This window comes from Pseudomonas putida (assembly GCF_050990305.1).
Lineage (GTDB): Bacteria > Pseudomonadota > Gammaproteobacteria > Pseudomonadales > Pseudomonadaceae > Aquipseudomonas > Aquipseudomonas putida_AH.
Genome location: NZ_CP158817.1, coordinates 6,289,278 through 6,401,030, shown reverse-complemented (window position 1 = coordinate 6,401,030; position 111,753 = coordinate 6,289,278). Strand labels below are relative to the sequence as shown.

112 protein-coding genes and 1 other RNA gene (2 of these 113 running past the window's edge) are annotated in these 111,753 nt (G+C 59.7%); 68 read left to right on the top strand and 45 right to left on the bottom strand.

The annotated features are described in order from the left end of the window. The 4 genes from ABTV22_RS29185 to ABTV22_RS29170 all read right to left on the bottom strand — a co-directional run. Nucleotides 1–209, bottom strand: the start of a protein-coding gene (locus ABTV22_RS29185; protein ID WP_433737805.1) for an SrfA family protein. Its footprint begins 1,195 nt before the window's first position; 209 of the gene's 1,404 nt are visible here — the first part of the coding sequence; the start codon lies at nt 207–209; its stop codon lies beyond the left edge, outside the window. Between the two features lie 258 nt (nt 210–467). Beyond that, nucleotides 468–1,961 (bottom strand): YifB family Mg chelatase-like AAA ATPase, encoded by a 1,494-nt coding sequence (locus ABTV22_RS29180; RefSeq protein ID WP_433737804.1) that lies wholly within the window; start codon nt 1,959–1,961, stop codon nt 468–470. A gap of 171 nt (nt 1,962–2,132) precedes the next feature. Continuing rightward, nucleotides 2,133–2,303 carry a hypothetical protein gene (locus tag ABTV22_RS29175; RefSeq protein ID WP_433737803.1) on the bottom strand — a complete coding sequence of 57 codons (171 nt, stop codon included), beginning with the start codon at nt 2,301–2,303 and terminating at the stop codon, nt 2,133–2,135. A 36-nt stretch (nt 2,304–2,339) separates the two neighbouring features. Next, nucleotides 2,340–2,873, bottom strand: a complete 534-nt coding sequence (locus ABTV22_RS29170) for an N-acetyltransferase (RefSeq protein WP_433737802.1) — start codon at nt 2,871–2,873, stop codon at nt 2,340–2,342. 193 nt (nt 2,874–3,066) lie between these two features. Here ABTV22_RS29170 and ABTV22_RS29165 point away from each other — a divergent pair, with 193 nt between their 5' ends. Then, the gene (locus ABTV22_RS29165; protein WP_433737801.1) at nt 3,067–3,330 is read left to right on the top strand and encodes a HigA family addiction module antitoxin; all 264 of its coding nucleotides are present in this window, start codon (nt 3,067–3,069) and stop codon (nt 3,328–3,330) included. Between the two features lie 11 nt (nt 3,331–3,341). Here ABTV22_RS29165 and ABTV22_RS29160 read toward each other — a convergent pair whose 3' ends face one another. Together ABTV22_RS29160 and ABTV22_RS29155 are read right to left on the bottom strand one after the other, a co-directional pair. Beyond that, entirely contained in the window at nt 3,342–3,860 is a 519-nt protein-coding gene (locus tag ABTV22_RS29160; protein ID WP_433737800.1) for a BRO-N domain-containing protein, read from the bottom strand. A 441-nt stretch (nt 3,861–4,301) separates the two neighbouring features. Next, complete coding sequence (locus ABTV22_RS29155) at nt 4,302–4,562, bottom strand: accessory factor UbiK family protein (protein ID WP_433737799.1); 261 nt, start codon at nt 4,560–4,562, stop codon at nt 4,302–4,304. A gap of 420 nt (nt 4,563–4,982) precedes the next feature. Between ABTV22_RS29155 and glnK the strand changes: the two genes are divergently transcribed. The 4 genes from glnK (at nt 4,983) to sutA (ending at nt 7,760) form a co-directional block, all read left to right on the top strand. Continuing rightward, nucleotides 4,983–5,321: a P-II family nitrogen regulator gene (gene glnK / locus ABTV22_RS29150; RefSeq protein WP_002555808.1), complete on the top strand. Its 339-nt coding sequence runs from the start codon at nt 4,983–4,985 to the stop codon at nt 5,319–5,321. Nucleotides 5,322–5,356: 35 nt separating this feature from the next. Beyond that, nucleotides 5,357–6,694, top strand: a complete 1,338-nt coding sequence (locus ABTV22_RS29145; protein WP_433737798.1) for an ammonium transporter — start codon at nt 5,357–5,359, stop codon at nt 6,692–6,694. A gap of 216 nt (nt 6,695–6,910) precedes the next feature. Then, complete coding sequence (locus ABTV22_RS29140) at nt 6,911–7,336, top strand: secondary thiamine-phosphate synthase enzyme YjbQ (protein WP_007989493.1); 426 nt, start codon at nt 6,911–6,913, stop codon at nt 7,334–7,336. A 100-nt stretch (nt 7,337–7,436) separates the two neighbouring features. Continuing rightward, the gene (gene sutA / locus ABTV22_RS29135) at nt 7,437–7,760 is read left to right on the top strand and encodes a transcriptional regulator SutA (RefSeq protein WP_175387312.1); all 324 of its coding nucleotides are present in this window, start codon (nt 7,437–7,439) and stop codon (nt 7,758–7,760) included. 172 nt (nt 7,761–7,932) lie between these two features. Here the strand turns inward: sutA and ABTV22_RS29130 are convergent, their stop codons facing one another. The 6 genes from ABTV22_RS29130 to lptM are packed head-to-tail and all read right to left on the bottom strand — an operon-like array spanning nt 7,933 to nt 12,552. Beyond that, nucleotides 7,933–8,649, bottom strand: a complete 717-nt coding sequence (locus ABTV22_RS29130) for an HAD family hydrolase (RefSeq protein WP_433737797.1) — start codon at nt 8,647–8,649, stop codon at nt 7,933–7,935. Continuing rightward, complete coding sequence (gene xerC / locus ABTV22_RS29125; protein WP_433737796.1) at nt 8,646–9,545, bottom strand: tyrosine recombinase XerC; 900 nt, start codon at nt 9,543–9,545, stop codon at nt 8,646–8,648. Before xerC ends, ABTV22_RS29130 begins: the two co-directional genes overlap by 4 nt. Before the next feature lie 2 nt (nt 9,546–9,547). After that, on the bottom strand, nt 9,548–10,273 hold the full coding sequence (locus ABTV22_RS29120; RefSeq protein WP_433737795.1) for a DUF484 family protein: 726 nt from the start codon (nt 10,271–10,273) through the stop codon (nt 9,548–9,550). A gap of 13 nt (nt 10,274–10,286) precedes the next feature. Further along, nucleotides 10,287–11,117: a diaminopimelate epimerase gene (gene dapF / locus ABTV22_RS29115; protein WP_433737794.1), complete on the bottom strand. Its 831-nt coding sequence runs from the start codon at nt 11,115–11,117 to the stop codon at nt 10,287–10,289. Nucleotides 11,118–11,121: 4 nt separating this feature from the next. After that, nucleotides 11,122–12,369, bottom strand: a complete 1,248-nt coding sequence (gene lysA / locus ABTV22_RS29110; protein WP_433737792.1) for a diaminopimelate decarboxylase — start codon at nt 12,367–12,369, stop codon at nt 11,122–11,124. Between the two features lie 9 nt (nt 12,370–12,378). Continuing rightward, nucleotides 12,379–12,552 carry an LPS translocon maturation chaperone LptM gene (lptM, locus tag ABTV22_RS29105; protein ID WP_433737791.1) on the bottom strand — a complete coding sequence of 58 codons (174 nt, stop codon included), beginning with the start codon at nt 12,550–12,552 and terminating at the stop codon, nt 12,379–12,381. A gap of 353 nt (nt 12,553–12,905) precedes the next feature. Between lptM and cyaY the strand changes: the two genes are divergently transcribed. From cyaY to rnk, 3 genes are all read left to right on the top strand, one after another. Continuing rightward, entirely contained in the window at nt 12,906–13,238 is a 333-nt protein-coding gene (cyaY, locus tag ABTV22_RS29100; protein WP_433737789.1) for an iron donor protein CyaY, read from the top strand. A 4-nt stretch (nt 13,239–13,242) separates the two neighbouring features. Next, nucleotides 13,243–13,461, top strand: coding sequence for a DUF1289 domain-containing protein (locus tag ABTV22_RS29095; protein WP_433737788.1), 219 nt, complete (start codon nt 13,243–13,245; stop codon nt 13,459–13,461). Nucleotides 13,462–13,715: 254 nt separating this feature from the next. Beyond that, nucleotides 13,716–14,126 (top strand): nucleoside diphosphate kinase regulator, encoded by a 411-nt coding sequence (rnk, locus tag ABTV22_RS29090; RefSeq protein ID WP_433737787.1) that lies wholly within the window; start codon nt 13,716–13,718, stop codon nt 14,124–14,126. A 7-nt stretch (nt 14,127–14,133) separates the two neighbouring features. Here the strand turns inward: rnk and ABTV22_RS29085 are convergent, their stop codons facing one another. The 3 genes from ABTV22_RS29085 to ABTV22_RS29075 form a co-directional block, all read right to left on the bottom strand. Then, nucleotides 14,134–16,977: a class I adenylate cyclase gene (locus ABTV22_RS29085; RefSeq protein ID WP_433737785.1), complete on the bottom strand. Its 2,844-nt coding sequence runs from the start codon at nt 16,975–16,977 to the stop codon at nt 14,134–14,136. A gap of 192 nt (nt 16,978–17,169) precedes the next feature. Further along, complete coding sequence (locus tag ABTV22_RS29080; protein WP_433737784.1) at nt 17,170–17,415, bottom strand: TIGR02647 family protein; 246 nt, start codon at nt 17,413–17,415, stop codon at nt 17,170–17,172. 221 nt (nt 17,416–17,636) lie between these two features. Further along, a complete protein-coding gene (locus tag ABTV22_RS29075; RefSeq protein WP_433737783.1) occupies nt 17,637–17,933 on the bottom strand; it encodes a hypothetical protein in 297 nt (98 codons plus the stop codon). A 124-nt stretch (nt 17,934–18,057) separates the two neighbouring features. Here ABTV22_RS29075 and ABTV22_RS29070 point away from each other — a divergent pair, with 124 nt between their 5' ends. After that, entirely contained in the window at nt 18,058–18,717 is a 660-nt protein-coding gene (locus tag ABTV22_RS29070; protein WP_433737781.1) for a glutathione S-transferase, read from the top strand. A gap of 92 nt (nt 18,718–18,809) precedes the next feature. Here ABTV22_RS29070 and argH read toward each other — a convergent pair whose 3' ends face one another. Then, nucleotides 18,810–20,204 carry an argininosuccinate lyase gene (gene argH / locus ABTV22_RS29065; RefSeq protein ID WP_433737780.1) on the bottom strand — a complete coding sequence of 465 codons (1,395 nt, stop codon included), beginning with the start codon at nt 20,202–20,204 and terminating at the stop codon, nt 18,810–18,812. A 548-nt stretch (nt 20,205–20,752) separates the two neighbouring features. Between argH and ABTV22_RS29060 the strand changes: the two genes are divergently transcribed. The 7 genes from ABTV22_RS29060 (at nt 20,753) to rsd (ending at nt 27,163) form a co-directional block, all read left to right on the top strand. Continuing rightward, nucleotides 20,753–21,499, top strand: a complete 747-nt coding sequence (locus ABTV22_RS29060; protein ID WP_433737779.1) for a LytR/AlgR family response regulator transcription factor — start codon at nt 20,753–20,755, stop codon at nt 21,497–21,499. A 138-nt stretch (nt 21,500–21,637) separates the two neighbouring features. Beyond that, entirely contained in the window at nt 21,638–22,579 is a 942-nt protein-coding gene (gene hemC / locus ABTV22_RS29055; RefSeq protein WP_433737778.1) for a hydroxymethylbilane synthase, read from the top strand. Beyond that, complete coding sequence (locus ABTV22_RS29050; protein ID WP_433737777.1) at nt 22,576–23,343, top strand: uroporphyrinogen-III synthase; 768 nt, start codon at nt 22,576–22,578, stop codon at nt 23,341–23,343. Before hemC ends, ABTV22_RS29050 begins: the two co-directional genes overlap by 4 nt. Nucleotides 23,344–23,359: 16 nt before the next feature. Continuing rightward, nucleotides 23,360–24,520: a uroporphyrinogen-III C-methyltransferase gene (locus tag ABTV22_RS29045; RefSeq protein WP_433737776.1), complete on the top strand. Its 1,161-nt coding sequence runs from the start codon at nt 23,360–23,362 to the stop codon at nt 24,518–24,520. Beyond that, on the top strand, nt 24,517–25,755 hold the full coding sequence (locus ABTV22_RS29040) for a heme biosynthesis protein HemY (RefSeq protein WP_433737775.1): 1,239 nt from the start codon (nt 24,517–24,519) through the stop codon (nt 25,753–25,755). Before ABTV22_RS29045 ends, ABTV22_RS29040 begins: the two co-directional genes overlap by 4 nt. Before the next feature lie 228 nt (nt 25,756–25,983). Beyond that, nucleotides 25,984–26,535 carry a disulfide bond formation protein B gene (locus ABTV22_RS29035; RefSeq protein WP_433737774.1) on the top strand — a complete coding sequence of 184 codons (552 nt, stop codon included), beginning with the start codon at nt 25,984–25,986 and terminating at the stop codon, nt 26,533–26,535. Nucleotides 26,536–26,704: 169 nt separating this feature from the next. Further along, nucleotides 26,705–27,163, top strand: a complete 459-nt coding sequence (gene rsd, locus ABTV22_RS29030; protein ID WP_433737773.1) for a sigma D regulator — start codon at nt 26,705–26,707, stop codon at nt 27,161–27,163. Nucleotides 27,164–27,226: 63 nt separating this feature from the next. Here the strand turns inward: rsd and ABTV22_RS29025 are convergent, their stop codons facing one another. Beyond that, the gene (locus ABTV22_RS29025) at nt 27,227–27,892 is read right to left on the bottom strand and encodes an FKBP-type peptidyl-prolyl cis-trans isomerase (RefSeq protein WP_433737772.1); all 666 of its coding nucleotides are present in this window, start codon (nt 27,890–27,892) and stop codon (nt 27,227–27,229) included. Nucleotides 27,893–28,084: 192 nt separating this feature from the next. Between ABTV22_RS29025 and ABTV22_RS29020 the strand changes: the two genes are divergently transcribed. Beyond that, nucleotides 28,085–29,233: an AlgP family protein gene (locus ABTV22_RS29020; RefSeq protein WP_433737771.1), complete on the top strand. Its 1,149-nt coding sequence runs from the start codon at nt 28,085–28,087 to the stop codon at nt 29,231–29,233. Here the strand turns inward: ABTV22_RS29020 and ABTV22_RS29015 are convergent. Then, a complete protein-coding gene (locus ABTV22_RS29015) occupies nt 29,230–29,694 on the bottom strand; it encodes a TIGR02444 family protein (RefSeq protein WP_433737770.1) in 465 nt (154 codons plus the stop codon). The genes ABTV22_RS29020 and ABTV22_RS29015 overlap by 4 nt on opposite strands. 50 nt (nt 29,695–29,744) lie before the next feature. Between ABTV22_RS29015 and ABTV22_RS29010 the strand changes: the two genes are divergently transcribed. From ABTV22_RS29010 to ABTV22_RS28990, 5 genes are all read left to right on the top strand, one after another. Continuing rightward, nucleotides 29,745–31,655, top strand: a complete 1,911-nt coding sequence (locus ABTV22_RS29010; protein WP_433737769.1) for an ATP-binding cassette domain-containing protein — start codon at nt 29,745–29,747, stop codon at nt 31,653–31,655. After that, entirely contained in the window at nt 31,655–32,236 is a 582-nt protein-coding gene (locus ABTV22_RS29005) for a mechanosensitive ion channel domain-containing protein (RefSeq protein WP_433737768.1), read from the top strand. The genes ABTV22_RS29010 and ABTV22_RS29005 overlap by 1 nt, the downstream gene beginning before the upstream one ends. 185 nt (nt 32,237–32,421) lie before the next feature. Continuing rightward, nucleotides 32,422–33,054, top strand: a complete 633-nt coding sequence (locus ABTV22_RS29000; RefSeq protein WP_433737767.1) for a LysE family transporter — start codon at nt 32,422–32,424, stop codon at nt 33,052–33,054. Nucleotides 33,055–33,204: 150 nt separating this feature from the next. Then, nucleotides 33,205–35,100, top strand: a complete 1,896-nt coding sequence (locus ABTV22_RS28995) for an FTR1 family protein (RefSeq protein ID WP_433737766.1) — start codon at nt 33,205–33,207, stop codon at nt 35,098–35,100. A gap of 133 nt (nt 35,101–35,233) precedes the next feature. Continuing rightward, nucleotides 35,234–35,689 (top strand): YaiI/YqxD family protein, encoded by a 456-nt coding sequence (locus ABTV22_RS28990; RefSeq protein WP_433737765.1) that lies wholly within the window; start codon nt 35,234–35,236, stop codon nt 35,687–35,689. A 70-nt stretch (nt 35,690–35,759) separates the two neighbouring features. Here ABTV22_RS28990 and elbB read toward each other — a convergent pair whose 3' ends face one another. Then, on the bottom strand, nt 35,760–36,428 hold the full coding sequence (elbB, locus tag ABTV22_RS28985; protein WP_433737764.1) for an isoprenoid biosynthesis glyoxalase ElbB: 669 nt from the start codon (nt 36,426–36,428) through the stop codon (nt 35,760–35,762). Nucleotides 36,429–36,543: 115 nt separating this feature from the next. Here elbB and ABTV22_RS28980 point away from each other — a divergent pair, with 115 nt between their 5' ends. After that, nucleotides 36,544–37,779 carry a sterol desaturase family protein gene (locus tag ABTV22_RS28980; RefSeq protein ID WP_433737762.1) on the top strand — a complete coding sequence of 412 codons (1,236 nt, stop codon included), beginning with the start codon at nt 36,544–36,546 and terminating at the stop codon, nt 37,777–37,779. On the opposite strand, the gene ABTV22_RS28975 is transcribed toward ABTV22_RS28980, so the two are convergent. Beyond that, a complete protein-coding gene (locus ABTV22_RS28975) occupies nt 37,760–38,380 on the bottom strand; it encodes a DedA family protein (RefSeq protein ID WP_433737761.1) in 621 nt (206 codons plus the stop codon). The genes ABTV22_RS28980 and ABTV22_RS28975 overlap by 20 nt on opposite strands. 207 nt (nt 38,381–38,587) lie before the next feature. On the opposite strand from ABTV22_RS28975, the gene hemB reads away from it, so the two are divergent. Both hemB and ppk1 read left to right on the top strand, forming a co-directional pair. Next, nucleotides 38,588–39,601 carry a porphobilinogen synthase gene (gene hemB / locus ABTV22_RS28970; RefSeq protein ID WP_433737759.1) on the top strand — a complete coding sequence of 338 codons (1,014 nt, stop codon included), beginning with the start codon at nt 38,588–38,590 and terminating at the stop codon, nt 39,599–39,601. Nucleotides 39,602–39,619: 18 nt separating this feature from the next. Continuing rightward, nucleotides 39,620–41,845 (top strand): polyphosphate kinase 1, encoded by a 2,226-nt coding sequence (gene ppk1, locus ABTV22_RS28965; protein ID WP_433737758.1) that lies wholly within the window; start codon nt 39,620–39,622, stop codon nt 41,843–41,845. Between the two features lie 291 nt (nt 41,846–42,136). On the opposite strand, the gene ppx is transcribed toward ppk1, so the two are convergent. The 5 genes from ppx to ABTV22_RS28940 form a co-directional block, all read right to left on the bottom strand. Then, the gene (ppx, locus tag ABTV22_RS28960; RefSeq protein ID WP_433737757.1) at nt 42,137–43,645 is read right to left on the bottom strand and encodes an exopolyphosphatase; all 1,509 of its coding nucleotides are present in this window, start codon (nt 43,643–43,645) and stop codon (nt 42,137–42,139) included. Nucleotides 43,646–43,844: 199 nt separating this feature from the next. Continuing rightward, on the bottom strand, nt 43,845–44,582 hold the full coding sequence (locus ABTV22_RS28955) for an amino acid ABC transporter ATP-binding protein (protein WP_433737756.1): 738 nt from the start codon (nt 44,580–44,582) through the stop codon (nt 43,845–43,847). After that, complete coding sequence (locus ABTV22_RS28950; protein WP_433737755.1) at nt 44,569–45,219, bottom strand: amino acid ABC transporter permease; 651 nt, start codon at nt 45,217–45,219, stop codon at nt 44,569–44,571. Before ABTV22_RS28950 ends, ABTV22_RS28955 begins: the two co-directional genes overlap by 14 nt. Further along, nucleotides 45,216–45,884 (bottom strand): amino acid ABC transporter permease, encoded by a 669-nt coding sequence (locus ABTV22_RS28945; RefSeq protein ID WP_433737754.1) that lies wholly within the window; start codon nt 45,882–45,884, stop codon nt 45,216–45,218. Before ABTV22_RS28945 ends, ABTV22_RS28950 begins: the two co-directional genes overlap by 4 nt. Nucleotides 45,885–45,906: 22 nt before the next feature. Then, complete coding sequence (locus tag ABTV22_RS28940) at nt 45,907–46,692, bottom strand: transporter substrate-binding domain-containing protein (RefSeq protein WP_433737753.1); 786 nt, start codon at nt 46,690–46,692, stop codon at nt 45,907–45,909. 372 nt (nt 46,693–47,064) lie between these two features. Here ABTV22_RS28940 and trxA point away from each other — a divergent pair, with 372 nt between their 5' ends. From trxA to ABTV22_RS28915, 5 genes are all read left to right on the top strand, one after another. Then, nucleotides 47,065–47,394, top strand: coding sequence for a thioredoxin TrxA (trxA, locus tag ABTV22_RS28935; RefSeq protein ID WP_003206727.1), 330 nt, complete (start codon nt 47,065–47,067; stop codon nt 47,392–47,394). A 247-nt stretch (nt 47,395–47,641) separates the two neighbouring features. After that, the gene (gene rho / locus ABTV22_RS28930; protein WP_433737752.1) at nt 47,642–48,901 is read left to right on the top strand and encodes a transcription termination factor Rho; all 1,260 of its coding nucleotides are present in this window, start codon (nt 47,642–47,644) and stop codon (nt 48,899–48,901) included. 142 nt (nt 48,902–49,043) lie between these two features. Beyond that, a complete protein-coding gene (ubiD, locus tag ABTV22_RS28925) occupies nt 49,044–50,510 on the top strand; it encodes a 4-hydroxy-3-polyprenylbenzoate decarboxylase (RefSeq protein WP_095196262.1) in 1,467 nt (488 codons plus the stop codon). After that, nucleotides 50,510–51,478: a CDP-6-deoxy-delta-3,4-glucoseen reductase gene (locus ABTV22_RS28920; protein ID WP_433737750.1), complete on the top strand. Its 969-nt coding sequence runs from the start codon at nt 50,510–50,512 to the stop codon at nt 51,476–51,478. The genes ubiD and ABTV22_RS28920 overlap by 1 nt, the downstream gene beginning before the upstream one ends. 316 nt (nt 51,479–51,794) lie before the next feature. Continuing rightward, nucleotides 51,795–52,463 carry a gamma-glutamylcyclotransferase gene (locus tag ABTV22_RS28915; RefSeq protein WP_433737749.1) on the top strand — a complete coding sequence of 223 codons (669 nt, stop codon included), beginning with the start codon at nt 51,795–51,797 and terminating at the stop codon, nt 52,461–52,463. Here ABTV22_RS28915 and glpT read toward each other — a convergent pair. Continuing rightward, nucleotides 52,439–53,788: a glycerol-3-phosphate transporter gene (glpT, locus tag ABTV22_RS28910; protein ID WP_433737747.1), complete on the bottom strand. Its 1,350-nt coding sequence runs from the start codon at nt 53,786–53,788 to the stop codon at nt 52,439–52,441. The genes ABTV22_RS28915 and glpT overlap by 25 nt on opposite strands. A 328-nt stretch (nt 53,789–54,116) precedes the next feature. Here glpT and ABTV22_RS28905 point away from each other — a divergent pair, with 328 nt between their 5' ends. Next, on the top strand, nt 54,117–54,734 hold the full coding sequence (locus ABTV22_RS28905) for an energy transducer TonB (RefSeq protein ID WP_433741536.1): 618 nt from the start codon (nt 54,117–54,119) through the stop codon (nt 54,732–54,734). A 51-nt stretch (nt 54,735–54,785) separates the two neighbouring features. Here ABTV22_RS28905 and ABTV22_RS28900 read toward each other — a convergent pair whose 3' ends face one another. Beyond that, a complete protein-coding gene (locus tag ABTV22_RS28900; protein ID WP_433737746.1) occupies nt 54,786–55,763 on the bottom strand; it encodes an NADPH:quinone oxidoreductase family protein in 978 nt (325 codons plus the stop codon). Nucleotides 55,764–55,913: 150 nt separating this feature from the next. Between ABTV22_RS28900 and ABTV22_RS28895 the strand changes: the two genes are divergently transcribed. Then, nucleotides 55,914–56,321 (top strand): flagellar basal body-associated protein FliL, encoded by a 408-nt coding sequence (locus ABTV22_RS28895; protein WP_433737745.1) that lies wholly within the window; start codon nt 55,914–55,916, stop codon nt 56,319–56,321. 90 nt (nt 56,322–56,411) lie between these two features. On the opposite strand, the gene ABTV22_RS28890 is transcribed toward ABTV22_RS28895, so the two are convergent. Then, on the bottom strand, nt 56,412–56,861 hold the full coding sequence (locus ABTV22_RS28890; RefSeq protein ID WP_433737744.1) for an EVE domain-containing protein: 450 nt from the start codon (nt 56,859–56,861) through the stop codon (nt 56,412–56,414). 196 nt (nt 56,862–57,057) lie between these two features. Here ABTV22_RS28890 and ABTV22_RS28885 point away from each other — a divergent pair, with 196 nt between their 5' ends. Continuing rightward, nucleotides 57,058–57,213 (top strand): hypothetical protein, encoded by a 156-nt coding sequence (locus ABTV22_RS28885; protein ID WP_191623060.1) that lies wholly within the window; start codon nt 57,058–57,060, stop codon nt 57,211–57,213. 36 nt (nt 57,214–57,249) lie between these two features. Here ABTV22_RS28885 and ABTV22_RS28880 read toward each other — a convergent pair whose 3' ends face one another. From ABTV22_RS28880 to ABTV22_RS28865, 4 genes are all read right to left on the bottom strand, one after another. Then, on the bottom strand, nt 57,250–57,855 hold the full coding sequence (locus ABTV22_RS28880) for a 5-formyltetrahydrofolate cyclo-ligase (RefSeq protein ID WP_433737743.1): 606 nt from the start codon (nt 57,853–57,855) through the stop codon (nt 57,250–57,252). A gap of 103 nt (nt 57,856–57,958) precedes the next feature. Beyond that, a non-coding RNA gene (ssrS, locus tag ABTV22_RS28875) (6S RNA) lies at nt 57,959–58,137 on the bottom strand. Nucleotides 58,138–58,167: 30 nt separating this feature from the next. Next, the gene (locus ABTV22_RS28870) at nt 58,168–58,485 is read right to left on the bottom strand and encodes a cell division protein ZapA (RefSeq protein WP_433737742.1); all 318 of its coding nucleotides are present in this window, start codon (nt 58,483–58,485) and stop codon (nt 58,168–58,170) included. Continuing rightward, on the bottom strand, nt 58,482–58,691 hold the full coding sequence (locus tag ABTV22_RS28865; RefSeq protein ID WP_007940359.1) for a TIGR02449 family protein: 210 nt from the start codon (nt 58,689–58,691) through the stop codon (nt 58,482–58,484). Before ABTV22_RS28865 ends, ABTV22_RS28870 begins: the two co-directional genes overlap by 4 nt. Before the next feature lie 210 nt (nt 58,692–58,901). On the opposite strand from ABTV22_RS28865, the gene ABTV22_RS28860 reads away from it, so the two are divergent. The 9 genes from ABTV22_RS28860 (at nt 58,902) to gcvH (ending at nt 68,382) form a co-directional block, all read left to right on the top strand. Then, nucleotides 58,902–59,462: a YecA family protein gene (locus ABTV22_RS28860; RefSeq protein ID WP_433737741.1), complete on the top strand. Its 561-nt coding sequence runs from the start codon at nt 58,902–58,904 to the stop codon at nt 59,460–59,462. A gap of 26 nt (nt 59,463–59,488) precedes the next feature. Beyond that, entirely contained in the window at nt 59,489–60,823 is a 1,335-nt protein-coding gene (pepP, locus tag ABTV22_RS28855; RefSeq protein WP_433737740.1) for a Xaa-Pro aminopeptidase, read from the top strand. Continuing rightward, nucleotides 60,820–62,007: a 2-octaprenyl-6-methoxyphenyl hydroxylase gene (gene ubiH / locus ABTV22_RS28850; RefSeq protein ID WP_433737739.1), complete on the top strand. Its 1,188-nt coding sequence runs from the start codon at nt 60,820–60,822 to the stop codon at nt 62,005–62,007. Before pepP ends, ubiH begins: the two co-directional genes overlap by 4 nt. Further along, a complete protein-coding gene (locus ABTV22_RS28845) occupies nt 62,000–62,485 on the top strand; it encodes a DUF4442 domain-containing protein (RefSeq protein WP_433737737.1) in 486 nt (161 codons plus the stop codon). Before ubiH ends, ABTV22_RS28845 begins: the two co-directional genes overlap by 8 nt. A gap of 9 nt (nt 62,486–62,494) precedes the next feature. After that, complete coding sequence (locus tag ABTV22_RS28840; protein ID WP_433741534.1) at nt 62,495–63,712, top strand: 2-octaprenyl-3-methyl-6-methoxy-1,4-benzoquinol hydroxylase; 1,218 nt, start codon at nt 62,495–62,497, stop codon at nt 63,710–63,712. A gap of 240 nt (nt 63,713–63,952) precedes the next feature. Next, the gene (locus ABTV22_RS28835; protein ID WP_433737736.1) at nt 63,953–64,957 is read left to right on the top strand and encodes an extracellular solute-binding protein; all 1,005 of its coding nucleotides are present in this window, start codon (nt 63,953–63,955) and stop codon (nt 64,955–64,957) included. A 137-nt stretch (nt 64,958–65,094) separates the two neighbouring features. Continuing rightward, nucleotides 65,095–66,711: an ABC transporter permease gene (locus ABTV22_RS28830; RefSeq protein WP_433737735.1), complete on the top strand. Its 1,617-nt coding sequence runs from the start codon at nt 65,095–65,097 to the stop codon at nt 66,709–66,711. A gap of 156 nt (nt 66,712–66,867) precedes the next feature. After that, nucleotides 66,868–67,950: a glycine cleavage system aminomethyltransferase GcvT gene (gene gcvT, locus ABTV22_RS28825; protein ID WP_433737734.1), complete on the top strand. Its 1,083-nt coding sequence runs from the start codon at nt 66,868–66,870 to the stop codon at nt 67,948–67,950. Nucleotides 67,951–67,998: 48 nt separating this feature from the next. Further along, nucleotides 67,999–68,382, top strand: a complete 384-nt coding sequence (gene gcvH, locus ABTV22_RS28820) for a glycine cleavage system protein GcvH (protein WP_433737733.1) — start codon at nt 67,999–68,001, stop codon at nt 68,380–68,382. Nucleotides 68,383–68,496: 114 nt separating this feature from the next. On the opposite strand, the gene ABTV22_RS28815 is transcribed toward gcvH, so the two are convergent. Beyond that, entirely contained in the window at nt 68,497–69,636 is a 1,140-nt protein-coding gene (locus ABTV22_RS28815; RefSeq protein WP_433737732.1) for a DegT/DnrJ/EryC1/StrS family aminotransferase, read from the bottom strand. Nucleotides 69,637–69,791: 155 nt separating this feature from the next. Between ABTV22_RS28815 and gcvP the strand changes: the two genes are divergently transcribed. Beyond that, complete coding sequence (gcvP, locus tag ABTV22_RS28810) at nt 69,792–72,665, top strand: aminomethyl-transferring glycine dehydrogenase (protein ID WP_433737731.1); 2,874 nt, start codon at nt 69,792–69,794, stop codon at nt 72,663–72,665. Between the two features lie 142 nt (nt 72,666–72,807). Here gcvP and ABTV22_RS28805 read toward each other — a convergent pair whose 3' ends face one another. The 3 genes from ABTV22_RS28805 to ABTV22_RS28795 form a co-directional block, all read right to left on the bottom strand. Next, nucleotides 72,808–73,128, bottom strand: coding sequence for a DUF2388 domain-containing protein (locus ABTV22_RS28805; RefSeq protein WP_433741532.1), 321 nt, complete (start codon nt 73,126–73,128; stop codon nt 72,808–72,810). Between the two features lie 68 nt (nt 73,129–73,196). Further along, a complete protein-coding gene (locus tag ABTV22_RS28800) occupies nt 73,197–74,981 on the bottom strand; it encodes a GspE/PulE family protein (RefSeq protein WP_433737730.1) in 1,785 nt (594 codons plus the stop codon). Nucleotides 74,982–75,071: 90 nt separating this feature from the next. Further along, nucleotides 75,072–75,401 (bottom strand): hypothetical protein, encoded by a 330-nt coding sequence (locus ABTV22_RS28795; protein WP_433737729.1) that lies wholly within the window; start codon nt 75,399–75,401, stop codon nt 75,072–75,074. A gap of 126 nt (nt 75,402–75,527) precedes the next feature. On the opposite strand from ABTV22_RS28795, the gene ABTV22_RS28790 reads away from it, so the two are divergent. Next, nucleotides 75,528–75,992, top strand: coding sequence for an Lrp/AsnC family transcriptional regulator (locus ABTV22_RS28790; RefSeq protein ID WP_095196284.1), 465 nt, complete (start codon nt 75,528–75,530; stop codon nt 75,990–75,992). 123 nt (nt 75,993–76,115) lie between these two features. On the opposite strand, the gene ABTV22_RS28785 is transcribed toward ABTV22_RS28790, so the two are convergent. Further along, nucleotides 76,116–77,486: an inorganic triphosphatase gene (locus ABTV22_RS28785; protein WP_433737728.1), complete on the bottom strand. Its 1,371-nt coding sequence runs from the start codon at nt 77,484–77,486 to the stop codon at nt 76,116–76,118. 144 nt (nt 77,487–77,630) lie between these two features. Between ABTV22_RS28785 and argE the strand changes: the two genes are divergently transcribed. Further along, complete coding sequence (gene argE / locus ABTV22_RS28780) at nt 77,631–78,788, top strand: acetylornithine deacetylase (protein ID WP_433737726.1); 1,158 nt, start codon at nt 77,631–77,633, stop codon at nt 78,786–78,788. Nucleotides 78,789–79,033: 245 nt separating this feature from the next. Further along, a complete protein-coding gene (gene argA, locus ABTV22_RS28775) occupies nt 79,034–80,332 on the top strand; it encodes an amino-acid N-acetyltransferase (protein ID WP_433737725.1) in 1,299 nt (432 codons plus the stop codon). A 112-nt stretch (nt 80,333–80,444) separates the two neighbouring features. On the opposite strand, the gene tauA is transcribed toward argA, so the two are convergent. Beyond that, complete coding sequence (tauA, locus tag ABTV22_RS28770) at nt 80,445–81,434, bottom strand: taurine ABC transporter substrate-binding protein (RefSeq protein WP_433737724.1); 990 nt, start codon at nt 81,432–81,434, stop codon at nt 80,445–80,447. Between the two features lie 362 nt (nt 81,435–81,796). On the opposite strand from tauA, the gene ABTV22_RS28765 reads away from it, so the two are divergent. From ABTV22_RS28765 to ABTV22_RS28725, 9 genes are all read left to right on the top strand, one after another. Then, nucleotides 81,797–83,137, top strand: a complete 1,341-nt coding sequence (locus tag ABTV22_RS28765) for an OprD family outer membrane porin (RefSeq protein WP_433737723.1) — start codon at nt 81,797–81,799, stop codon at nt 83,135–83,137. 444 nt (nt 83,138–83,581) lie between these two features. Next, entirely contained in the window at nt 83,582–84,919 is a 1,338-nt protein-coding gene (locus ABTV22_RS28760; RefSeq protein ID WP_433737722.1) for an OprD family porin, read from the top strand. A 399-nt stretch (nt 84,920–85,318) separates the two neighbouring features. After that, nucleotides 85,319–85,957 (top strand): peroxiredoxin, encoded by a 639-nt coding sequence (locus ABTV22_RS28755; protein WP_433737721.1) that lies wholly within the window; start codon nt 85,319–85,321, stop codon nt 85,955–85,957. A gap of 298 nt (nt 85,958–86,255) precedes the next feature. Next, on the top strand, nt 86,256–86,849 hold the full coding sequence (gene ssuE / locus ABTV22_RS28750; protein WP_433737720.1) for an NADPH-dependent FMN reductase: 594 nt from the start codon (nt 86,256–86,258) through the stop codon (nt 86,847–86,849). A 106-nt stretch (nt 86,850–86,955) separates the two neighbouring features. Then, entirely contained in the window at nt 86,956–87,921 is a 966-nt protein-coding gene (locus ABTV22_RS28745) for a sulfonate ABC transporter substrate-binding protein (protein WP_433737719.1), read from the top strand. A gap of 54 nt (nt 87,922–87,975) precedes the next feature. Beyond that, nucleotides 87,976–89,124 (top strand): FMNH2-dependent alkanesulfonate monooxygenase, encoded by a 1,149-nt coding sequence (ssuD, locus tag ABTV22_RS28740; RefSeq protein WP_433737718.1) that lies wholly within the window; start codon nt 87,976–87,978, stop codon nt 89,122–89,124. Between the two features lie 9 nt (nt 89,125–89,133). After that, a complete protein-coding gene (gene ssuC / locus ABTV22_RS28735) occupies nt 89,134–89,916 on the top strand; it encodes an aliphatic sulfonate ABC transporter permease SsuC (protein WP_433737716.1) in 783 nt (260 codons plus the stop codon). After that, nucleotides 89,913–90,719, top strand: coding sequence for an aliphatic sulfonates ABC transporter ATP-binding protein (gene ssuB, locus ABTV22_RS28730; protein ID WP_433737715.1), 807 nt, complete (start codon nt 89,913–89,915; stop codon nt 90,717–90,719). Before ssuC ends, ssuB begins: the two co-directional genes overlap by 4 nt. Before the next feature lie 33 nt (nt 90,720–90,752). Next, a complete protein-coding gene (locus ABTV22_RS28725; RefSeq protein WP_007967989.1) occupies nt 90,753–90,968 on the top strand; it encodes a TOBE domain-containing protein in 216 nt (71 codons plus the stop codon). A gap of 135 nt (nt 90,969–91,103) precedes the next feature. Here the strand turns inward: ABTV22_RS28725 and ABTV22_RS28720 are convergent, their stop codons facing one another. Together ABTV22_RS28720 and ABTV22_RS28715 are read right to left on the bottom strand one after the other, a co-directional pair. Next, the gene (locus tag ABTV22_RS28720; RefSeq protein ID WP_433737714.1) at nt 91,104–91,739 is read right to left on the bottom strand and encodes a TetR/AcrR family transcriptional regulator; all 636 of its coding nucleotides are present in this window, start codon (nt 91,737–91,739) and stop codon (nt 91,104–91,106) included. Between the two features lie 223 nt (nt 91,740–91,962). Further along, nucleotides 91,963–93,339 (bottom strand): glutamine synthetase family protein, encoded by a 1,377-nt coding sequence (locus ABTV22_RS28715; protein ID WP_433737712.1) that lies wholly within the window; start codon nt 93,337–93,339, stop codon nt 91,963–91,965. A 278-nt stretch (nt 93,340–93,617) separates the two neighbouring features. Between ABTV22_RS28715 and ABTV22_RS28710 the strand changes: the two genes are divergently transcribed. From ABTV22_RS28710 to ABTV22_RS28675, 8 genes are all read left to right on the top strand, one after another. Continuing rightward, nucleotides 93,618–93,935: a hypothetical protein gene (locus ABTV22_RS28710; protein ID WP_433737711.1), complete on the top strand. Its 318-nt coding sequence runs from the start codon at nt 93,618–93,620 to the stop codon at nt 93,933–93,935. An 81-nt stretch (nt 93,936–94,016) separates the two neighbouring features. Then, nucleotides 94,017–95,375 (top strand): glutamine synthetase family protein, encoded by a 1,359-nt coding sequence (locus ABTV22_RS28705; protein ID WP_433737710.1) that lies wholly within the window; start codon nt 94,017–94,019, stop codon nt 95,373–95,375. Nucleotides 95,376–95,434: 59 nt separating this feature from the next. Next, entirely contained in the window at nt 95,435–96,799 is a 1,365-nt protein-coding gene (locus ABTV22_RS28700; RefSeq protein WP_433737709.1) for an aspartate aminotransferase family protein, read from the top strand. Between the two features lie 169 nt (nt 96,800–96,968). Then, entirely contained in the window at nt 96,969–98,081 is a 1,113-nt protein-coding gene (locus tag ABTV22_RS28695; protein ID WP_433737708.1) for a polyamine ABC transporter substrate-binding protein, read from the top strand. Nucleotides 98,082–98,322: 241 nt separating this feature from the next. After that, nucleotides 98,323–99,420 (top strand): polyamine ABC transporter substrate-binding protein, encoded by a 1,098-nt coding sequence (locus ABTV22_RS28690; RefSeq protein ID WP_433737706.1) that lies wholly within the window; start codon nt 98,323–98,325, stop codon nt 99,418–99,420. A 72-nt stretch (nt 99,421–99,492) separates the two neighbouring features. After that, nucleotides 99,493–100,635 carry an ABC transporter ATP-binding protein gene (locus ABTV22_RS28685; protein WP_433737704.1) on the top strand — a complete coding sequence of 381 codons (1,143 nt, stop codon included), beginning with the start codon at nt 99,493–99,495 and terminating at the stop codon, nt 100,633–100,635. Between the two features lie 35 nt (nt 100,636–100,670). Beyond that, nucleotides 100,671–101,552, top strand: coding sequence for an ABC transporter permease subunit (locus tag ABTV22_RS28680; RefSeq protein ID WP_433741531.1), 882 nt, complete (start codon nt 100,671–100,673; stop codon nt 101,550–101,552). After that, nucleotides 101,549–102,439 (top strand): ABC transporter permease subunit, encoded by an 891-nt coding sequence (locus ABTV22_RS28675; protein ID WP_433737703.1) that lies wholly within the window; start codon nt 101,549–101,551, stop codon nt 102,437–102,439. Before ABTV22_RS28680 ends, ABTV22_RS28675 begins: the two co-directional genes overlap by 4 nt. A 133-nt stretch (nt 102,440–102,572) precedes the next feature. On the opposite strand, the gene ABTV22_RS28670 is transcribed toward ABTV22_RS28675, so the two are convergent. Beyond that, nucleotides 102,573–103,214 (bottom strand): HD domain-containing protein, encoded by a 642-nt coding sequence (locus ABTV22_RS28670; protein WP_433737702.1) that lies wholly within the window; start codon nt 103,212–103,214, stop codon nt 102,573–102,575. A gap of 301 nt (nt 103,215–103,515) precedes the next feature. On the opposite strand from ABTV22_RS28670, the gene ABTV22_RS28665 reads away from it, so the two are divergent. Further along, complete coding sequence (locus ABTV22_RS28665; RefSeq protein WP_433737700.1) at nt 103,516–104,481, top strand: GlxA family transcriptional regulator; 966 nt, start codon at nt 103,516–103,518, stop codon at nt 104,479–104,481. Between the two features lie 119 nt (nt 104,482–104,600). On the opposite strand, the gene ABTV22_RS28660 is transcribed toward ABTV22_RS28665, so the two are convergent. Together ABTV22_RS28660 and ABTV22_RS28655 are read right to left on the bottom strand one after the other, a co-directional pair. After that, complete coding sequence (locus ABTV22_RS28660; RefSeq protein ID WP_433737698.1) at nt 104,601–107,012, bottom strand: penicillin acylase family protein; 2,412 nt, start codon at nt 107,010–107,012, stop codon at nt 104,601–104,603. A 110-nt stretch (nt 107,013–107,122) separates the two neighbouring features. Continuing rightward, nucleotides 107,123–107,704: a DUF6436 domain-containing protein gene (locus tag ABTV22_RS28655; protein ID WP_433737697.1), complete on the bottom strand. Its 582-nt coding sequence runs from the start codon at nt 107,702–107,704 to the stop codon at nt 107,123–107,125. Between the two features lie 96 nt (nt 107,705–107,800). On the opposite strand from ABTV22_RS28655, the gene ABTV22_RS28650 reads away from it, so the two are divergent. Continuing rightward, nucleotides 107,801–108,748: an alpha/beta hydrolase gene (locus ABTV22_RS28650; protein WP_433737696.1), complete on the top strand. Its 948-nt coding sequence runs from the start codon at nt 107,801–107,803 to the stop codon at nt 108,746–108,748. A 105-nt stretch (nt 108,749–108,853) separates the two neighbouring features. On the opposite strand, the gene ABTV22_RS28645 is transcribed toward ABTV22_RS28650, so the two are convergent. Beyond that, nucleotides 108,854–109,606 (bottom strand): DUF2059 domain-containing protein, encoded by a 753-nt coding sequence (locus ABTV22_RS28645; RefSeq protein WP_433737695.1) that lies wholly within the window; start codon nt 109,604–109,606, stop codon nt 108,854–108,856. A gap of 108 nt (nt 109,607–109,714) precedes the next feature. Here ABTV22_RS28645 and ABTV22_RS28640 point away from each other — a divergent pair, with 108 nt between their 5' ends. Next, nucleotides 109,715–110,347, top strand: coding sequence for a 2OG-Fe(II) oxygenase (locus ABTV22_RS28640; RefSeq protein WP_433737694.1), 633 nt, complete (start codon nt 109,715–109,717; stop codon nt 110,345–110,347). 2 nt (nt 110,348–110,349) lie between these two features. Further along, nucleotides 110,350–110,835 carry a DUF523 domain-containing protein gene (locus tag ABTV22_RS28635; protein ID WP_433737693.1) on the top strand — a complete coding sequence of 162 codons (486 nt, stop codon included), beginning with the start codon at nt 110,350–110,352 and terminating at the stop codon, nt 110,833–110,835. 122 nt (nt 110,836–110,957) lie between these two features. Here ABTV22_RS28635 and ABTV22_RS28630 read toward each other — a convergent pair whose 3' ends face one another. Next, entirely contained in the window at nt 110,958–111,545 is a 588-nt protein-coding gene (locus ABTV22_RS28630; RefSeq protein WP_433741530.1) for a transporter substrate-binding domain-containing protein, read from the bottom strand. Nucleotides 111,546–111,679: 134 nt separating this feature from the next. On the opposite strand from ABTV22_RS28630, the gene ABTV22_RS28625 reads away from it, so the two are divergent. After that, a protein-coding gene (locus tag ABTV22_RS28625) for a DUF4399 domain-containing protein (protein ID WP_433737692.1) crosses the window boundary here: on the top strand, nt 111,680–111,753 show its 5' end (the start). It continues 355 nt past the right edge of the window; only the first 74 of its 429 coding nucleotides appear in the window; its start codon is at nt 111,680–111,682; the stop codon falls past the right edge of the window.

Here is a 111,753-nt window from a genome sequence, read left to right as displayed (position 1 = left end):
GGAATCACATCACCGTCGAGAGGGCTGTACCAATCGATCTGGTTACCGAGTTCATCGCTTTGAGGGATGGCCAGATGATCGACCAAATCGGGATTCTTGCGGCGAATGGCTTCGCGCAATTGCAGGGCTGCCCGGTAGACCGGTTGACCTGTTTCGCCCAGGGCAGTGAATGACCCACTCTTGCCGCTGCGTAATAGTGCCCCGCGCATTCAAACTCCCTACGATCCGTTGCGCAAAAATGACAGACACGTATGTCTGTACTTGCTCCTGCAATTAGCGGGTGACCATAGTGTCACTATGATGTCGCCGTCAATCCGCAGAAGGTTTAAACCTTATGAGACTAACGCAAGCATGCGGAGGTTGCATGAGGTCAAATTTAATTAGTTTGGGAAGGTTGGGGCGTCAGCTTTTTTATGCTTAATGAATCGTTTCATTAGCGCTATAAAAATGCACGAGGAGTAACGTGGTCAGTTTGTGCTCGGCCGATACTGCAGTGCCTCAGCCAGATGATCGCGGGTAATGCCATCAACTTGCTCAAGGTCCGCCAGGGTGCGTGACACTTTAAGCAGTCGATGGGCCGCTCGTAGTGACAAGGTCAATCGCTCACACGCCGTTTCCAGCCAGTTTTCGTCGGTTGTGGATAACTTGCAGTGTTCGCGCAAGCCCGGCAGATCAAGGAAAGCGTTCGCGCAGCCCTGGCGTTTTTGTTGTCGTTCTCGGGCGTTGGCAACCAGCGCTGCGGCGGTAGCGGTGTCATCACCGGGTTTGAGTGCAGGGTTCAATGCCGTGGCTTCTCGAGCGACGGTCAGATGCAGGTCTATTCGGTCCAGCAACGGCCCGGACAGTTTGTTGCGGTAACGCTGGACCATGTCCGGCGTGCAACTGCATTTGCCGCTGGGTTCGCCAAGATATCCACAGGGGCACGGATTCATCGCGGCCACCAATTGGAAGCGGGCCGGGAAGCGGACACGGTCCTTGGCGCGGGAGATGACGATGTGACCGGATTCAAGCGGCTCCCTTAACACCTCCAATACCTTGCGATCGAATTCCGGGAGTTCATCGAGAAATAGAACGCCATGGTGGGCGAGGGTTATTTCACCGGGTTGCGGTTTCGAGCCGCCGCCGACCAGTGCCGGCCCTGAGGCTGAATGATGGGGTTGGCGGAAGGGTCTTTGTGGCCATTGGCTCAAAGGCACGCAGCTGGTAACGGATTGAATGGCGGCGACTTCAAGCGCTTCATTTTCGGCCAGCGGTGGGAGCAAACCGGGTAAACGACTCGCCAACAGCGTCTTCCCCGTCCCTGGCGGACCGCTGAACAAGAGGTTGTGAGCCCCCGCTGCCGCAATCAGCAACGCGCGTTTGGCCGAGAGTTGGCCCTGTACTTCGTTCAAGTCAGGATAGGGTTTTCTGGCATAGAGCAAGCCGTTGGAGGCATAGGGCTCAATCGGTGTATGCCCATTGAAATGCGCAACGGCCTCAAGCAGATGATCCACGGCTATCACTTTTAGTCCCGAGGCCAGGCATGCTTCTTCAGCGTTAGCTCGCGGCACCATCAACCAGCGCCCGGCCTTGCGCGCGGCCAGCGCTGCCGGCAAGACCCCACGAACAGCCCGCACGGCACCCGATAACGCCAACTCCCCAAGGCATTCAACATCATCGAGCGTCAGCGTAGGCACCTGCACGCTGGCAGACAGAATCCCCAGGGCAATTGCCAGATCGAACCGTCCCCCATCCTTGGGTAAATCCGCCGGCGCTAGATTCAATGTGATGCGCCGCGCCGGAAACTGCAGCCCCGAATTGATGATCGCGCTGCGCACCCGATCCTTGCTCTCCTTCACTGCCGCTTCGGGCAGGCCGACCATGGTCAGCGACGGCAAGCCATTGGCCAGGTGGACTTCAACGGTGACAGCAGGCGCATCCACGCCAATCTGGGCGCGGCTGTTGACGATGGAGAGGGACATGGTCGTTCCTTGAATTGTACGGGGCCGCTTCCTGCGGGTTTTTGAAGGGTAGTCAGTAGATGGAGATATCGCGTGGTGGAAGGGAAAGTGATTTTTCGCAGGATGTTGCTAGTCATCATGGGGCAGATTGGCAGAAAGAAACCGCCATTCAGGCGGTTTCTTTGGGGCGACTCAGGCTCTTTTACCGGCTAGCAGGCCTGGAGGTTCAAGTTCTTTGCCGTTTGTCGCCGCAACGTCAAGGAATCGTTGTTGATTGGCCGAAATAGTGCCGCCTAGCCGAAATGCTTCAGCATGATATTGAACGATGAGTAACAGCTTGGCTTTTCGCTTTTTGTGAATCATGGACACCTCCTGTGCCTGGGAGTGAAATCGATACTATTAATCGTCCAGGTAAATGCCAAGTCGATTGGTCCTGTCGAAGCTGAATCCCAGACTCTGGTAGTAGGGGACGACATTTGGATCAGGATCCTGAATCTCTATTTCATTGCACCCCAGCATTCGCGCGTAGGTATCTGTAGCCAGCAGCGCCATTGGAGCGATCAAGCCACGAAGAGGATGAGACCGGTCTGGGTGACCCTGCAAAAGAACGATCTTCATGCAGATAGCACTTTTACGTGGAGTGGCATAACACAGACCGCAAAGCTTCTGTTCGTACCAGATCGCCAAATCCAGCCCCTTGGCATCTTTGCACTTCCAATTCGGCACGTTTTCCCAAGGGTAGAGTGCAGTTTCCAACCATGGGAGGCAGGCGCTAATCGCATCCGGAGTTATTGGATCGAACCTGACCGCCTCGGCATGGACTTTCCGGGCTCGAGATTCACAGTCCTTGACGAAGAGCTTATAGGCGATCTTTCTGGCATCTGATTTGTACGTCTGATCTCGAAGTTCGGTGCCTTTCCCTTTTCTTCTCATTGCTAGCGTCTGTTGAATATCAAGGCGAAAAGCGTAAAGAATCGGGTGTGAACTGATAAATCAGGCTAAAGAGCTACTTTTTGTAGGACCGTGCCGAGATAGTTGACGGACGTAGGTGAAAGCTTGCAGATGGTGTTGCCTGATTAAGGTTGCTGCTTATGATCGCGGCTCTATGCAGCCTTGGGAGGTGAAAATGAACCGGAATGGAATGCGCCCGATTCATCCTGGTGAAATCCTCAGTGAAGAGTTTTTGCAGCCATTGGGAATAACAGAAGTGGCGCTGGCTCGCTCGCTGAACGAGCCGCAGGCGCAAATAAGTGATGTTGTAAGGCAGCAACGTGCTGTCAGTGCAGCTTTGGCGAAAAAGCTATCTATCCACCTCAACACCACGCCCGAGTTCTGGCTGAATCTTCAATCGACCTTCGATTTGCGAACAACCAAGATCGAGCGGGGTTGAGCAGCACGAGTTCAATGCGATTGCAGCATCCGCGAAGCTCGCTTCCACCAAGGCGCACTGATCGCACGTCTTGGTTCCTCCCGATCAGGCAACATCTGAGGGACGTCTTGCAGCCGAATCCACGGCTGGTTGTTCCAGTGCAACAAACTCAACGACATGTGCGGCCAATTGAGCAGGCTCAGTTGTGGGCGTTCGGTGGTGGGATGCTGGGCGTCTCGCAGGGTGGGGACGACTACGTGGGTGAGCCATTCGCGCAGGGCTCGGTATTCGGGGCAGTAGTGGTAGACGAGGAGGGCGTAGACGCCGGATTCGCTGATCAGCAGGGTGTTTTCGATTTGGCCGTAGATAAGGGTTTTGGCGGTTTGGTGTTGGTCGGGGTCGAGTTTTCTGAGTTGGCGGTCGTTGAGGTAGAGGCGCAGTAGACGGCCCAGGTCGCGAGCGCTGAACCAGGGTTGGTTTTGCAGGAGTAGGGCGTGAAGAGGGAGTCTGTGGCGGGTGAATACGTGAGGTGTTAGATAGTTTTCGTCCATGATGCAGTTCTCGGGATCAAATGATGAAAACTGCCTCTGATCGTCGCCAAACGAAAAGGGTGGCAGCTATGCGCGGGTTGGCGAACCGGTGCATCCCGAAACCGGCAGACCCGAAGGTCTCCCACGCACAACCGCCATAACTCGAGTTGGGAATAACTCCCTCGTTCGAATGTGGTCGCAGTGTGTCGGGATATTCCAGGTCGCCAAACCCAGGGCTGAGTATTCAGCTGGGGAAGGAGCTTAGAGACCGTATACCTCACGACGCAATCGGACGGCGGATGAGAACTTTGTAGGACGTTGCCGGGATTGTTGCGGGGCTTGGGATCAAAAGATCGCAGCCTGCGGCAGGTCCTACAGGTAAGTCTGAAGGTCGTTCCGACCTTCAATCGCGAGCAGGCTCGCTCCCACAGTGGATTGGGTTTCTACAGTGGGCTCTGCACATTACTCGGTAGGTGGGTTCAGTTTGGCTTCCATTTCGGCGACTTTCGCTTCGAGGCTTTCGAGGCGGGCGCGGGTGCGCGCCAGGACGACCATTTGGCTGTCGAATTCTTCACGGCTCACCAGGTCCAGTTTGCTGAAGGCACTTTGCAGCAGCATCTTGAACTGGCTTTCGATTTCAGCTTTCGGCAGTGGGGTATCACCACTGAAGAGACGGGAGGCTGTGCCGGTCAGGGCGTCGAGGAAGTCTTTGGGCGCGAGCATGGGGGAATGTCCTGGTAACAATGGCGGGCAGTGTATCACGCGGTATCCATAGCCAAATCCGCGGGCAAGGGATGCACGCTTTTCGCGCACACGGACGGACGGCGTCGCACCGTTGTTGTGCGTAACGCGCAGGGTGTTGCTGCGAAGTCGCAGTCATCTGCGGGCAAAGGCTTGAAAACAGTGAAATTTTCAGAGATGGCAAGCTTTCTGCTTAGACCCTCATGACCCATGCACTGATGCAGTCGCCGTGACGAATGCAGTGCGCCAAGCGAAACGCGGGGAGCGTTTGGCAAGGAGCGGTTAGCTGGCGTCGAACGGGCAGGTAAGGCCGACGATGCGTTACAAAGCCAGGCACTGCGCTTAGACTTGAGACGGGTTTGTTTTCCTGGGGCAAGTCCACCAATTCGGGAGAGAGTTTTCATGAAGCTAGTCACTGCCATCATCAAGCCGTTCAAGTTGGACGATGTGCGCGAGTCGTTGTCCGAGATCGGCGTGCAGGGCATTACCGTTACTGAAGTCAAAGGCTTCGGTCGGCAGAAGGGTCACACCGAGCTGTATCGCGGCGCGGAGTACGTGGTCGATTTCCTGCCAAAGGTGAAGATTGATGTCGCCATTGACGACAAAGATCTCGACCGGGTTATCGAGGCGATAACCAAGGCCGCCAACACCGGCAAGATCGGTGACGGCAAGATCTTCGTGGTCAATCTGGAACAGGCGATTCGCATCCGTACCGGCGAAACCGATACCGACGCCATCTAAGCCGCCACAAACCCAACGCCCCAGGAGAAAACAATATGACTCTGCGTAAATTCGCAGGGCTAGGAGCCCTGTTGTCCCTCGTAATGCCCGGCCTGGCCTTGGCGGCAGACGAAGTGGCGGCCCCAGTCCTCAACTCCGGCGACACCGCCTGGATGTTGACCTCCACAGCCCTGGTGCTGTTCATGACCATTCCCGGCCTCGCGCTGTTCTACGGCGGCATGGTTCGGTCGAAAAACATTCTTTCCGTGATGATGCAGTGCTTCGCCATTACCGGTCTGATCAGCGTCCTGTGGGTCATTTATGGCTACAGCATCGCGTTCGACACCACCGGCATGGAGCAGGGCGTCGTCAACTTCAACTCCTTCTTCGGCGGCATGGGCAAGGCATTCCTGGCCGGTGTCACGCCAGCCAGCCTGACCGGCCCGGCGGCGCTGTTTCCTGAAGCGGTGTTCATTACCTTCCAGATGACGTTCGCCATCATCACCCCGGCGCTGATCGTCGGTGCCTTCGCCGAACGTATGAAGTTCTCCGCGATGCTGGTGTTCATGGGCATCTGGTTCACCCTGGTTTACGCGCCGATTGCGCACATGGTTTGGTCCGGCAACGGCGGCCTGATGTGGGACTGGGGCGTGCTGGACTTCGCCGGTGGTACTGTGGTGCACATCAACGCCGGTGTAGCCGGTCTGATCGCCTGCCTGGTATTGGGCAAGCGTAAAGGCTTCCCGACCACCCCGATGGCACCGCACAACCTTGGCTACACCCTGATGGGCGCCGCGATGCTGTGGGTCGGCTGGTTCGGCTTCAACGCCGGCTCCGCAGCTGCCGCCAACGGCACGGCCGGCATGGCGATGCTGGTAACTCAGATCGCCACCGCCGCTGCTGCACTGGGCTGGATGTTCGCCGAGTGGATCACCCACGGTAAACCCAGCGCCCTGGGCATTGCTTCGGGCGTGGTTGCCGGCCTGGTTGCCATCACCCCAGCCGCAGGCACTGTCGGCCCGATGGGTGCCCTGGTGATCGGTCTGTCGGCAGGCGTTGTGTGCTTCTTCTGTGCCACGACCCTGAAACGCAAACTGGGCTATGACGACTCCCTGGACGCCTTCGGTGTACACGGTATCGGCGGTATCCTCGGCGCGATCCTGACCGGTGTCTTCGCCGCACCGTCCCTGGGTGGTTTCGGCACGGTGACCGACATCGCTGCACAAGTCTGGATTCAGTGCAAAGGCGTTGGCTTCACGGTGATTTACACCGCGATCGTCACCTTCATCATCCTCAAGGTGCTGGATGCGGTCATGGGGCTGCGGATCACCGAGGAAGAAGAATCGGTCGGTATCGATCTGGCACTTCACAACGAACGCGGCTACAACTTGTAAGCACGCGCATGAAAAAACTTGCCCGGCTTGCCGGGCATTTTTTTGTCCGCGATTTATTATTGAAAGTGCAGCTGAAAGGTTTTTTTCTTACAGCTTTGTGAACGTTTATGCCGCGTGTTTTTGTGCCGCCGAAGGCTTACAGGATGGAAGGATTATTAGGGCCTTTGCTTTTTCCCAGAGCGCGCTAGAATGCGCCCCGAACGTGCGGAGAACTGTATGTGGCAGCAGACTCTGATAACCCTGCGGGCGAGGCCCCGGGGCTTTCATCTGGTAACGGACGAGTTACTCGCCGGCTTGCCTGAACTCAAGGCGTGCCGGGTCGGTCTGCTGCATTTGTGGCTACAGCATACCTCGGCGTCGTTGACCATCAACGAGAACGCCGATCCGGCGGTACGTCGCGACTTCGAACGATTTTTCAATCGTCTGATCCCACAAGGAACAGACGGCTATGAGCATAACGACGAAGGCCTGGACGACCTCCCGGCGCACTTCAAGGCCAGTGTACTTGGCTGTCAGCTCAGTTTGCCGATCTCGGCAGGCCGACTGGCGTTAGGGACCTGGCAAGGGGTTTACCTGGGCGAGCACCGCGATCATGGCGGTGCCCGCAAAGTCCTCGCCACCGTGCACGGTGAAGGGGCATAACCGCTGGTCACCAGCGGCTGTTGATTTTTTCCGGCAGCCTTCGACAGAGGGCAAAGCTGGGCTATAACTAATCTGCTTTTCGCAAGTCATGAGGTAGAACATGAGCGACGATGATCTGGAAAACGACGACCTCGAAGTAGGCGACGAAGACGATACCGAAGAAGGTCTGGAAGCAGCGGCGGAAGACGTCGCTGAAGACGACGGCGGTGATGCCCCCGTTCCGACCGCCAAAGGCAAGGCCAAGGCTGCGGTATCGGTCGATGAGCTGCCGAGTGTCGAAGCCAAGAATAAAGAACGTGACGCCCTGGCCAAGGCCATGGAAGAGTTCCTGGCTCGTGGTGGCAAGGTGCAGGAAGTGGAGGCCAATGTGGTCGCCGATCCGCCCAAGAAGCCTGACAACAAGTACGGCAGCCGGCCTATCTGAGGTCAGCTACACGCTTGCTGAAAAAGCCCGCCGTCGCTGCGGGCTTTTTCATGTCTGAAACAAACCTTCAGGCTTGACGCACCCTCTTGTAGGAGCCGGCTTGCTGGCGATGGCGACAGGTCAGCCAACATCAATGTTGAATGATAAAACGCTATCGCCAGCAAGCCGGCTCCTACAGGTTCGGTTCTGCGCTGGCGTTCCACAGCGCCAACAACGCCGGCAATTCGGTCAGGCTGCGGATCTCGGCATCCGGCGCGCGCTCGGCCTCCCAGGCTTTGCCCGACGGGTTGAACCAGATTGCACGTAGCCCGGCCTGTTGGGCTCCTGCAATGTCGTCCCCCGGATGATCGCCGATATGCACCGCCGTCTCGGCGGTTGCACCACCGCGCTGCAGGGCTTCGTGGAACAGTCGCGCATCGGGCTTGGCGATGCCGATGTCTTCGGCGCACAAGGCAAACTTGAAATAGTCCGCCAACCCCAACCGCCGTACGTCGGCGTTGCCATTGGTGACCACGCCAAGGGCATAGTGGTTGGCCAGCACTGCCAGGGTCGGTTGCACCTCGGGGAAGATTTCCAGCTGATGGCGGGCATGCAGGAACACTTCGAAACTCTGGTCAGCCAATTCCGAGGCTTGCGCGTGGGTATAACCGGCTTCTTCCAGTGCGTGGAACAACACACGCCGGCGCAGAGCGCTGATGCGGTACTTGAGGCCCGGCTCGATGCCCAGGATGCGTTCACGAATGCTCCACAAATGCTCCACCGGTACGGCACCCAGGTTGGGCGCATGCTCGGTCAGCCATTGGCGCAATACGGCTTCGGCGCTAACGATCACCGGGGCGGTGTCCCACAGCGTGTCGTCGAGGTCGAAGGTGATCAGTTGGATCGTCATGAATCATCGCCCTTAATGCGTTTGGCCCGTGGGTGGGCGCTGTCGTAGACCGTGGCCAGGTGCTGGAAGTCCAGGTGGGTGTAGATCTGCGTGGTCTTGATGTCCGAGTGGCCGAGCAGCTCCTGCACGGCCCGCAGGTCCTGGGAGGACTCCAGCAAATGGCTGGCGAAGGAGTGCCGCAGCATGTGCGGGTGCAGGTTTTGCCCCAGTTCCCGTTCGCCCGCCGCCTTCACGCGTAGCTGTATCGCCCGTGGACCCAGGCGCCGGCCTTGTTGGCTGACAAACACCGCATCATCCGCCGGATTGGCCAGGGCTCGCAGCGCAAGCCAAAGGTCCAGGGCCTCACGAGCCTTTTTGCCCACCGGCAACAGGCGGGTCTTGCTGCCTTTGCCGAGCACCTGGACCATGCCATCAGCCAAATCAATCTGATCCAGATTCAGCCCGGTCAACTCCGACAGGCGCAATCCCGACGAGTAGAACAGTTCCAGAATCGCCTGATCGCGGCGCGCAAGGAAGTCGTCTTCGACGCCGCCTTCCAGCAGTTGCAGTGCGCGGTCGGTGTCGAGGGTTTTCGGCAGGCGGCGTTCGCCCTTGGGCGGCGACAGGCCGTTGGCGGGATCGTGGTCGCAGAGGCCTTCGCGATTCAGGTAATGATAGAGGCCGCGCACCGCTGACAGCAGCCGCGCCAGGCTGCGGGAGGATTGGCCTTGTGCATGGAGGCGGGCGATCAGGCTGCGCAGGCGCTGGATATCCAGTGCCGCCCAGCTGCCGATGTTCTGTTTCACGCACCAGTCCAGCACTTTGTCGAGGTCGCGACGGTAGGCCGACAACGTGTGCGGTGACACCTGCCGCTCACTGCGCAGGTGTTCGCAGTAAGCGTCCAGTTGCCTTTCCATGTTCAGCGTACCGAGCGCAGTGAGCTGTTGATTCGTGGCAACACGCGGCCCATGACTTCGGCGATATAGCTCAGGAACAGCGTGCCCACCGAGCTTTTGTAGTGCTGCGGGTCACGGCTGGCGATGGCCAGGATGCCGTGGATGCCCTGGTGACTGATGGCGACGACGGCGGTAGAGCCGATCTGCTTGCGCTGTTCTTCACCGAACAGGAAGTCCAGCTCATGCTCGCGCAGGGTGCCGCTGACGCTTTTTTCTTCCTGCAGCAAACCGCCAATTGCCACTTGGGCCTCGGCGTGGGTCACCCATCGGCCGACCGGCATCGGATTGTCGCCGAGCAGGATGAGGCTGACGAAGGGCACCTGGAAGTCTTGGCGCAGGCTGTCCTCGACGCACATCACCACATCTTCCAGGGTGTTGGCGTCCATCAGCGCAAGGATCAGGCGACGGGTCTTATCGAAGAGACGGTCGTTGTCGCGGGCCACGTCCATCAAGTGTGAGAGGCGGTGCCGCAACTCGATGTTGCGGTCGCGCAGGATGGTCATCTGCCGCTCGACCAGCGACACGGTATCGCCGCGTCGATGGGGAATGCGCATGGCCGGCAGTAGTTCTTCGTGCTCGACAAAGAAATCCGGATGAGCCTCCAGGTACGCGGCAATCGCCGCCGCCTCCAGGCTTTCGGACGCTGATTCGTCGGGCTTGCGGGCGGGTACCTGTGGCTTATCGGTCATGGCTTTGGCTCACTCAAAGACGCACTTGTCCTTCGTATACGCGTACTGCCGGGCCGGTCATCATGACCGGTTGGCCAGGGCCTGCCCATTCAATGGACAGGCGCCCGCCAGGCAGGTCGATCAATAGCGGCGAATCCATCCACCCCTGGCTGATCGCGGCCACTGCGGCGGCACAGGCGCCGGTTCCGCAGGCCTGGGTTTCCCCGGCGCCGCGCTCCCAGACGCGCAGTTGTGCGCGACCCCGGTCGATAACCTGGAGAAAACCGACATTGACCCGCGCGGGGAAGCGCGGGTGATGTTCGATTTTCGGCCCCAGTTCATGCACCGGTGCATTGTTGATGTCGCTGACCCGCAGCACGGCGTGAGGGTTACCCATGGACACCGCGGCCAGATCGACCGCTGTGCCGTCGACGTCGACTTGATAGCTCAGGGCTTGCTCTGGCGCCTGGAACGGAATGTCGGCCGGCACCAGGCGCGGTGCGCCCATGTTTACGCCGATCTGCCCGTCGTTGCGCACATCCAGCTCGATGATGCCGCTCTTGGTTTCGACGCGGATCTGCCGTTTCGTGGTCAGGCGCTTGTCGAGCACGAAGCGGGCGAAACAGCGCGCACCGTTGCCGCACTGTTCCACTTCCGAGCCATCTGAGTTGAAGATCCGATAGCGGAAATCCACGTCCGGGTTACTCGGCGCCTCGACGATCAGCAACTGGTCGAAACCGATGCCGGTGTGCCGGTCGCCCCACAGCTTGGCGTGCTTGGGCAGAATGTGCGCGTGCTGGCTGACCAGGTCGAGAACCATGAAGTCATTGCCCAAGCCGTGCATCTTGGTAAAACGCAGCAGCATGGTTTTACTCCGGCAGCAGGCTTTCGCCAGCATACAACTCGGCTACCGTTTCACGGCGACGCACTTCAAAAGCCTGATCACCGTCCACCAACACTTCGGCGGCACGGCCGCGGGTGTTGTAGTTGGAGCTCATGACAAACCCGTAGGCACCGGCCGAATGCACGGCCAGCAGATCGCCCTCTTCCAGGGCCAGCTCACGCTCCTTGGCCAGGAAGTCGCCGGTCTCGCAGATCGGGCCGACGATGTCGTAGGTCCGGGCAGGGGTGCTGCGCGGGCGCACGGCCGTGACGTCCATCCAGGCCTGGTACAGCGCCGGGCGGATCAGGTCGTTCATGGCGGCGTCGACGATGGCGAAGTCTTTGTGCTCGGTGTGCTTGAGGTACTCGACCTGGGTCAACAGCACGCCGGCGTTGGCCACGATGAAGCGGCCCGGTTCGAACACCAGTGCCAGGTCGCGACCGTCGAGACGCTCGCGCACGGCTTTGATGTAGTCGCCGGCCAATGGCGGCTCTTCATCGCGATAGCGCACACCCAAACCGCCACCGAGGTCGATGTGGCGCAGGTAGATACCGCAGTCGCCGAGGCGGTCGACCAAGCCCAGCAGGCGATCGAGCGCATCAATGAAGGGTGGCAGGGTGGTCAGTTGCGAACCGATATGGCAATCGACGCCGACCACTTCCAGGTTCGGCAGCTGCGCGGCACGCACGTACACATCTTCGGCGTCGGCGATGGCGATGCCGAACTTGTTCTCTTTGAGACCGGTGGAAATGTACGGATGGGTGCCGGCGTCGACGTCCGGGTTAACACGCAGCGAGATCGGCGCGCGAACGCCCAGCTCGGCGGCTACGACTTGTAGGCGTTCCAGCTCGTCAGTGGATTCGACGTTGAAGCAGTGCACGCCGACTTCGAGGGCGCGACGCATGTCGTCACGGGTCTTGCCGACGCCGGAGAACACGATCTTGTCGGCGCTGCCGCCAGCGGCCAGTACGCGTTCGAGTTCGCCACGGGAAACGATGTCGAAACCGGCGCCCAGACGCGCCAGGACATTCAGTACACCCAGGTTGGAGTTGGCCTTGACCGCGAAGCAAACCAGGTGCGGCATGCCGGCCAGCGCATCGGCGTAAGCCAGGTATTGGGCTTCGATGTGGGCACGGGAATAAACGTAGGTGGGTGTACCAAAGCGATCGGCGATGGCAGACAGGGCAACACCTTCCGCGAACAGTTCACCGTCACGGTAGTTAAAAGCGTCCATGAGGTTCCCTTATTGGTAGACGTCGTGCTTGTGTGCTTTGGACGGTTGCTTTTGCGAGGACTGGGCCTGCTGTGCAGGGTCCTGGTCTTCGTCGGGCAGGTACAGCGGGCCTTTTTGACCGCAGGCCGACACCAGGCAGGCAACCGCGAGGAGCGCAGCAAGGGAAGAGATCAGGCGCTTCATGGCGAAATCCTTGAAAATGCATTAATTGCGCCGGAGTATACCGGCCACCCGACAGCTTGCCTATGCGAGGGGGCTCCCGTCCGGCGGGGCTTGGCCGATGCCGCTAGTCATATGCAATCTATTGTGGGAGCGGGCTTGTGTGGCGAGGGAGCTTGCTCCCGTTCGGCTGCGAAGCAGACGCAAAGCTTTTGGGGCCACTTCGCGACCCAGCGGGAGCAAGCTCCCTCGCCACACAAGCCCGCTCCCACAGGTACAGTGTTGTAAGTTCCTGGGCGTTATCCTTTGCAATCGACGAGGCTCGGCCGTATCTTGCGGCGCTTGAGCCTGATCAGACACTTTTTGAGGTTGCCGTAATGAGTTTGTCCGAAGCGCGTTTCCACGACCTGGTCGATGCCACCCAGCAAACCCTGGAGGACATCTTTGAAGACAGCGACCTGGACATCGATCTGGAGAGCTCGGCCGGTGTGCTGACCGTCAAGTTCGAAAACGGCAGCCAATTGATTTTCAGTCGTCAGGAGCCGCTGCGGCAGTTGTGGCTGGCGGCGGTATCCGGTGGCTTCCACTTCGATTACGACGAAGAGAGCGAGCGCTGGATGTGCGACAAGAGCGAAGAACAACTGGGTGAAATGCTCGAGCGTATCGTTCAGCAACAGGCCGGTGTCGAATTCGACTTCGAAGGCCTGTGAGCTCGTGACCCAGCCAGCGCCTGTCCGCGCGCCCAAGCCGCTCTACAGCAATGTCAGCCCGGCGGTGCCCTCGCCGTGCAGCGGTGTGTGCCGGCTGGACGAACAGAAAGTCTGCCTCGGGTGTTTCCGCCATGTCGAAGACATCCGCGAATGGCGCTCGGCCGATGACGAGCGGCGGCGGGTGATTTGCGAGCAGGCACTGCACCGTAAATCCTGCACCTGACTAAAACCCCTGTAGGAGCTGAGCTTGCTCGCGATGGCGGTGTGTCTGGCAAAAAATCTGCCGACTGATACACCGCCATCGCGAGCAAGCTCAGCTCCTACAGAGGGGCGATGACCGCCGGGTGGCAGCTTGTATATTTTTTGAGCTGTGATAGTGTCCGGATACGCCTCAACCCATCGAGGCTTGTGAAAACCCCGCCTTTTTCTGGCGGGGTTTTGCTTTTTTCGTGCAGAAGAAAGGAGTCTGCCCTGATCATGACCGCACCTTCCATCACCCTTACCCGTCTGGACGTTCAACGTCTGGAGCGTCTGATCGACAGCCTGGATGAAACGCTGCCGGGCGTCATCGCGTTGCAAACCGAACTGGACCGCGCCGATACGCTGGTCAGCCACGATGAAGTGCCCGCCGATGTCGTGACCATGAATTCGCGCGTGCATTGCCGCGAAGAGATCAGCGGCAAGGACTATCACCTGACCCTGGTTTACCCCAAGGATGCCAATGCCGACGAAGGCAAGATTTCCATCCTGGCCCCGGTGGGCAGCGCATTGCTTGGCTTGAAAGTGGGTCAGCATATCGACTGGCCGGCACCGGGTGGCAAGACGCTGAAACTGACTCTGCTTGAAGTCGAATCCCAGCCAGCCAATGGCGGCGACTTCCCGGAGTGACGACCGCTCAGACCTGCTCGAGCGCCTCGTTCAATGCGTGCTCCAGCTCGGCCTTGTAACGCAGATACAAATTGCTTGAGCCCTGACCATCACCGAGCAGGCCCGACAGGTCCAAGTCGGTGATGTAGCAGCGATAGCGTTGGGGCTCACGACGCTGCTCGACGATTTCCCGGGCGACCACTGTGAACAGCTGGTCGCCATGCTCCAGTTCTGAAAACTCCCGCTGATTGCAATACAACGAGACTTGCACCTTGCCCTGTGCGGCTTTGCCGACGATCGCCTGTACGTCATAGAAGGGCTTATTGACTGGCGTCTGCGGTGCCGGGCGAGCCTCGACCCGACGTGCCCGGCCGGTGCCTGAGGGCAGGAGCTGGTAATACAGGGTCTCCAGCCCCCTGGGCTGGGCTGTGTCCATCGGCAGCAAGGCATCGCGTCGATATTGAATCGATTGCAGGAACCGTTGCAGAGGAACCAGCAGGCTCTGTTCGTCATGCCACGGCAAGCGCTGCTGCCACAGGGCGTTGAACTCATCGAGCACATACAGATCAGCCTGGTCTTCGTTGATCCGGTAGTACACCTGGATGCAATCTGGCTGCCCCATGGGCAGCAGCAGCGCGAGGTCGTGGTCTTCCAGTGCCATCGGGTCCAGATGCAACGGGCTGTAGCTGGCCAGTTCTTCGCTCAGGTAATCGACCAGCGCCGGCAATGTTCCCAGGGCGACATGATTGACTTGGCCGGGCACCAGCTCCAGCACGTGGTAATGCTGCTGGACCTGAATCAGGTAGCGATGATTGAGTTTGCTCAGCAGCAGGTTCTGCGCGGTGTCGATGATCCCTTCGACGCGCTGGGCAATGAACTGCGCGCGGTTGTGGCAGAAGCAGCGTACGCGCAGCCGGGGCTGCTGCGGGCTGTCCGGCAGGTTGTTGAGATAATCGCGCAGGCAGTCGAGCAGGGCATGGGGACCGTCGAAGCGATTGACCAGCACTTCGTTCCAGCTGTTGAGCGTGACCTGATCCAGGGTTAGTACCAGGTTCTCCCTGACCCCTGCGTAGCTCAAGGAATCGGTGCGCTCGGTGGTCATCAGGATGTTCAGGTCGCGGTGGTGCTTGAGCGGGTCAATGCCGATGTTCACCAGAATCAGCACTTCGCTGGGCATGCTGGCCCGCAGCAAGGGGTCTTCGGCGACAGTCGGCAGAGGCAGGGGAATGCTCTGTTGCAGGCTGCCGAGCAGGTTGAACAGTTCGAACTCACTCAGGTCGCTGCTGCCCGGGTGCAAGGCCAGGCGGGTGCTGCTGTCGATTACGCCATTACGGTGGCACCAGGTGAGCAATTCGAGCAAATGGCGGCTGCGCTTGATCGGGGCGAAGTGCTCCCACTCCAGGGCGGTCAGGTTGCCGTTGTACAGGCCCCACTGAGATTGTCCCGGTTCCTTTTTGTTGGCTGCATGCACCAGTGTCAAGGTGTCTTCGGCCAAGTCCTGGGCAATGCCTGGGTTGATGAACTCGACCTTGTCTGCCTTGCGCTCGAAGGCTGCGTACAGGCGTCGGCCCAGTATGCTGAGATCACGCTTGTTGATCAGGCTGACAGTCTGTTCGTTACGGGCGAATTGGGTCAGGAATCGGTAACTGTAATTGAGCTCGTTGACCAGCGCCCGGCGCTCGGAGCTGACCTGACGGACCTTCCACTGGCTGCGGCTGTCGAGCAGGGCCAACTGGCGTTGGTCCCAATGCCACTCTTGGGTCAGGCGCTCCAATAGCGTGCGCTGCCAGCTTTGGGTGCGACTGTTGCCGGTGAGTTTGCGATTGACCTTCAGGTACAACGCGCGCCGTACCAGTTCCAGCCGTTCCGGCTCGTTGCGGGCAATGAGGTATTCCTCGATGCGCCGGTAAACCACGACGTACGGATCCAGCTCATCCAGATCGAGCCGGTTGGCGAACACTGCCTGTTTGAAGCGCAGGCTCAGGCACTGGACCCGTGGGTGTTCGCTGGCGTACACCTCGGTCAGCAACAGCTTCAGGACCGATTTGTAAGGGGATTCGATGCCCTTGAACAATTGCCACAATCCGGCACCGATAAATTCGCCAGGCGGAATATAGGCGAGGTTTCCCAAATCGAGGGTTTCGTCGGCGCGAATGAAACGCTTGGATATCAGTGTATGGGTGTATCGGTCGTAGCTCGCTTCTTCATAGACCGGCACCAGCCACCAGATCGGCGTGCGCCCGGCCAGCCAGATGGCAGTGCGGTAAAACTCATCCAGCAGCAAATAGTGCTGGGTGGTGCCGCAATTTTCGGAGCTGAGTTGATTATCGCGCTCGCCCCGCACGAAACGCGCCGGGTCGATCAGGAAAAAGTGCGCCTCGGCGCCCTGGCTGGCAGCCCAGGCTTCGAGCAGTTGGCATTTTTTGCGCAGTTCAGCCAGTTCGTGCTCTCTCAAATCCGAACCATGGCAAACCCACACATCCATATCGCTTTGATCGGCTTGGGCCAGGGTGCCGAGGCTGCCCATCAGGAACAGGCCGTGAATCGGGCGTGGCGGATTGCTGCCGTGGCGGGGCTTATAGGAAAACGAGCGGGTCAGGCGTTGGGCTTCGGCGAGGACGTTGGCGTCTGGTTCGAAATTCGACAATCCAGCCGGCGTGCTGCCTGAAACGTAACCCGGCAACAACGGATGATTGACGTGAAAAAACAGTGGCAGGAGGTTAAGCACGCCTTGCTGACGAGGCGACAACCCTTCCATGGCGCGCGCCATCCGGCCTTCATTGAGCTTTAGAAAACGTGTGCGCAGTTGGCTGAGAACCTTGCGGTCGATTCCCTCGTCCAGATCGGGGCGGATTTCATGGGTGCGGATCATGTCAGCTCAAACCGGCTCGCAGGCTCGGACACAGGGGCTCTCGGGTGAGGGGAGTTTAGCGCCTCGCCCCCGGGACATTTAAGCTGATTTTATTTTTTTGGCGCCAGATTTCTATCGTGTGGCGACAACAAACCACAATCTGCGCCCGCGGAAATCCTCAGGCAGGATTTCCGTGAGCGATGCAGGGGGAACTTAGGCTGTTTCTTCGGCTTTCAGAATGGTGAGTACGGTTTGCACATTCTGTGCGGCATCACGACCCAGACTGGTGAGATAGCCGCCATCTGGCTGGTCGATCAGGTCCTTTTCAAATAAGCGTTTGGCTGCGGCGATGGCTTGCGGGGCAGCGGTCTGATGAATTTTCAAACCTTCCTGGGAACTGTCCAGGTTGAAGAGTGCGAGGATTTCCAGTTCGGCAACCAGCTCAGGGGTAAGCGACATAAGGACTCCAGACTTTCTAGGAATTAGAAAACAGCGCCCCTAAGGTGAACCCGCTGGTGCGGCATGTCCAGTGCTCGCAGTAGCCTTTTTTCACAACGGATGCACTCCATGGGATCCGGTAACTGTAGGAGCGAGGCTTGCCCGCGAAGAACGATAATGCGGTTTTCATATGGACCGGGTGACAGCTTCGCGGGCAAGCCTCGCTCCTACGGGACGTAAGGTTATTTCTTTTCCGGCGGCAGTTCGGGCAATGCACGCAACGCCGCTTCATACCACTCGGTATCGAACGCGCGGTCTTCTTCGAGGATCGCGTCGATTTCCACCGCGAGTACGTGGGCCATCAGGTTGAGAATCTCCTCGCGCTCGTAACCCACCAGTGTCAGCTTGTTAAAGGTTGCCTTGGCCGCTGGCGGGTTTTCGCTTTCGATCTGGTTTTCGATGGCTTCGATCAGCGTGTTCTCGGCGAACTCTTCTTCGTCGATGTCGTCTTGGCTGGTGCCGGGGGTTGGCTCGCTCATGGCAGGCTCCTCAAGGAAAGGTGGCCAGTTTACCCGCATTCAGGGCTGTGATGCTGCTGGCAAGAAAGCCTTGGGCGTTCTATAAACAGGCACTGCCCACCCCGCACGGCCTGGAGGCTTTGTGATGATTCAGCTTTATGGTTTCTCCGTCAGCAATTACTACAACATGGTCAAGTTGGCGCTGTTGGAAAAAGGATTGCCCTTCGAAGAAGTGCCGTTCTACGGCGGCCAGACCCCTGAGGCGTTGGCCATCAGTCCTCGCGGGAAGGTCCCGGTGTTGAAAACAGCGAAGGGATTCATCAATGAAACCATGGTGATCCTCGACTACATCGAACAGACCCAGAAAGGCACGCCGCTGCTACCCAATGATGCGTTCGAGCGTTCACAGGTGCTGGCGCTGGCCAAGGAAATCGAGCTGTACATCGAGCTGCCGGCACGCGCCTGCTACCCCGAAGCATTTTTCGGCGCGACAGTGCCGGATGCCATTAAGGAAAAGACCAAGGCCGAGTTGCTGCTGGGCATCGCGTCCCTGAGTCGTCACGGCAAGTTCAGCCCCTATGTGGCGGGCGACAGTTTGAGCGTGGCGGACCTGTATTTCCTGTACAGCGTGCCGCTGGCTTATGGCGTGGCGAAGAAATTGTTTGGAATCGATCTGTTGGCTGAGCTGCCGGGAGCCAGGTCGCTGCTGGAGCGCCTGGAGCAGAACCCGAACGTCCAGCGGATCGCGGCGGACAAGGAAGCGGCGATGCCGGCGTTCATGGCGATGATCGCGAGCAAGAAATAGATTCGTAGTGTTCTGAAATCAGTATTCGCGGGCAAGCCTCGCTCCTACAGGATTCGAGTGATCTGTAGGAGCGAGGCTTGCCCGCGAAGCTTTTAGCGGTTGGCGAGCAAGGCCTGGCCACGCACGACAGCAGCTTTCACCTGCGCCGGCGCCGTACCGCCGATGTGGTTACGGGCGTTGACCGAGCCTTCCAGGGTCAGCACGGCGAAGACGTCCTGGTCGATCTGATCGCTGAACTTACGCAGTTCTTCGAGGCTCATTTCCGCCAGATCCTTGCCGCTTTCCACGCCGTATTTCACGGCATGGCCAACGATTTCGTGGCAGTCACGGAACGGCAGGCCGCGACGTACCAGGTAGTCGGCCAGGTCGGTGGCGGTGGAGAAGCCGCGCAGGGCCGCTTCGCGCATCATGGCGTGCTTGGGTTTGATCGCCGGGATCATGTCGGCAAAGGCCCGCAGTGAGTCGCGCAAGGTGTCGGCAGCGTCGAACAGCGGTTCCTTGTCTTCCTGGTTGTCCTTGTTGTAGGCCAGAGGCTGGCCCTTCATCAGGGTCAGCAGGCCCATCAGGGCGCCGAATACACGGCCGGACTTGCCACGCACCAGCTCCGGCACGTCCGGGTTTTTCTTTTGCGGCATGATCGAACTGCCGGTGCAGAAACGGTCCGGCAGATCGATGAACTGGAACTGCGCGCTGGTCCACAGCACCAGCTCTTCGGAGAAGCGCGACAGGTGCATCATCGCGATGCTGGCGGCCGAGCAGAATTCGATGGCGAAGTCACGATCGGACACGTTGTCCAGGGAATTGCCGCCAACGGCGTCAAAACCCAGCAGTTGAGCCGTGTACTCACGGTCGATCGGGTAGGTGGTGCCCGCCAGTGCAGCGCTGCCCAATGGCATGCGGTTGGTGCGCTTGCGGCAGTCGACCAAGCGCTCGTAATCGCGGCTGAGCATTTCGAACCACGCCAGCATGTGGTGCCCGAAGGTCACTGGTTGCGCGGTTTGCAGGTGGGTGAAGCCCGGCATGATGCTGCCCGCTTCGCGCTCGGCCTGCTCCAGCAGACCTTTTTGCAGGCGGGTGATTTCACCCAGGATCAGGTCGATCTCGTCGCGCAGCCACAGGCGAATGTCGGTGGCGACCTGGTCGTTGCGGCTGCGGCCGGTGTGCAGCTTTTTACCGGTCACGCCGATACGGTCGGTCAGGCGTGCCTCGATGTTCATGTGTACGTCTTCCAGGTCGACGCGCCAGTCGAACTGGCCGGCCTCGATTTCACCCTGGATGGTCTTCAGGCCATCGATGATGCTGTCGCGCTCGGCATCCGTCAGCACGCCGACCTTGGCCAGCATGGTGGCGTGGGCGATCGAGCCCATGATGTCGTGGCGATACAGGCGCTGGTCGAAGGTGACGGAGGCGGTGAAGCGGGCGACGAAGGCGTCGACGGGTTCACTGAAGCGGCCGCCCCAGGACTGATTGGTCTTGTCAGTGCTCATGAATTCGCTCGTATCGGCTGGTAAAAAATGGCGTTGAATGCTGCGGCGGATAATAACAGGGTTGCCAAGGCTGTCGTTGACACTGGTCGACTGGTTTTTACTGCGCCCTCTCTGGACCTGTAGGAGCGAGCCTGCTCGCGATGAACCTGCAGGCGACGGGTGTATCCAGCAAGCCCACGTTATCGTTAACGCCCATCGCGAGCGGGTTCGCTCCTACCGTTTCCCGGGTTTGGTGCAACGATATTTTTCATTTGGGCGCTATCGCCCCGGCAACCGTCTACAGTTGGACAGTAGGATCAGCGCACTTCTCGGTGCAGAAGCTGACTATAAGGAGAAGGGGTGTTCATATTGCGTATCAGCAAACCCTGTGGCGATGTGTCGCCAACGCGAGCCCGGGCCGCCAATTGCCCGACGGATAAAAATTTTACCGTCGGACGAGCGGCACTTTTTAGCGCTCGGGCTAGTCTTAGCGTGGATCGCGGTGACGGACGTCACTTCACCTGTCTACGCTATCCTTGTGCGAGACTCACGCAGGAATCCAGCGCAATATGAATGTCCTGATCGTTGATGACGACCCCCTAGCCCGCGAGCGCCTGAGCCGAATGGTTGGCGAACTCGAGGGATACAGTGTCCTGGAGCCCAGCGCCACGAATGGCGATGAAGCGCTGGCACTGATCGACAGCCACAAGCCGGATATCGTGTTGCTCGATATCCGTATGCCAGGCCTCGATGGTCTGCAAGTGGCCGCGCGATTGTGCGAGCGTGAAACCCCGCCCGCCGTGGTGTTTTGCACAGGACCCGATGAATTTGCCGTGGAAGCCTTACAGGCCAGCGCCGTAGGCTATGTGGTGAAGCCGGTGAGAACTGAACATTTACACGACGCATTAAAAAAAGCCGAACGCCCCAATCGTATGCAACTCTCGGCCCTGACCCGCCCGGCCGCAGAAAGTGGCAGTGGCCCTCGCAGCCATATCAGCGCACGCACTCGTAAAGGGATCGAGCTGATTCCGTTGGATCAGGTGGTCTATTTTATCGCCGATCACAAATACGTGACCTTACGCCACGAAACTGGCGAAGTGCTGCTTGATGAGCCTCTGAAGGCCCTTGAAGACGAATTTGGCGACCGTTTCGTGCGCATCCACCGCAATGCACTGGTCGCTCGCGAGCGTATCGAACGCTTGCAACGAACGCCCCTGGGGCACTTTCAGTTGTTCCTCAAAGGTCTCAATGGCGACGCATTGATCGTCAGTCGGCGTCATGTGGCCGGTGTGCGGAAAATGATGCAGCAGCTTTGATTCGCAGGTCGCAGGCGAGTTTCTCACCCGATTGCCGGACATCCGGGGCCAGGGAGGCCGAGTAGTTTCTGATACAAGTCAAAGTGGATTTGGCTGAGCTGTTATTATCTGCCGTATCTATTCAGTACGGATTGATCCATGTCCTCTCGCCAGATCCGCATCGCCACCCGCAAAAGTGCTCTTGCCCTGTGGCAGGCCGAATACGTCAAAGCCCGTCTGGAGGAGGCCCATCCCGGTCTGCTCGTGACGTTGGTCCCGATGGTCAGTCGCGGCGACAAGCTGCTCGACTCGCCGCTGTCGAAAATCGGTGGCAAGGGATTGTTCGTCAAGGAGCTGGAAACCGCGCTGCTGGAAAACGAAGCCGATATCGCCGTGCACTCGATGAAAGACGTGCCGATGGACTTCCCTGAGGGGCTCGGGCTGTTCTGTATTTGCGAGCGTGAAGATCCACGTGATGCATTTGTCTCCAATACCTACGCCAGTCTCGATGAATTGCCGACAGGCAGCATCGTCGGCACGTCGAGCCTGCGTCGCCAGGCCCAACTATTGACCCGTCGCCCGGACCTGGAAATCCGCTTCTTGCGCGGTAACGTCAATACGCGCCTGGCCAAACTCGATGCCGGTGAATACGACGCCATCATTCTGGCGTCCGCCGGGTTGATCCGCCTGGGCTTTGAAGATCGCATCACGTCGGCCATCAGTATCGACGACAGCCTGCCAGCCGGTGGGCAAGGCGCGGTGGGGATCGAGTGCCGCAGTGCCGACAGCGAAATTCACGCGCTGCTGGCTCCGCTGCATCACCAGGATACCGCCACGCGCGTGACCGCCGAACGCGCCCTCAACAAGCATCTGAATGGTGGCTGCCAAGTACCGATCGCCTGCTACGCCGTGCTCGAAGGCGAGCAGATCTGGTTGCGTGGTTTGGTGGGTGATCCGAGCGGCGGCCTGTTGCTCAGTGCCCAGGCGCGTGCACCGCGTGGCGACGCCGAAGCCTTGGGTGTGCGAGTGGCCGAAGACCTATTGAGCCAGGGCGCTGCCGATATTCTGAAGGCGGTCTATGGCGAGGCAGGGCACGAGTGACGGGCTGGCGCCTGTTGCTGACGCGTCCGGCGGATGAGTCCGCGGCACTGAGTAGCCTCTTGGCCGAACAGGGGGTTTTCAGCAGCAGCCTGCCGCTTTTAGACATCGTGCCGATTCCTGCCTCTGACACAATGTGCGATGTATTTCGGACACTGGATCGCTACTGTGCGGTGATCGTAGTGAGCAAGCCTGCAGCGCGGATCGGCGTCGAACTGCTCGAACGGTTTTGCTCGCAAACACCGCGCATGAAGTGGTTCAGCGTTGGCGCGGCGACGGCAGGCATTCTTGAAGATCATGGCCTGGACGTGAACTTCCCGGAGGAAGGCGATGACAGCGAGGCCTTGCTCGAACTTGCGAATTTGCGTGAGGCTATCGCCCGGCCGGACCCGCGTGTACTGATCCTGCGCGGGGAGGGTGGGCGCGAACTGCTGGCCGAGCGCTTGCGTGAGCGAGGTGCTAGTGTCGAGTATCTGGAGCTGTACCGCCGCGAGCTGCCGCAATATCCGTCGGCAGTGCTGCCCGAACGGATCGAATCTGAACGCCTGAATGCGCTGGTGGTCAGCAGTGGACAGGGTTTTGAGCACCTGCATCAATTGGCTGGCGATGCCTGGCCGCAATTGGCGCGGTTGCCGTTGTTTGTACCAAGCCCCAGGGTCGCCGACATGGCACGTGCCGCCGGCGCCCTGACAGTTGTGGATTGTCGTGGCGCCAGTGCCACGGCCTTGCTGACGGCGTTACGGGAGCATCCCGTACCCGTTCTCTAATGCAAAGGATGGATACGTGAGCGAAACAGCCTTGCCTAAAGATGGCGTCCGCCCCGTGCTTGATGCGCCGGTCGATGCACCTGTAGACGAAATGCAGTCGTCCCCTGCTGCAACGCCGCGCCGAGGCAATGGGTTGGCAATCGTCGCGCTGCTGCTGGGCGCTGCCGGTGTCGCAGTGGGCGGTTGGGGCGTTTGGCAGGTGCGTCACCTGCAAGCGACCAACCAACAGCAGTTGAGTCAGGTGCAGGCGTTGAGCGATGAGGCGCAGAGCCTGAAACTCAATGAGCAGCGCCTGAGCGCGCGCCTGGAACAACTGCCCGGTGCCGATGTGCTGGAAGAACGCAGTCGCCTGGTAATTCAGCTGCAGGGCGACCAGCAGCGACTCAATCAGCGTCTGGAAACCGTCCTGGGTGCCAGCCGCAAGGACTGGCGACTGGCCGAGGCCGAACACTTGTTGCGTCTGGCCAGCTTGCGCTTGTCGGCGTTGCAGGACATCAGCAGCGCCCAAGCGCTGGTACAGGGCGCCGATGAAATTCTTCGTGAACAAAATGATCCCGGCGCTTTCGCCGCTCGCGAGCAAGTGGCCAAAACCCTAGTGGCGTTACGCAGTACCGAGCAGCCGGACCGCACGGGTCTGTTCCTGCGCCTGGGCGCGCTGCGCGAGCAGGTGGTCGGCCTCACCGAGCTGGCACCCGAGTACAAGGACCGTGGCGAATCCCTGCTGGGCCTGACCGCCGACGGAGACGGCGCCAGTCGTTGGGCGCAATGGTGGGATCAGATTTCGCGCTACATTCGTATCGATTTCAACGCCGATAAAAATGTCCGTCCGTTGCTCGCCGGACAAAGCCTGAGCCAGGTGCGCCTGGCGCTGAGCCTGGCACTGGAGCAGGCGCAATGGGCCGCACTCAATGGCCAGGCAGCGGTTTACAGCCAGGCGCTGGACGAAGCGCGTGACGTGCTCAAGGGCAACTTCAACCCGGACAACCCGCAGAGCAAAGTGATGCTTGAACAGGTGGCCGAACTGAGCAAGCAACCTGTCACCGTGGTTACTCCTGACCTGACCGGTACCCTGAGCGCGGTTCAGGGGTATCTGGAGCGGCGTAATATCAGCGCCGAAGACTCGGTCAAACCGCTGGCCAAACCTGCCGCGAACGCCGCGCAGGAGACCACGCCATGAAGCGCTTGTATGTGATCGTGTTTCTGGCCATCGCCGCGGCGGCGGCGCTGGGGTTGGCGATTGCCGAGCATTCCGGTTACGTGCTGATTGCTTATAAAAGTTTTCGCTTCGAATCGAGTCTGTGGGCGACGCTGGCTTTGGTTGCAGTGCTCTGGCTGGTCATCTGGGGCATCAAGGCGCTCATCGAACTGGTGACGACGTCTGGTGGCGTGGTCAACCCCTGGTCGCGGCGCAATCGCAGTCGTCGAGTTCAGGTCGCGATCGAACACGGCCAACTGGATTTGGCCGAGGGCCGCTGGGCCAGTGCACAGCGTCACTTGCATCGTGCGGCCGAAGCCGAGCGCCAGCCATTGCTGTATTACCTCGGCGCTGCCCGTGCCGCGAATGAGCAAGGGCATTATGACGAGAGCGACAGCCTGCTGGAGCGGGCGCTGGAGCGTCAGCCCCAGGCCGAACTGGCCATTGCCCTGAACCACGCACAGCTGCAGACCGATCGAGGCGATACCGACGGCGCTCTGGCGACCCTTGAGGCGATGCGCGAGCGACACCCTCATAACGCGCAGACTCTCCGTCAGCTGCAACGCCTGCATCAACAGCGGGGCGACTGGTCAGCAGTGATTCGCCTGTTGCCGGAATTGCGCAAGGACAAAGTCCTGCCACCGGCTGAACTGGCCGAACTCGAGCGCCGTGCCTGGGGCAAGAACCTGTCCCTGGCAGCGCATCAGGAAGAAGATGGAACCGTCGGCTTGCAATCGCTGAGCCGGGCTTGGCAGCAGTTGACGTCGGCTCAGCGTCAGGAGCCGCAACTGGTGCTGGCCTATGCCGAGCAATTGCGGCAGCTGGGCGCGCAGGTCGAGGCGGAAGAGGTCTTGCGCACCGCGCTCAAACGCAACTATGACAGCCACCTGGCCCGACTCTATGGACTGGTTCGCGGCAGTGATCCGGCGCGTCAGTTGCAAGTCGCGGAGGGGTGGCTCAAGGATCATCCCGCCGATCCAAGCCTGTTGTTGACCTTGGGACGACTGTGTCTGCAAAGCAGCCTGTGGGGCAAGGCCCGGGATTATCTGGAAAGCAGTTTGCGTGTGCAGCGTAACCCGGAAGCCTGTGCTGAGCTGGCGCGGCTGTTGGCGCAAATGGGCGACACCGAGCGTAGCAACCAACTGTTCCAGGAAGGTTTGGGCTTGCTCGATGAGCGCTTGCTGGCAGCGCCGTTGCCGATGCCGGTTCGCGCTTGATGAATGAATGACGGGGGTGCTCGATTGAGCGCCTCCATCGCCGAACGTGTCGAAATTTTACCTACGCCGTGTGTCTTCAGAGGAGTCCTACAGAGGGCTGCACCTAATCCTCTAGCTGCTGTCGGGAATTCCCTACACTCCTGCTGAAGTGTCCCTACCAACCTGTCTTGATACGCCGGAATACTTTCCTCTACCGTAGCCGTCGGTCCTAACTGTTACGGAAATGCCATGTCTTTGGCCTGCACACGCTCGTTGTTTTTCACGGTTTTTGTTGCGGGTGCCCTGGTCTTGGGCGCGTCCTACTATCTGGAATACTCCGTCGGCCTCAAACCATGCGGCTTGTGCCTCTTGCAGCGGGTTTGCCTGGCGCTGCTGACAAGTGTCTGCCTCGCGGCTGCCATGCACGGGCCAGGTCGTCTGGGTTCTTTTTTGTACTGGTTGCTTACACTGCTCTATAGCCTGGCCGGGACAGCCACGGCATCGCGACAAGTGTTGCTGCAAAATGATCCGATGCATCAGCTATCGGCCTGCGCTTCAAGTCTCACTGAACTGTTCGCCAGCGCGCCCTGGATCAGTGTTGTGCAACAGATGTTCAATGGCACGCTCGATTGCATGCCGATTTCCTGGACGTTGTTCGGTCTGAGCATCCCCGAGTGGAGCTTGCTGTTCTTTGCCGCGATATCGGTTCTGGGTGTTTATCAGCTGTTGCGCCTGGTCTGGATCGGTAGGCAACGACCGCTCAGCGGCGAGTCGTCGCACTTGACCCCGATCAGTGATTAAACACTTGTATGAACTTTATCGCCTGCGTACCTTGAAGCCTCAGTCGCGCGGGCATAATCTGGCCCGCACGTGTCATTGGAATTATGTTGCTCGATGACGCTCTGCCTGGCCGCCCATCAAGAGGCAAACAGGCATAGAGCAGCTGACCCACAAGGGAAGAGAGATCACCATGCTCGAAAGTTGTCAGAATGCTCAGGAACGCTGGGGTGGAGTGCACCTGCTGATTGACCGCTGGTTGCAGGAGCGCAAAGAGCTGATCGATGCATACGATGGCCTCGGCGCCGAGCCAGAGGCATTGTCTGCGAACCGCAAACCCTTGCAGGAGTTTTGCGGCGTGCTGGTCGATTACGTGTCTGCCGGCCACTTCGAGATCTATGAACAGCTGACGGGGGAGGCCAAGGCTTTCAACGACAAGCGTGGTCTGGAACTCGCCGAAACCCTCTACCCACGCATTGACGTCATCACCGAGAAACTCCTCGCGTTCAACGACCTCTGCGATGAAGGCAAATGCGTCGCCGAGAAGTTCAAGGAGCTGGGTGGGTTGTTGCACGAGCGCTTCGAACTGGAGGACTGCCTGATCGAAGTCCTGCACACGGCGCACAAGGAAGAAGATCCGGTTCAGGCCTGATCGTTCTTCTAGCAAGACTCAAAAAAACGGTGCGCCAAGGCGCACCGTTTTTCATTTGCGCGATCAGCTGGCGGCGCCGCGCAATTCAACCTCAAATACCAGTGGCGTGAACGGCTCGATCAGGTCACCGGCACCGTCGGCGCCATAGGCTTGTGCCGATGGAATCACCAGCCGCCATTTCGCGCCGACTGGCATGTTCTGCAAGGCGCTGCGCCAACCGCTGATCACGCTATCAAGACTGAACCACTGTGGTTGGCTGTTCTGGTCGAACACCGTGCCGTCGGGAAGGCGTCCGATGTACAGCACCTGTACCTTGCCATTCGGCCCGGCTGTGGCGCCATTCCCCGATGCCAACTCCGTCAGAAGCACCCCATCCGCCAGTTCACGAACACCGGGTTTGGCTTTTTCCTCGGCGAGAAAACGCTGCTCGTTTTCCAGAGCGCGTTCGCTTTGCGGTGCAGGTGTTTGCATGGCAACCCGGGCTTCGTGTTCCGTCAGAATCTGTTCGATCTGCTCGTCTTTCAACGCCAGCGGTTTGCCTTGATAGGCTTGTTGCAATCCTTCGACCAGCGCTTTGAGTTGCAGATCGGGAACCTCCTGGCGCAAGCGTTCACCCAGACTTGCGCCTAAGCTGTAAGCGAGATCGTGGGCGTCATTTTCCGAAGTTTTTTCGGCGGCTTGGGCCACGGAAAAAATCACGCACAGCGATAAAAAAAAGTAGCGCGACATGGTCACTCTCCGACCTGAGATGCGGGCGATTATGCCAGTGCGAAAGCACTCAACGGTGAACTGCTTTTGTTCAAGTGCAGAAGATTTTCCATCTGTTGCAACGCAACGCTCTGGATACTGTCAAGATGCCCTAGCGGCGGTAGCAGCAGAGGTCTAGTATGAGCCGCACCCACGTCAGCCAGGAGGTAAACCATGTCGGCCACCAAGAAGCCTGTAAATACCCCGTTGCATCTACTCCAACAACTCTCGAGCAGCTTGCTCGAGCATCTGGAAACCGCTTGTTCCGAAGCGCTGGCTGATGCTGAAAAATTGCTCGCCAAGCTGGAAAAGCAGCGCGGAAAAGCGCAAGAAAAATTGCACAAGTCCCGCACCAAATTGCAGGATGCAGCAGCAGCCGGAAAGGCCAAGGCACAAGCCAAAGCCAAGGACGCAGTGAAGGAACTCGAAGACCTGCTCGACGCCCTCAAGGCGCGTCAGTCGGACACCCGTGGATACATTCTGCAACTCAAGCGCGACGCTCAAGAAAGCCTGAAACTGGCTCAGGGCGTCGGTCGTGTTCAAGAGGCTGTCGGCAAGGCATTGTCCCTGCGTGCGGCCAAACCTGCTGCGGCCCCTGCGAAGAAAGCCGCTGCCAAACCGGCTGCTGCAAAAGCACCGGCCAAGCCTGCCGCTAAACCGGTTGCCAAAGCACCGGTGAAGGCCGCAGCAAAACCTGCCGCTAAACCTGCGGTGAAAAAACCGGTCGCTGCTAGTGCAGCAAAACCTGCTGCCAAACCGGCTGCGGCAAAACCTGCTGCCAAGCCTGCGACTGCTAGAACGGCTGCCGCAAAACCAGCTGCCAGAACCGCTGCCGCGAAACCGGCCGTGGCAAAAACCGCAGCTGCCAAACCAGCTGTTAAGCCAGCAGCAAAACCCGCTGCAAGAACGGCCGCTGCAAAACCTGCTGCCAAGCCGGCCGCTAAACCGGTTGCGGCTAAAACCGCTGCCAAGCCAGCTGCAAAACCAGCCGCAAAACCGGCTGCAAGAACGGCTGCCGCTAAACCTGCGACCGCCAAGCCAGCTGCCGCAAAACCTGCCGCAGCGAAACCAGCCGCCAAGCCTGCCGCTGCCAAGCCAGCTGCGAAACCCGCCGCTGCAAAACCAGCCGCCAAGCCCGCAGTGAAAAAGCCTGTCGCCGCTGCCAAGCCGACCCCGGCACCTGCTGCCAAGCCAGCAACTCCAGCGCCAGCGCCAACCACTTCGGCCGCTCCAGCGCCGGCCGCAACGACCTCGACGACCACCACGGCGCCAGCGCCAGTTGTACCGTCGAACTCTGCTACCACCCCAACCAGCGCTTCCTAAGTGCCGGATACCGCGACGCGCAGCTGATGCAGCGCGTCGCGGTCCGGGTGGGGGGCACACGCCGCTACATCTTCGAGCCAGACAGCTAAATCGGTGGCTTCATCCTGAGGCCAGTCCTGCGTCAATTGCTCCAGTCGCAATAACAGATGCCGTTCGGCTTCCAGTTCCAGCGCCTTCACTTGTTCACGCAACGTATGCAGCCCGACATCTTGAGTGGCCGCGGTTTTCCATTGCATACGCAAAGCCCGCAACGGGCGCACGACGCCAGCGTCCCAGGGCTCGACCGTGCTGCGAAGTTGCTGCAAGCGCTGTTCATTGCAGGCGACTCCCCGCTCAGCCAACCACGCTGCGCACAGCAGCAGGCACACATTGACGCCTGTCGACTGCAAATGCAGGCATGCACGCTCAACGCCTGGACGAGCGTAAAGGGACAGGGAAAAGCTCCACAGGTCAGAGGACATAGTGCTACTCGCGCCAGTTGCGAGCGAAGCTGGTAGACTCCGCCGCCATTATGATTCGACTTCAGAACCTGACTTTACAGCGTGGCCCGCAACGTCTGCTAGAAGACGCCGAGCTGACCCTGCACGCCGGCCAGAAAGCCGGCCTCATCGGTGCCAATGGCGCCGGCAAATCGAGCCTGTTCGCCTTGCTTCGCGGTGAACTGCACCCGGACTCGGGTGACTGCTTCCTGCCGGCCGACTGGCGTATCGCCCATATGCGCCAGGAGGTCGACACGCTCGAACGCCTGGCGGTCGACTACGTGCTCGATGGCGACCTGCGCCTGCGCCAGGTGCAACGCGAACTGGCGGCGGCCGAAGAGGCCCATGACGGCGCCGCACTGGCTCGCCTGCACTCGGAGCTCGACAGCGCCGACGGTTATACCGCCGATGCCCGCGCTCGCAAGCTGCTGGCCGGCCTTGGGTTCACCAACGAGCAGATGGATCGGCAAGTCGGAGACTTCTCCGGTGGCTGGCGGATGCGTCTGAACCTGGCGCAGGCATTGATGTGCCCCTCGGACCTGTTGCTGCTCGACGAACCGACCAACCACTTGGATCTCGATGCCATCATCTGGCTCGAAGAGTGGCTCAAGAGCTATCCCGGCACTTTGATGCTGATTTCCCACGATCGCGACTTCCTCGATGCCGTGGTCGATCATGTGGCTCACGTCGACCAGCGCAAGATCACCTTGTACCGCGGTGGCTACAGCGCCTTCGAGCGTGCCCGCGCCGAACGTCTGGCCCAGCAACAGCAGGCTTACGAGAAGCAACAGGCGCAACGTGCGCATATGGAAAGCTACATCGCCCGCTTCAAGGCCCAGGCCACCAAGGCCCGTCAGGCCCAGAGCCGGATCAAGGCGCTGGAGCGGATGGAAGAGCTGACGGCCGCCCATGTCGATTCGCCGTTCGACTTCGTTTTCCGCGAGTCGCAGAAAATATCCAGCCCGCTGATCGACCTGTCCGATGCCCGGCTGGGTTATGGCGAAAAAACCGTGCTGGAGAAGGTCAAGCTGCAACTGACACCTGGCGCGCGGATCGGCTTGCTCGGCCCCAACGGTGCCGGTAAGTCGACCCTGATCAAAAACCTCGCCGGTGAGCTTGAGCCGCTGGCCGGCCGCTTGACCCGTGGCGAGAACACGGTCGTTGGCTACTTCGCCCAGCATCAGCTCGATTCCCTGGATGCCAAGGCCAGCCCGTTGCTGCATCTGCAGCGTCTGGCCCCGACCGAGCGCGAGCAGACCCTGCGCGATTTCCTCGGCGGCTTCGACTTCCGCGGTGCGCGGATCGACGAGCCGGTGCTGAATTTCTCCGGTGGCGAGAAAGCGCGTCTGGCCCTGGCGTTGATCGCCTGGGACCGACCGAACCTGTTGCTGCTCGACGAACCGACCAACCACTTGGACCTGGAGATGCGCCTGGCACTGACCATGGCTCTGCAGGAGTTCAGTGGTGCGGTACTGGTGGTCTCTCACGACCGTCACCTGCTCAAAAGCACCACGGATAACTTTTTCCTGGTGGCCGATGGCAAGGTCGAAGAGTTCGACGGCGACCTGGAAGACTACACCCGTTGGCTGGTGGATTACCGTCAGCGCAATGCGCCGGTCAGCAGCACTCCGGTTAATCCGGACAAGACCGACAAGAAAGCCCAGCGTCAGGCTGCGGCCGCCTTGCGTCAGCAACTGGCACCGCACAAGCGCGAGGCCGACAAGCTCGAAATCGAACTGGGCAAGCTCCACGAGAAGCTGGCAAAAATCGATGCCAGCCTCGGTGATAGCGATATCTACGAACCGGCGCGCAAGAACGAGTTGCGTGATCTGCTGGCCGAGCAGGCCAAGCTGAAGGTGCGTGAGGCGGAGCTGGAAGAGGCCTGGATGGAGGCCCTGGAACTGCTGGAAAGCATGCAGGCGGAGCTGGAGGCGTTGTCCTGATGGACGCCTTCAGGCTGCCGCTGCCGGCAGTGTGGGTCGAGCCAATCTGGCTCGGTGTACAGATCCTGCTGATTTTGCTGGCCGGCTACGTCGCCCAGCGTTTTGTCGCCAAGGGTCTGACTCGCCTCGGTGAGCGCTATCCGTTTCCGCCTCAATTGCTGATGCCCCTGCGCGGTGGACTGCGCTGGCTGATCATGGGCAGTGCACTGATTTTCGTACTGGAACGCCTCGGGGTTTCTGCCACGGTGCTCTGGACAGCATTGTCCGGTTTTGTCGCGGTCGCGGCGGTGGCGTTTTTCGCGATGTGGAGCGTGCTCTCCAATCTGCTCTGCGCCATCCTGATCTTCACCGTCGGCCCGTTCCGTCTCGGTGATGTAGTCGAATTGGTGGACACCACCGACAAGCCCGGCGTCAAAGGTCGGGTGGTGGCGATCAATCTGCTGTACACCACGTTGATTGAGGCCGAAGAGCTCGGTACCGGCAGCGCCATGGTGCAGGTGCCCAATAGCTTGTTCTTCCAGCGTTCGGTGCGGCGTTGGCGGGGCTCGGATGTATTCCCTTCCAGCGGGTTTGAGAAGTAAGAAAAGATCGCAGCCTTCGGCAGCTCCTACATTGGAATGTGATTTCCTGTAGGAGCTGCCGAAGGCTGAGATCTTTTGCTGTTGGCGTTCATCGGTTCAATTAACATCCTGCAAAAAATCGGTGGTCATCGGCCCAAAGCCGCATTAGCTTAGATGTCTGTCACGAGTCTGAGTCGAGGTGTGCGATGGAGCTTCAAACATGGCTGGCGTTTTTTGCCGCCTGTTGGGTGATCAGTCTGTCTCCGGGCGCTGGCGCGATTGCGTCGATGTCCAGCGGGCTGCAATACGGTTTCTGGCGTGGATACTGGAACGCCTTGGGCCTGCAATTGGGCCTTGCCGTGCAAATTGCCATCGTCGGCGCCGGTGTGGGTGCCATCCTCACGGCATCGGCTACCGCCTTCTATGCGATCAAGTGGTTCGGTGTTGCGTACCTGGTCTACCTCGCGATCAAGCAATGGCGTGCACTGCCCAGCGACATGAGTGACGAGGCGGCTATCCGCCCGATCGGCAAGCCGCTGGTCCTGGTGTTCCGTGGTTTTCTGGTGAACATCAGCAACCCGAAGGCTCTGGTGTTCATGCTCGCGGTATTGCCACAGTTCATCGACCCGCATGCGCCGCTGCTGATCCAGTACGTGATCATCGGTGTGACCATGATCTGCGTCGATCTGATCGTCATGGCTGGATACACCGGTCTGGCCTCCAAGGTGCTGCGCCTGTTGCGTACGCCTAAACAGCAAAAACGCATGAACCGTACGTTTGCCGGGCTGTTCATCGGTGCGGCGGCGTTCATGGCGACGCTGCGAAAAGCGGCGATGTAAACGCCGGCGGCACAAAAAAAGGCGACCTTTTCAGGTCGCCTTTTTTGTTTCCCAAAGGCCGCGAGCCCTTTGTCACGGCATTCAAAGCTTGAGTGAAAATCACTGAGAGGGAACAATATGTTACTTCGTATTTCCAAATGAGATTCATTCATGATTGCCCCCTCCCGTTTTCTGGCCTGGCTGGTCGCGCCGGTGTTTGCCCTATGCAGTCTCAAGCTGCTGGCCGACACCGTGGAAGGCGCACCGCAAGCCCTGCATCTACTCGACTACATCGGTGCGGACTACCCGCAAGCGGTGCGGGCAGGCAAGGTCGTCAACGAGTCCGAATACCGCGAGCAACTGGAGTTCGTCCAGGCGCTGCAAGGCCTGGTAAGTGCCATGCCGGCCAAGCCGGAAAAAGTCGGGTTGGAGCAGGGCATCACCACGCTTCGCGGGGCAATCACTGATCGCCAGGACGGTGCGGATGTCGCCCGTCAGGCGCGGCAGCTGGGGGCGAAACTGGCTGTGGCCTATGAAGTGAGCCAGGCGCCGATCATTACCCCGGACCCGACCCGTGGCGCGCCGCTTTACACACAGCACTGTTCGGTGTGCCATGGCGATACCGGCGCCGGTGACGGCCCGGCGGGCGTGGGGCTGACGCCGCCACCGGCCAATCTGCGCGACAACGCGCGAATGGATCACCTGAGTCTGTATGCGATCTACAGCACCCTGGGGCTGGGTGTTGAAGGGACTGACATGCCGGCTTTCGCCGATCAACTGGATGACCGTCAGCGCTGGGACCTGGCCACCTATATCGCCAGCTTCAGCGCCGATCCCGCGACTGCCGCCGGCGACAAGGTCTACAACATCGCCGATCTGGCCCGCCAGACCCCGGCCGAGGTGCAGGCCGCCGATGGTCCGCAGGCCCTCGCGATCTTCCGCGCACAGCGGGCACAACCGCCACAGGTCAAGCGTGGCCCGGCGCAGTTGCTCGACTACACCGCTGCGACGCTGGACAAGAGTGTCGCCGCCTACCGTGCCGGTGACCACGATCAAGCCTACGACCTGTCGGTAGCGGCCTATTTGGAAGGCTTTGAACTGGTCGAAAGTTCTCTCGATAACGTCGACACCAACGTGCGCAAGGACACTGAAAAGTCGCTGATGGCCTATCGGCAGTCGTTGCAAGATGGCCTGCCGATTGATCAGGTCGAGCAGCGTCTGGACGCGGCCAAGGCCAAGCTCAAGACCTCTGCTGGTTTGCTGGGCAGCGATGGCTTGAGCTGGTCCCTGAGCTTCATTTCCGGTCTGTTGATTCTGCTGCGCGAAGGCTTGGAAGCGATCTTGGTGCTGGCGGCAATCCTGGCGTTCCTGCGCAACACCGGCCAGCAATCGGCGGTGCGCAGCGTCAACGTCGGCTGGGGCCTGGCACTGTTGGCCGGCTTGGGGACCTGGGCGCTGGCGGCGTATGTGATTGATGTCAGCGGTTCGCAGCGCGAGTTGTTGGAAGGCGCGACGGCGCTGTTCGCCAGCGTCATGGTGCTGTGGCTGGGCGTGTGGATGCACGATCGTCGTCATGCCGCCGCCTGGCAGGACTACATCAAAAGCAGCCTGGTGGGCGGCGGCGGACGTTTCGGGTTTGCGATCCTGGCGTTCTTCTCGGTGTATCGCGAGCTGTTCGAGGTGATCCTGTTCTACGAGACCCTGTGGTTGCAGGCGGGTCCTGCTGGCCACAACGCGGTGCTGGCTGGTGGGGCGACGGCGCTGGTGCTGCTGGTGGGTCTGGCGTGGGTGATTCTGCGCGGCTCGGCAAAATTGCCGTTGGCGTTGTTCTTCAGTATCAACGCTGGTCTGCTCTGCGCGTTGTCGGTGGTGTTCGCCGGGCATGGCGTTAAGGCACTGCAAGAAGCGGGGATCTTCGGTACGCGGCCGGTGCCGTTCTTTGAATTCGATTGGCTGGGGATTCATGCCGATGCGTATTCGTTGAGTGCGCAGGCGGTGGCGATCATTGCGATCGTCGTGCTGTATGGCCGTAGTCGGTTGGCTGAAAAACAGCGGGTTGCGGCTTAACAGCATTCGCTTCGCTCACATTCGCGGGCAAGCCTCGCTCCTACGGGTTTTGTGGTGACACACCATGGTGTGTGCGACGCTTAACCGTAGGAGCGAGGCTTGCCCGCGAAGCTTTTCAACAGAGGAAAATTTGATGCGCGTATGGATCGATGCCGACGCCTGCCCCCGGGCAGCGAAGGATCTGGTGGTGAAGTTCGCCCTCAAGCGCCAGTTCGAGGTAGTGCTGGTGGCCGGCCAGCCGCAAATCAAGCCAGCACTGGCTCTGGTCAAACTGATTGTGGTGCCAAGCGGCCCGGACGCGGCGGACGACTATCTCGTCGAACACGCAGTACCCGGCGAGCTGGTGATCTGCAGTGATGTGCCATTGGCGGATCGACTGGTGAAAAAGGGCGTAGCGGCGCTGGACCCGCGAGGCAAGGAATTCGATGCGCAGAACATGGGCGATCGGCTGGCGGTGCGTAATTTGTTTGCCGACTTGCGTGAGCAGGGGCAGGTCAGTGGCGGGCCGGCACCGTTTGGCGAGCGTGAGAAGCAGGCGTTTGCCAATGCGTTGGATCGGATTCTTACAAGGCTGAGTCGCAAACCCTAAAAAGATCGCAGCCTGCGGCAGCTCCTACACCGATCCATGTAGGAGCTGCCGCAGGCTGCGATCTTTTGATTTACGCGTCGTTTTCGTGGGTCAGTTCGAGCACGCGGTCGACCAGTTTGTTGATGCCTGACGCGGCCTCGCTGATCGATTGAGCCAGCATGTACGCCGGGGTGCTGACCAGTTTGCGCGCCTTGTCTTCGACGATGTCGCTCACTGCGCAATCCTGGTGGGTGGCGCCCATCTTGTTCAACGCCGCGGCGGTGCCGGCGTCGTTGCCGATGGTGCAGGTCACGCCCGGACCATAGATCTTGGCCGCCAGAGCCGGCGAAATGCAGATCAGGCCGACCGGCTTGCCGGATTCGGCAAAGGCTTCGGTCAAGGCCAAGACCTCCGGTTGCACGGTGCAGGCAGTGCCTTCGATGGCGAAGTTGGAAAGGTTCTTGGCCGATCCAAAACCGCCGGGGATGATCAGCGCATCGAAATCCTCGGCATCCGCCTCGCGAATATCCTTGATCTCGCCGCGGGCAATGCGCGCCGACTCCACCAGCACATTGCGCGATTCGGGCATTTCTTCGCCCGTCAGGTGATTGATCACGTGCAACTGCGCAATATTCGGTGCGAAACACTGCACCTGCGCGCCACGCTGGTCCAGGCGCAGCAGGGTAATCACGCTTTCGTAGATCTCGGCGCCGTCATACACACCACAACCGGAAAGGATCACTGCAACTTTTTTGCTCATGGGCGTTTCTCCAGATTCATGGCGTTAAATGTCCACTAATTTGTCACTCGTTGCCATAGGGTTAATTCGCGGCTACACATAGCATCTGTCCTCAGGATTCCGATCAGGGCGCGTCATGGACTTCATTCTGTATGCGGTGCCGTTTTTCTTTGTGTTGATAGCCGTCGAATTGCTGGCCGACCGTTGGCGCGGGGTCAGCAATTATCGGGTAGCGGACGCGATCAACAGCATCAGCACCGGCGTGCTGTCGACCACCACGGGTCTTTTGACCAAGGGCGTGGGGCTGGTGACCTATGCATTCGCGCTCAAGCATCTGGCACTGCTCGAACTCTCGGCCGACAGCGTATGGGTGTGGGTGTTCGCCTTCATCTTCTATGACTTCTGCTATTACTGGCTGCACCGCATGGGCCACGAACGCAATATTCTCTGGGCCGCGCATTCGGTGCATCACCAAAGCGAGGACTACAACCTCTCCACGGCGTTGCGCCAGACCAGCACCGGGTTTCTGTTGAGCTGGATCTTCTACCTGCCCATGGCCGTGGCTGGTGTGCCGCTGGTGGTGTTTGTCAGCGTTGCCGCGCTGAACCTGCTGTATCAGTTCTGGGTGCACACCCGGCACATCCCCAAGCTCGGCTGGTTCGAGTGGTTCTTCGTTACGCCGTCCAATCATCGAGCTCACCATGCGCAGAACGCTCTCTACATGGATCGCAACTACGGCGGCGTGTTCATTGTTTGGGACCGTCTGTTCGGCTCGTTTCAGGAAGAAGACGACAACGAGCCGGTGATTTTCGGCGTGACCACACCGCTGGCGAGCTGGAACCCGATCTGGGCCAATGTGCAGTTCTACGCGCAGTTGTGGGCGGATGCGCGGCGGACCGAAAGCATCTGGGACAAGCTGCGGATCTGGTTCATGCGCACCGGCTGGCGGCCAGCAGACGTGGCGGCAAAATACCCGATGAACAAGCCGGACCTGAGCCAATTCCGCAAGTTCGAGGTGCCGCTGGACGCACGTCAGTTGTGGTATGTGGCGTTGCAGTTCTGCGTCTACATCGCGCTGGGCAGCTATTTGATGAATCTGGAGCCGCAGCTGTCGGCCCCCGCGCTGGTACTCGGCTGGGGCACGGTGGCGTTGGGATTGTTCGTGCTAGGCGTGGCCCTGGAGAATCGCCCGTGGGCGTTGAAGCTGGAACTGTTGCGGCTGGCATCGAACGTGCCGCTGGTCTGGCTGGCGCCGGTGGTGGGGCTGTGGCCGGCCAGCGCGGTGGGCTGGGTCGGCCTGCTCAGCTACAGCTTGCTCAGTGGTATCGGTCTCTACTGCTGCAGAAACCGTTTCACTCGGCTGGTGTCTTAGGATCACTGGCCTGCCGGGCTTTCTGCTCGTCGGCATAAACCTGTTTGGCCAGGCGCGCATTCTTGAAGCGTCGGCGTAGCCACAGGCCCAGGCCGAGGACGAGCAGGGCGCCGAGCACCCACAGCTCATACTTCTTGATGCTGCCGAGCATGCCTTCGAGCACCGCGCCGAAGTGATAGGCCGCCGCCGCCAGTGCGGTGGCCCAGATCGCCGCGCCAATCCCGTTGAGCAATAGGTAACGGCCCGGCGGGTAGCCCGACAGGCCGATCGCCACCGGCATCACCGTGCGCAGGCCGTAGACAAAGCGGAAACTCAGAACCCAGATGTCCGGGTGCTTGCGGATATGTTCCAGCGCCCGGTCACCCATCAACTGCCAGCGGGGTTTGCGAGCCAGCAGCTTGCGCCCGTGTTTGCGCCCCAGGAAGTACCACAGCTGATCGCCGGCATAGCTGCCGAAGAACGCCACGACCACTACCAGGTTGAGGTCCATGTATCCACGGAACGCGAGGAAGCCTGCGAGTACCAGGATGGTTTCGCCTTCGAAAAACGTGCCGAGGAACAGGGCAAAGTAGCCGAAGTCATGCAGAAATTGTTGGAGCATTGTCTGGGTGCTGGCGAAATGAACGCGCAGCCTAACCCTTCGTACACATTCAGGAAAGTGTCCAAATGTGTCTCGACGTGAACAATTCCTACAAGGACAATGGAATGCGGCTACATGTCGCGGGATGCACACAACTGTCATCTGTTCGTCATAATGGCCGCTTATAACTGTCACGCTCGCCCGTACGCGCGGGCTCAGGAGTCTGCCGTGAGCTTTACCCCCGCCAACCGTTTGTTCCCTGCAACCCGCCTGCGCCGCAACCGCCGTGACGATTTCTCGCGTCGACTGGTCCGTGAAAACGTGCTGACCGTCGATGACCTGATTTTGCCGGTGTTCGTGCTGGACGGTGAAAACCGTCGCGAAGCGGTGGCGTCGATGCCGGGCGTCGAACGCCTGACCATCGATCTGTTGCTGGAAGAAGCGGCCAAGTGGGTCGAATTGGGGATTCCGGCGCTGGCGCTGTTCCCGGTGACGCCTATGGGCCTCAAGTCGCTGGATGCTGCCGAAGCCTGGAACCCTGAAGGCATTGCCCAGCGCGCCACCCGCGCCCTGCGCGCGCAGTTCCCTGAGTTGGGTGTGATCACTGACGTCGCGCTCGACCCGTTCACCACCCACGGTCAGGACGGCATTCTCGACGAAGAAGGCTATGTGCAGAATGACATCACCGTCGACGCACTGGTCAAGCAAGCCTTGTCCCATGCCGAAGCCGGTGCCCAGGTCGTGGCGCCTTCGGACATGATGGACGGTCGCATCCAGGCGATCCGCGAAGCCCTCGAAGTGGCCGGGCACGTCAATGTGCGGATCATGGCCTACTCGGCGAAGTACGCCAGCGCCTATTACGGTCCGTTCCGCGATGCGGTCGGCTCGGCGCTGAACCTGGGCAAGGCCAACAAGGCCTCCTATCAAATGGACCCGGCCAACAGCAACGAAGCCCTGCACGAAGTGGCGGCGGACTTGTCAGAAGGTGCAGACATGGTCATGGTCAAGCCAGGCATGCCGTATCTGGACATCCTTTGCCGGGTCAAAGAAGCATTCAAAGTGCCGACTTTTGTTTATCAAGTCAGCGGCGAGTACGCGATGCACATGGCGGCGATCCAGAATGGCTGGTTGAGCGAAGGGGTTATTCTCGAATCCCTGACCGCTTTTAAACGCGCAGGCGCTGATGGCATCCTGACGTACTTTGCCGTTCGCGCAGCTCAATTGTTACGAGAGCAAAAATAGCCCTCCCAGGAACATTCGATGAATACCGAAGTACTCACTGAAGTTGCCGTAAAAGAAGCTCAGCCGATTGTGGAGCAAATCGACGAGACCCCGCCGGAGCTCGAACCGGCTCCGCCTGCGGTGGTCACCGAGGCCGCTGCGGCGGCACCGGCGGCGATTGCCATCCCCGGCTTGGATGACAGCAGCCTGTACATTCATCGCGAGCTGTCTCAACTGCAATTCAACATCCGCGTGCTGGAACAGGCGCTGGACGAGTCCTACCCATTGCTGGAGCGACTGAAGTTTCTGTTGATCTTCTCCAGCAACCTGGACGAGTTCTTCGAAATTCGCGTTGCCGGCCTGAAGAAGCAGATTACCTTCGCCCGTGAACAGGCCGGCGCCGACGGCCTGCAGCCGCATCAGGCCCTGGCGCGCATCAGCGAGCTGGTACATGGTCATGTCGACCGCCAGTACGCGATCCTCAATGACATTCTGTTGCCGGAGCTGGAAAAGCATCAGGTGCGCTTCATCCGTCGCCGGCACTGGACGGCCAAGCTGAAAACCTGGGTCCGCCGCTACTTCCGCGACGAAATCGCCCCGATCATCACCCCGATCGGCCTCGACCCGACGCACCCGTTCCCGTTGCTGGTGAACAAGAGCCTGAACTTCATCGTCGAGCTCGAGGGCATCGACGCCTTCGGTCGCGACTCCGGTCTGGCGATCATCCCGGCACCGCGCCTGTTGCCTCGTATCATCAAAGTGCCGGAAGAAGTCGGCGGCGCTGGCGATAACTACGTGTTCCTGTCGTCGATGATCCACGCCCACGCCGATGACCTGTTCCAGGGCATGAAGGTCAAGGGCTGCTATCAGTTCCGCCTGACCCGTAACGCCGACCTGGCACTGGACTCCGAAGACGTCGAAGACTTGGCTCGCGCCCTGCGCGGCGAGTTGTTCTCCCGGCGCTATGGCGACGCGGTACGTCTGGAAGTGGCCGATACGTGCCCGAAACACCTGTCGGATTACCTGCTCAAGCAATTCAACCTGGGCGAGACCGAGCTGTATCAGGTCAATGGTCCGGTGAACCTGACGCGTCTGTTCAGCATCACCGGCCTCGACAGCCAGCGCGATCTGCAATACATGCCGTTCACCCCGCAGATCCCGAAGCTGCTGCAAAACAGCGAAAACATTTTCAGCGTGATCAGCAAGCAGGACATCCTGTTGCTGCACCCGTTTGAATCGTTCACCCCAGTGGTCGACTTGCTGCGTCAGGCCGCGAAAGACCCACATGTTCTGGCAGTGCGCCAGACCCTGTACCGCTCCGGGGCCAACTCGGAAATCGTCGATGCGTTGGTGGATGCCGCGCGTAACGGCAAGGAAGTGACCGCCGTCATCGAGCTGCGAGCGCGGTTCGACGAGGAGTCCAACCTGCAACTGGCCAGCCGCCTGCAAGCGGCCGGTGCGGTAGTGATCTACGGCGTGGTCGGCTTCAAGACTCACGCCAAGATGATGCTGATCCTGCGTCGCGAGGCCGGCGAGATCGTGCGTTATGCGCACCTGGGGACTGGTAACTACCACGCTGGCAACGCCCGCCTGTACACCGACTACAGCCTGCTGACCTCCGACGATGCGTTGTGCGAAGACGTCGGCAAACTGTTCAGTCAGTTGATCGGCATGGGCAAGACGCTGCGCATGAAGAAGCTGCTGCATGCGCCGTTCACCCTGAAAAAGGGCATGCTCGACATGATTGCCCGCGAGACGCAGTTCGCCCTCGATGGCAAACCGGCGCACATCATTGCCAAGTTCAACTCGCTGACCGATCCGAAGATCATCCGCGCGCTGTACAAGGCCAGCCAGTCAGGCGTGCGCATCGACCTGGTGGTGCGTGGCATGTGCTGCCTGCGGCCGGGGATTGCCGGGGTTTCCCACAACATTCACGTGCGCTCGATCATCGGTCGCTTCCTGGAACACACCCGGGTCTTCTACTTCCTCAACGGCGGTGATGAACAGATGTTCCTGTCCAGCGCCGACTGGATGGAGCGCAACCTCGACAAGCGTGTCGAGACTTGCTTCCCGGTGGAAGGCAAGAAGCTGATCATGCGGGTCAAGAAAGAGCTGGAGCTGTATCTCACCGATAACACCCACAGCTGGAGCCTGCAGTCGGACGGTCGCTACATCCGTAACACGCCGACCGGCAACCAGAACCCGCGCAGCGCCCAGGCGACCTTGCTGGAGCGGTTGGGCAGTCCGATTCTTACCGTGCGTTAAAGCACCGGGCAATAAAAATGGCGATCCCTCGGATCGCCATTTTTGTTTTCGCCAGACTGAAAATCATGCCCCTGTAGGAGCTGCCGCAGGCTGCGATCTTTTGATCTTGCCCTTACAAGCCAATCAAAAGATCGCAGCCTGCGGCAGCTCCTACAGTGCTTATAGCCGGCCACAAATTCCGCAAACAGTCCTAGAACCCTTGTAGGAGCTGTCGAGTGCAACGAGGCTGCGATCTTTTGATTTTTAAAAGCAAGATCAAAAGATCGCAGCTTGCGGCAGCTCTTACAGGCTTCAGCGTACGCTCAGGACGATATCGACACGGGTGAGCCATTCCGCTTCGTTGGCGAAGTCGGCCTGGGTCAGTTGGTTGTCGTCCAGCCATTTTTCCGGGAACACCACCTCCAGGCAGTTGCCATTGGCGTTCAGTTCGACCTGAGGCATGGCTTGAGTGCCGCGAATGTGGTGGAACAGGATGGCGAAGCGCAGCAGCACGCACAGACGAATCAGCTTGATGCCGTCCTCGTCGAATTCGGCGAACTTGTCCTTGGGAATGTTGCGGCGGTGGCCGCGCACCAACAGCGCGAGCATCAGTTGGTCTTCGCGGGAGAAGCCGGCGAGGTCCGAGTGCTCGATCAGGTAGGCGCCGTGCTTGTGGTACTGATAGTGGGCGATGTCCAGCCCCACTTCATGGACCTTGGCCGCCCAGCCCAGCCGTTCGCGCCAGAGGCCGTCTTCATCTTCCAGGTCCCAATCCTTGGCCACTTGATCAAAGGCATGCAGGGCTTTGCGTTCCACCCGGGCGGCTTGTTCCAGGTCGACGTGGTAGCGCTCCATCAGCGAGGTGAGGGTGCGTTCGCGTACGTCTTCATGGTGATGGCGGCCCAGCAGGTCGTAAAGCACGCCTTCGCGTAGCGCGCCTTCGCAATGGTCCATGCGTTTGAGTTCGAGGGCGTCGAAGATGGCTTCGAGAATCGCCAGGCCGGCGGGGAAGATCGCCCGACGGTCGGGCTTGATGCCTTCGAAGTCGATTTTCTCGATGTCGCCGAGCTTGATTAGCTTGCGCTTGAGCCAGGCCAAACCTTCGGAATTCACCTCGCCGGTGCCGTGGCCGCCGGCCTTCAGCGCCAGGCCGATGGCGCGGATGGTGCCCGAGGAGCCGATGGCTTCGTCCCAGGTCAGGCGGTGCAGGGCGTGTTCGATGCTCATGATCTCCAGTCGCGCTGCGGTATATGCCTGGGCATAGCGGGCCGGGGTGATCTTGCCGTCTTTGAAATAGCGTTGGGTATAACTGACGCAGCCCATTTGCAGGCTTTCGCGCAGCAGCGGTTCAAAGCGCTGGCCGATGATGAATTCGGTACTGCCGCCGCCGATGTCGGCGACCAGGCGCTTGCCGGGGGTATCGGCAAGGGTGTGGGACACGCCGAGGTAAATCAGACGGGCTTCTTCGCGGCCGGAGATGACTTCTACGTCATGGCCGAGGATTTCTTCGGCGCGGTGAATGAAATCGGCACGGTTGCGGGCTTCACGCAGGGCGTTGGTGCCTACGATCCGCACGGCGCCCAATGGCATACCGTTGATCAGTTGGGCGAAACGTTTCAGGCAATCGAGCCCGCGCTGCATGGATTCTTCGCTCAGGCGACGCTCTTCATCGATGCCAGCGGCCAGCTGAACCTTTTCCCCGAGACGCTCGAGAATACGGATTTCGCCGTTCTGGGCCTTGGCCACGACCATGTGAAAGCTGTTGGAGCCCAGGTCGATTGCGGCGATCAGGGACAGATTCTTGGCTTGGGATTGCGGCATGGTCAGGGGGTCTCGGTCGATAACCTCGACATCGTGCCACGATCACAGGCTGCCGCCAACGCGTAGGAGCTGCCGAAGGCTGCGATCTTTTATCGCGGGGCGGATTTGTAGTGTTGGCATTGGCCCCTTCGCGGGCAAGCCTCGCTCCTACGGAACCGTGTTACACCTGTAGGAGCGAGGCTTGCCCGCGAAGGGGGCTTCAGGCCTTCGCCTCCACGGAGCCAATGAAATTAGCCAGCTCCGCCGTTCGGGGATTGGCAAACAACGCTTTGGGGTCGCCCACCTCATGCACCAACCCCTGATGCATGAACACCAACTTATCCCCAACCTCCCGGGCGAAACGCATTTCATGGGTGACCATGATCAGCGTCATGCCTTCTTTGGCCAGTTGCCGCACCACACTCAGCACCTCGTTGACCAACTCAGGGTCCAGGGCCGAGGTGATTTCATCGCACAGCAACACCTTGGGTGACATCGCCAACGCCCGGGCAATTGCCACGCGTTGCTGCTGGCCGCCGGACAGCCGATCCGGGAAGGCATCGAATTTCTCCCCCAGCCCGACCCGCTCCAACATTTGTCGTGCCCGTTCGGCAGCCTGGGCTTTTGGGACTTTTTGCACCACTTGCGGTGCGAGCATGACGTTCTCGCCCACGGTCAGGTGCGGAAACAGATTGAACTGCTGGAACACCATGCCGACTTTCTGCCGCAGGCTGCGCAGATCGGCGCGGGCGGCGTCGAGGTATTCGCCATCGACCTCGATGACGCCATCGTTGATCGATTCCAGACCGTTAAGCGTGCGCAACAAGGTGGATTTGCCCGAGCCGCTGCGTCCGATGATCGCCACCACCTGGCCTTCCTCGACGCTCAGGTCGATGCCTTTGAGCACATGATGGTCGCCGTAGTACTTATGCAGGGCGGAAATTCTAAGCAGAGGCATGCAGTTTCCTTTCGAGGTAGCGCGCACTGAGGGACAAGGGGTAGCAGAGCAGGAAGTAACCAAGCGCCACGAGGCCGTAGACCATGAAGGGTTCAAAGGTGGCGTTGGCGAGCATGCCGCCGGTCTTGGTCAGCTCTGTAAAGCCGATGATCGAGGTCACGGCGGTGCCTTTGACCACTTGTACCGAGAAGCCCACGGTCGGAGCCACGGCGATGCGCAATGCCTGCGGCAGGATTACGTAACGCAATTGCTCCAGCGGGTTGAGTGCCAGGCTCGCCGAGGCTTCCCACTGGCCGTTGGGGATCGACTCCACGCAACCGCGCCAGATCTCCGCCAAATAAGCACTCGTGAACAGGGTTAACGCGATCGCCGCCGCCATCCATGGTGAAATTTCGATACCCGCCAGCGCCACGCCAAAGAACACCAGGAACAGCTGCATCAATAGCGGCGTGCCCTGGAACAACTCGATGTACGTACGCGCGAAGTGGCGCGGCAGGTTGTTGTTCGAGATACGCATGACCATGATCAGCAAGCCGATCAGTGCGCCGCCAATGAAAGCCACTAGCGACAGCGCCAGCGTCCATTGCAAGCCCATGAGCAGGTTGCGCACGATGTCCCAGAAGGTGAAATCGCTCATCGGCTGCTCCTCGCAATCAAACGGTGACCGATCCAGTTCAGCAATTGGCGGATCAGCAGCGCCATGCACAGGTAAAGCAACGTGGTCAGGGCGTAGGTTTCAAAGGCGCGGAAATTGCGTGATTGAATGAAATTGGCCGCGAAGCTCAATTCTTCAGTGGCAATCTGCGAGCACACCGCCGAGCCCAGCATGACGATGATGATCTGGCTGCTCAGGGCCGGCCAGACTTTGCTCAGTGCGGGCAGCAGCACCACGTGGCGAAAGGCTTCGAAGCGGGTCATTGCCAAGGCTGCGGCAGCTTCCAGTTGGCCACGGGGGATCGCCTGGATGCCGGCTCGGATGATTTCGGTGGAATAGGCGCCGAGGTTGATCACCATCGCCAGCACGGCTGCCTGCCATTCGGAGATCTGCACACCCAGGGATGGCAGGCCGAAGAAGATGAAAAACAGCTGCACCAGAAACGGCGTATTGCGGATCAATTCGACGTAAACCGCGAAAATGCCCGCGAACGGACGGATGTTCCACGCCCGCACCAGCGCTCCAAGGATACCCAGACCCACCCCCAGCACAGCGCCGATGGCTGTCAGCTCAAGGGTGAACAACGCACCACGCATCAACAAATCGGTGTTGTTTACCACCGGCAAAAAATCGAACTGATAAGCCATAGCGAGTCTCCTGCGCGCCGAGTCAGAGGTCGGCCGGCAGTGGTTCTTTCAGCCAGGTCAGGGCGTTCTTCTCCAGCGCGCCATCGCTTTTGGCGCTGACGAGGATCTGGTTGACCTTGTCCAGTAGCGCCGGCTCGTTCTTGTTGATGCCTACGTACACCGGCGAATCCTTGAGCTTCACTTTCAGAGCCGGTACGCGTTTCGGGCTTTTCTCGCTGATTGCGACCATCACCACGTTGCCGCTGGCAATCAGGTCGACCTGGCCCGCCAGATAGGCGGCGATGGTCGAGTTGTTGTCTTCGAAGCGCTTGATGGTCACGCCTTCAGGGGCAACCTTGGTCAGCTCGATGTCTTCGATGGCGCCACGGGTGACGCTGATGGTTTTGCCCTTGAGGTCGTCCAGGCCTTTGATGTCAGCGTCTGGTGGGCCGAACACGGCAAGGTAGAACGGCGCGTAAGCCCGGGAGAAATCGATGACTTTTTCCCGTTCCGGGTTCTTGCCGAGGCTGGAGATCACCAGGTCGACCTTGCCGGTGGTGAGGAAGGGGATGCGGTTGGTGCTGTTGACCGGTGTCAGTTCAAGCTTGACCTTGAGCTGGTCGGCCAACAGTTTCGCGGTGTCAATATCCAGGCCACGGGGTTTCATATCCGGGCCGACCGAGCCGAAAGGTGGGAAGTCTTGGGGCACGGCGACCTTGAGAACGCCGCGCTTGACCACATCCTCCAAACCGTCGGCGTGGGCGGGTGCCTGGCTCAGCATCAGGCTGGCAAACAGGGCTTTGATGAGGAGGCTGTAACGCTGGGTCATTGGGCAAAGCTCCGAACTGGCTGAAATGTCTTCTGCCATGCACTGAGCACGGGGTATGCCAACAATGATCAGCGTGACCTCAGGCACGCTTTTACGAGGCGAGGGCTTCTGCGGATCGTCTTTTTCGCACTTTCGTGGCGCATGTCTGGAGTTCGCCGACCTTACTTGGGGCTGGTGGCTTCGCCTTGGGAATACGCAAATACCGTTCATCCGAGCTTGGCGTTGCTTACTCGCTCCTGCCCTTGATCAAGCCTGAGCCATACCCATATTCATGGGCCACCATAGCGAGACTCAATCAACTGCGGCTTCCTGAACACGGGAAGGGCAGCTATGATGGGCCACGTTTTTTTGCTTACAACCCTGGAGAATTCCATGAGCAGCGATCTTATCAAACACGTTAGCGACGCTAGCTTCGAGGCCGACGTACTCAAGGCTGAAGGCGCTGTACTGGTCGACTACTGGGCTGAGTGGTGCGGCCCTTGCAAAATGATCGCTCCTGTTCTGGACGAAATTGCCGAGACCTACAAAGGCAAGCTGACCGTTGCCAAACTGAACATCGACGAAAACCAGGAAACCCCTGCAAAGCACGGCGTGCGTGGTATCCCGACCCTGATGCTGTTCAAGAACGGCAACGTTGAAGCGACCAAGGTCGGCGCCCTGTCGAAGTCGCAATTGGCGGCTTTCCTCGACGCCAACATCTAAGTGTCGTTGTAGCGTTTCAAGAAAGGCCCCGCAATTTGCGGGGCCTTTTTCGTTGTCCGGGGCTAGACGCTCCGAAATTCAGGTGTTACATTCGGCCCCGCGCTGGTTTCTCCAGTGCCCCCTGCTAGCCGTCGCCGACGCTCTCCTTTTCGAATAAGTACGCGATCCTGTCGCCTTCTCCGCGGCGCGGCCTCATTAAGCCAAAAGCTTAATTTCCCCCCTCCATAAATGATTACGTCATTCCTATATGAATCTGACTGAACTCAAGCAAAAGCCGATTACCGAACTGCTCGAATTGGCCGAACAGATGGGCATAGAAAATATGGCCCGTTCGCGCAAGCAGGACGTGATTTTCTCCCTGCTCAAGAAGCACGCTAAAAGCGGTGAGGAAATCTCCGGTGATGGCGTGCTGGAGATTCTCCAGGACGGCTTCGGCTTCCTGCGCTCCGCTGACGCTTCCTATCTCGCCGGTCCTGATGACATCTATGTCTCCCCGAGCCAGATCCGTCGCTTCAACTTGCGCACCGGTGACACCATCGTTGGCAAGATCCGCCCTCCAAAGGAAGGCGAGCGTTATTTCGCGCTGCTCAAGGTCGACACGATCAACTTCGACCGTCCGGAAAACGCGAAAAACAAGATTCTCTTCGAGAACCTGACCCCGCTGTTCCCGAACGTGCGCATGAAGATGGAAGCCGGTAACGGTTCCACCGAAGACTTGACCGGTCGCGTCATCGACCTGTGCGCCCCTATCGGTAAAGGCCAGCGCGGTCTGATCGTTGCCCCGCCGAAAGCGGGCAAGACGATCATGCTGCAGAACATCGCGGCGAACATCGCGCGCAACAACCCTGAAGTTCATCTGATCGTGCTGCTGATCGACGAACGTCCGGAAGAAGTGACCGAAATGCAGCGCACCGTGCGCGGCGAAGTGGTTGCCTCGACGTTCGACGAGCCGCCAACCCGCCACGTGCAGGTTGCCGAAATGGTGATCGAGAAGGCCAAACGCCTGGTCGAACACAAGAAGGACGTGGTGATCCTGCTCGACTCCATCACCCGTCTGGCTCGTGCCTACAACACCGTTATCCCGAGCTCCGGCAAGGTACTGACCGGTGGTGTCGATGCCCACGCCCTGGAGAAACCGAAGCGTTTCTTCGGTGCTGCGCGCAACATCGAAGAAGGCGGCTCGCTGACCATCATCGCCACCGCGCTGGTTGAAACCGGCTCGAAGATGGACGAAGTGATCTACGAGGAATTCAAAGGCACCGGCAACATGGAGCTGCCTCTGGATCGTCGTATCGCCGAGAAGCGTGTGTTCCCGGCCATCAACATCAACCGTTCGGGTACCCGTCGCGAAGAGCTGCTGACCGCCGACGACGAGCTGCAGCGCATGTGGATTCTGCGCAAGCTGCTGCACCCGATGGATGAAGTGGCTGCCATCGAGTTCCTGGTCGACAAGCTGAAAACGACCAAGACCAACGATGAGTTCTTCCTGTCGATGAAGCGCAAGTAAGTCGATAGACCAGCAAAAAGCCGGGGAAACCCGGCTTTTTGCTATCTGAATTTTGATCAACAGGCAGTTCGCTGTTCTGAACCGCGGGGTTCGGCGCTAAACTGCCTGCCCCCGAACGCCACGGCCAACACGAGGCTCACGCATGCAGTATCGCGACTTGCGCGACTTTATCAGCGGGCTGGAAAAGCGCGGTGAACTCAAGCGCATCCAGGTTCCGGTGTCCCCAGTGCTCGAAATGACAGAGGTCTGCGACCGCACCTTGCGCGCCAAGGGTCCGGCCCTGCTTTTCGAGAAACCGACCGGTTTCGACATTCCCGTCCTGGGCAACCTGTTCGGCACCCCCGAGCGCGTTGCGCTGGGCATGGGCGCCGAAGCGGTCAGCGAACTGCGCGAGATCGGCAAGTTGCTGGCGTTCCTCAAGGAGCCTGAGCCGCCGAAGGGCCTGAAAGACGCGTGGTCAAAGCTGCCGATCTTCCGCAAGATCATCTCGATGGCACCCAAGGTCGTCAAAGACGCGATCTGCCAGGAAGTGGTCATCGAAGGCGACGACGTCGACCTGGCGAAGTTGCCCGTGCAAACCTGCTGGCCGGGCGATGTCGCGCCATTGATCACCTGGGGCCTGACCGTTACCAAGGGGCCGAACAAGGACCGGCAGAACCTCGGCATCTACCGTCAACAGGTGATCGGTCGCAATAAAGTCATCATGCGCTGGCTCAGCCATCGTGGCGGTGCGCTGGATTACCGCGAGTGGTGCGAGAAGCATCCAGGCCAACCGTTCCCGGTCTCCGTAGCGCTGGGTGCCGATCCCGCGACCATTCTTGGTGCCGTGACCCCGGTGCCGGACAGCCTCTCCGAATACGCCTTCGCCGGCCTGTTGCGTGGCAACCGTACCGAACTGGTGAAATGCCGCGGCAACGACCTGCAAGTGCCCGCCACTGCCGAAATCATTCTGGAGGGCGTGATCCATCCAGGCGAGATGGCTGATGAAGGGCCGTACGGCGACCACACCGGTTACTACAACGAAGTCGATAGCTTCCCGGTGTTCACCGTCGAGCGCATTACCCATCGCATCAAGCCGATTTATCACAGCACCTACACCGGTCGTCCACCGGATGAACCGGCGATCCTCGGCGTGGCGCTCAACGAAGTATTCGTGCCGATCCTGCAGAAGCAGTTTCCGGAAATCACTGACTTCTACCTGCCGCCTGAAGGCTGCTCGTACCGCATGGCCGTCGTGACCATGAAGAAGTCGTACCCGGGGCATGCCAAGCGGGTAATGCTCGGTGTCTGGTCGTTTTTGCGACAGTTCATGTACACCAAGTTCGTTATCGTCACCGATGACGATATCAACGCACGGGACTGGAACGACGTGATCTGGGCCATCACCACGCGCATGGACCCCAAGCGCGACACGGTGATGATCGAAAACACGCCGATCGATTACCTCGACTTCGCTTCGCCAGTGTCTGGCCTGGGCTCGAAGATGGGGCTCGACGCCACTCACAAATGGCCTGGCGAAACCACGCGCGAGTGGGGCCGGGTGATCGTCAAGGACGACGCCGTGACCCAGCGGATCGATGCCATCTGGAATCAGTTAGGAATAGATTGATGCGTGTAACTTTGCAGCCCTCCGGAGCAGTGCTGGAGATTCAGCCCGGCGAGCGGATTCTCGATGGCGCACGTCGCCTGGGCTATGAATGCCCGCAAAGCTGTCGCAATGGCAATTGCCATGTGTGCGCCGCGCTGCTGGTGGAAGGACGGGTCGAGCAGGCCGGCCTCGTGCGTGACCATGGCGAGTTCTACACTTGCATAGCAGAGCCGCTGGAAGACTGCATCGTGCTGTGGGATGGCGTGCTCGCGCTGGGAGAATTGCCGGTGCGCACCCTGTCGTGTCAGGTCACCAGTTGCACCGAGGTCGGTGGCGATACCTGGCGCGTACGCCTGCGCGCGCCGGCCGGAAAGCCGCCGCGCTATCACGCCGGTCAGTACCTGATGATTCATCGGGATAACGGCGACAAGGCGTCCTTTTCCCTGGCCTCGGCACCTTCGGCCGGACGCGATCTGGAAATCCATGTGCTGGCGCGTGAGGCCAGTGCACTGAATTTGATCAAGCAATTGCAGCGCGACTCGATGGTGCGGATCGATATGCCATTTGGCGATACGCACCTGGCCGAGTTGCCGGACGGTCCGCTGGTGTTGATCGCGGCCGGTACTGGCATGGGCCAGGTTCATGGCTTGATCGAACATTGCCGTGCCGAAGGCTTCAAGCATCCGGTGCATCTGTACTGGGGCGTACGCCGTCCCGAAGACTTCTATGAAGTCGAGCATTGGGATGAGTGGCTGAAACAGCCCAATCTGTTCCTGCATAAAGTCGTCAGCGATCAGTGCGGCTGGCAAGGGCGCTGCGGCATGTTGCACGAAGCGGTGTGCGAAGACTTCCCCGATCTCAAGGCCTTGCACGTGTACGCCAGCGGCTCGCCAGCGATGGTCTACGGCACGCTGGATGCGCTGGTCGAAGCGGGAATGGACGCCCACCAGATGCGCGCCGACGTATTCGCCTACGCCCCCCGATCCTGATGCACCCCTACGCACTCATCCTGTAGGAGCGAGTATGCTCGCGATGGACTCAAGCACGCCGCGGGCACCCTGACTGCCCGCGTAATCGTTAACGACCATCGCGAGCCTGCTCGCTCCTACAGGTATATATCCCTCTATATAGCCCATCGGTATTTATAAAAAATCGTAAATCTCGGTAAGTTATATATCGTTCAAGTAATTAATTAAGAACCGCGCCAAGGCACTTAAATTACTTGAAATCCATGTGCCTTATTGTTTCCGCGGTGCGTTCTATTTAGTAACTGTTTTACTCGCGAGGAGCTGAACGCTATTCGCCATGAGCGCCATCGAATCTTCATTTTTGAACCTGCCTTACCCTCCGCGGCTCGATCTGGGACCGCAACTCACCCATGAACAATTGCTCAGCTCGATGCAATCGACCATGGCGCGCCACAAAGGCGGGCCTGTGTGGTTGTTTGCGTACGGGTCGCTAATCTGGCGTCCTGAGTGCACCGCCGTTGAACGTGTTCGCGGGCGGGTGCATGGCTATCACCGCGGTTTGTACCTGTGGTCCCACGAGCATCGCGGCACCCCGGAAATGCCCGGGCTGGTGTTCGGCCTGGATCGTGGCGGCTCTTGCAGTGGCTTCGCCTACCGTTTGCCCGAAGAGCAGCTGGACGCTTCGCTGTATGCGCTGTGGAAGCGTGAGATGCCGTTTCCGTCTTATCGCCCGCACTGGCTCAACTGCCGGCTTGAAGACGGCAATCAGGTTCAGGCATTGGGATTCGTTTTGGAGCGGCATCTGCCCAGCTACGCGGGCAACCTGCCGGATCACGTGTTGAGCCACGTGTTCGAAAATGCTTGCGGGCGCTACGGCACCACTCGCGACTATGTCGAGCAGACCGCCCAGGCCCTGCGCAGCCACGCCATGCCAGACCGGAATCTGGAGGCGCGGCTTAAGCGTTGTCAGTTAAAGGCTGATCAAGCGAGCGCTTCACGGCTCTGACTGGCGACTTGCTTGTGCCACAGGGTTGGCGCAAGGAAGGCCATCGCCAGCAGGCAGGCGCCGATCAGCAAGACGAAGCCGCCGTCCCAGCCGAAATGGTCCACGGTGTAGCCCATCGCTGCACTGGCCGCGACCGAACCACCCAAGTAACCGAACAGGCCGGTGAAGCCCGCAGCCGTGCCAGCGGCTTTCTTCGGCGCCAGTTCCAGTGCCTGCAAGCCAATCAGCATCACCGGACCGTAGATCAGGAAGCCGATGGAGATCAACGCGATCATGTCGACGGTCGGATTGCCGGCCGGATTTAGCCAGTACACCAGCGTCGCCACGGTCACCAGTGCCATGAACACCATGCCGGTCAGGCCGCGATTGCCACGGAAGATCTTGTCCGACATCCAGCCGCACAGCAGCGTCCCCGGAATGCCGGCCCACTCGTAGAAGAAGTACGCCCAGGACGTCTTGTCCACGGTGAAGCCCTTGGCTTCCTTCAGATAGGTCGGTGCCCAGTCCAGCACGCCATAGCGCAGCAGGTAGACAAAGACGTTGGCCAGGGCGATGTACCAGAGCATTTTGTTGCGCAGCACGTACTTGACGAAGATTTCCTTGGCGCTGAATTCCTTCTCGTGGCTGGCGTCGTAACCTTCCGGGTAGTCATTCTTGTACTTCTCGATCGGCGGCAGGCCGACTGATTGCGGGGTGTCACGCATCACGATGAAGGCAAACACTGCGACCGCCATGGCCACTGCCGCCGGTACGTAGAACGCCGCATGCCAGTCGTTGAACAGGCCCATGCCGAGCAGAAACAGCGGGCCAATCAGACCGCCGCCGACGTTGTGCGCCACGTTCCACAGCGACACCACGCCACCACGTTCTTTCTGCGACCACCAGTGGACCATGGTCCGCCCACTCGGCGGCCACCCCATGCCTTGGGCCCAGCCATTGATGAACAGCAGGACGAACATGATGGTCACGCTGGACGTCGCCCAATGCGCAAAACCGAAAATGAACATCACCGCCGCCGAAACCATCAGGCCGAACGGCAGGAAGAAGCGCGGGTTGGAGCGGTCGGAGACGATGCCCATCAGAAACTTGGACAAGCCGTAGGCAATGGCAATCGCCGACAGCGCCACGCCCAACTCGCCACGGGTGTAACCCTCTTCGATCAGGTAAGGCATGGCCAGGGAGAAGTTTTTGCGCAGCAGGTAGTAACCGGCGTAGCCGATGAAGATACCGGCGAATATCTGCCAGCGCAGGCGTCGGTAGGTGCTGTCTATTTTTTCTTCAGGCATCGGAGCCTGATGTGCGGCAGGACGAAAGAAAGCAAACATTCAAGAGCTCCAGATTTCTTGTTTTGACTGCGGATACGAATGTTACAGTTTCGTTACCGAAAATAGCACCGGTTCTCATCGGCAAAAAAGCGCAAATGTTGGAAAGCGAGCATTCCTTTATGAACATGTCGCTCAGACGTAAATGAAGGGCGGCGTAGGAAGCTTCACCTGCTGACGCTTTAATGCGCCTGGTCTGTACGGAATAGGGCAGGTCTTTGGGAAATGTCCTTCGTTGTTACCGGAAGCCATGAGCTTCAGCAAAAAGCCATCGATCCTTAACCTTGGTCAGCTGTCAGGACTGGCATTTCAGGTACGAAGGGGAGAGGGTATGCGGTGGTTTGTGTGTGTGGTGCTGCTGTTGGTGTTGTCTGTTGAGAGCAGAGCGCAGGAGGTGTTCCTGATACCGGAACATAACCCCAAGCCAATTTATCCCCCGGAGTTGCAGCGGGCCGGGATTATCGGAGATGTCCGGGTCGGGTTTACGGTCCGTGCCGATGGCTCTGTCAGCAAAGTGAACATCTTGAAAAGCGATCATCCTGATCTGGCTGTGGCGACCAGGGTTGCCGTAGCGCAGTGGCGGTTCAAGCCGTGGACGATTGAGGGTGACAAACCTGCCGAGCAGGAAGTGATTGCGCCGATGATCTTTGGATTCGATTCAACGCAGCCGATTCATCTCAATAAATGGCTCAAGAATTTGAAGTGCCGTGATCTCAACGAGATCACGGTTAAAACCCCGGAACATGCCTGGGCTGATACGGCGGCGTTTTACTACACCCGTGCTTATCTATCGAATGCCTTTTCAACGGCAACGCTTACAAACGAGCGGCGCTTGGCGCTCATCGCCAAGATGAACAGGAAGGTACCGATCATTGTCAGGGAGTGCCTGAACAGTCCGGTTTCCAGATTTGTGAGGTTTTTGCCGGAAGATATTCGCAAGTTGCTTTAGTTTTGATCGGGTCTGGACAGCGTTGAATGAAGTCCAGACCCTCAAATTGGCTCAGCGAACCTGAACCACCACCTTCCCGACGGCCTTGCGCTGGCCAAGATCATTGATCGCCTGCGCCGCATTGCTCAACGGATACACCTGCGATACCAGCGGCTTCAACTTGCCTTCGGCAAACCAGCCAAACAACTGCTGGAAGTTCGCCGCGTTGTCCTGTGGCTGGCGCTGGGCAAACGAGCCCCAGAACACGCCGACCACGGCGGCACCCTTGAGCAGGGCAAGGTTCACCGGGAGTTCGGGAATGCGTCCGCTGGCAAAGCCGACCACCAGCAAGCGACCGTTCCAGGCGATGGCGCGGACGGCCTGGTCGAACAGGTCGCCGCCGACCGGATCGTAGATGACGTCAGCACCCTGGCCATCGGTCAGGCGCTTGATTTCGTCCTTGAGGCTGGTTTCGCTGTAGTTGATCAGCTCGTCAGCGCCGGCGGCCTTGGCCACGGCGAGTTTTTCTGCGCTGCTGGCGGCGGCGATCACCCGGGCGCCCATGGCTTTGCCGATTTCCACTGCGGCGAGGCCGACACCACCGGAAGCGCCGAGCACCAGCAGGGTTTCACCCGGTTGCAGGTTGCCGCGCTGCTTGAGGGCATGCATCGAGGTGCCGTAGGTCATGCTGAAGGCCGCGGCGGTGTTGAAGTCCATGGAGGCGGGGATGGGCAGCACGTTGTAGCCAGGCACTGCGATCTGTTCAGCGAAACTGCCCCAGCCGGTCAGGGCCATGACTCGGTCGCCGACCTTCAGGTGGCTGACCTTTTCACCCACCGCACTGACCACGCCAGCCGCTTCGCCGCCTGGGGAGAACGGGAAGGGCGGTTTGAACTGGTACTTGCCCTCGATGATCAGCGTGTCCGGGAAGTTCACCCCGGCGGCGTGCACGTCCAGCAGGATTTCATTCTTCTTCGCGACAGGACTGGCGACGTCTTCCAGCACCAGCGATTCGGCAGGGCCGAAGGCTTTGCACAGCACGGCTTTCATCAGGGCTATTCCTTTTGGAGTGATGGCCGATAAGTGTAGGTGTGTGAGTTAACGGGTCAACGAGCATGCCCGGCCCTGATAGTCCGCCATAAGCTTGTGCTTGAGCGGCGGGTCGTTATGCTAGGCCGCAAACCGGATGAGGAAGCAATTGTGAAAGCGTGGATCATGTTGATGCTGGCCCTGTCCCTGCCTGTGGCAGCGGTGGCCGAAGAAGCGGCGGAAAATGCAGCGCCGAAGGTCAATTACATCACCCTGAGCCCGCCATTTGTGGGTAACTACGGGCTGGACGGTACGCCCAAGCTCAAAGTCTACAAGGCTGACGTGGCGTTGCGAGTCACCGGTGACGAGGCGGCCAAAGCGGTCAAGGCCAACGAGCCGCTGATCCGTAATCAGCTGGTGGCGCTGTTTGCCCAGCAGACCACCGAGACGATGAACAACGTCGAGGCCAAGGAAAAGTTGCGTCAGGAAGCGCTCAAGCAAACCCAGCAGATCATGAATGACGAAACCGGCAAGCCGGTGGTTGAGGACCTGTTATTCAACAACCTCATTATCCAGTAGTGCTGGATTCTGTAGGAGCCGGCTTGCTGGCGATAGCGCCCTCGAATTCGCCATCGCCAGCAAGCCGGCTCCTACAATGTTGATGTCCATTCAGCGCAGCGCAATCACCGCCGCCCACTGCTCAGCCGTCACTGGCATCACTGAAAGCCGCGAACCCTTTTGCACCAATGGCATCTCCGCCAGCGCCGTCTGCTGTTTCAGGTAGTCCAGCTTCAACACTCGTGAAAACGTCTCGACATGCGCCACATCGATCGCGCTCCAGGCGTTTTTCTCAGGCGTTGCCTTTGGATCGTAATAATGACTTTCCGGCTCCAGCGCCGTCGGGTCCGGATACGCGGCTTCGACAATTTTGCCGATCCCGGCAATGCCCGGTTCGGGGCAGCTGGAGTGATAGAAGAAGAACTCGTCCCCCACCGCCATGGCCCGCAGAAAGTTACGCGCCTGATAGTTGCGAACCCCGTCCCAGCGAGCTTTTCCGAGCTTCTCCAGGCCTTTGATCGAGAGCTCGTCGGGCTCGGATTTCATCAGCCAATAGGCCATGGTTTGGCTCCTTGCGAGGTGTGTGGACAGGTTGTCCGGCAATTTTATGACAAACCGACAGTCGGTTGACGCCACCATTTGCGTGACGGTTCACGTTGTCGCAAAATGCCGGCCTTTAAAGCTTGACGCTGCTGCACGGCCTACAAAACGGAAACCGCTGCTGTCATCGTATTGATATGCCTTTGGGGGGCAGTCGATGAAACGCAAACCGGATTTACTATGGATTTTGGTTATTTTGTTTGGCCTTGGTGTCGTTACTACCGGCTATGCCCAAAGCCTGTGGGCCAACAAGATCGATGCGCCGGTTGAGATCTCTCCGTTGCAGCAACAGTCGACTGCTTTCAAACGCTGATCTTTTCTTTCTGACGCCGCTGACGTGCAGTGGCGTCTAGCCCGCGTAGTACCAGGCCTTGTCCGTCACCGTTCCTTGCAACGGCACATCCCAGCTCGCCTGAGCCAGTCGCTCTACCTTCTGACATTCATGGGCCAGACCCAACAGCGTTGGCTTGCGCCAGTCGTTTCGGCGCGTCAGGTAAGCCAGGCTTCGATCATAGAAGCCACCGCCCATGCCCAGTCGCCCGCCAACATCGTCAAACCCTACCAACGGTAACAAGACCAGATCCAGCGCCCAGACTTTACGTTGCCGGGCGAGGTTGTGCCTTGGCTCCAGAATACGGAATCGATTGGGCCTGAGTTTTTCGCCGGGGCGGATACGCTGGAACACCATTTTGGTTCGCGGCCAGGCGCTGAGCACCGGTAGATAGGTGGCCTTGCCCCGGCGTTGGGCGGCACGCAGCAGCAGGCGCGGGTCGATTTCACCGTCGGTGGGCAGATAAAGAGAAATGTGTTTGGCGCGTCGGAACAGCGGTTGCTGGGCCAGCTGCTTATACAACCCGCAAGCCGCTTGGCGCTGCTGGCTGGGTGTCAGTGCGCGGCGGGCCTTGCGCAGCATGCGTCGAAGTTGCGGGCGGGGAAGCAGCGCAGGTTCGTTCATGTATTCGGGCCGGCAGTACGGAAAGGTAAATCGTATCTTCTGTAGAAAAGCGAATCCATAAAAAAGCCGATGCCGGTATAAAAACCGGCATCGGCTAGGAATCAGGCTCCCCGAATGTGCCGCTATCGACTTAGCCCTTGAACCCGAGAGTTCAAGGTGGAAGACGCAGTAGGCTTTAAGGCTTTCCGTCTAGCGGACATGCACACCAGCCCAACGTGCAACTTCCAGGGCATAGCAAATCGGCTCAGGGACGTCGTCAACTGGCAAACACCCCAGGGAGTGATGGGAGTATACCCCATGCGCCGCAGCGAATCAGCCTTTGGTGACGTCCGGATCGGTGGCAAGGACCAGATCGACGCGATCGAGCAGGTCGCGCACCTGTTCACGGGTCGAGCCGCTGGCCTGGATGTCCGGGCGTTGTTCCTTGTGGAGCAGGTCGTGAGTGATGTTCAACGCGGCCATGACGGCGATGCGGTCGGCGCCGATGACTTTGCCGCTGCTGCGGATCTCGCGCATCTTGCCGTCCAGGTAACGGGCGGCACTCACCAGATTGCTGCGCTCTTCCTGTGGGCAAATGATCGAATATTCTTTGTCGAGGATCTGCACGGTGACGCTATTGCTTGAACTCATGAGTCTTGCTCCAGGGCCTTGAGGCGCGAAATCATCGATTCGACCTTACGCCGGGCGATTTCGTTTTTTTCAATGAGGTGAGCGCGTTCCTCGCGCCAGGTCTTTTCCTGAGCTAGTAAGAGTGCATTTTGACTCTTAAGTTGCTCGACTCGGGTAATCAGCAGCTCGAGTCTGGCCATCAGCGCTTGCAGGTCGGTGTCTTCCATTGTGTCCACTGTTTCGTCTGATGGGTGGTAGCTGGCAGTCCATTGTAGGAGCGAGCATGCTCGCGATGAACCCAAGAAGTGCCGCGGAGTGTCAGGAACCCAGCGTTATCGTTGGCGACCATCGCGAGCATGCTCGCTCCTACAGGGGTAGTCGATGTAGGATACAAGGCCTTCATTCTAGACATAGCGCCGTCTGGCGCCTAGCTACCCATGCCCATTCAGAATTCTCCGTACCAAGCCTTCGCCACCCTGCTGACTTCCAGCGGTCATCCTGTCTCGCCTGCCGAACTGCACGGCCTGTTGCTCGGCCGCAGCTGCGCCGGTGCCGGTTTCGATGCCGAGGGCTGGCTGATCGATGCCGCCGAACTGCTTGAAAGCGAGCCGCAGGACAACGTTCGCGCCGCTCTGATCGGCCTGCAAGAGATGGTCAAGGGCGAGCTCACCGGCGACGACGTGACCGTCGTCCTGCTGCTGCCGAGCGACGATGCCCCGCTGGCCGAACGCGCCGCGGCACTGGGCCAGTGGTGCCAGGGCTTCCTCAGCGGTTTCGGTTTGAACTGCCGCGACAGCAGCATGTTGAGTGCCGAGGCAACCGAAGTGTTGCAGGACCTGGCTGCCATTTCCCAGGTGCAAGACGCCCTGGAAGAGTCCGAAGATGGCGAAACCGACTACATGGAAGTCATGGAGTACCTGCGCGTCGCGCCGTTGTTGCTGTTCTCCGAAACCCGGAAAGCCGACGAGCCGGCGGCTGCCAAACCGTCGTTGCACTGATCAAAGCCAGGGAACGCCATCTGCCCATGATTCATATCCCGAAATCGGAATACAGCCGTCGCCGAAAGGCCCTGATGGCGCAGATGGAACCCAACAGCATTGCCATCCTGCCCGCCGCCGCGGTGGCCATTCGCAACCGCGATGTCGAACACGTCTATCGCCAGGACAGTGACTTTCAGTACCTCAGTGGTTTCCCAGAGCCGCAGGCTGTGCTGGTCCTGATGCCGGGGCGCGCGCATGGCGAATACATCCTATTCTGCCGCGAACGCAACGCCGAGCGTGAGTTGTGGGACGGTCTGCGCGCAGGGCAGGAGGGCGCGATCCGCGACTATGGCGCCGATGATGCCTTCCCGATCACGGACATCGACGACATCCTGCCCGGCCTGATCGAAGGCCGTGACCGGGTGTATTCGGCCATGGGCAGCAACCCGGAATTCGACCGGCACTTGATGGAGTGGATCAACGTGATCCGTTCCAAGGCCAATCTCGGTGCCCAGCCACCGAACGAATACGTTGCCCTGGATCATCTGCTGCATGACATGCGCCTGTATAAATCTGCGGCAGAAGTGAAAGTGATGCGCGAGGCTGCACGGATTTCCGCCCAGGCCCACGTGCGTGCGATGCAGGCCAGCCGCGCCGGTTTGTATGAGTACAGCCTGGAAGCCGAACTTGATTACGAGTTCCGCAAGGGCGGGGCCAAGATGCCGGCCTATGGCTCGATCGTCGCCGCTGGGCGCAACAGTTGCATCCTGCATTACCAGCAGAATGACGCCGTGCTCAAGGACGGTGATCTGGTATTGATCGATGCCGGTTGCGAGATTGATTGCTATGCCAGCGACATCACCCGCACCTGGCCGGTCAATGGCAAATATTCTGCGGAGCAGAAGGCGATCTACGAACTGGTACTGGCTGCCCAGGAAGCCGCGTTTGCCGAAATCGCCCCGAACAAGCACTGGAACCAGGCCCACGAAGCCACGGTTCGGGTGATCACCACCGGTCTGGTCGAGTTGGGTTTGCTGCAGGGCGACGTCAAGGAACTGATCGCCAGCGAAGCCTATAAGGCGTTCTACATGCACCGCGCCGGGCATTGGCTGGGCATGGATGTGCATGACGTGGGCGAGTACCGGGTCGGCGGTGAATGGCGCGTACTGGAAGTCGGCATGGCGCTGACTGTCGAACCGGGGATCTACATCGCCCCGGACAACCAGAAAGTGGCCAAGAAATGGCGCGGCATTGGCGTGCGCATTGAGGACGATGTTGTGGTCACCAAAAACGGCTGTGAGATTCTGACCGGCGGCGTCCCCAAAACGGTCGCCGAGATCGAGGCTTTGATGGCGCAAGCACGGACACAAGCGGCATGAATCGAGTCAATCTGGCGATTATCGGGGGAGGGCTGGTGGGTGCCAGCCTGGCAATGGCATTGCAGGCAGGGGCCAAGGCCCGTGGCTGGAAGATCGTGCTGATCGAACCCTTTGCGCCCGGCGACACCTACCAGCCCAGCTACGATGCGCGTTCCACGGCATTGTCCTTTGGTGCTCGACAGATTTATCAGCGTCTGGGTGTCTGGCAGGCCATCTCCCGTCGTGCCGAACCGATCAAGCAGATTCACGTCTCCGACCGTGGGCGCTTTTCCACGGCGCGACTGTCGGCGATGGAAGAGGGTGTCCCGGCGTTGGGCTACGTGGTGGAAAACGCCTGGCTCGGCCAATGCCTATGGCAAGGTCTGGACCAGGACGTGGTCAGTTGGCGTTGCCCGGCGGAAGTGACTCGCCTGGAGCCGCTCACCGACGGCTATCGCTTGATGCTCAATGATGAAACCACGCTCGAGTGCGACCTCGCGGTGCTGGCTGATGGCGGCCGCTCCGGTCTGCGCGAGCAGTTGGGCATCGGTATCAGAAAGCGTCCGTATAACCAGAGCGCGCTGATCGCCAACATCACCCCGAGCGAAGCGCACAACGGCATGGCATTCGAGCGTTTCACCGACGACGGCCCGATGGCGTTGCTGCCACTGCCGGACAATCGCTGCGCCCTGGTCTGGACCCGTCTGGGCATGGACGCGCAACGCTTGGCGACTCTTGATGAACACAGTTTCCTCAACGAATTGCAGAGCGTATTCGGCTATCGCCTCGGCACACTGAAGCAGGTCGGTGCCCGGCATCTGTACCCGCTGTCGCTGGTGGAGGCCGAAGAGCAAGTGCGTCCGCACTTGGCGATACTGGGCAACGCCGCCCACAGCCTGCACCCGATTGCCGGTCAGGGCTTCAACCTGTCCCTGCGCGATGCCCAGGCGTTGGCCGATGCGTTGCTCGCCAGCGAACGGGCATTGGGGGACTTCGCGACTCTGCAGGCCTATCGCGAAGGGCAGCGCCTGGACCAGAACCTCACTGTCGGCTTCTCCGATCAGGTCACGCGCTTGTTCGGCAGCAAACAGCCACTGGTTTCGCTGGGGCGCAATCTCGGCTTGCTCGGCCTGGATCTGCTGCCGCCGGCCAAGCGCTGGTTCGCTCGACAAGCCATGGGCCTGGGTACACGCCCCGATGTATAAGTGGCTGACCAACACCTTTGGCAAGGCACGGTTGATGCGCTGGTTCATGAACCTCTACCCGCCATATTTTGGCGCCGGGGTTCGGGTGCAACACATCAGCGATGATTTTCGCGATGTCCGGGTGACCATGGGCCTGGGTTGGTACAACCGCAATTACGTCGGTACACAGTTCGGCGGCAGCCTGTACTCGATGGTCGACCCGTTCTTCATGCTGATGCTGATGGAAAACCTGGGGCGCCACTACATCGTCTGGGACCGGGCCGCCGACATTGATTTCATTGCGCCCGGCAAAGGCCCGGTGTTCGCCCGATTCAACATCGATGACACCCTGCTCGACGAAATCCGTCGGCAGACGGCTGGTGGCGACAAATACCTGCCGCAATTGCAGGTCGATATTCACGACGCCGCCGGCCACCTGGTGGCGCGCGTCGGAAAAACCCTTTACGTGCGGCTCAAGCCGCAATCGAGACAGGCTTAAAGCATGGACATGCGCGCAGATCTGCTGATTGTCGGGGCCGGAATGGTCGGCAGCGCCTTGGCGTTGGCGTTACAGGGCAGTGGGCTGGAAGTCCTGCTGCTGGACGGCAGCCCGATGAGCGTCAAACCCTTTGATGCCCAGGCCTCGTTCGAGCCGCGGGTCAGTGCCTTGTCGATTGCCAGCCAGCGCATTCTGGAGCGCCTGGGTGTCTGGGACGGCATCGCCGGCCGACGCAGCAGTCCGTACAGCGACATGCAGGTCTGGGATGGCAGCGGCACCGGGCAAATCCACTTTTCGGCGGCCAGCGTGCATGCCGATGTGTTGGGTCACATCGTTGAAAACCGCGTGGTGCAGGATGCCTTGCTCGACCGTTTACACGACTGTGATCTCGGTCTGCTGGCCAACGCCCGTCTGGAGCAAATGCGTCGCTCCGGCGACGACTGGCTGCTGACCCTGGCCGATGGCCGGACCTTGCGCGCGCCGCTGGTGATCGCGGCCGATGGTGCCAACTCGGCGGTTCGGCGCCTGACCGGCGTCGCGACGCGGGAGTGGGATTACCTGCACCACGCGATCGTCACCAGCGTGCGCTGCTCGAAACCTCATCAAATGACGGCCTGGCAGCGCTTTACCGATAACGGCCCCTTGGCGTTCCTGCCGCTGGAGCGCGATGGCCAGCAGGACTGGTGCTCAATCGTCTGGTCGACCACCCCGAGTGAAGCCGAGCGTGTGATGGCGCTGGATGACGAAGGCTTCTGTCGTGAACTGGAGCGTGCCTTTGAAGGTCGACTCGGCAGTGTGCTCAGTGCCGACCCGCGTCTGTGCGTGCCGCTGCGCCAGCGTCACGCCAAGCGGTACGTGGCAGAAGGCTTGGCGCTGATCGGCGATGCGGCCCACACCATTCACCCGTTGGCCGGGCAGGGTGTGAACCTCGGTTTCCTCGATGCTGCGGTACTGGCCGAGGTGTTGCTGCAGGCTGCCGCACGAGGCGAGCGACTGGCGGAAGTGAAGGTGCTCAGCCGCTACGAGCGCCGCCGCATGCCCCACAACCTGGCACTGATGGCGGCCATGGAAGGTTTCGAGCGCTTGTTCCAGGCCGACCCATTGCCGGTGCGCTGGTTGCGCAATGCCGGGTTGAAAATGGTCGACCAGATGCCCGAGGCCAAGGCGTTGTTTGTGCGCGAGGCGCTGGGGCTGACTGGGGATTTGCCGGCGCTGGCCAAGGCCTGACGGCCTCTGTTGATGCGGATGGCCTCTTCGCGGGCAAGCCTCGCTCCTACGGGATTTGTATGTGCCGTGAGAATGACGTATGACCTGTAGGAGCGAGGCTCGCCCGCGAAGGCGTCGGCACAACCACCACACATTTCAACCATGCAACATCTGGTAACTCCTCCGCGAACTGTTTGATTGAGAAGCTAAATGTGAGTCCTTATCATTTGGCCTCATTTTTTCAATCGAGGGATCGCTCCCATGTTGGCACCGAAGCGTCTACTGACCGCACTGGCCCTGACCCTTATCGGCAGCACTACTGCCCAGGCCGCCGACGAGGTGGTGGTCTACTCCTCGCGCATCGATGAGCTGATCAAACCGGTCTTCGATGCCTACACCGCCAAGACCGGCGTGCAGGTGAAGTTCATCACCGACAAGGAAGCGCCGCTGATGCAGCGGATCAAGGCCGAGGGCGAGAATGCCGTTGCCGACCTGCTGCTGACGGTCGATGCCGGTAACCTTTGGCAAGCCGAGCAGATGGGCATTCTCCAGCCCTTCACCTCGAAAACCATCGACACCAACATCCCCCTGCAATACCGCGCCGCCTCTCACGCCTGGACCGGCCTGAGCCTGCGGGCGCGGACCATCGCCTATTCCACCGATCGCGTGAAACCGGGCGAACTGACCACCTACGAAGCGCTGGCCGACAAAAACTGGGAAGGCCGCCTGTGCCTGCGCACGGCGAAGAAGGTCTACAACCAGTCCCTGACCGCCACCATGATCGAAACCCATGGCGCCGAGAAAACCGAGAAGATCCTCAAGGGCTGGGTCAACAACCTGTCCACCGACGTATTCTCCGACGACGTTGCGGTGCTGGAAGCCATCAATGCCGGTCAGTGCGACGTCGGTATCGTCAACACCTACTACTATGGTCGCCTGCACAAGCAGAAACCCGACCTGCCGGTGAAACTGTTCTGGCCAAACCAGGCGGACCGTGGCGTACACGTCAATCTGTCGGGCATCGGCCTGACCAAGCACGCCCCGCACCCGGAAGCCGCCAAGGCCCTGGTAGAGTGGATGACCACCCCTGAAGCGCAGAAGATTTTCGCTGACGTGAACCAGGAATTCCCGGCCAATCCGACGGTGAAACCCTCCGCGGAAGTCGCCGCCTGGGGCGAGTTCATCCCCGATACCTTGCCTGTTGAAGTCGCTGGTAAACGCCAGGCCGAGGCGATTCGCATGATGGACCGGGCTGGCTGGAACTGACACAGGTAGTTAAAGAGCAAAAGATCGCAGCCTTCGGCAGCTCCTACAAGGTGATTACAGGCCCTATGTAGGAGCTGCCGCAGGCTGCGATCTTTTTGCATTTTCCCTACACTCCGATATTTCACGGGAGCTTTTCCTTGGCCCACCCCGCCCAACGCCGCTGGTATCCCCTGGTCTTCGCCATCGCTGCGCTGGTCCTGCTGCCCCTGAGTGTCTTGCTGCTGTCCTGGCAATCCATTGATCTACAGATCTGGTCCCACTTGTGGGACACACAGATGCCGCGTCTGCTGGGCAACACCCTGACCCTGGTGTTCGGCGTCGGTGTCGGTGTAACGGTCCTCGGTGTGAGCCTGGCCTGGCTCACCAGCCTCTGTGAGTTCCCCGGCAGGCGCTGGCTGGACTGGGCGTTGATGCTGCCGTTTGCCATTCCCGCCTACGTGCTGGCCTTTGTCTTCGTGGGGCTGTTGGATTTCGCCGGTCCCGTGCAAACCCTGCTGCGCGAGTGGTTTGGCACGGGCCTGCGACTGCCGCGCGTGCGTTCCACGGGCGGGGTGATCCTGGTTCTGGTGCTGGTGTTCTACCCCTATGTATACCTGCTGGCACGCACCGCCTTCCTGGCGCAGGGCAAAGGCCTGATGGAAGCGGCTCGAGTGCTGGGACAATCGCCGTGGCAGGCGTTCTGGCGGGTGGCCATGCCCATGGCGCGTCCCGCCATCGGAGCCGGTGTCGCGTTGGCGTTGATGGAAACCCTGGCGGATTTTGGCGCGGTGTCCGTGTTCAACTTCGACACCTTCACCACCGCGATCTACAAGACCTGGTACGGGTTTTTCAGCCTCTCCAGCGCCGCACAGCTGGCCAGTCTGTTGCTGTTGGTGGTGATGGTGGTGCTGTACGGCGAGCGGCGTGCGCGTGGCGCCAATCGGGCGAGTAACGAACGGCCACGGGTCAAGGCGTTGTATCACCTGCATGGCTTCAAGGCATTGTTGGCCATGGTTTGGTGCGGTCTGGTGTTCGCCTGCGCCTTTGTCATTCCGATGCTGCAATTGCTGGTGTGGTTCTGGCAGCGTGGGCGCTTCGATCTGGATGAGCGTTACGCCGGCCTGATTCTTCACACCTTGTACCTGGGCGCCATGGCCGCGTTGATCACCGTCAGTGTTGCCCTGATTTTGGCGTTTGCCCGACGCCTGGCGCCAACCCAAGGCATTCGCGCCGGGGTCAGCCTGGCCAATCTTGGCTATGCCTTGCCCGGTTCGGTGCTGGCGGTCTCGATCATGCTGGCCTTCAGTTACCTGGACCGCGAGCTGGTGATTCCGCTCTCCGCTTGGCTCGGTGGCGCCGGTAAACCGTTGCTGTTGGGCAGTCTGTCGGCGTTGCTGCTGGCCTATCTGGTGCGCTTCATCGCCGTGGCTTACGGGCCGCTCGAAAGCAGTCTGGCGCGTATACGGCCATCTTTGCCCGAAGCGGCACGTAGCCTCGGCGTCAGCGGGCCGCGACTGTTTTTCAAAGTGTATCTACCGTTATTGCTGCCCGGTTCGTTGAGCGCAGCGCTGCTGGTGTTTGTCGATGTGCTCAAGGAAATGCCCGCGACCCTGCTGATGCGCCCGTTTGGCTGGGATACGCTGGCGGTGCGTATCTTCGAAATGACCAGCGAAGGTGAGTGGGCGAGGGCGTCGTTGCCGGCCCTGACCCTGGTTTTGGTCGGGCTGTTACCGGTCATCGGATTGATCCGACGTTCGGCACATCGAAACAGCTAGGTGTCAGTCCTACACCTTGCGGCTACAATGCGCGGCATTCGGTGCGGTCCGTCTGACAGACAAGGTAGTAGAAGTCGGCTCGAAGCCTTTTGTTTAAAGGTTTTTACTCGATAGAGCACTCGCCCGCACCTTCGCCACGCCCGGAAGGAGAAACCCATGGGACAGCGTACGCCTCTGTATGACCTTCATCTCGCTCTCGGCGCGAAGATGGTCGATTTTGGCGGTTGGGATATGCCTTTGCATTATGGCTCGCAGGTCGAGGAGCACCACGCGGTGCGCCGCGATTGCGGTGTTTTTGATGTATCCCACATGACCGTGATCGATGTCGACGGCCCCCAGGCCAAGGCCTGGCTTCAGCATTTGCTGGCCAATGACGTCGAACGCCTGCACAGCGCCGGCCGTGCCTTGTACAGCACCATGCTTAACGAGCGCGGCGGCATCGTCGACGACATGATCGTTTACCGCCTGGACGAGGGTTATCGTCTGGTGGTCAACGCCTCCACCCGCGATCAGGATCTGGCGTGGATGCAGGCCCATCTCGACGGATTCAAATTACGACTCATCGAGCGTTCCGAGCTGGCGATGCTGGCCATTCAAGGCCCCCACGCCCGGCAAAAGGTGGCCGAACTGGTGAACCAGTCCCGGGGCAATCTGATCCAGCTACTCAAGCCTTTCGAAGGCCAGCCTGACGGCGACTGGTTCATTGCGCGTACCGGCTACACCGGTGAAGACGGTCTGGAAATCATCCTGCCGGCCGCTCAGGCACCCGGTTTTTTCAACGACCTGGTGGGCGCAGGCATTTCTCCGATCGGTCTTGGCGCGCGGGACACCTTGCGGGTCGAAGCCGGCATGAACCTGTATGGCCAGGACATCAATCTAGATGTTTCACCGCTGGCCTCCAACATGGCCTGGAGCATTGCCTGGGAACCGGCCACTCGCCAGTTCATCGGGCGCACGGCGCTCGAGGCCGAACAGGCCGCTGGCGTACAGCACAAATTGGTCGGTTTGGTCCTTGAGGAGCGCGGGGTTTTACGCGCTCATCAAGTGGTCCGTATCGCCGATGTTGGCGAAGGGGAGATCACCAGTGGTAGTTTCTCTCCTACGCTTAGCAAATCGATTGCACTGGCGCGCGTGCCAACGGCCACTGCCGACCGTGCGGAAGTGGAAATCCGTGGCAAGTGGTACCCGGTCCGAGTGGTCAAACCGACCTTCGTACGCCATGGCAAAACCTTGATCTAACCTTTTCTGGCGGCAATGACCGCTGACAATTTCCTGAGGACACAGAACATGAGCGATATCCCTGCCGACCTGCGTTTTGCCGAAAGTCACGAATGGGCACGCCTGGAAGCCGATGGCACCGTCACCGTGGGCATCAGCGATCACGCGCAGGAAGCGCTGGGTGATGTGGTATTCGTCGAGTTGACCGAAGTTGGCAACGTATTTGCTGCTCAAGATCAGGCGGGTGTCGTTGAATCGGTGAAGGCCGCTTCTGACATCTACTCCCCGATTGCCGGTGAAGTGATTGCGATCAACGAAGCGCTGAGTGGTGAGCCTGAGTTGCTCAACTCCGACCCTTACGGTGCGTGGATCTTCAAGCTCAAGCCAAGCAACCCGGCCGAGCTTGAAAAACTGCTGGATGCCGCCGGTTACAAGGCCGCCATCGGCGAATAACCGCTCGTCCCGTGTAGGCGCTGCCGAAGGCTGCGATCTTTTGATCTTATGAACGAAGATCAAAAGATCGTCCGAACGCGGCCCGAGCCTTCGGCAGCTCCTACACAGGTCTATTTACGGCTTTAGTACAGCCTTCACAGCCGCTACCGAACGCTCGACATCCGCCTTGCTCATCGCCGTGAACATCGGCAGTGAAACGATCAGGCGGCCGACCCGCTCGGCGACCGGGAACATGCCTTCCTTGAATCCGCGCTCGCGGTAAAGGCTCAGCAGGTGAATTGGCGGGTAGTGATAGCCGATCCCGACACCCAATGCCTGCATCTGCTCCATGAAAGTCGCCCGCGCCGGTTTGCCATCCTTACGCTCCGGCAGTACCAGCTGGAACAAGTGCCAGTTGCTCTGGGTGAAATCCGCTGGAGGCAGTTGCGCTCCGTACTGCGTTTCGAAGTCCTCGCCAAAGCAGGCGAAATAGTGACGGGCCAGGTCACGGCGATGAGCGGTGATCGCTTCGATATGAGCAAATTGCCCCAGGCCAATGGCGGCGGCGACATCGGTCATGTTGAACTTGCCACCCAGCACATCGACGTCCAGGCCATCGAAGCCGCTGCGGGTAACGCCCTGCAGCCGGTATTTTTCCGCTAGCCGTACTTCTTCGGGTGTATTGAGCACCAGGCAACCGCCCTCGGAGGAGGTGACGTTTTTGTTCGCCTGGAAACTGAAGGACACGAAATCACCGGTCGAGCCAATGCGCTGGCCGTTCCAGCTGGAGCCCAATGCCTGGGCCGCATCTTCGACGATCCGCAGGTCGTGCTTTTTCGCCAGGGCGTACAACCGCGTCATGTCCACGGGCAACCCGGCGAGATACACCGGGATGATGGCCTTGGTACGGGGGGTAATCGCCGCTTCCAGTTGATCCAGATCGATATTGCGGGTCACCGGGTCGATGTCGGCAAACACCGGAGTGGCGCCGACCTCCAGGATGACGTTGGCGGTGGCCACCCAGGAAATCGGCGTGGTGATCACTTCATCACCTGGCCCGATCCCGGCAATTCGCAAGGCGATTTCCATGGTGCAGGTGCCGGAATTGAAGGTGCGCACCGGGCGCCCGCCGAAATACTCCGAGAGTTGCGCTTCGAAGGCCTGGACCTTCGGGCCGCTGGTGATCCAGCCCGAGCGCAATACGTCGCCGACGGCGGCAATCGTGGTTTCATCGATGGTGGGTTTGGAAAACGGTAGGAATGGCAGTTGGCTCATGGATACAAATCACCCGATCAGCGGACATTGGATTAGCGCCGGACATGATGATCCGGATTGGTCGACAGCGCCACGTCATCCATGAGGATATCGACTGCTATGCTGGTTTGACCGTGTTACATCGACGCTGAGCGCCAGCCAAGAGAGAGCCCGTCATGTCCCAGTTGCCGTCCCTGAGCCAGTTACACGACCCCAATGCCTTTCTTCGCCGTCACCTCGGGCCGGATGCTGCCGAGCAGCAGGCCATGCTCGACAGCCTTGGCCTCGGCAGCCGGGTCGAGCTGATCGAACAGACGGTACCGCCGGGTATTCGCCTCAATCGCGCGCTGGACCTGCCGCCGGCGCTCGATGAAGAAGCCGCGCTAGCCAAGCTGCGAGGCTACGCCGAACAGAACCAGGTCTGGACCAGCCTGATCGGCATGGGCTATCACGGCACCCTCACGCCAGCCGTCATTCTGCGCAACGTGCTGGAAAACCCCGGCTGGTACACCGCTTACACGCCATATCAACCGGAAATCGCCCAGGGTCGGCTCGAAGCGCTGTTGAATTTCCAGCAATTGACCATCGACCTCACAGGGCTGGAACTGGCCAATGCCTCGTTGCTGGACGAAGCCACGGCGGCGGCAGAGGCCATGGCCCTGGCCAAGCGGGTCGCCAAGTCGAAAAGCAATCTGTTCTTTGTCGATGAAAACTGCCATCCGCAAACCATTTCCGTGGTGCAGACCCGCGCCGAAGGCTTCGGCTTCGAGCTGATCATCGACGCGGTGGATAACTTGAAGCAGCACCAGGTGTTTGGCGCACTGCTGCAATATCCCGACACCCACGGCGAAATTCGCGATCTGAAGCCGTTGATCGATCACTTGCATGCCCAGCAAGCGCTGGCCTGTGTGGCGACCGACCTGTTGAGTTTGCTGTTGCTGACACCGCCGGGTGAACTCGGTGCAGACGTGGTGTTCGGCTCCTCCCAGCGTTTCGGCGTACCCATGGGTTACGGCGGACCGCATGCCGCGTTTTTTGCCAGCCGCGACGAGTACAAGCGGGCGATTCCCGGGCGGATCATCGGCGTGTCGAAAGATGCCCGTGGCAACGTCGCCCTGCGCATGGCCCTGCAAACCCGCGAGCAACATATTCGTCGGGAAAAGGCCAACTCGAACATCTGTACCGCACAAGTGCTGCTGGCCAACATTGCCAGTTTCTACGCGGTCTACCACGGTCCGGAAGGGCTCAAGCGCATTGCCCAAAAGGTGCACCGACTGACCTGCATCCTCGCCGCTGGCCTTGAGCGCAAGGGCATCACGCGGCTCAACCAGCACTTCTTCGACACCCTGACCCTGGACGTCGGCGGCACCCAGACCGCGATCATCGAAAGCGCCCGCGCCGCGCAGATCAACTTGCGTATTCTCGGGCGTGGGCAATTGGGTCTGAGTCTTGATGAAGCCTGCGACGAAACTACTGTGGCCCGGCTGTTCGATGTGTTCCTCGGTGCCGACCATGGGCTCAAGGTCGAGGAGCTGGACGCTGAAAATCTGACTGGGGGTATTCCTGCTGCGTTGGCGCGAACCTCGCCTTATTTGCGCCATCCGGTGTTCAGCGCCCATCACAGCGAAACCGAGATGTTGCGCTACCTCAAGCAGCTGGAAAACAAGGATCTGGCGCTCAATCAGTCAATGATTCCGCTGGGCTCCTGCACCATGAAGCTCAACGCTACCAGCGAGATGATCCCGATTACCTGGCCGCAATTTGCCAACTTGCATCCATTCGCGCCGAAAGAGCAGGCCGTCGGCTATTCATTGATGATTGAAGAACTGGAGCGTTGGCTTTGCGCGATCACCGGGTTCGATGCGATCTGCATGCAGCCCAACTCCGGCGCCCAGGGCGAATACGCGGGGCTGCTGGCGATTCGCAAATACCATGAGAGCCGCCAGCAGGGAGGGCGGGATATCTGTCTGATTCCATCTTCCGCCCACGGCACCAACCCGGCCTCGGCGCAAATGGCCGGGATGCGTGTGGTGATTGTCGAGTGCGACGAAGCGGGCAACGTCGACCTGGAAGACCTGAAAGAAAAAGCCGAGCAGGCTGGCGATAAGCTCGCCTGCTTGATGGCGACCTATCCGTCGACCCACGGCGTGTACGAGGAAGGCATCAGCGAAATCTGCGAAGTGATCCACAGCCACGGCGGCCAGGTGTACATGGACGGCGCCAATCTCAATGCCCAAGTCGGGCTGGCACGCCCCGCGGACATTGGCGCCGATGTCTCGCACATGAACTTGCACAAAACCTTCTGCATTCCCCATGGCGGTGGCGGGCCGGGCATGGGGCCGATTGGCGTGCGCGCACACCTGGCGCCATTCGTGGCCAATCACCCGGTGGTGTCGATCGAGGGGCCGCTGGCGCAGAACGGTGCTGTCAGCGCCGCGCCGTGGGGCAGTGCGAGTATCCTGCCGATCAGTTGGATGTACATCGCCATGATGGGTCCGCAACTGGCGGACGCCAGCGAGGTGGCGATCCTTGCGGCGAATTACCTGGCGCGTCACCTGTCCGGAGCCTTCCCGGTGCTCTACACCGGACGCAACGAGCGAGTGGCCCACGAATGCATTCTTGATTTGCGTCCACTCAAGACATTGACCGGCATCACAGAGGAAGACGTTGCCAAGCGCCTGATGGACTATGGCTTCCATGCGCCGACCATGTCGTTTCCCGTGCCGGGTACCTTGATGGTCGAGCCGACCGAGAGTGAGTCGAAGGCGGAACTGGACCGCTTCATCGGCGCGATGCTGAGCATCCGCGCGGAGATCACTGAGGTGCAAAACGGCAACTGGCCGGCGGAAGACAATCCGCTCAAACGTGCGCCGCATACCTTGGCGGACATCACCGGGATTTGGGAGCGGCCTTATAGCATCGAACAAGGTGTGACGCCGGATGCTCACACCAAGGCCCACAAGTACTGGCCGGCGGTGAACCGGGTGGACAATGTTTACGGGGACAGGAACCTGTTCTGTGCCTGCGTGCCGCTGGATGAATACCGATAGGCGAAAAATCAAAAGATCGCAGCCTTCGGCAGCTCCTACAATTGAAACGCGAACCCCTGTAGGAGCTGCCGAAGGCTGCGATCTTTTCCACAGACAAAAAAATGCCGCTCCTGTGAGCGGCATTTTCGTTCGGCAAGGGCGCTTATTCCGAAGCCACGGCATTCTTCGCCAAAATCGCGTTCGCCAACTCCATGTCCGTGGCCTGCAGGCCTGGATTGTCGGCGCGGACTTTCTGCATCGCCGCTTCCAGATAAGGGCCGCGAATGCCGCCGTCACTGGCGACGAAGCTGCCGGCATCGTCCTGGGCCGCGACGATCAGCTTGTTATCCTTGAACGTCAAGTAAGTCGAACCGGTGGTAACACCGGAGGAAATGACGTTACGCCAAAAGCTATCAGCCATCGCCGAGCCGACAGGCAAGGACATCAGGGCGAGGGTGGCGACAGCAAGTTTGAAACGCATGATGGGTGACTCCACTGTTTAATCTACGCCCTTGGATTGCCTCCCCCTGACCGAGTTCCATGAGGCCGTGTCTACTTCTGCTCGCTCTGCGGCGTCACGCGCAGCACCTCTTCGACCGTGGTCAAACCAGCCGCCACCTTCTGCGCCCCCGACAATCTCAGGCTGCGCATGCCCTCCTTGAATGCCTGACGCCGCACCGCCAGCAAGTCGGTGTCGGGATTGATCAGCGCCTTGAGACCATCGCTCAATTGCATGATCTCGTACACCCCCGCGCGACCGTGATAGCCGGTGTCGCGGCACTCCAGGCAGCCGATGGCCCGTTGTGCATTGGCGGGCGGGGGCGCCTGCCAGGGTCGAGTCAGGGTTTGCCAGTCTTCTTCGCCCAGGGTTTGCGGGGCCTTGCAGTGCGGGCAGAGGGTTCGTACCAGCCGCTGGGCCATGACCCCGAGTACGGTGGCCTTGATCAGGTAATGCGGCACGCCCAGTTCCAGCAGGCGGCTGATGGCGCTCGGCGCATCGTTGGTGTGCAGCGTCGACAGCACCAGGTGACCGGTCAGGGCGGCTTGGATCGCCATCTCGGCGGTTTCCAAATCGCGAATCTCACCGATCATGATGATATCCGGGTCTTGCCGCATCAAGGCGCGTACCCCGGAGGCAAAAGTCAGGTCGATGTTGTGCTGGACCTGCATCTGGTTGAACGCCGGTTCGACCATCTCGATCGGGTCTTCGATGGTGCAGAGGTTGACCTCCGGCGTCGCCAGCTTCTTGAGCGTGGTGTACAGCGTGGTGGTCTTGCCGGAGCCTGTCGGTCCGGTAACCAGAATGATGCCGTTGGGCTGGCGGGTCATGTCCTGCCAGCGACGCAGGTCGTCGGCGGAAAACCCGAGCTGATCGAAGTCCTTTAGCAGCACCTCCGGGTCGAAAATCCGCATGACCATTTTTTCGCCGAAAGCGGTTGGCAAGGTCGACAGCCGCAACTCGACTTCACCGCCGTCCGGGGTCTTGGTCTTGACCCGGCCGTCCTGGGGTTTGCGCTTCTCCGCGACGTTCATCCGCCCCAGGCTTTTCAGGCGGCTGACGATGGCCATGGTCACCTGCGGCGGGAATTGATAGACATTGTGCAACACGCCGTCGATGCGAAAACGCACGGTGCCTTGTTCGCGCCGGGGCTCGATGTGGATATCGCTGGCGCGCTGTTGAAAGGCGTACTGGAACAGCCAGTCGACGATGTTGACGATGTGCGCGTCGTTGGCATCCGGCTCCTGATCGCTGGCGCCGAGATTGAGCAGCTGTTCGAAGTTGCCCAGGGTGTTGATCTGCTGATCGCCGTTGTTGGCCCCGGTGACCGATTTGGCCAGGCGAAAAAACTCCACGCACAAGCGCTGGATGTCCACGGGATTGGCCACCACGCGCTTGATCGGCAGCTTCAGCACATGGGTCAGGTCGGCTTCCCAGCCATTGACGTAGGGCTGGGCGCTCGCCACCGTCACGGCGTCACGGTCGATGGCTACCGCGAGAATCTTGTGGCGCTGGGCGAAGGCGTAGGACATCAGCGGTGTCACGGCCGCGACGTTGATTTTCAGCGGGTCGATACGCAGGTAAGGCTGGCCGGCCTGCTGCGACAGCCACAGGGTCAGGTTTTCCAGATCCAGGTGTTTGCCGGGGCGGCTGAGGTCGTCCAGCTGTTGGCTGGCGATGAATTCCAGCGGGTGCATCTGGCCATGGGCGGCGTTGCGGCGACGAGCATTGAGTGCGTGTTCGGCCGAGTCCTGGCTGATAAAACCCTGGGCGACCAGCTCGCGCAGCACATCGTTGAGATCCAGCCAGCGGTCCTGAATGGCGAGTTGAACGGACATGCGGGTTCCTTATGGGCAACAGTGCGCAAAGGATAGACGTGGCGCCACAGACCGTTGGGCCACTACCCGACGAAGCCGTATCGGTGTTTTTCAGCCTGTTGCCTGAGCGCCTTCTGCCCAAGCCAGGTCAGCGCTTTGCAGGTCCACTGAGCAGACGCTGATCAGGTTACGCAATTTTTCTGCAATCACCTGGGCGCGATGCCAGCTCAAGCCGTCGATGACCACTTCAATCGCCAGCAGATCTTCCTGGCGCTGCACGCGTACCTGCTCGGGGGTGAGAAATTGCATGGCGAACAGGTTGAGTGCCCGGCAGAGCAAATCGGGCTCGGCTTCGGCGAGCAATTGGTACCGGACGCGGCAATGGCTGTTGTTGACGTTCCAGGCATCGGCGCGGGTGTTTACGGCTTGCAGGTGCGGCATGGTCGCTCTCCAAAATCACTGGAGAAAGTTTTACATTCGGTGCGCGGTATTTCTTATCTATGATGGTTCGAATGGCGACTATTTCGAATCATTTAATTCATCGAGTCATTGATTACAGGTTTTTTTATGCAAAGCGAGCTGGACGGCTACGACCGCAAGATTCTGGCATTGCTGCAGGAAGATGCCTCGCTCTCCAGTGCGCAGATCGCCGAGCAAGTGGGGCTTTCGCAATCACCGTGCTGGCGGCGTATTCAGCGGATGAAGGAGGAGGGGATCATTCGCGCTCAGGTGACCTTGCTCGACCGCAAGAAAATCGGCCTGAACACGCAGATTTTCGCCCAGGTCAAACTCAATGCCCACGGGCGTTCGAACTTCACGGAATTCACCGAGGCGATCCGTGGATTTCCCGAAGTGCTGGAGTGTTACGTGCTGATGGGGGCGGTGGATTTCATGCTGCGGATCGTGGCGGCGGACATCGAGGCGTATGAGCGTTTCTTCTTTGAGAAACTGTCGATGGTGCCGGGGATTCAGGAGGTGAACTCGATCGTGGCGTTGTCGGAGATCAAGTCGACCACCAGTTTGCCGGTTTAGGCAATTGTAGTGATTGTGCGGACGTCATCGCGGGCAAGCCTTGCTCCTACAGGTTTGAGTCGTCCGCCGGAATTGGGGACGACACCGACACTGTAGGAGCAAAGCTTGCTCGCGATTGCGGTATTACAGGCGCAGCAACATCTTCCAGGCACGATTCTGATAAACCGCAATCGCCTGCTGCTTGCGCGCATCGAGCAATTCGTCAGTGATCGTTGGTTCGTTGGCCAACTGCGCCAGTTTGTTCAGCTCGCCATACAGGCGATCCATTTCCGGGATGTCCAGCACGTTGCGCGCGTGGTGCAGCCAGGCCTGGATGCGTTCGATACGCGGCAGTTGCTCGGCCAGGTCTTCCGGTTGCTGCTGGTAGCGTTGCAATTGCAGCGAGTTGGCTTCTTCGCCCAGCAGGCGCGGCAACCAGCTGCCCAGTTGCGCGGCGCCCTGGCGATTGCCACGGGTGTTGCGGTCGGCGGTCCAGGTGCGGGCCAGCAGCCAGCGCGAAGTGGTCAACGAGAACAGGCCCCAGCGCGGGTCTTCGAGTTCTTCGAGGAACTGCTCAGGCGCGGCCTTGCGCACGTCTTCATCTTCAGCGCCTACCTGTACCAGTGGACGCCAGTCTTCCAGCAAGGCATCAAGCGCGATGCGCAGGTCATGGGTCGATTGACGTGGCGCGGCCTGGCCCAGGCTGCTGACCAGTGCACGCAATTCGGCCAGGCTTTCCACCCAGTCTTGCAGCAGGCGCCAGTGGCCATTGAAGCGATACTGCTCGGCCAGGCGCTGACTGCTGCCCAGCAAATGCCAGCACAGCGCGGCGAAGGCGTCGTCCAGTGGGGTTTCGGCGGTGAGTTGCGGCGCCGGCAGGCTCAACGAATAGCTGTGGGCGTCATACAGGCGATAGCCGCGTTCGGCCTTGCTGATATCGCACGGCATCAGGGGCAGGGTTTCAGCCAGTTCGGCGGCCAGCTCCAGCAGCGCGGCAGGTTCACCTTCGCGCAGTTCCAGTTCCAGCTCGCAGATTTCTTCCTTCTGCTTGCCAACCACCACGTGGCCCAGGTCCAGAGCGGCTTCGATAACCACTTTGGTCTTGCCACGGCCCCAGGCGATTTCGGCGCGTTCGCGAACGAAGTCGGTGGTGAAGATCGGCTTCAGGGTTTTCTTGTCCAGGTCGGCCAGTGCTTCGGGCCAGCATTCGCCGTCGAGTTTCTTCACGTCGAGCTTGGCTTTGGGCAGGTGCCAGTCGTACTCGTTGCGCTCGGACAAACCGGCGACGCTCTGGCCACGGGTCTTGAGGGTCTGAATCACTTCTTCGCCATCCTTGCGCAGGCGCAGGGCGACTTTGGCGTGGGCCAGGTCGCGCTCGGGGGTGTCGAAGTACTGGTTCATCAACTCACGGCGTTCCCAGCCACTTTTGTTGCGTTTTTTCAGTAAAGGGTGCTCGCGCAGGGCGGCGAGGGTTTCGCGGCTGACGCGGAGTTTGATTTCGGTTTCTTTCTGCATGGCCGGAAAATCCAGGATCGGGAGCGCAGCCGGGGGAATGTGTGGCTGCCAAGGTCGTGCAGTGTACAGCACTGCGCCGCGACGGTTTATTCCTGTCGCAAGATGGCTCTATGATGAACTTCAATCCGGGAGTGGGAGCCAGCGATGCCTTTGCCGTCCATGAAAGATCAGTTCGCTGCACTGATCGCTGCACCGTCCGTCAGTTGCACCCAGGCGAGCCTCGATCAGACCAACCGTCCGGTGATCGACCTGTTGGCCGCGTGGCTCGGCGACCTGGGTTTTGCCTGTGACATCCAGCAGGTCAGCCCCGGTAAGTTCAACTTGCTGGCCAGTTTCGGCAGTGGCCCCGGTGGCCTGGTGTTGGCCGGGCACAGCGACACCGTGCCGTTCGACGGTGCGCTGTGGCAGACCGATCCTTTGAAGCTTACCGAAGTCGATGGCCGCTGGATTGGCTTGGGCGTTTGCGACATGAAGAGCTTTTTCGCCCTCGCCATCGAAGCGGTCAAACCACTGCTCGATCAACCCTTCAAACAACCGCTGCTGATCCTCGCCACTTGCGACGAAGAAAGCTCGATGTCCGGTGCCCGGGCGTTGGCTGAAGCGGGACGGCCGCTGGGGCGGGCGGCGGTGATCGGCGAGCCGACCGGGCTCAAACCGATTCGCATGCACAAAGGCATCATGATGGAGCGCATCGACATCCTGGGGCAGAGCGGTCACTCCTCGGACCCGCGACTGGGTCACAGCGCTCTGGAAGCCATGCACGATGCCATCGGTGAGCTGCGCGGTCTGCGATTGCTGTGGCAGCGTGAATTTCGCAATCCGCAATTCAGTGTGCCGACCCCGACGATGAACTTTGGCTGCATTCATGGCGGCGACAACCCCAACCGCATTTGCGGCCAGTGTTCGCTGGAATTCGACCTGCGACCCCTGCCGGGCATGGACCCCAAGGTCCTTCGAGCGGAGATCCTGCAGAAGCTCAAGCCGATTGCCGAGCGGCATCAGGTCAAGATCGATTACGCGCCGCTGTTCCCCGCCGTGCCGCCGTTCGAACAGGCTGAAGACGCAGAGCTGGTACGAATCGCCGAAAAGCTCACCGGCCACAGCGCCGAAGCGGTGGCATTCGGCACCGAAGCGCCTTATCTTCAGCGTCTTGGCTGTGAAACAGTGGTGTTAGGCCCCGGCGATATCGCCTGCGCCCACCAACCGGGGGAATTCCTCGAAATGTCACGTTTGCAGCCTACGGTGCATCTACTACGACAGTTGATTGAACATTACTGCCTGACACCGGCCTCCGCCGGTTGAACGCACCCCTTGTAGGAGCTGCCGAAGGCTGCGATCTTTTGATCTTGCTTCAAAAAACCAGGATCAAAAGATCGCAGCCTTCGGCAGCTCCTACAGGGGGACGAAGTTAAATTGCCGGTAACCCAACCCGTATTCATGAGGAGAGCGCGCGTGTCGCCAAGCCTGTTCCGACGATAACCATCAGCCCGCTGTGCGTTTTCTGTTTTGCCCTTTTTTCGGCTGCTATTTATTACAGGCCCAGGTTCATGCCCGAATACGTCAATTGGCTTCGCCACGCTTCGCCTTATATCAACGCCCACCGCGATTGCACCTTCGTCGTCATGCTGCCCGGCGACGGCGTTGAACACCCCAACTTCGGCAATATCGTCCACGACCTGGTGCTGCTGCACAGCCTGGGTGTGCGGCTGGTGCTGGTCCACGGTTCGCGCCCGCAAATCGAAGCGCGCCTGGCCGCCCGTGGCCTGATCCCGCATTACCATCACGGCATGCGCATCACCGATGCCGCGACCCTTGAATGTGTGATTGATGCCGTGGGTCAACTGCGCATTGCCATCGAAGCGCGGCTGTCGATGGACATGGCCTCGTCGCCGATGCAGGGTTCGCGTCTGCGGGTGGCCAGCGGCAATCTGGTCACCGCGCGGCCGATTGGCGTGCTTGAAGGTGTCGACTATCACCACACCGGCGAAGTGCGCCGGGTCGACCGCAAGGGCATCAATCGCCTGCTGGACGAGCGCTCCATCGTCTTGCTGTCGCCGTTGGGTTACTCGCCGACCGGTGAAATCTTCAACCTCGCCTGCGAAGACGTCGCCACCCGCGCGGCCATCGACCTGGGTGCGGACAAGCTGCTGCTGTTCGGCGCTGAAGAAGGCTTGATCGATGAGCACGGGCGACTGGTCCGTGAGTTGCGTCCGCAACAGGTGCCGGCGCATTTGCAGCGTCTGGGCAGCAACTATCAAGCGGAGCTGCTGGATGCCGCGGCCGAGGCTTGCCGTGGCGGCGTGGCTCGCAGCCACATCGTCAGCTACGCCGAAGACGGTGCGCTGCTGACCGAACTCTTCACCCGTGACGGTGGCGGTACGCTGGTCGCTCAAGAGCAATTCGAGGTGGTGCGCGAAGCGGCCATTGAAGACGTCGGTGGCTTACTGGACCTGATCAGCCCGTTGGAGGAACAGGGGATTCTGGTGCGCCGTTCCCGCGAGGTACTGGAGCGCGAGATCGAGCAGTTCAGTGTGGTCGAGCGTGAAGGGATGATCATCGCCTGTGCGGCGTTGTATCAGATTGCCGATTCGGATGCCGGTGAACTGGCGTGCCTGGCGGTGAACCCGGAGTACCGTCATGGCGGTCGGGGCGATGAACTGCTGGAGCGCATTGAAACCCGTGCTCGGGCCCAGGGCTTGAAAACCTTGTTCGTCCTCACCACCCGCACGGCTCACTGGTTCCGTGAACGCGGCTTTGCGCCCAGCAGTGTCGAGCGCCTGCCGTCGGCGCGGGCGTCGCTGTACAACTATCAGCGTAATTCCAAAATCTTCGAAAAAACCCTTTGATCACTCGATCCTTGTAGGAGCCGGCTTGCTGGCGATGGCGTCGTAACAATCGATATTGATGCCGCTTGACGCGCCGCTATCGCCAGCAAGCCGGTTCCTACAGGTCAAAATGTTACTCGGTGACGAACTTCGCGCTGACATACGGCGAATAATCCGGCAGCACCGTTTCTACTTTCCCTTGTTCCTTCAAAAATTTCGCCGTCTCGCCAATCGCCTTGGCCGTGCCGCCATCCAGCAGCGCGCGGGTCTGTTGTGCCTTGGCGTCGGGGAATGCGGAGCCGGCCAGTAACTCAGGGACATCGGCGGCGTTGGCACCGGTCAGTTTGGCGATTTTTTGCACCGGTAAGGAGTCCGCCGTCCAGCTGTCCTTATGCGCCGCATAGTCGGCGAACGAGTCCAGGGTGACCTTGGCGAACTTGGCCACCACCTCCGGGTGTTTCTCGGCGTAGTCCTTGCGCGCCACCCAGACTTCGAAGGTCGGCGCACCCCATTGGCCGACCTGCGCCGCATCGGTCAAGGTCTTGCCGGTCTTGCGAATTTCCCCCAGCGCGGGCGACCAGACGAACGCGCCATCAATGTCCCCACGTTTCCACGCCGCCGCAATCTCAGCCGGTTGCAGGTTCACCACTTTGACTTTCGAGGTGTCCAGGCCCCAGTGCTTCAGCGCACCGAGCAGGCTGTAGTGAGACGTGGAAACGAACGGCGTGGCGATGGTCTTGCCGATCAGATCTTGCGGTTTCTCGATGCCACTGCCGTTGCGCACCACCAGTGCTTCGGCGGCATTGATCTGGGCGGAGACGATGAACGCGACGATCGGAAGATTGCGTGAAGCGGCGGCGGCCAGTGGGCTGGAGCCTAGATTGCCGATCTGCACATCACCCGAGGCAATGGCGGTGACCACTTCCGGGCCGCTGTTGAAGCGACGCCAATCGATTTTCTCGCCGATGGTTTTTTCGTAAAGACCATCGGCCTGAGGGACTTTGCTCGGGTCGATGCCGGTCTGGTAGCCAACCGTGAGATTCGCCGCATGGGCGGACAAAGAAATTGCGAGCGATACACAAACTGTAACAATTGACTTGGATAGTGCGCGTCTGGTCGTCATGGCGTTGGCCTTTTCGAAAGGTTTTGTTACGGAATTGCTTCCAAACCTAATCGATCTAAAAAACGACTAATAAATACCATTTAGAAATTAGCTTATGAGCCAGCCGCTCTAGCCTGTGGGAAGGCAAACAGTGAGCGAAATTCCTAAACGGTATGAGAAAAGAATCCATCCTTACTTTTCAGATTTATGAAGAAATCATGACCGGCAGGGACCAAAAAACCGCAGATTAGACTATGGTCGTAGACACATATAGTTACGATTGACTAGTGAGTCACGCTCTGGCGCTAATCGCACATCTTAGGACTCCGGGCAACTGATCCGGGGCCAGGACTACAAGAATTAGAGACGAGAGGAGTTAAACAATGAACAAGTCGACCTTGGCTGTGGCCGTGGCCGTAGGCGTTATGGCGCAGCAGGCAGGCGCCGCGGGTTTCATCGACGACAGCAAGGCGTCTATCAGTTCACGCACCATGTATTACGATTCGGATAAGCGTGAAGGCCCCGGTACCGCAGCCAACCGGCAGCGTGAGACCGCTGAAGGCCTGAAGCTCGATTACCTGTCCGGCTTCACTCAGGGTACTGTCGGCTTCGGTATCGACGCCCAAGCGCTGGTAGGCATCCACCTGGATGGTGGCAAGGGCCATCACCCGGTCGGGAACAGCAACTCGTTCTTCCCTAGCGATGGCAATGAGGCCGCCGACGAGTGGAGTCGTGCAGCTGCCAACGTCAAGGCTCGTTTCTCGAAGACTGAAGCCCACATTGGTGGCGCATTGGCGCCAACCCTGCCAATCCTGATCTCGAACGACAGCCGTCTGCTGCCACAAACCTTCGACGGTGGCACCATCACCTCGAAGGAAATCGACAATGTGACCTTCAACTTGGGTCAGCTGGAACATGCGGCAGGTCGCGCATCCTCCAACAGAACTGGCATGGCCGTAAACGGCGGTACTCAAGACAGCAACCAGTTCCGTTACGCCGGTGCTGACTGGAAGGTCACCAAGGACCTGTTGCTGCAGTACTACTTTGCGAACCTGGAAGACTACTACAAGCAGAACTTCTTCGGCCTGGTGCACGTCTACCCGATCGACAGCAACCAGTCCTTCAAGACCGACCTGCGTTACTTCGACAGCACCTCCGACGGCAAGAACGGCGATCCGGGCTTCCGCTTCAATAACAACAACGGCTTTGCCAAGACCCCGGGCGAGGTCGATAACAAGACCTGGAGCGCCACGTTCACCTACACCCTGGGCGGCAGTGCATTCCTGCTCGGACATCAGCGTGTTAACGATGACGGCGGCTTCGTTTTCCTGAACCAGGGCAGCCTTATCGATAGCAAGGGTCGCCAGGAAGGTGCCGGCGGCGCCAGCTTCTACTCCTTCACCGATGCCACCGTGGGTAGCTTTATCCGTGCCGGTGAAAACACCACGTACGGTCAGTACTCCTATGACTTCGCCTCATTGGGTGTGCCAGGCTTGAAAGCTTCGGCAGCTTACTTGTACGGTCGGGACATCAAGGCCACCAACGGCGTGGGTGATGACCTGAACGAGCGCGAGACCGACCTGCGTGTGGACTACGTGATTCAAACCGGCCTGCTCAAAGGGTTCGGCACCACGCTGCGTCACGGTATGTATCGTGGCAACACCAGTACTCTCGATGAAGACCAAACCCGTCTGATCTTCAACTACACCTACAGCTTCATGTAAGTCGTAGTCGTCAAAAAAGCCTCGTCTTCGCACGAGGCTTTTTTTCGGGTCAGGTTTTATATTCTAAAAAATTTGCTCATGATTATTTTTTATTCTTTTTAGATTTTAGCGTAACCGCCTAAAGTAGCCCCACCTGACTAACAGGCCCCGCATTACCGCGTTCCACATTCACCCTCCGATAACCCCAGCTTAAGGAATCGGTTTTTACGCCGATACCCCATGCCTGCCCGGAGGACTTGTGCCTATCTATATTCCATAGCGATATAAATAAGACAAATCTGATTCTTTTCGGATTTATGTACAGGTATCCTGCGCGGCCCAAATAATGGTGGTCAGACCCGCGTCGTAGAGCGGCGCGGCTGGCACTCATCACGCAAGTCAAGGATCCGGGGCATCAGACCCTGGACCGCATTAAAAGAATTAGAAAACGATAGGAGCGAAACAATGAACAAGTCCACCTTGTCCCTGGCTGTGGCCGTAGGGATTATGGCGCAGCAGGCAAGCGCCGCCGGTTTCATCGAAGACAGCAAGGCCACTTTGGGGCTGCGTAACTTCTACATCAACCAGGACTACCGTGACGGTAGTGCCAAGCCGAACAAAAACGAAGAATGGGGCCAAGGCTTCGACCTGCGTTTCACTTCCGGTTATACCCAAGGCACAGTGGGCTTCGGTATTGATGCGATCGGCCTGTTGGGCGTGAAACTGGATTCGGGTGGCGGCACCAACGGTGCCACGGCGACTTCCTACGGCGGCACTGTTTTCCCAAGCAAGTCCAACGGCGAAGCGGTGGATAACTTCTCCAGCCTGGGTCTGACGGCCAAAGCCAAGATCTCCCAGACCGAACTGAAGCTGGGCACCCTGCAGCCAAAACTGCCGGTGATCGTGACCAACGATGGTCGTCTGTTGCCGCAAACATGGGAAGGCGGTCAGATCACTTCGGGTGATATCAAGGACCTGACACTGACTGGCGGTCAGATCGAACACGTAAAAGGCCGTAACTCCAGCAACAATGAGCAGCTGTCGATCAACGGTGCCTCCCCACGCACGATCAACAGCAACAAGTTCATCTACGCCGGTGGTGATTACAAACTCACCAAGGACCTCACTGCCCAGTACTACTACGGCAACCTGGAAGAATTCTACAAGCAACACTTCCTGGGTCTGGTGCACAACTGGGCAATTGGCCCTGGCGTGTTGAAGTCGGACTTCCGTTATTTCAACAGCACCGACGACGGTGCAAACGGTCACGACCCGCTTTACTTCAGCACCGGCAACTACAGCGGTGTAAAAAACGGTAAAGGCAAAGTCGACAACAACCTGTACAGCGGCCTGTTCCTGTACACCGTTGAAGGTCACACCTTCGGTGGTGGTTACCAGGTCAGTAACGGCAACAGCGACTTCCCGTGGCTGAACCAGGGTGATGGTTCGTCGGCCTACATCATCACTGACTCGCAAATTCAGAAGTTCGCCCGTGCCGGCGAGAAAACCTGGCAAGCACGCTACTCGTTCGATTTCGCCAAGGTTGGCGTACCGGGCCTGACAGCGGCTGCGGTTTACCTGCACGGCGATGATATCGACACCGTCAACGCTGCCGGTCGTCAAGCCGCCAACGGCGCTTCCGAATGGGAACGCGACCTGACCCTGGGCTACGTCGTCCAGTCGGGCGCACTGAAAAACCTCGGCCTGATGTGGAAAAACGCCATGTGGCGCACCGACCTGCCGAACACCCGCTCCCAGGACGAAAACCGCCTGGTCGTCAGCTACTCGATCCCGCTGCTGTAACAACAGCGTGTAGGGGCCTTGTAGGAGCTGTCGAGCGCAGCGAGGCTGCGATCTTTTGATCTTGTTTTTTAAAATCAAAAGATCGCAGCCTTCGGCAGCTCCTACAGACAGCCTCAGTGACTGACGCAAAAAAGCCCCGCCCGGCATCACGCCGGGCGGGGCTTTTGCGCTTTCAAAGCGGAGTCACCCCCGTAATCCCGCCTTGAAATCCCCCTTTTTTACAGCAACTCAAGGCCTTCTCGAACCTCGTTGGCGATGTTCGGCGTGATGGCTGACCACGTCCAGTGAACAGATGTTTAATATTTCTTTTAGATCTAAATAAATCGATATTTATTCTTTTAAGTAGATAAAAAACACAGGCACAGTTGAGCTCAACCAGCACTCACCAGGAGCCGCACCATGAGCATCAGACTGGGCGACATTGCCCCCGATTTCGAACAGGATTCCAGCGCCGGTACCATTCGTTTCCACCAGTGGCTGGGCGATAGCTGGGGCGTGCTGTTTTCCCATCCCGCTGACTTCACACCGGTGTGCACCACCGAGCTGGGCTTGACCGCCAAACTGAAAGACGAATTCGCCAAGCGCGGGGTCAAGGCCATCGCGCTGTCCGTCGACCCGGTGGACTCGCACCACCGATGGATCGAGGACATCAACGAAACCCAGAACACGGTCGTTAACTTCCCGATCCTCGACGATGCCGACCGCAAGGTCTCGGACCTCTACGACCTGATCCATCCCAACGCCAACGACACCCTGACGGTGCGTTCGCTGTTCGTGATCGATCCGAACAAAAAGGTCCGGCTGACCATCACCTACCCGGCCAGTACCGGCCGCAACTTCAATGAAATCCTGCGGGTGATCGATTCGCTGCAACTCACCGACAACCACAAGGTCGCCACCCCGGCTAACTGGCAAGACGGTGATGACGTGGTGATCGTGCCGTCGCTCAAGGATGAAGAGGAAATCAAACAGCGCTTTCCCAAGGGCTATCGCGCCGTCAGGCCCTATCTACGCCTGACCCCACAGCCCAACCGCTGATATCACCCTTCGTAGGAGCCGGCTTGCTGGCGATGGCGGCGTAACAATCGATATTGATGTCGCCTGGCACACCGCGATCGCCAGCAAGCCGGCTCCTACCCGATCTCAATGCAGGGGAATTTCAGGCCGTTTCGACGGCCTTTTTTTATGGCCTGGAAAATGTCTTTCATATATCTCCATATCGAATAACCAAATGAATAAATATGATTTATGGATATATAAATCCCCTGTTAAGGTCACTCCATCGAAGCGAGATCGCAAACCGCGAATCGCCAACACCGTTCAAGGAATCGTCTGAATGTTGGTTGTCTCACTCGGTGGCAGTCCCAGCCAACGCTCCCGTTCCGGGGTGCTGCTGGAGCGCTCCAAAGGTTGGTTGCAAGGGCAGGGCGTGGAGGTGGTGAGTTACCAGGTACGGGACTTCCCGGCCGAAGACTTGCTGCATGCGCGCTTCGACAGCCCGAAGGTGATCGACCTGCTGCAACAGATTGAAAACGCCGATGGCTTGCTGATCGCCACGCCGGTGTACAAGGCCTCTTTTTCCGGTGCGCTGAAAACCGTGCTGGACCTGCTGCCCGAACGCGCCCTGAGCCACAAGGTGGTGCTGCCGATGGCGACGGGAGGCAGCATCGCTCACATGCTGGCGGTGGATTACGCGCTCAAACCGGTCCTGTCGGCGCTCAAGGCGCAGGAACTGCTGCAGGGGATTTTTGCGGTCGACAGCCAGATCGCTTACGGCGAAGGCAGCGCTCAGGCGCAACTGGCGCCGGAGCTTGAGCAACGACTGACTGAATCGCTGGAGCTGTTTTTCAGCGCCATGGCGCGACGGCCCAAACCGCTCGATCCGAACCTGTTGAATGACCGTTTGTTGAGTGCTCGCTGGAGCATTTAAGCGCTACCCGAAACAAGTCCTATCCGAAATTTGAAGTACTGGCCTTACTCGCCCGCCAACGGGCAAGCAGGTGCAGCCACAACCCAACTGCAAAAAGGAGAGCGCCATGCGCCCTGTCATTTTGCGTCGTGGTCTGGTCGCTCTGTTTGCTGCGGCTGTTACCTTCGGCGCCATTACTCAAGCTCAGGCCGAGACTCTGCGAATCGGCTATCAGAAATACGGCACCCTGGTGCTGCTCAAAGCCAAAAGCACCCTGGAAAAACGCCTCGCCGCCCAAGGCGTGGACGTGCAATGGACTGAGTTCCCCGGCGGCCCGCAGCTGCTCGAAGGCTTGAACGTCGGCTCCATCGACTTCGGCGTGACCGGCGAAACACCACCGGTATTTGCTCAAGCCGCGGGCGCCGATCTGCTCTACGTTGCTTACGAACCGCCAGCACCCCACAGCGAAGCGATCCTGGTGCCGAAAGACTCGCCGATCAAATCGGTGGCCGAACTCAAGGGCAAGAAAGTCGCCCTGAACAAAGGCTCCAACGTGCACTACCTGCTGGTGCGCGCACTGCAAGACGCCGGGCTCAAGTACACCGATATCCAGACCGTCTTCCTGCCTCCGGCCGATGCCCGCGCCGCGTTCGAGCGTGGCAGCGTCGACGCTTGGGTCATCTGGGACCCGTACCAGGCTGCCGCTGAACAGCAACTGCAAGCGCGCACCCTGCGCGATGGCCAGGGCATCGTCGACAACCATCAGTTCTACCTGGCGACCAAGCCTTACGCACAAAAGAACCCAGAGGTGATCAAGACCCTGGTGGAAGAAGTGCGCGCGGTCGGTGAATGGTCCAAGGCCAATCCGCAAGACGTGACCCAACAGGTCTCGCCACTGCTCGGCCTGCCGGCGGACATCACCCTGACCTCGGTGAAACGCCAAGGCTACGGCGCGCTGTTCCTTACGCCTGAGGTGGTCGCCGCGCAGCAAAAAATCGCTGACAGCTTCTACCAGCTCAAGCTGATTCCCAAGCCGCTGAGCATCAAAGACGTGATCTGGACGCCACCGGCGGCCGTTGCCAAAGCTCAATAACCAAGAGCTCAAAAACCAAAGCCACATCAATAGATTCCCCAAGGAGACCACTCCATGAGCCTCAATATCTTCTGGTTCCTGCCTACCCACGGCGACGGCCATTACCTTGGCACCGCCGAAGGCGCCCGTGCCGTCGACCACGGCTACCTGCAGCAAGTCGCGCAAGCGGCGGATCGCCTGGGTTTTGGCGGGGTGTTGATCCCGACCGGTCGCTCCTGCGAAGACTCGTGGCTGGTGGCAGCGTCGCTGATTCCGGTGACCCAGCGTTTGAAATTCCTTGTCGCCCTGCGCCCCGGGATCATTTCCCCGACGGTGGCGGCGCGTCAGGCTGCCACCCTGGATCGTTTGTCCGGTGGGCGGGCGCTGTTCAACCTGGTGACGGGAGGCGATCCGGAAGAGTTGGAGGGCGACGGTCTGTTCCTGAGCCACGAAGAGCGTTATCAGGCTTCGGTCGAGTTCACCCGCATCTGGCGTCGAGTGCTGGAAGGCGAGACCGTCGATTACGACGGTCAGCACATCAGCGTGAAAGGCGCCAAGCTGCTCTACCCGCCGATCCAGCAACCACGTCCACCGCTGTACTTCGGCGGCTCGTCGGAAGCGGCGCAGGACCTGGCGGCCGAGCAGGTGGAAATGGTCCTGACCTGGGGCGAGCCACCGGCCGCCGTCGCCGAGAAGATCGAGCAGGTGCGCGCCAAAGCCGCCAAGCTGGGGCGCACCGTGCGCTTCGGTATTCGTCTGCATGTGATCGTGCGCGAAACCAACGCCGAAGCCTGGCAAGCGGCGGATCGCCTGATCTCGCACCTGGACGACGACACCATCGCTCGGGCCCAGGCTTCCCTGGCGCGTTTCGATTCAGTGGGTCAGCAACGCATGGCAGCGCTGCACGGTGGCAGTCGCGACAATCTGGAAGTCAGCCCCAACTTGTGGGCCGGTGTCGGCCTGGTGCGCGGCGGTGCCGGCACGGCGCTGGTGGGCGATGGTCCGACCGTGGCCGCCCGCGTGAAGGAATACGCGGACCTGGGCATCGACACCTTCATCTTCTCCGGTTATCCACACCTGGAAGAGTCGTATCGGGTTGCCGAACTGTTGTTCCCGCACCTGGATATCGAGCGTCCGGAGCTGCCGAAAAGCGCCGGTTACGTCAGCCCGTTCGGCGAGATGGTGGCCAACGATATTCTTCCCAAAGCCGCGTCCCAGAGCTGAGGCGCCGCCATGAAGAAAATCATCCACAGCCTCGCGCCCTGGGCGTTGCCGGTGTTGCTGTTGGCGGTGTGGCAGTTGTCGGTGTCGGCGGGCTGGTTGTCGACGCGGATTCTGCCGGCGCCCATCGCCGTGATCGAAGCCGGCGTGAGCCTGGTACGCAGCGGCGAAATCTGGACGCACCTGGCCATCAGTGGCTGGCGCGCCGCGCTGGGCTTCGCCATCGGCGGCAGTATCGGTCTGACCCTGGGCTTCATCACCGGCCTGTCGAAATGGGGCGAGCGCCTGCTCGACAGCTCGGTGCAGATGATCCGTAACGTGCCGCACCTGGCGCTGATTCCTCTGGTGATCTTGTGGTTCGGCATCGACGAGTCGGCGAAGATTTTCCTGGTGGCGCTGGGCACCTTGTTCCCGATCTACCTCAACACCTATCACGGCATCCGCAACGTCGACCCGGCGCTGGTGGAAATGTCCCGCAGCTACGGTTTGTCCGGTTTCAGCCTGTTCCGCCAAGTGATTCTGCCGGGCGCGCTGCCTTCGATTCTGGTCGGCGTGCGCTTCGCCCTGGGTTTTATGTGGTTGACCCTGATCGTCGCCGAAACCATTTCCGCGAGTTCCGGCATCGGCTACTTGGCGATGAACGCCCGTGAGTTCCTGCAGACCGACGTGGTGGTGCTGGCGATTCTGATGTACGCGGTGCTCGGCAAACTGGCCGACCTTGCGGCCCGTGGACTTGAACGTGTTTGGCTGCGGTGGCATCCGGCTTATCAAGTGGCCAAGGGAGGTGCCGCATGACGGCTCAACAACCTCCACGCCTGCTACGCGGGATTCCGCTGGCGGTGCGCAAGCTGCAAAAAACCTTTGGCGCGCGGCAGGTGCTGCGTGAGATCGACCTGCACATTCCGGCGGGTCAGTTCGTCGCGGTGGTCGGTCGCAGTGGCTGCGGCAAAAGCACCTTGCTGCGCTTGCTGGCCGGGCTCGACCAGCCCACGGGCGGTCAGTTGCTGGCCGGTTCCGCGGCACTGAGCGAGGCACGGGAAGACACGCGACTGATGTTTCAGGAGGCGCGTTTGCTGCCATGGAAAAAGATCATCGACAACGTGGGCCTGGGGCTCAAGGGCGACTGGCGGCCACAGGCACTTCAAGCCCTGGAAGCCGTCGGCCTGGCGGATCGCGCCAACGAGTGGCCGGCAGCGCTGTCCGGTGGGCAGAAGCAACGCGTGGCGCTGGCTCGCGCATTGATCCATCAACCGCGCCTGCTGTTGCTCGACGAACCTTTGGGCGCGCTGGATGCGCTGACCCGCATCGAAATGCAGCAACTGATCGAACGGCTCTGGCAGCAGCACGGCTTTACGGTGTTGCTGGTGACCCACGACGTCAGTGAAGCGGTGGCGATTGCCGATCGGGTGATCCTGATCGAAGACGGTGAAGTCGGCCTCGACCTGCACGTGGAACTGCCGCGCCCTCGGGTTCGTGGCTCCCATCGGCTGGCGGCGCTGGAAACCGAAGTCCTCAACCGCGTGCTATCGCTTCCCGGCCAACCGCCGGAACCGGAACCCGTTTCACCCTTGCCTACGCAGTTGCGTTGGGCGCAATAACTCCAGCCTTATCCAACGACAGGAATCAACATCATGACTATCAAAGCCATCAACGTACGCAACCAGTTCAAAGGCTCCATCAAGGAAATCGTCCTGGGCGACGTACTGTCGGAAATCGACGTGCAAACCGCTTCCGGCATCGTCACCTCGGTGATCACGACTCGCTCGGTGAAAGAGCTGGAACTGGCGGTGGGCAGCGAAGTGATCGCCTTCGTGAAATCCACCGAGGTGTCGATCGCCAAGTTGTAAGGTCGTGCGTAAACGACAACCCCGAAGGGTTTGAGCCCTTCGGGGTTTTTTTATGAAGATCAAAAGATCGCAGCCTTCGGCAGCTCCTACAAAGGAGTGCGCGCTTCTGTAGGAGCTGCCGAAGGCTGCGATCTTTTAAAGTGCGCTGCGCTTTGGCAGGTAAGGCGGCAAATAAAGCCCCAGATACGCATCAAACACCCGCATCCCTTCCTCGGCCATGCGCGGGGTGATCTGCCCATGTTGCTGCACCGAGCGCGCATACACCCGATCTCCCAGCTCCATGGCCAGGGCAAACACATCGACGTCGTCCGGCAACTTGGGCAGTTCGAAGTGGTGATCGAACAGTTTGTGCATCAAGTCGCCCAGTTCAATGTCGTGCTGGCGGTCGGCCTGGGTGACTTCGGTCAGGCCATGTTGTGCGAGGATCAGTTGGCGGGCGGCGGCGTCTTCGCCATAGATCGCCAGCATGCGCTGTTCCACCAGGCGCGAGAGGTCGCGCCAGCTGTTGAGTGCTTCATGGTCGATGGGCGCTTGCAAGCAGGCACGGAAGGCGGCGTGGACGTCGGCGGTCAAGGCTTCAAGCAGGGCCGGTACGCTGGCGAAAAAATGGTAGACGGAGGAGGGTGGGATGTCCGCGCGTTCGGCGACACTGTAGATCGACAGACTGGCCACGCCCTCGGTCGCCAGCAGCGTACGCGCCGCATCGAGTATCGAGTCGATCCGGGCCTGGCTGGCTGCGCGGGGTTTGCGGGGGCTGGCGGTGCGCGTCATGGGAGTCTCCTGCGGGGCAGGGGGCATTGTACGAGCAGGGTTCGATGTTGTCTGCCAAGACGCCATCGCTGGCAAGCCAGCTCCCACAGGTTTCGTGTCGTGCTCGGTTCTCTCGTCCACCATAGATCCCTGTGGGAGCTGGCTTGCCAGCGAACCGCCGCAGGCGGCCATAAAAAAACGCCGCAGGCTGTGAGGCCGGCGGCGTTCTTTTTACTGCAACCGCTTAAACGGTATGCAGATACCAGTTGTACTCGAGGTCGGAGATGGAGTGTTCGAACTCCTCCAACTCGCTCTCTTTGCACGCGACGAAGATATCGATGTATTTCGGATCGATGTACTTGGCCATGACTTCGCTGTCGTCCAGCTCACGCAATGCATCGCGCAGGTTGTTCGGCAGGCTTTGCTCGTTCTGCTCGTAGCTGTTGCCTTCCACCGGAGCGCCCGGTTCGATCTTGTTGACCAAGCCATGGTGCACACCAGCCAGGACCGAAGCCATCAGCAGGTACGGGTTGGCATCGGCGCCGGCCACACGGTGTTCCAGACGTACTGCGTCGGCGGAGCCGGTCGGTACGCGCAGGGCTACGGTGCGGTTGTCCAGGCCCCAGCTCGGCGAGTTCGGCACGTAGAACTGTGCACCGAAACGACGGTAGGAGTTAACGTTCGGGCAGAGGAAAGCCATCTGTGCCGGTAGGGTCTCGAGCACACCGCCGATCGCGTGACGCAGCGCGGCGTTCTGCTCGGGATCCTCGCTGGCAAAAATATTCTTGCCGTCTTTGTCGAGCACCGAGATGTGGACGTGCAGACCGTTACCCGCCTGGCCTGGGTAAGGCTTGGCCATGAAGGTGGTGTCCATTTCATGGTCGTAGGCGATGTTCTTGATCAGACGCTTGAGCAGAACCGCATAGTCGCAGGCCTTGATCGGATCGGCCACGTGGTGCAGGTTCACTTCGAACTGCGCCGGGGCGCTTTCCTTGACGATGGCGTCGGCCGGGATGCCTTGCTCTTTGGCGCCTTCCAGAATGTCCTGGAGGCAGTCGACGTATTCGTCGAGATCGTCGATCAGGTAGACCTGAGTCGAGTGCGGGCGTTTACCGGATATCGGCGAGCGCGGCGGTTGCGGACGACCGTTCACGTTCTCCTGGTCGATCAGGTAGAACTCCAGTTCGAACGCGGCGCAGATGGTCAGGCCCAGCTCGTCGAACTTGGTCACGACTTGTCGCAGAACTTCGCGCGGGTCGGCGAAGAAAGGATCACCTTCGAGTTCGTGCATGGTCATCAGCAGTTGCGCGGTTGGGCGCTTCTGCCATGGCTCGTTGCACAGGGTATCGGGGATTGGATAGCAGATTCGGTCAGCATCACCGATGTCCAGGCCCAGGCCGGTGCTTTCCACCGTCGAACCATTGATATCCAGAGCAAATAGAGAGGCCGGCAGGTTGATGCCTTTCTCGTAAACCTTGTGGAGGCTGGTGCGTTCGATGCGCTTGCCGCGCACCACACCATTCATATCCGCAATCAGAAGGTCAACGTACAGAACCTCAGGATGTTCCTTAAGGAACGCGTTCGCTTCGTTAAGCTGAACGGCACGCGGGGGTACCGACATGATGCAACACCTTTGTTGTTAAAAATATCAATCATTGATCTTTTCAGGTTTCAGTCAACCCGAACGGCCTGCCGAAGTCAAGCGAGGCCTTTTGTGCCCTAAAAAAGCGCCGTGAAGGCTTTTATGGGGCAGTTTGGGGCGTTTTTATGTCCTTGGAGGACGCAGCACCCGCGGGCTTGAGCAGGCCGTGTTGTATTTTTTACGGGGGTGTTGTGTAAAAAAATGAACAAGGCTAAGCTCGAATCAAACCCATAACAGCAATAATACCGGGGTGCTTCATGTCTCGCCTGCCGATAATCGGCGTCACCGTCTGCTCTAGGCAGGACGGCCTGCATGCTTGTCACATCAGTGGCGACATTGACGCCAGCGCCGCAGCTCCAAAGGCTTCCGGCCTGTCGGTGACCCATGCTTTCCTGGCAGATCGCGCCTCCCCGTCCGTTATTCTGGACGGCATCGATGGCACACCCATTACGGTTACTCCATTCAATATAGAACCGATTCACAATAGTGGCTCAGCCATCGTGCAGAGTACCGCTCGCGATTCTGCACGCCCGGCGTTTAACAAGGTGTCCGCAAAGCTCGATAGTCTGTCGTAGACATGCATTACAACGCGACGCCGATGCGTCAAACACCGCCTGAGGCGCAAGCGTCAGGAAACTCAAAGCCTAGAGGCATTTATGAGTAACAACCTCGACCAGCTCACCGATTGGCTGAAAAGCCACAAGATCACAGAAGTCGAATGCATGATCGCCGACTTGACCGGGATTACCCGGGGCAAGATTTCGCCGACCAACAAATTCATCGCTGAAAAAGGCATGCGTCTGCCAGAAAGCGTGCTGTTGCAGACTGTGACCGGCGATTACGTCGAAGACGACATCTATTACGAACTGCTCGACCCGGCCGATATCGACATGATCTGCCGTCCCGACCAGAGCGCGGTGTACCTGGTGCCGTGGGCCATCGAGCCGACCGCCATCGTCATCCACGATTCCTACGACAAGCAGGGCAACCCGATCGAGTTGTCGCCGCGCAACGTCCTCAAGAAAGTCCTGAAACTCTATGCCGACAAGGGCTGGCAGCCGATCGTGGCGCCGGAAATGGAGTTCTACCTGACCAAGCGCAGTGACGACCCTGACTATCCGCTGCAACCACCGATCGGCCGCTCTGGCCGCCCGGAAATCGGTCGTCAGTCGTTCTCCATCGAAGCGGCGAACGAATTCGATCCGTTGTTCGAAGACGTCTACGACTGGTGCGAATTGCAGGAGCTGGACCTCGACACGCTGATCCACGAGGACGGCACCGCACAGATGGAAATCAACTTCCGTCACGGCGACGCCCTGTCCCTGGCCGACCAGATCCTGGTGTTCAAGCGCACCATGCGCGAAGCCGCGCTCAAGCACGACGTGGCCGCGACCTTCATGGCCAAGCCGATGACCGGCGAGCCCGGCAGTGCCATGCACTTGCACCAGAGCATCATCGACATCGAGACCGGCAAGAACATCTTCTCCAATGAAGACGGGACCATGAGCCAGCTGTTTTTGCAGCACATCGGTGGCCTGCAGAAACTGATTCCCGAGTTGTTGCCGCTGTTCGCCCCGAACGTGAACTCGTTTCGTCGCTTCCTGCCGGACACCTCGGCGCCAGTGAACGTGGAGTGGGGCGAAGAAAACCGCACCGTGGGCCTGCGGGTTCCGGATGCCGGCCCGCAAAACCGCCGGGTGGAAAACCGCCTGCCGGGCGCCGATGCCAACCCGTACCTGGCGATTGCCGCGAGTCTGCTGTGCGGTTACATCGGCATGGTCGAAGGCCTGAACCCGAGTGCACCGGTCGTGGGTCGAGGCTATGAACGCCGCAACCTGCGCCTGCCGCTGACCATCGAAGATGCGCTGGATCGCATGGAAAACAGCGCAACCATCGAGAAGTACCTGGGCAAAAATTTCATCACTGGCTACGTCGCGGTCAAGCGAGCCGAGCATGAAAACTTCAAGCGCGTCATCAGTTCGTGGGAACGGGAGTTCCTGCTATTCGCCGTCTGATGCGCCGGGCGCCGTCGATATTGTGCGGCGCTTTCACCTGATTTCCGAGGAGGTTCGTAATGACCAGCAACAACCCACAAACCCGTGAATGGCAAACCCTGAGCAACGATCACCACCTGGCCCCGTTCAGCGACTTCAAACAGCTGAAAGAGAAAGGCCCGCGGATCATCACCAACGCCAAGGGCGTTTACCTGTGGGACAGCGAGGGCAACCAGATCCTCGACGGCATGGCCGGTCTGTGGTGTGTAGCGATTGGCTACGGTCGTGATGAACTGGCTGATGCTGCCAGCAAGCAAATGCGTGAACTGCCGTACTACAACCTGTTCTTCCAGACCGCTCACCCACCGGTGCTGGAACTGGCCAAGGCCATCGCCGACATCGCACCGGCGGGCATGAACCATGTGTTCTTCACCGGTTCCGGTTCCGAAGGCAACGACACCATGCTGCGTATGGTTCGCCACTACTGGGCGATCAAGGGCCAGCCGAACAAGAAAGTCATCATCAGCCGCAAGAACGGCTATCACGGTTCGACCGTGGCCGGCGCGAGCCTGGGTGGCATGACCTACATGCACGAACAGGGCGACTTGCCGATCCCGGGCATCGTCCACATTGCCCAGCCGTACTGGTTCGCCGAAGGCGGCGACATGACCCCGGAAGAGTTCGGTATCTGGGCTGCCAATCAGTTGGAAGAGAAGATTCTGGAAGTCGGTGTCGAAAACGTCGGCGCCTTTATTGCCGAGCCGATCCAGGGCGCCGGCGGCGTGATCATTCCGCCAGACACCTACTGGCCGCGCATCAAGGAAATCCTTGCCAAGTACGACATCCTGTTCGTGGCTGACGAAGTGATTTGCGGTTTCGGTCGTACCGGTGAGTGGTTCGGTACTGATTTCTACGACCTCAAGCCCGACATGATGACCATCGCCAAAGGCCTGACCTCCGGTTACATCCCGATGGGTGGCCTGATCGTGCGTGACGAGGTGGTGGCCGTGCTGAACGAGGGCGGCGACTTCAACCACGGTTTCACCTATTCCGGTCACCCGGTGGCGGCGGCTGTGGGCCTGGAAAACATCCGTATCCTGCGCGACGAGAAAATTGTCGAGCGCGTGAAGTCGGAAACGGCACCGTATTTGCAGAAACGTCTGCGCGAGCTGAACGATCACCCATTGGTGGGCGAAGTGCGTGGTGTGGGTCTGTTGGGGGCCATCGAACTGGTTCAGGACAAGGCCACGCGCAAGCGCTATGAAGGCAAGGGCGTGGGCATGATCTGCCGGCAGTTCTGCTTCGATAACGGGCTGATCATGCGCGCTGTGGGGGACACCATGATCATTGCTCCACCGCTGGTGATCAGCAAAGAGGAAATCGATGAGCTGGTGGCCAAGGCGCGCAAGTGCCTGGACCTGACCCTCAGTGCATTGAAGGGCTAAGTGCTAGGCTCTGAGCGGGAGACATGAAACTTTCGCTCAGCGTCGCCATAAAGGGCGGCCTTTCCTTGAAAGACCGCCTCGGATCTTGCCAGACTAGCCGCGGTTCCAGTTGACCGGGCTCGGCCGCTGAACAATGTGGTTCAAAAAAGAAAAATTTGGAGCATTACGCATGAAGGCATTAGGTAAAAAGCTTGCTGGCAAGACCCTCCTCGCCATGTCCCTGATGGGCATTATGGCGGGTGCGGTTCAGGCGGATGACAAGGTGCTGCACGTTTACAACTGGTCCGACTACATCGCTCCGGACACCATCAAGAAGTTTGAAGACGAGTCCGGCATCAAAGTGGTCTACGACGTCTTCGACAGTAACGAAACCCTGGAAGCCAAGTTGCTGGCAGGCAAGTCCGGCTACGACATCGTCGTGCCGTCGAACAACTTCCTGGCCAAGCAGATCAAGGCCGGCGTTTACCAGAAGTTGGACAAGTCCAAGCTGCCTAACTGGAAAAACCTGAACACTGACCTGCTCAAGGCCGTATCGGTCAGCGACCCGGGCAACGAACACGCTTTCCCTTACATGTGGGGCTCGATCGGCATCGGCTACAACGCCGAGAAGGTCAAGGCTGCACTGGGCGCCGATGCTCCAGTCGATTCCTGGGACCTGATCTTCAAGCCTGAAAACGCTGCCAAGCTGAAATCCTGCGGCATCAGCCTGCTGGACTCGCCAACCGAGATGATTCCGGTGGCATTGCACTACCTGGGCCTGCCGACCGACACCCAGAAGCAGGAAGACATCAAGAAAGCCCAGGACCTGATCATGAAGGTCCGTCCTTCGATCGCTTACTTCCACTCGTCCAAGTACATCTCCGACCTTGCCAACGGCAACATCTGCGTGGCCGTGGGTTACTCGGGTGACGTGTACCAGGCCAAGTCCCGCGCGGCTGAAGCCGGTGACAAGGTGAAAGTCAGCTACAACATTCCGAAAGAAGGTGCCGGCAGCTTCTACGACATGGTCGCCATCCCTAAAGATGCCGAAAACGTCGAAGGCGCCTACAAGTTCATGACCTTCCTGCAGAAACCGGAAATCATGGCTGAAATCACCAACGCCGTGCGTTTCCCGAACGGTAACGCTGCGGCAACGCCACTGGTGGACAAAGACATCACCAGCGACCCAGGCGTTTATCCACCAGCTGATGTACTGGCCAAGCTGTACGCAATTGCCGACTTGCCGGCTGCGACCCAGCGGATCATGACTCGCACCTGGACCACCATTAAGTCTGGTAAGTAATAAGTAAAACCCTGTAGGAGCGAGCCTGCTCGCGATGAACCTGAGAACACCGCTGTGTGTCAGGCACCCAGCGTTATCGTTGGCGACCATCGCGAGCATGCTCGCTCCTACAAGGGGCTTTATAAAGTTTGCTGGAATGGTTTTTCGAGGGTAAGTTGCGCGCCGGTTTTGTTGCCATGCAGCCACGGCTGTCATGTAACACGGGGCAACTTGGGCCCAACTAATTTTAGAGGACCTCCACTTGCCTATTTCTTCTTTGTTGCGCAATGCCATGCTGTTCGGCGCCGGACTGACGCTTGCCGCCAGTGTCCAGGCCGCCGGCACCGTGCATATTTATAACTGGTCCGATTATATCGGCGAGACCACCCTGGCCGACTTCCAGAAAGAGACCGGGATCAAGCCTGTCTACGACGTGTTCGATTCCAACGAAACCCTGGAAGGCAAGCTGCTGGCCGGGCGTACCGGCTACGACGTGGTCGTGCCGTCCAACCACTTCCTGGGCAAGCAGATCAAGGCTGGCGCTTTCCAGAAGCTCGACAAGTCGCTGCTGACGAACTACTCCAACCTCGACCCGGTGCTGCTCAAGCGTCTGGAGCAGAACGACCCGGGTAACCTCTATGCCGTGCCGTACCTGTGGGGCACCAATGGCATCGGTTACAACGTCGACAAAATCAAGGCGGTACTGGGTGTCGACAAGATCGATTCCTGGGGCGTGCTGTTCGAGCCGGAAAACATCAAGAAGCTGCACAGTTGTGGCGTGGCGTTCCTGGATTCGGCGGATGAAATGATGCCGACCGTGCTCAACTACATGGGCCTCAATGCCAACAGCACCAACCCTGACGATTACAAAAAGGCCACTGAAAAACTGCTCTCGGTGCGCCCATACGTGACCTACTTCCACTCCTCCAAATACATCGCGGACCTGGCCAACGGCGACATCTGCGTGGCGATCGGTTTCTCCGGCGACATCTTCCAGGCCAAACACCGTGCCGAAGAAGCCAAGAAAGGCGTGAACATCGCCTACTCGATTCCGAAAGAGGGTGGTGCGCTCTGGTTCGACATGCTGGCGATTCCCAAGGACTCGAAGAACGTCAAAGAGGCCCACGCCTTCATCAACTATTTGCTGAAGCCTGAGGTGATTGCCCAGGTCAGTGATTACGTCGGCTACGCCAACCCCAACCCCGGGTCGGACAAACTGATGGAACAGTCCATACGCACCGACGAAGCGGTTTATCCACCGCAAGCAGTGCTCGACAAGACCTACGTGTCGGTCGAGTTGCCGCCAAACATTCAACGCTTGATGACCCGCAGCTGGACCACGGTCAAGACGGGCAAATAGCTTCAAGGCTCAAACTATCCAAGGTTGGCTCACCTTGAGCGAACTGCACTCTTTTTTTTGGGAGTTTCGTAAATGGCAGTTGCCTCCGGCGCCTATAAGAAAGCCCTCGAGGGCGACCAGTCACCTAAGCAGGTGCTGGTCAAAATCGACCGGGTCACGAAGAAGTTCGACGAGACGATTGCCGTGGACGATGTGTCCCTGGAAATCAAGAAAGGCGAAATTTTCGCCTTGCTCGGCGGTTCGGGATCGGGCAAATCCACCTTGCTGCGCATGCTCGCCGGCTTCGAACGACCGACCGAAGGGCGGATCTTCCTCGATGGCGTAGACATCACTGACATGCCGCCCTACGAGCGGCCGATCAACATGATGTTCCAGTCCTATGCCCTGTTCCCGCACATGACCGTGGCGCAGAACATCGCCTTCGGCCTCAAGCAAGACAAGCTGCCGGCCGCTGAAATCGATGCGCGTGTCGCGGACATGCTCAAGCTGGTGCAGATGACCCAGTACGCCAAGCGCAAGCCGCATCAGTTGTCCGGCGGCCAGCGTCAGCGTGTGGCCCTGGCCCGTTCCCTGGCCAAGCGTCCGAAGCTGCTGCTGCTCGACGAGCCGATGGGCGCACTGGACAAGAAGCTGCGTTCGCAGATGCAACTGGAACTGGTGGAGATCATCGAGCGCGTAGGCGTGACCTGCGTCATGGTGACCCACGACCAGGAAGAGGCCATGACCATGGCCGAGCGCATCGCGATCATGCACCTGGGCTGGATCGCCCAGATCGGCAGCCCGATCGACATCTACGAAACCCCGACCAGCCGCCTGGTCTGTGAATTCATCGGCAACGTCAACATCTTCGACGGTGAAGTGATCGACGATGCCGAAGGTCACGCGACCATCACCTGCAAAGACCTGGATCGCCAGATCTATGTCGGCCACGGCATCAGCACCTCGGTGCAGGACAAGTCCGTGACCTACGCGATCCGCCCGGAAAAACTGCTCGTCACCCCGACCCAGCCAACGTGCGAATACAACTGGTCCAGCGGCAAAGTGCACGACATTGCCTACCTGGGTGGGCACTCGGTGTTCTACGTCGAGCTGCCGAGCGGCAAGATCGTTCAGTCCTTCGTCGCCAACGCCGAGCGACGTGGCGCGCGTCCGACCTGGGGTGACCAGGTCTACGTGTACTGGGAAGACGACAGCGGCGTGGTACTTCGCTCATGAACATGCGCAAACTCAAACGCCGCTTTAATCGAATAATTCCCGGTGGCCGCCAACTGGTCATCGGGGTTCCTTTCGTCTGGCTGTTCCTGTTCTTCATGTTGCCGTTCTTCATCGTCTTGAAGATCAGCTTCGCCGAAGCCGACGTGGCCATCCCGCCGTACACCGAGATCTACACGTTCGCCGAGCAGAAGCTGCAGATACTGTTGAACCTGGGCAACTACTCGATGCTCAGCGACGACGAGCTGTACATCGCCGCGTACTTCGGTTCGTTGAAGATGGCGTTTTTCAGCACCATCCTCTGCTTGCTGATCGGCTACCCGATGGCCTACGCCATCGCCAGCGCCCGCAAAGAGCTGCAAACGGTGTTGGTGCTGCTGATCATGATGCCGACCTGGACCGCGATCCTGATCCGCGTCTACGCGTGGATGGGCATTCTCAGCAACAACGGCCTGCTCAACGGCTTCCTGCTGAACATGGGCTGGATCAACGAGCCGCTGCAGATCCTCAACACCAACCTCGCCGTGTACATCGGCGTGGTGTACTCGTACCTGCCGTTCATGATCCTGCCGTTGTACGCCAACCTGGTAAAACACGACCACAGCCTGCTGGAAGCCGCGTCTGACCTGGGTTCGAGCACGTTCAACAGCTTCTGGAAGATCACTATTCCGCTGTCCAAGAACGGCATCATTGCCGGCTGCATGCTGGTGTTCATCCCGGTGGTGGGTGAGTTCGTGATCCCAGAACTGCTTGGCGGTCCGGAAACCCTGATGATCGGTAAAGTGCTCTGGCAAGAGTTCTTCAACAACCGTGACTGGCCGGTGGCGTCCGCCCTGGCGGTGGTGATGCTGGCAATCCTGATCGTGCCGATCATCCTGTTCAACCGCAGTCAGGCCAAGGAAATGGAGGGTAAAGAATGAAGCGCTTCCGTTTCTCCAGCCTGATGCTGGTATTGGGTCTGCTGTTCATCTACCTGCCGATGTTGATTCTGGTGATCTACTCGTTCAACGCCTCGAAACTGGTGACGGTGTGGGGCGGCTGGTCGATCAAGTGGTACGTCGGCCTGATGGACAACACGCAGCTGATGGGCTCGGTGGTGCGCTCGCTGGAAATCGCCTGCTACACGGCGATTGCCGCAGTCGCACTGGGAACCCTGGCCGCGTTCGTCCTGACGCGCATCACACGCTTCAAGGGTCGTACGCTGTTCGGTGGCCTGGTCACCGCTCCACTGGTAATGCCGGAAGTGATCACCGGTCTGTCGCTGTTGCTGCTGTTCGTGGCCATGGCGCAGATGATCGGCTGGCCGCAGGAGCGCGGCATCGTGACGATCTGGATCGCCCACACCACGTTCTGCGCCGCGTATGTGGCGGTGGTGGTGTCGGCGCGCTTGCGCGAGCTGGACCTGTCCATCGAAGAAGCGGCCATGGACCTCGGTGCCAAGCCGTGGAAGGTGTTCTTCCTGATCACCATCCCGATGATCGCGCCATCGCTGGGGGCTGGCGGCATGATGTCCTTCGCCCTGTCCCTGGATGACCTGGTGTTGGCCAGCTTCGTGTCGGGTCCGGGTTCCACGACCTTGCCGATGGAAGTGTTCTCGGCGGTGCGCCTGGGCGTGAAGCCGGAGATCAACGCCGTGGCCAGCCTGATTCTGCTGGCGGTATCGCTGATGACTTTCCTGGTCTGGTTCTTCAGCCGCCGCGCCGAAGAAGCGCGCAAGCGTGCGGTCCAGCAAGCCATCGAAGAAGGCGCCGCCGACTCCTGGAAACAACCGGACGTGCGCCGCGCGCAGGCGCCGGAAGCGGCTTGAGCCTGAAATTGGGTTGTCCACATTTGTTGGTCAACCCAAATCCGCTGTAGGAGCCGGCTTGCTGGCGATGGTGTGTCAGTCGACATCAAGGCTGCTGGCCCACCATCGCCAGCAAGCCGGCTCCTACAGGTCTCTATTCAGCCCACGGTGAATGGCGGATGACTTCGACGAAGTTCATCGGCTTGAACCCCGCTTCCTGATCCATCAGCACATCGGTCTTCACGTTACCGAACGTGGTCTGCGGACGATGACGCAAGCCGTCGGCAAAGGCGCAGATGATGCACTCCTTGAACCCTTCACCCCGTGGATGCGCATGCACCACCGCTTCGCGCTGCACGGTGGAAAACGCCGCGTAGTCCATGCCCAGCACGTCCATTTCGACGCCGGCGGTCACCAGTGCCACGGTCGGCCGCAAGTGCTGTGGCACACCTGGCGTGGTGTGCAGGGCAATCGACAACCAGACCTGTTCGATATCGTCATCGCTCAACCCGTAAGGCTTGAGGAATGCCGCCGCCGCGTTGGCACCATCGACTTCGAAGCGCTCGTTGTCGCTGCGGTGACCTTGCACCAGGCCCAGGTCGTGGAACATCGCACCGACGTACAACAGCTCAGGGTTGTAGGCCAGCTGCTTGCGCTCACCGCTCAACGCGCCGAACAGAAACACCCGGCGTGAGTGGTGGTAGAGCAGATCGGATTCGATGTCGCGGATGTATTCGGTGGTTGCTTTGGCCAGTGCGCTGTCGGGGATCTTGATGCCGGCGATGGTGGTGCTCATGGGAGTGTCCTCGGGGTGAACGCCGTGGCGGCGCTGAGGAGTCCAGTCTGTTCGGGCCCCACAAACCGGACAATCGACTCATGGCTGCGATCCCGGCCAATGAGCCTGCAAATCGCGCCAACCTCGCTTGTTGGGTGGGGATTGGCTAAGTTGGCTGCCTGGGAGCTGCTTTTTGTGGCGAGGGGATTTATCCCCGTTGGGCTGCGCAGCGGCCCCAAAAATCTTGGGAGCGCTTCGCACTCCAGCGGGGATAAATCCCCTCGCCACAGATAAGCGTGATCCATAAAGGGCATTTCGAACCATGCACAAAACCGTCGCCATCGTAGTGTTCCCAGGCGTCCAGTCGCTGGACGTCACCGGCCCCATGGATGTGTTTTCCGAGGCCAATCGTTTCCTCGCGCCCCAGGATCACTATCGGTTGGAGGTGATTGGCGTGGAGCGCGGGATGATGGCGTGTTCCAACGGTCTGGCCCTCAATGCCCATCGGCACTTCAGCGAAGCGTTGCAGGCTTACGACTTGCTGTTGGTCGCGGGCGGCCCGCAGTTGCCGTTCATGGATTTCGGCGCTGCATTCGATGCCTGGCTGCGTGATGCCTGCGCGCGGGCGGCGCGTTTTGGCTCGATCTGCAATGGCGCCTTCATGCTCGCCCGTGCAGGGCTGCTAGAAGGGCGAACGGTGACGACCCACTGGAATGACGCCGCTGCATTGGCGACCTTGTGTCCGTCGACCCAGGTGGAAGCTGACCGCCTGTACGCGCAGGATGACGAGCTGTACACCTCGGCGGGGGTCACCTCGGGGATTGATCTGTCGTTGTATCTGCTGGGTCGCGATCACGGCCCTGACGTGGCATTGAGCGTGGCCAAGCGCCTGGTGGTGTTCACCCAGCGCTCGGGTGGCCAGTCTCAGTTCAGTCCGTTCCTTACGCCCCACGCCGAACCGACCTCTGCGGTGGCGATGGTCCAGCACTATGTGTTGGCCAATTTGACCGGCGACCTGACCATCGCCGACCTGGCCAGTGCCGCCAACATGAGTGCGCGCAACTTTTCCCGAGTGTTTGCAAGGGAAGCGAAAATCACCCCGGCCGAATTTGTAGAGCGGGCGAGGGTAGATGCGGCGCGGGTGATGCTGGAAAGCACCCGCGCGCCGCTCAAGACGGTGGCGTATCAGTGCGGCTTCCGCGATGCCCAGCACATGCGCAGCGTATTTAATCGGAGGCTTGGGGTGACGCCGCAGCAGTTCAGGTTGAATTTTTCGGCGATGGTTTGATCCAGATTTTGCATTGTTTTTGCGGGCCTCATCGCGGGCAAGCCTCGCTCCTACAGGAGTACCCACTACCCGTAGGAGCGAGGTTTGCCCGCGAAAGCGTCCACCCAGACAACAGAGATCTACTGCCCAGTCCGCGCCGGCAACAACTTCAACGTACTGCGTGTATTGGCCGTCACCTCTTCATCATTCAGATGCGCCTGGAAATAAACCCCTTCGATGTACGCTTCGGCCTGATCGTCATAGTGACGGTCGAACAGCACGCCACTCTGGCCAACCGGGTTGACGGTCAGGCTATGCGTGGGGTCAGCGAAGTCGATCAGGCGTCGGGTCGACGGACCGTAAGTGACAGGCCACGGTGCCGGGCCGATCTTGGCCGACAGGTTGTTCGGCACTTCGTGACTGCCGGGTGCGGCAAACGGGCCGACGTTGAAGAGGTGGTCCAGTGGTTTCTGCTGTCCCAACGGATGACCATGGGTGAGGGTGTGTGCCTTGCCCCATTGCCATTGTGCGAAATCGGCACCGAGGGTGGTCTTGAGATGGGCGATGCTGGCCTGCCACGCCACCTTGACCGTATCAGCGCGGGTTTCCTTGCCCAAGGTATTGCGGTTGTCCCACCACGGTGAATCCGGGTTTGCCGCCAGGCGCGGCAGTGCAGCATCGATCACTCGGGTCGAGAGCAGCGTTTCAAAGAAGTCGTTGCCCAGTTCATCGTGCATGGCTGCATCGGCCAGGTTGAACAGGAACTGGTTGAACACCGTGGCACTGGTGGAGTCGAGTGGGTAATCGCCTTGCCATTGGGCCAGTTGCTCCACCAGCTTGAGCTCGGCGGGATCGCTCACCACCGCACGCAACACCGGCAGCAGCGGCGCCAACAAGCGGGGACCATAGGCCGTGGTGGTGCCCAGTTGCAGCTTTTGGCTCGACTCCAGATCCCACTTGACGCTTTTGTCGCCGAGCTGACGGTTGAGCTGCTGGCCACGATCGGCCAGGTTGTAATAGCCGGGAATCTCCATGCCCGTTGGTGATACAGGTTGGAAGTTGGCCGAGACGATGTAACCCCGCGCCGGGTTCTCTTCCTGCGGGTTGGCGCTGAACGGGTAGAAACCATCCTTGTCGGCGTCGCTGGTGCTGCCATCGAGGATGAACCACGGACGCACGCCGGCAGGGCGCTTGGGCAACTGCGCGGCGGCCCACCAACCGATGTCGCCCTTGGCATTGGCCCAGACAATGTTCAGCCCTGGCGCTTGAATCTTCGCGACAGCGCTACGAGCCTTGGCCAGAGTGTCGGCACGGTTGAGCTGGTAGAAGCCTTCAATAATCGGGTTCTGGCTTTCAAGAAAACTCCACCACATGGCGATCGGCGTTTTGCCGACGCTATTGGCCAGTGCATCGTTGACGATCGGGCCATGGGGCGACTGGCGCAATACCAACGTGACGGGCGCCTGGCCCTTGACCGCGATCTGCTGCTCGCTGCTCACCATGTCCACCCATTTGCCGCGATACCAGACCTGATTGGGGTTGTCCGGGTTGACCTTCTCGGCAATCAGGTCGAGGTCGTCGTTCTGGAACATGGTGATGCTCCAGCCGAAGTCACGATTCATGCCCAGCGAGGCGAACGGCATCAAGGCCTGATAGTGGCCGTAGAGTTCGAAGCCCGGCGCCGAGAGTTGCGCCTCGTACCATACCGACGGTGCAGAAAAACGGATGTGCGGGTCACCGGCCAGCAACGGCTTGCCGCTCTTGGTGCGGCTGCCTGCCACGACCCACGCGTTACTGCCTTCGAACTGTGGCAAACCGTTGTCGGCCAGGGCCTGTTCACTCAGGCGGGCAAGGGCATTGAGGTCTTTCCAGTCAGCGTTGGCGAGGGCGGGCGCGGTCCCGGTGGGAGGGTTCGCCAATACACCCTTGGGCTGCCAGTCGAGATCGAACACGTTCAGGTAATCAGCGCCCAGTTGATCGCGCACGTAGGTCAGCAGCGGTTCAGTGCGAAACGCTGCGGCAAAGCTGTAGGCCATGTAGCCGGCGATGCTGATGGTGTCCTGGGCGGTGAACGGACGCTTTTGAATGCCCAGCACGTCGAACTCCACGGGTTTTGCGTGGCTGTCCTGATACTGGTTGATGCCATCCAGATAGGCTTGCAGGGCGATGAAGGTCGGCGATTGCTGGTCCAGGTTCGCCAGGTAGGTTTCGGCGCGTTCGCGAATACGCAGGCTGCGCATCAGCTTGTCGGTATCGAGCAGTTTCGGGCCGAGCACTTCGGCCAGTTCGCCTCGGGCCAGGCGACGCAGGACTTCCATCTGGAACAGTCGATCCTGGGCATGAACGTAGCCGAGGGCGCGGTACAGGTCGGGTTCGTTTTCGGCGCGGATGTGCGGGATGCCGCGCTCGTCGTAGCGCACGGTGACCGAGCCTTGCAGGTGTTGCAGTTCCACCATGCCCTGGCGTGTCGGCTGTTTGCTGTAAACGTACCAGCCGCCTACAGCAGCGAGTGTGACGATCAACGAGCCGACAGCGATCAGGCTTCGTTTCATGGTGACTCCTTGTTGTTATTGGTGGCAGCAGTTCCCTGGCGCCACTGTTTAACACGGCAGGCCAATTTGGCCCATCAGCCGTAGGAGGGATTCGTATTTAAACGTGTCGACTACTTCGTTGGATCGACTGGCCAAGGGCAGTAACACCCCACGGCGAGCGTATGCGTGGCGCTCACCGCACGGCCTTCGTTCAGCGCTTGCAGGATGGGCTCGATAAAGCTGTTGCTGGAATTGCAGGTCAAACCTTCGCTGTAGGGACCAAAGTACGCCAGCTTGCCGCTGCGGTCCCAAATCGCCACGGCGGGGCTGGCGGGGACCTGTTCGGAACCGGGCAGGACCGTGAGGGGTTTCAGGTGGCTCAAGGTGTCCGGCAGCTGGCCGTGGCTGCCAGGTTTTTGTACGGAATAGAACTCGACACCCTGCTTCCCGTAGCGCTCGACCAGCTCGCCCAGGTGTTGTTGATTGCCGACGTTGCACGGGCAGGCCGGGTCCCAAAAGTGCACGAGGCGAATGGCACCGGGACCGGCGAGGGTATCGGGCAGGTGCAGCGGATCGCCGGAGAACACCGCCGTGTGCTCGCTGAACGCGCGCAGATAACGCCCCTGGAACCAGTCGTAAGCCGCCCACAGCACGCCGGCGCACAGCAGGACGAGCAGGCTGACAAGCAGGGTGGCGCGCAAGGGCGATCGCATGGGTTCAATCCTCGAAGGTCGGCTAGCTTGCCATGCTTGCCTCGACAGATGAATATCGCAGGTCCATAAAGTCCGTTTAGCGCTCTGGAATCGCCCATGCCTGCCACCTTCGATCCTGATCAACTGCGTGCCAGCCTGCGGCCATTGGCCGAGGGCCAGCCGTTGTCAGCGCAGGCGCAGGCTTATCAGCGGTTTTACGGTCTGGATTTTTCCGCGCGTAATGTAACCAGTGGTCTGGGACGTTTTCAGGTCGACGGTTATGAATTGGTCAGCCAGGTCTGGCGACCGGAGCGGGCGAAGGCGACGCTGTTTGTTCTCCACGGCTTCTACGATCACACCGGGCTCTACCGGCACGTGATCGAGTGGGCGCTGGAGCAAGGTTTTGCGGTGATAGCCTGCGATTTGCCGGGGCATGGACTGTCCAGCGGCGAACGGGCGAGCATCAAGGATTTCTCTGAATACCAGGACACGCTGCAAGGGTTGTTTGCCGAGGCGCAGTCGCTTGATCTGCCACAACCGTGGCATCTATGTGGACAGAGCACTGGCGGGGCCATCGTGATCGATCATGTGCTCAATGCCGGGGCCAGCAGTCCGGCCCAGGGCCAGGTGATTCTGCTGGCGCCTTTGGTGCGGCCGCGCGCATGGGGCTGGTCGCAACTGAGCTTTTACCTGCTCAGGCCTTTCGTCAAAGCCATCGACCGGCGTTTCAGCGAGAACTCCAATGACCCGGACTTCCTGCCGTTTCTGCAAGCCGATCCGTTGCAGCCATTGCGACTGCCGACGGCGTGGGTGGGGGCATTGGCACGTTGGATCAAACGGGTCGAAGCCGCACCAGCCAGCTCCCGGCGACCATTGATTGTGCAGGGGCAGGCGGACATGACCGTAGATTGGCAGCACAACCTGGAGGTGCTTCGTGCGAAGTTCGACCGACCTCAGGTGTTGATGCTGCCTGAGGCGCGGCATCATTTGGCGAATGAGGCGCCGGTGTTGCGGGGGGAGTTTTTCGGGTTTTTGAGCAAGCGGATCAAGGGCCGGAATCTTTAGCCGCAGGTCCGGCCTCTTCGCGGGCAAGCCTCGCTCCTACGGGGATTGCGTTGTTCCTGTAGGAGCGAGGCTTGCCCGCGATGGCGATCTAACAGGCGCTGGAAATCACTGGGTAAGGCTGGATGTACTCTGCCCCACCGCCAACCCCGCCTTAATCGCCGCCAGCGCCGCCTGGTAATAAGCCTTGCCCTCGGCCGATTCGGCAAAGGTGGCGAACTCTTCCAGCTCTTCATCCGACAGGTCGCGATAGACATACAGCAGAGTGTTGTTCAGGTCGCTGCCAATCTGGTCCATCAAACGCTGGCGCTGCCCGTTCAACATGCCCTGCGCCTGGCCCGCGCCGAGCAGGCCGGGGATCATCGAGCTCAGGCTGTCGGCAGCAACGCCGGCAATCGCCAGGCTGACTTCGGCGCCGGCTTCGCGTGCGGGAAGCGCCTGGGCCAGGTGGCCGATGATCAACAGACGGCTGTCACTGGCCTGCATCTTCGGCAAGCCCTTGGCATTTTTAGCCAATTGATCACGGCGAGTCGCCAGTAACTCGGCGGCGATGATTTTCTTGCCCAGCGGAGACTGAAAGAACGCGAGTGCAGGCTTCGGGTCAGCGAGATTCTTGCGCAGTTGAGCTTCGGCGCGTTGGTCGACGGCCTTGGCGTCAAAGCGCTGGTTGCTGTTGTTGACCAGGGCCTGGAAGACCGCCGGTGGCAGACTGCTTTCGTAGCGTTTTTGCGCGGCCGAAAGGGCGTCGTTGAAGTGCGCGCGTTGCTCCGGCCAGCCGGCGACCTTGTACAACTGGTCGTGGCCGTCTGCCCAGGCGGGCAAAACGCAGAACATCAGCAGGGAGAAAAGCAAACGGCGCATAGGGACTCCTGTCAGCAGGCGACTATTCTCCGTGTGGCATACGGACTTGTCGAGAATTCGTATCAACCCGCCGCGTGGCTCTGTCGGAATTTCAGGCGCAGGAATACTATGCGCGCCATGCAAATACCTTCTGATCATCCCCTGCTGTTACGAATCGTTGACGACCTGGCTGCCAACGGCTGGTCGCAGCAGAATATTTTCCTGCCTGCGGATTTGACCCGGGCACTGGCGGCCGAGTGCCGTAAACGTGCCGCCGAGGGTGAACTGGCTCCGGCCGCGGTAGGGCGTGGGCCGTCCTCGGAGATTCGCGAGGGGATTCGCGGCGATCATATCCAGTGGATCGAGCCCGGCCAGGCTGAGGCGTGCGACAGCTATTTGCAGTTGATGGACAGTCTGCGCGAGGCGATCAACCGCCACTTGTTCCTGGGCCTGGAAGATTTCGAGACCCATTTCGCGATGTACCCGCCCGGTGCGTTCTACCTCAAGCACCTGGACCGGTTTCGCGACAACGACCGGCGCACGGTGTCGGCGGTGGTGTACCTCAATGACGCTTGGCTGCCGGAGCACGGCGGTCAGTTGCGCATGTACCTGGACGAAGACAGGCAATACGATGTGGTGCCAACCGGTGGATGTCTGGTGGTGTTCCTGTCGGGTGATGTTCCCCACGAAGTCCTGCCCGCGACCCGCGAACGCCTGTCATTGACCGGATGGTTCCGGCGTCGGGGCAACGAGCCGTTCTGACCATGCATAAAATTCTGGTAAGCCGCTGTCTGCTGGGGCACCGCGTCCGTTACGACGGAGGTGCCAGCGGGCCGTTCGATCAGCTTCAGGTGTGGCTCGACGAAGATCGGGTCGTGCCCTTGTGCCCGGAAGTCGCCGGAGGTTTGCCGACACCTCGGGCTGCGGCGGAGATACCAGGCGGGCAGGGCGCTGAAGTGTTGGAGGGGAGCGCGTCGGTGATGACGACCGAAGGCGAGGACGTCAGTGCGCAGTTTCTGTCGGGGGCGTATCAGGCGTTGGAATTGGTGAAGAAGCACGGCATCCGCATTGCCGTGCTCAAGGCCAACAGCCCTTCCTGCGGTAACTTGCTGACCTATGACGGAACGTTCAGCGGGGTGAAGGTCCGTGGCGAAGGGGTGACGGCGGCGTTGCTCAAGCGTAATGGTGTGCAGGTCTTCAGCGAGTTGGAGCTGGCGGAAGCGGCGCAGGCCTTGGCAAGGCTCGACTAAAAAACACCACAAAAACCTGTGGGAGCGGGCTTGCCCGCGATGGCGACTAAACATTCAGCACAGATGTTTGAGCTGATGGCCTCATCGCGGGCAAGCCCGCTCCCACAGGGTTACCCGAGATATCAGGGCTTTGTCATCCCACCCGACTGCGCCCCAAACCACTTCTTCTCCAGCGCTTCCATCCGCCCGTCTGTCTTGATCCGCTGCAGCGCGTTTTCCAGGCTGGCATGAAACGCCGGGTTGCCCTTCTGAAACGGAATCGCCAGATTCACGGGCGAACTGGCTTTCGGTTTTTCTTCTGTCAGCGACTGCACCAGCAGGATTGAATGCTGTTGCTCGTCCTTTTGCGCGATCAATTGCGCATCGGCTCGAACATAAGGCTCGCTGAAATCGAAACGATCCTTGAGCGCCGGGGTCTCTGTGAGGTGATTGATGGCGATGTCGTATTTGCCGCTTTCAACACCGCTCAACAAATCATTGGAATCAGTGACGACAAAGTCGGCTCGTACTTCCAGTTCGTTGGCCAGCATTTGGCCTAGTTCGACTTCGAAGCCTTCAAGTTTGTCGTCTTTCTTGAAGTTAAAAGGCGGTGTATTAGCCTCAAGAGCAATGCGCAGTTCGCCACGGTCGTTGATGTCGTCAATCAGTTCGGCATGAGCCAAAGGGCTCAGAAGGGGTAGCAGGCAAATCAGGCCAGGCAGAAAGCGCATGGTCACTCCTTTGAATACATTATCGCGGCCTGCTGTCCAGGCTCGCTTTGCTATGGTTATCGAGTGCCTTCGACAACGATTGACCATGAAGTTGTGATGGTCACGCGGATTTTACGGAAAAACTGGAGAAGAGAATGAAAAGCTTTATGTCACGTGCAGTTTTTGCTGGCCTGATGATGAGTGTTTCGGTATTGGCCAGTGCGGCTAC

Excerpts from the sequence above, each read along its gene's own strand:
- ABTV22_RS29180 (WP_433737804.1), bottom strand. The coding sequence starts at position 1,961 with ATGTCCCTCTCCATCGTCAACAGCCGCGCCCAGATTGGCGTGGATGCG.
- ABTV22_RS29175 (WP_433737803.1), bottom strand. The coding sequence starts at position 2,303 with ATGATTCACAAAAAGCGAAAAGCCAAGCTGTTACTCATCGTTCAATAT.
- ABTV22_RS29170 (WP_433737802.1), bottom strand. The coding sequence starts at position 2,873 with ATGAGAAGAAAAGGGAAAGGCACCGAACTTCGAGATCAGACGTACAAA.
- ABTV22_RS29165 (WP_433737801.1), top strand. The coding sequence starts at position 3,067 with ATGAACCGGAATGGAATGCGCCCGATTCATCCTGGTGAAATCCTCAGT.
- ABTV22_RS29160 (WP_433737800.1), bottom strand. The coding sequence starts at position 3,860 with ATGGACGAAAACTATCTAACACCTCACGTATTCACCCGCCACAGACTC.
- ABTV22_RS29155 (WP_433737799.1), bottom strand. The coding sequence starts at position 4,562 with ATGCTCGCGCCCAAAGACTTCCTCGACGCCCTGACCGGCACAGCCTCC.
- glnK (WP_002555808.1), top strand. The coding sequence starts at position 4,983 with ATGAAGCTAGTCACTGCCATCATCAAGCCGTTCAAGTTGGACGATGTG.
- ABTV22_RS29145 (WP_433737798.1), top strand. The coding sequence starts at position 5,357 with ATGACTCTGCGTAAATTCGCAGGGCTAGGAGCCCTGTTGTCCCTCGTA.
- ABTV22_RS29140 (WP_007989493.1), top strand. The coding sequence starts at position 6,911 with ATGTGGCAGCAGACTCTGATAACCCTGCGGGCGAGGCCCCGGGGCTTT.
- sutA (WP_175387312.1), top strand. The coding sequence starts at position 7,437 with ATGAGCGACGATGATCTGGAAAACGACGACCTCGAAGTAGGCGACGAA.
- ABTV22_RS29130 (WP_433737797.1), bottom strand. The coding sequence starts at position 8,649 with ATGACGATCCAACTGATCACCTTCGACCTCGACGACACGCTGTGGGAC.
- xerC (WP_433737796.1), bottom strand. The coding sequence starts at position 9,545 with ATGGAAAGGCAACTGGACGCTTACTGCGAACACCTGCGCAGTGAGCGG.
- ABTV22_RS29120 (WP_433737795.1), bottom strand. The coding sequence starts at position 10,273 with ATGACCGATAAGCCACAGGTACCCGCCCGCAAGCCCGACGAATCAGCG.
- dapF (WP_433737794.1), bottom strand. The coding sequence starts at position 11,117 with ATGCTGCTGCGTTTTACCAAGATGCACGGCTTGGGCAATGACTTCATG.
- lysA (WP_433737792.1), bottom strand. The coding sequence starts at position 12,369 with ATGGACGCTTTTAACTACCGTGACGGTGAACTGTTCGCGGAAGGTGTT.
- lptM (WP_433737791.1), bottom strand. The coding sequence starts at position 12,552 with ATGAAGCGCCTGATCTCTTCCCTTGCTGCGCTCCTCGCGGTTGCCTGC.
- cyaY (WP_433737789.1), top strand. The coding sequence starts at position 12,906 with ATGAGTTTGTCCGAAGCGCGTTTCCACGACCTGGTCGATGCCACCCAG.
- rnk (WP_433737787.1), top strand. The coding sequence starts at position 13,716 with ATGACCGCACCTTCCATCACCCTTACCCGTCTGGACGTTCAACGTCTG.
- ABTV22_RS29085 (WP_433737785.1), bottom strand. The coding sequence starts at position 16,977 with ATGATCCGCACCCATGAAATCCGCCCCGATCTGGACGAGGGAATCGAC.
- ABTV22_RS29080 (WP_433737784.1), bottom strand. The coding sequence starts at position 17,415 with ATGTCGCTTACCCCTGAGCTGGTTGCCGAACTGGAAATCCTCGCACTC.
- ABTV22_RS29075 (WP_433737783.1), bottom strand. The coding sequence starts at position 17,933 with ATGAGCGAGCCAACCCCCGGCACCAGCCAAGACGACATCGACGAAGAA.
- ABTV22_RS29070 (WP_433737781.1), top strand. The coding sequence starts at position 18,058 with ATGATTCAGCTTTATGGTTTCTCCGTCAGCAATTACTACAACATGGTC.
- argH (WP_433737780.1), bottom strand. The coding sequence starts at position 20,204 with ATGAGCACTGACAAGACCAATCAGTCCTGGGGCGGCCGCTTCAGTGAA.
- ABTV22_RS29060 (WP_433737779.1), top strand. The coding sequence starts at position 20,753 with ATGAATGTCCTGATCGTTGATGACGACCCCCTAGCCCGCGAGCGCCTG.
- hemC (WP_433737778.1), top strand. The coding sequence starts at position 21,638 with ATGTCCTCTCGCCAGATCCGCATCGCCACCCGCAAAAGTGCTCTTGCC.
- ABTV22_RS29040 (WP_433737775.1), top strand. The coding sequence starts at position 24,517 with ATGAAGCGCTTGTATGTGATCGTGTTTCTGGCCATCGCCGCGGCGGCG.
- ABTV22_RS29035 (WP_433737774.1), top strand. The coding sequence starts at position 25,984 with ATGTCTTTGGCCTGCACACGCTCGTTGTTTTTCACGGTTTTTGTTGCG.
- rsd (WP_433737773.1), top strand. The coding sequence starts at position 26,705 with ATGCTCGAAAGTTGTCAGAATGCTCAGGAACGCTGGGGTGGAGTGCAC.
- ABTV22_RS29025 (WP_433737772.1), bottom strand. The coding sequence starts at position 27,892 with ATGTCGCGCTACTTTTTTTTATCGCTGTGCGTGATTTTTTCCGTGGCC.
- ABTV22_RS29020 (WP_433737771.1), top strand. The coding sequence starts at position 28,085 with ATGTCGGCCACCAAGAAGCCTGTAAATACCCCGTTGCATCTACTCCAA.
- ABTV22_RS29015 (WP_433737770.1), bottom strand. The coding sequence starts at position 29,694 with ATGTCCTCTGACCTGTGGAGCTTTTCCCTGTCCCTTTACGCTCGTCCA.
- ABTV22_RS29010 (WP_433737769.1), top strand. The coding sequence starts at position 29,745 with ATGATTCGACTTCAGAACCTGACTTTACAGCGTGGCCCGCAACGTCTG.
- ABTV22_RS29005 (WP_433737768.1), top strand. The coding sequence starts at position 31,655 with ATGGACGCCTTCAGGCTGCCGCTGCCGGCAGTGTGGGTCGAGCCAATC.
- ABTV22_RS29000 (WP_433737767.1), top strand. The coding sequence starts at position 32,422 with ATGGAGCTTCAAACATGGCTGGCGTTTTTTGCCGCCTGTTGGGTGATC.
- ABTV22_RS28995 (WP_433737766.1), top strand. The coding sequence starts at position 33,205 with ATGATTGCCCCCTCCCGTTTTCTGGCCTGGCTGGTCGCGCCGGTGTTT.
- ABTV22_RS28990 (WP_433737765.1), top strand. The coding sequence starts at position 35,234 with ATGCGCGTATGGATCGATGCCGACGCCTGCCCCCGGGCAGCGAAGGAT.
- elbB (WP_433737764.1), bottom strand. The coding sequence starts at position 36,428 with ATGAGCAAAAAAGTTGCAGTGATCCTTTCCGGTTGTGGTGTGTATGAC.
- ABTV22_RS28980 (WP_433737762.1), top strand. The coding sequence starts at position 36,544 with ATGGACTTCATTCTGTATGCGGTGCCGTTTTTCTTTGTGTTGATAGCC.
- ABTV22_RS28975 (WP_433737761.1), bottom strand. The coding sequence starts at position 38,380 with ATGCTCCAACAATTTCTGCATGACTTCGGCTACTTTGCCCTGTTCCTC.
- ppk1 (WP_433737758.1), top strand. The coding sequence starts at position 39,620 with ATGAATACCGAAGTACTCACTGAAGTTGCCGTAAAAGAAGCTCAGCCG.
- ppx (WP_433737757.1), bottom strand. The coding sequence starts at position 43,645 with ATGCCGCAATCCCAAGCCAAGAATCTGTCCCTGATCGCCGCAATCGAC.
- ABTV22_RS28955 (WP_433737756.1), bottom strand. The coding sequence starts at position 44,582 with ATGCCTCTGCTTAGAATTTCCGCCCTGCATAAGTACTACGGCGACCAT.
- ABTV22_RS28950 (WP_433737755.1), bottom strand. The coding sequence starts at position 45,219 with ATGAGCGATTTCACCTTCTGGGACATCGTGCGCAACCTGCTCATGGGC.
- ABTV22_RS28945 (WP_433737754.1), bottom strand. The coding sequence starts at position 45,884 with ATGGCTTATCAGTTCGATTTTTTGCCGGTGGTAAACAACACCGATTTG.
- ABTV22_RS28940 (WP_433737753.1), bottom strand. The coding sequence starts at position 46,692 with ATGACCCAGCGTTACAGCCTCCTCATCAAAGCCCTGTTTGCCAGCCTG.
- trxA (WP_003206727.1), top strand. The coding sequence starts at position 47,065 with ATGAGCAGCGATCTTATCAAACACGTTAGCGACGCTAGCTTCGAGGCC.
- rho (WP_433737752.1), top strand. The coding sequence starts at position 47,642 with ATGAATCTGACTGAACTCAAGCAAAAGCCGATTACCGAACTGCTCGAA.
- ubiD (WP_095196262.1), top strand. The coding sequence starts at position 49,044 with ATGCAGTATCGCGACTTGCGCGACTTTATCAGCGGGCTGGAAAAGCGC.
- ABTV22_RS28920 (WP_433737750.1), top strand. The coding sequence starts at position 50,510 with ATGCGTGTAACTTTGCAGCCCTCCGGAGCAGTGCTGGAGATTCAGCCC.
- ABTV22_RS28915 (WP_433737749.1), top strand. The coding sequence starts at position 51,795 with ATGAGCGCCATCGAATCTTCATTTTTGAACCTGCCTTACCCTCCGCGG.
- glpT (WP_433737747.1), bottom strand. The coding sequence starts at position 53,788 with ATGTTTGCTTTCTTTCGTCCTGCCGCACATCAGGCTCCGATGCCTGAA.
- ABTV22_RS28905 (WP_433741536.1), top strand. The coding sequence starts at position 54,117 with ATGCGGTGGTTTGTGTGTGTGGTGCTGCTGTTGGTGTTGTCTGTTGAG.
- ABTV22_RS28900 (WP_433737746.1), bottom strand. The coding sequence starts at position 55,763 with ATGAAAGCCGTGCTGTGCAAAGCCTTCGGCCCTGCCGAATCGCTGGTG.
- ABTV22_RS28890 (WP_433737744.1), bottom strand. The coding sequence starts at position 56,861 with ATGGCCTATTGGCTGATGAAATCCGAGCCCGACGAGCTCTCGATCAAA.
- ABTV22_RS28885 (WP_191623060.1), top strand. The coding sequence starts at position 57,058 with ATGAAACGCAAACCGGATTTACTATGGATTTTGGTTATTTTGTTTGGC.
- ABTV22_RS28880 (WP_433737743.1), bottom strand. The coding sequence starts at position 57,855 with ATGAACGAACCTGCGCTGCTTCCCCGCCCGCAACTTCGACGCATGCTG.
- ABTV22_RS28870 (WP_433737742.1), bottom strand. The coding sequence starts at position 58,485 with ATGAGTTCAAGCAATAGCGTCACCGTGCAGATCCTCGACAAAGAATAT.
- ABTV22_RS28865 (WP_007940359.1), bottom strand. The coding sequence starts at position 58,691 with ATGGAAGACACCGACCTGCAAGCGCTGATGGCCAGACTCGAGCTGCTG.
- ABTV22_RS28860 (WP_433737741.1), top strand. The coding sequence starts at position 58,902 with ATGCCCATTCAGAATTCTCCGTACCAAGCCTTCGCCACCCTGCTGACT.
- pepP (WP_433737740.1), top strand. The coding sequence starts at position 59,489 with ATGATTCATATCCCGAAATCGGAATACAGCCGTCGCCGAAAGGCCCTG.
- ubiH (WP_433737739.1), top strand. The coding sequence starts at position 60,820 with ATGAATCGAGTCAATCTGGCGATTATCGGGGGAGGGCTGGTGGGTGCC.
- ABTV22_RS28845 (WP_433737737.1), top strand. The coding sequence starts at position 62,000 with ATGTATAAGTGGCTGACCAACACCTTTGGCAAGGCACGGTTGATGCGC.
- ABTV22_RS28840 (WP_433741534.1), top strand. The coding sequence starts at position 62,495 with ATGCGCGCAGATCTGCTGATTGTCGGGGCCGGAATGGTCGGCAGCGCC.
- ABTV22_RS28835 (WP_433737736.1), top strand. The coding sequence starts at position 63,953 with ATGTTGGCACCGAAGCGTCTACTGACCGCACTGGCCCTGACCCTTATC.
- gcvT (WP_433737734.1), top strand. The coding sequence starts at position 66,868 with ATGGGACAGCGTACGCCTCTGTATGACCTTCATCTCGCTCTCGGCGCG.
- gcvH (WP_433737733.1), top strand. The coding sequence starts at position 67,999 with ATGAGCGATATCCCTGCCGACCTGCGTTTTGCCGAAAGTCACGAATGG.
- ABTV22_RS28815 (WP_433737732.1), bottom strand. The coding sequence starts at position 69,636 with ATGAGCCAACTGCCATTCCTACCGTTTTCCAAACCCACCATCGATGAA.
- gcvP (WP_433737731.1), top strand. The coding sequence starts at position 69,792 with ATGTCCCAGTTGCCGTCCCTGAGCCAGTTACACGACCCCAATGCCTTT.
- ABTV22_RS28800 (WP_433737730.1), bottom strand. The coding sequence starts at position 74,981 with ATGTCCGTTCAACTCGCCATTCAGGACCGCTGGCTGGATCTCAACGAT.
- ABTV22_RS28795 (WP_433737729.1), bottom strand. The coding sequence starts at position 75,401 with ATGCCGCACCTGCAAGCCGTAAACACCCGCGCCGATGCCTGGAACGTC.
- ABTV22_RS28790 (WP_095196284.1), top strand. The coding sequence starts at position 75,528 with ATGCAAAGCGAGCTGGACGGCTACGACCGCAAGATTCTGGCATTGCTG.
- ABTV22_RS28785 (WP_433737728.1), bottom strand. The coding sequence starts at position 77,486 with ATGCAGAAAGAAACCGAAATCAAACTCCGCGTCAGCCGCGAAACCCTC.
- argE (WP_433737726.1), top strand. The coding sequence starts at position 77,631 with ATGCCTTTGCCGTCCATGAAAGATCAGTTCGCTGCACTGATCGCTGCA.
- argA (WP_433737725.1), top strand. The coding sequence starts at position 79,034 with ATGCCCGAATACGTCAATTGGCTTCGCCACGCTTCGCCTTATATCAAC.
- tauA (WP_433737724.1), bottom strand. The coding sequence starts at position 81,434 with ATGACGACCAGACGCGCACTATCCAAGTCAATTGTTACAGTTTGTGTA.
- ABTV22_RS28765 (WP_433737723.1), top strand. The coding sequence starts at position 81,797 with ATGAACAAGTCGACCTTGGCTGTGGCCGTGGCCGTAGGCGTTATGGCG.
- ABTV22_RS28760 (WP_433737722.1), top strand. The coding sequence starts at position 83,582 with ATGAACAAGTCCACCTTGTCCCTGGCTGTGGCCGTAGGGATTATGGCG.
- ABTV22_RS28755 (WP_433737721.1), top strand. The coding sequence starts at position 85,319 with ATGAGCATCAGACTGGGCGACATTGCCCCCGATTTCGAACAGGATTCC.
- ssuE (WP_433737720.1), top strand. The coding sequence starts at position 86,256 with ATGTTGGTTGTCTCACTCGGTGGCAGTCCCAGCCAACGCTCCCGTTCC.
- ABTV22_RS28745 (WP_433737719.1), top strand. The coding sequence starts at position 86,956 with ATGCGCCCTGTCATTTTGCGTCGTGGTCTGGTCGCTCTGTTTGCTGCG.
- ssuD (WP_433737718.1), top strand. The coding sequence starts at position 87,976 with ATGAGCCTCAATATCTTCTGGTTCCTGCCTACCCACGGCGACGGCCAT.
- ssuC (WP_433737716.1), top strand. The coding sequence starts at position 89,134 with ATGAAGAAAATCATCCACAGCCTCGCGCCCTGGGCGTTGCCGGTGTTG.
- ssuB (WP_433737715.1), top strand. The coding sequence starts at position 89,913 with ATGACGGCTCAACAACCTCCACGCCTGCTACGCGGGATTCCGCTGGCG.
- ABTV22_RS28725 (WP_007967989.1), top strand. The coding sequence starts at position 90,753 with ATGACTATCAAAGCCATCAACGTACGCAACCAGTTCAAAGGCTCCATC.
- ABTV22_RS28720 (WP_433737714.1), bottom strand. The coding sequence starts at position 91,739 with ATGACGCGCACCGCCAGCCCCCGCAAACCCCGCGCAGCCAGCCAGGCC.
- ABTV22_RS28715 (WP_433737712.1), bottom strand. The coding sequence starts at position 93,339 with ATGTCGGTACCCCCGCGTGCCGTTCAGCTTAACGAAGCGAACGCGTTC.
- ABTV22_RS28710 (WP_433737711.1), top strand. The coding sequence starts at position 93,618 with ATGTCTCGCCTGCCGATAATCGGCGTCACCGTCTGCTCTAGGCAGGAC.
- ABTV22_RS28705 (WP_433737710.1), top strand. The coding sequence starts at position 94,017 with ATGAGTAACAACCTCGACCAGCTCACCGATTGGCTGAAAAGCCACAAG.
- ABTV22_RS28700 (WP_433737709.1), top strand. The coding sequence starts at position 95,435 with ATGACCAGCAACAACCCACAAACCCGTGAATGGCAAACCCTGAGCAAC.
- ABTV22_RS28695 (WP_433737708.1), top strand. The coding sequence starts at position 96,969 with ATGAAGGCATTAGGTAAAAAGCTTGCTGGCAAGACCCTCCTCGCCATG.
- ABTV22_RS28685 (WP_433737704.1), top strand. The coding sequence starts at position 99,493 with ATGGCAGTTGCCTCCGGCGCCTATAAGAAAGCCCTCGAGGGCGACCAG.
- ABTV22_RS28675 (WP_433737703.1), top strand. The coding sequence starts at position 101,549 with ATGAAGCGCTTCCGTTTCTCCAGCCTGATGCTGGTATTGGGTCTGCTG.
- ABTV22_RS28670 (WP_433737702.1), bottom strand. The coding sequence starts at position 103,214 with ATGAGCACCACCATCGCCGGCATCAAGATCCCCGACAGCGCACTGGCC.
- ABTV22_RS28665 (WP_433737700.1), top strand. The coding sequence starts at position 103,516 with ATGCACAAAACCGTCGCCATCGTAGTGTTCCCAGGCGTCCAGTCGCTG.
- ABTV22_RS28660 (WP_433737698.1), bottom strand. The coding sequence starts at position 107,012 with ATGAAACGAAGCCTGATCGCTGTCGGCTCGTTGATCGTCACACTCGCT.
- ABTV22_RS28655 (WP_433737697.1), bottom strand. The coding sequence starts at position 107,704 with ATGCGATCGCCCTTGCGCGCCACCCTGCTTGTCAGCCTGCTCGTCCTG.
- ABTV22_RS28650 (WP_433737696.1), top strand. The coding sequence starts at position 107,801 with ATGCCTGCCACCTTCGATCCTGATCAACTGCGTGCCAGCCTGCGGCCA.
- ABTV22_RS28645 (WP_433737695.1), bottom strand. The coding sequence starts at position 109,606 with ATGCGCCGTTTGCTTTTCTCCCTGCTGATGTTCTGCGTTTTGCCCGCC.
- ABTV22_RS28640 (WP_433737694.1), top strand. The coding sequence starts at position 109,715 with ATGCGCGCCATGCAAATACCTTCTGATCATCCCCTGCTGTTACGAATC.
- ABTV22_RS28635 (WP_433737693.1), top strand. The coding sequence starts at position 110,350 with ATGCATAAAATTCTGGTAAGCCGCTGTCTGCTGGGGCACCGCGTCCGT.
- ABTV22_RS28630 (WP_433741530.1), bottom strand. The coding sequence starts at position 111,545 with ATGCGCTTTCTGCCTGGCCTGATTTGCCTGCTACCCCTTCTGAGCCCT.